Source organism: Treponema pectinovorum, from assembly GCF_900497595.1.
Lineage (GTDB): Bacteria > Spirochaetota > Spirochaetia > Treponematales > Treponemataceae > Treponema_D > Treponema_D pectinovorum.
The window spans coordinates 115,343-230,685 of the sequence record NZ_UFQO01000001.1 but is presented as its reverse complement, the minus strand read 5'-3'; the positions used below and the strand labels follow the sequence as shown (position 1 = coordinate 230,685).

Genomic DNA, 115,343 nt, shown 5'->3' with positions numbered 1-115,343 from the left:
GCCGACTGCATCTTTTCTTTGTGTATCATAATGTCCTCTTATTTTTACAAATATAAAAAATATTGATTTAAAAGTCGAGTTTCCTCATAAAAATATCAAAAATGAATGCATTGTTATGCAATTTTTTATTGACCTTTAAAGCAAAAAGAAATTATATTTGGTTTATTAGTTTAATCTTTTAGACGAATATAATTATTATGCGCTTTTATCATTTTTAGCAAGTATTTTTTTTCGGAGGTTTTATAAATGTTAAAAAAGCTACTACATCACCCAAAAATCATTATGACAACAAGCATAATCCTTACAATTTTGCTTGCAATTCCACTTTCTACGATAAGGATAGAAAGTTCTATCCGCCAGTTTTTTCCGCAAAATCACGAAGCATACAGACGCCTTAACAAAACTGAAGACAAATTTGGAAGCATGATAAACATAGGAGTTTCCTTTGAAACACAGGGAGAAACTATACTTACAAAAGAATACGTTGAAACTATAAGAAAGATTACAAGTGATCTTGAAAATGTTCCCAACACTTCAAATATTCAATCGCTTGTAAATATTGACTACATAGAAGGCAACAACGGCACAATCAATGTTGCCCCTGTTTTAGAAAAAGATATTTCCGAGCCAATTACAGATGATGATCTTGCTTTAATTCAAGAAAGGCTTACCGCTTGGGAAGATATGTACAACCTCGTAGTTATAAGCAAGGACGGAAAAGGAACTCAACTTGCATTAAACGTAGATCCAAATGTTGACCTTGCAACACAGCAAGAAGCGTTAAAACAAGTTCGCTCAATTGTCATGGAAGATGTAAAAGGTACTGATTTGGATGTAAAGATTTATGGTGATCCTGTAATTTCTGAAGACGCAAAATCTTATCTTTTGTCAGACCTTACGGTTTTAATTCCTCTTGTAATTCTTGTAGTTTTAATATCGCTTTATTTTTCATTCAGCACGATGGACGGCACAATTCTTCCTCTAATAACAGTATTGATGAGTACAGTTTGGTCTGTTGGAATTATGGCTTTAACTGGAATTGAATTTTCTCTCGTTTCTTCTGTAATTCCTGTAGCACTGATAGGTTGTGGTTCAGCATACGGTATACACGTTTTAACGCACTATTATATCGCGGTAGACAAACAGACAGAAATAAACAAAAAAGAAAAAAAAGAATTTACAAAAGAAAGCCATTTGCAAACGATAATACAAGGTCTTGATAACGTTTGGATTGCAGTTCTGCTTTCTGCGGTTACAACCGTTGTAGGTTTTATATCACTTGTTACAAGCCCTATTCGTCCTCTGTTTAGTTTTGCAATTTTTACCGCATTAGGAATTTGTTTTTCATTATTGCTTTCTGTAACGGTCATTCCTGCGATGCTTTCTTTTAAAAAGATTGAAAACATCGGAAAGCGAAGTCGTCGCATGGAAAGAATTACAGCAAAGGTAAAACGCCGCCTTGAAAAAGTTGAAACTTCAAAAATCAAAAAAGAAACCGCAATGATAATCGCTTCTGATATGAGCGACGACCAAAAATTTGATGCGACAATCACTACTCTAAAAAGAGCTGTAGATGACCAAGGCTTAGGCGGAACTTTATACAGCATCTATCATTTTTTCTGTGGCACAAAACCAAGGATGATAATTTTTTCGGTAATAATTGTCATTTTTTCTGCTTTAGGTCTTTCAGAATTGGTAATTGACACTTCGATGGTAAACTACTTTCCAAAAAGCAGCCGTCTAAGACAGGATATAAACTATGTAAACGAAAATTTTGCTGGAACAAATGCAGTCTATCTTTTGATAAAATCCCCAGCTTCAATAAAAAAAGAAGAAGCACAAAAACTTTACGATGAGGCAGATTCGCTCAGGAAATCTTTTGAAGGTAAAGAAATTGATGAAGCAACAAAAAACAAAATTGAAGATTTAACACAAAAAGCTGATTCACTGCTTGCAGAAAGTCGCACCCTGCCAGATATGACAAATCCACAAGCTCTAAAAGCGGTCGACAATATGGAAAAATGGATTACAGATAAATATCCGCTTGTTGGAAAAGCAGTGTCTTACACGGATTCCATAAAAAGAATAAACCAGACTTGGAATGCTCCTGGTGCACAGCTTGCAAGCGAAGAAACTTCATCCACAGGCGAAGCATTTGAAGATGATCTGGGAGACTTTGACTTTGCAGATGACCTTGGAGATTTTGGGCAAGGAGTTTCTACAGTAGAAACACAGCAACAAGTGGATTTTACAGATCCAAACAAAGCGTATCAAGAAAAGCTGGAGCAGAATTTGACAGGAAAAGATATTCAGGATTTGCTTGCAAAAGCATATTCGCTTGCAGGTGGAAAAAGAGCAACTGTTGAAGATTTTGTAAAAACTTTGCAAAGAGAGATGAATTATAACGGCAGTGCTTTCTATGAAATTCCTTATGAACCAGAAAAATACATGAAAGCAAAGCGCGAAGAACTGTCTGGCATAATTTCCAACTATACTATGATGCTTGGCGACTCAATGAAGCGTTTTACAGATGACCAGACAAACTATACCCCAACAGAAATAAGAATGCAGGTTCAAATAAAAACCAATTCTACGCAGGAAGTTGGGAAGATGTTAAAAGGTTTTGAAAAATATGCAAAATCTCATCTACCAGAAGGATACTTTATGGAAGCAACTGGCGAAGGCGAAATGGAATACGTTATGACAAACCTTGTAGTTTCCAGCCAGACAACTTCCCTTTTAATGTCGCTCTTGTTGGTTTTCATAATAATTTCTATAAGCTTTAAATCTGCTATTGCAGGTTTTATAGGTGTAATTCCTCTGGCATTTACAATCATCTTAAACTATATGGTCATGGGCTTTACAGGAATTAAACTCGATTTGATAACGAGCATAATTGCCTCTGTTGCGATTGGTGTTGGAATAGATTATACGATTCACTTTATGACTGAATATAAATCGCTGCGTCAAAAAAGCGACAATCTCGAATACTGCACAAAAGAAACTTTCCGTTCCAGTGGCGCCGGAATAATAACAAATGCGCTTGCGGTTGGACTTGGATTTTTGGTTTTGTGCTTTAGCAAATTCGTCGTATTACGCTACATTGGAATACTCGTTGCAATAGTTATGTTTACAAGCTCAACTCTTGCTATGACAGTAATTCCGGGGCTTTTTAACCTGTTTGACCCACAATTTTTGCACAAAGGAAAGCCAAAAGCATGGGCAACAACCGATTCTACAGAAAATTAAAAACAAATAATTTGGAGGAAAATATGAAAAAAATTATTTCAAAGTTTTTAGCATTGAGTTTTACAATTTCTCTCTTTGCAATGGACGGAAAAGAAGTTGTACAAAAAGCATTGGACGTAAAAGACCCTGCATTTACACAAAGTGCAGTTCAGATGGATTTGATTGAAAAAAATGGTGCTAAAGAAACCAGACTGGTTCGCCAATATGGGCGTTCAAAAGACGGAATCAAAGCGGTGGTTATGGTATTTTTAAGCCCAGCTTCTGTAAAAGACACCAGATTTTTGTTGCAAGAAAATAAAGGCAACTCTCCAGACGACAAATTTATCTATCTGCCAGATTTGCGTTCAACAAGAAGAGTTTCTACAGCAGAAGGTTCAAAATCATTTATGGGAACAGACGCTTCATACGATGACCTTTCAACAAGGGATATTGATGTAGACACCCATGAACTTTTAAAAGAAGAGACAAAAAACGGTTTTAACTGCTACGTTGTAAAATCTAAAGCGATAAATCCTTCCGACAGTCAATATGGCTGGAGAATCCAATGGATTGATAAGGAAACTTGGGTTCCTGTTTATGCGGAACTTTATGACAAAAAAGGAGAATTATTAAAAGTTTTGACTGTCGAAAAACTGGAAAAGATAACAGGAGAATCTGGACAATCTTACGATATTCCAACTTTAAACAGCATGAAAAACGTACAGACAGGACACGAAACAAAACTCGAAATCAAAAAAATTGTAGTAGACAAACCAATTCCAGATAGAGTATTCACACAAAACTTTTTAAACACTGGAAAATAAAATAAACCAATTCCTGACAGAATATTCACACAAAACTTTTTAAACACTGGAAAATAAAATAAACCAATCCCTGACAGAATATTCACACAAAATTTCTTGAACACAGGAAAATAAAATAAAAATGGGCTGCCTAAAAATAAAAAGCAGCCCGTTTTTTTTATAAGTTTTTTATGAAACTTAGTTTACAAAATCTATTTGCGTTAGGCTATGGAGCCACGCCGTAGGCGGCCACTGGACTGAACGAGTGCAACGAGTGAAGGAAGCGGCTGGAGCGATAGCGCAATGGCGGAACAGCCGGCGGCACAACTTTTTAGTTGTGCCGAAACGCCCTCTCAAAAAAGAGATTTTTACATAAAGTTTTTATAGGTTTCTGCAATGATTTTTATGCCTTCGTCAACTTCCTTTTCGTCGCCACCGTAATTTATGCGCAGGCACTTTGAATAGTGCGGATGATTTTCGATTGGCGGAAGGAATTTTTTGTCGTTTCCAAAGAAAAAATATTCGCCAGGAACTACGATGACTCCTTTTTCTTTTAATCTGGAATAGAACTCAAGAGTCGGGATTTTTAGGTCTTTCATCAAAAGCCACTGGAAGATTGAACCTTCGCTCTTGTGCACGCTGTAAGGTGTTGAATCAAAATGCCTTTTAAAAGACTCCAACGCTTTTTTCGATTTTTTTTCGTAATACGGGCGCACAAAATTCTTTGCATTTTCGACAAGAGTTCCGTTTTTTATCAAATCTTCTGCAAGTGCCTGCCCAAAAGAACCGCTTGCAAGGGAAGCGATTGCATTCAGGTTTGAAAGTGCTGTTACGATTTGTTTTGGTGCGATTATTATTCCTGTCCGTAATGAAGGTAGCCCTATTTTGCTTAAACTCATCGAAAGTATTATGTTTTCGTCGTAATAAGGAGTTGCAGAATCTGTAAAGATGATATTTGGCCAGGGTAAGCCATACGCATTGTCGATTACAAGCGGAATCATATATCGTTTTGAAATTGAAGAAAGTTTTTCGATTTCATCGTCTGTTAAAACGTTTCCTGTTGGGTTTGTCGGGCGGGTTACGCAAAGAGCTCCGATATTATGATTTTTTTGCATATAATCTTCGAGCAAATCGAAATTGACGTGATATTTAAAACTGTTTTCACCGTATTCTTGCCAGGTTGCAGGAATGCTTACAAAAGTGTCTTCTTCTATCGATTGATCGCAATAGCCTATGTATTCTGGTGCAAGCGGAAAAACTACCTTTTTTTTGATTGTATTAGTTCCCTCTGTAAAAGTTCCAGAAAGAAGATTAAAAAGATAAAAACAAGCGCTTTGACTTCCGTTTGTTATTGCAACATTTTCCGCAGTTATGTTCCAGCCATAAGCTTTTGAAAGATATTCTGCAACTGTTTCGATGAATAGCATCCTTCCTTGAGGGCTATCGTAAAGTCCTATAAGTTTTTCAAATTCATCACCGTTTTGCATTATCTTATTCATTTCGTTTCGATACATTGCAGAGATTTCTGGAATCATCGCAGGGTTTCCGCCACCGAGCCTGTAGGGTTTTACACCTTTTGGCAGAGGGCGGCCAATGTCGTCCATCAACTGTAAAATTCCTGATTTGCTGCAAAGTTTATTTCCAAAATCGCTAAAATTCATCCTAAAATTTAACCTTCAACTTTTATTTTTTCTTTTTGAACTTCTCGTTCGATTTCGCTTTTTTGGGTTTTTACAAGGATTTTTCCTTTTGATAAATCTACGACAACATTTTTGCTTTCTTGCACTTTACCTTCGAGTATCAAAAGTGAAAGTTGCTCTTCTATTTCGTTTTGAATAAGCCTGCGCATAGGTCTTGCACCCATCGAAGGCTCATAGCCGTTATCCAAAAGATATTCCCTTGCCTTTGGTTTTACAACAAGCGAAAGTTGCAATTCTGAAAGCCTTGATTCGAGTTCTTTAAGCTGAATATCGAGAATTGAAGAAATCTGTTTGCGGTTTAGAGCGTCAAAAACTACTATGTCGTCTATTCTGTTCAAAAATTCTGGACGCATTATTCGCTTTAATTCTTCCATAGCGTTGGCTTTTATTTCTGTGTAAGGCAAAAGTCCATCCTGGCTGGAACTAAAGCCCAGTCTGTGTTCTGAATTTACTTGTCTGGCACCAGCGTTGCTCGTCATTATTATGACGGTATTTCTAAAGTTTACTGTATGACCAAAATTGTCGCTCAACTCACCTTCTTCTAGCAGTTGCAAAAGCAGATTAAAGACATCCGGATGTGCTTTTTCTATTTCGTCGAGCAAAACAACGCTGTACGGATGCTGTCGAACTTTTTCTGTAAGAATTCCGCCTTCGTCAAAACCAACATATCCTGGAGGCGCGCCTACCAAACGGCTTGCATTGTGCTTTTCCATATAGTCGGACATGTCGATTCTTATTAGAGAATCTTTTGTTCCAAATAAAAATTCTGCAAGCGATTTTGCAAGTTGAGTTTTTCCAACACCTGTTGGACCTAAAAATATGAATGACCCCAAAGGTCTGTCAGAAGAACTTACACCTGCCCTGCTTCGCCTAATTGCACCGCTTAAAACCTTTATCGCTTCATCTTGACCTATTACGCTTTTGTGCAAGTAATTTTCCATAGAAAGAAGCCTGTGTGCTTCGTTTGCATCTAATTGCTCAAGCGGAATTCCAGTCATGTTTGCAATTATCGCGCAGACATCTTTTACACTTACTTTCTTTTTTAATGAACTGGAATTATTTTTCCAATAAGTTGAAAAATCTTCCAATTTTAATTTTAATTCACGAACTTTATCGCGGATTTCTGCGGCTTTTTCATAATTCTGATTTGCAACAAGTTCTTTTTTTTCGCTGCTAAGCTGTTCAATAGATTTTTCAAGTTCTGCAAGCTCTGTCGGTTGAGCTGATTCATTTATTTTTTTTGCGCTTCCAGCCTCATCCAAAATGTCTATCGCTTTGTCTGGTAAAAATCGCTCTGGAATATAGCGCTCCGCAAATTTCACGATTGTAGGAATTACGTCATCATCGTAGCAAACTCCGTGAAATTCTTCATATTTTTGTTTTAGTCCATTTAAAATTTCTATCGTATCATAAAAAGAAGGCTCTTCAACTTTTACACTTTGGAATCGCCTTTCCAATGCAGTATCTTTTTCAAAATACTTGCGATACTCTTTTGTCGTCGTAGCACCGATTATTTGAATTTCTCCACGGCTTAAAGCAGGCTTCAATATGTTGGAAGCATCCATTGCACCTTCTGGACCTCCAGCACCGATTATCGTATGTAATTCGTCTATGAATAAGATGATATTTTTATCTTCAAGGATTTCTTTCATCATCCTTTTCATTCGCTCTTCAAATTCGCCTCTATATTTTGTTCCTGCAACCAAAGCTGCCATATCAAGCAGGAGAACTCTCTTTTTTAAAAGATTGAATGGAACATTTCCCTTTGAAATCTTTTGGGCAAGCCCCTCGACTATCGCAGTTTTTCCAACTCCAGGTTCTCCGATTAAAACAGGATTATTCTTCGTCCTTCGGCTTAAAATCTGAATGACTCTATCGATTTCTTTTGAACGACCAACGACAGGGTCTAAAGCATTCTCTTTTGAAAGAGCAGTTAAATCTCTGCTGAATTGTGATAAGAATGAAGATTGTTGCGTGTTTTGTTTCTTTTTTAAATCTTTAAATTCTGGAGAGAAGGCTTGATTTTGGAAAATTTCCGTGCCATCAGAAATTTTTTGTGCAGTGTTTTCAATCTGATTTAATTGATTAAAGTTCATATTTGCACTGGAATTAAAATGCTCTTGAACATTTTTTGCTACATTTCTTAGGATATCAGTTGTAATTTCCTGACGAGCAAAAAATTTGTACGATGCACTTCCTTCTTCTCTTGAACTTGCAATTAAAAAATGTTCCGTTCCAATATAATCGTTTCTTAAAGTGCTTGATTCTAGGGCTGCAATATCCATAACAGTTCTAAGCCTTCTCGAAAGCGGCAATTCTGAAAGCTCATTTATCGCATTTCGAACAACAAGGCTCTGCTCTATTGCAAGTTGAAAGGTCAAAACGTTGAGCGCTAAATCTTGAAGCATCGTGTATCCAAGCCCATCTGCCATTTTTAAAAGAGCAAGCAAAACATGTTCTGGCAAGAGTTCTGTTGAGCCACTTCTGTGCCCTTCGTCCTGTGCCAAAATAAATATTCGTTGTATTCTAGGTGAAATTTTCTTCATACTCATTTTAATCTACTGATAAAATCCAAGATTTTCAAATCAAATTAATTACAAATAACTTGAATTTTTGACTGCGTTCCTCTATTCGCAGATTTTTAGGTTTTCAAACGAATCCTGCATCACAAGGGAGCGAAGCCTTGCCGTTTGTTTTTTTTCGTCATTTGCTATGTCTATAGGAAAATTAAATTTTCCATTTTTTAAAACTGCTCCAAGATGTGCTTCCTGAATGCGATAAAGTAAAGCTGTAAGTGTTGAATCTTCAATTCCGTCAATTAACGAAAGATTTTTTCCCCATTTTATATCAGAAACTATGCTGAGCGCATCTCTAAGGTTAAAAATTAAAGCAAATTTTGCGTGAGAAAAACTCTTTAAAATTCTATCTGTTATTTCTGTAGTGTGTTTTTGCAAGATGATGTCACGATTTTTTCTTTCTGCATCGATAACAGATTTTATGATTCCTGTAAAATCCGCAAGTTGCTCAACTTCCGAGCCTGTCCCTGAATTTGTTGAACTTAAATCATAAAAACTGCCCAAACTTCCGCCATGCTCTACAGAATTTCCAAATGCACTGTCAATTCTTATGCCTTTTGCTCTTAAATCATCTGCTAAAGGACCTATATTACGCAAAAATGCTGTCGATGGAAGATGGAGTCTCGCTGTTATCTTCATTCCACTGCCAGAATTTTTGGGATTTGCCGTTAAATAACCAAAATCGTAACTCGCTGCAAACTGCAAACTATTTTGCAAAAGCTCGTCTATTTCGTGTGCAGAATAAAAAGCCTTGTCACAATCCATACCTGCAACAAAACAGCTTATCCTAAGGTGATCTTCGTCGTTTATAGTGCAGACCAACCCTGAATTTGGAGCTTTTCCGTTTGTGCGCATCACAAAGCCTGCTCCTGGAGAATTCAAAGTTGACTGTTTTATCAGTCCTCTTTCTATCAACATTTTTGCACCCCAAGGAGTCAAACTTGCAACAGAAATGGTTTGATATATGTCATCTTTTTGGCTTTTTAAAAATGCGTCAAAAATTAAAGACTGCACGCGAACAGCATCATCATTGCGAAATTTTTGAGGAAAAGGAAAATCTGCCAAATTTCTTGCAAGCCGAACTCTCGTCGAAAGAACGACATCTCCAGATTTGCCTGAAAAACTATACCATTCAGATGCCTGAGTACAAGAATCTGAAATCATTTTTTCACTCATCAATTTCTCCATTATTGACAGGAGTTTTTTCTAGAGCACGCAAGTAATCTCTGTATACAGCAGCTTTTTCGTAATCTTCTTTTTTTATTGATTCTTCAAGTTTGGTTTGCAAGACAATTCTATCCGTCAAAACAGAACGAAAATTTGAAAGCCTGTGTGGCATAAGACCAGTGTAAGAGCCTGTTATGCCTTGTTTTTTAAGAAGTGTGCGGATTTCATCTTTAAAAATTGAATAACACTCGCCACAACCAACTTTGTTCTTTTTGATTTCCGCAAGGCGATTCCCACACACTGGACAAGCTTTATTGTCGTTTTCTGCAATTTTATTGGAAACATCTGTAAACTCTTTTAACAAAGAATCCATCACTTTGTGATTTCCAGTTATTCCAAGCCTTTGTGAACATTCTCTACAGAGATTCAGTTTTTTTCTTATAACAGGACCTTGCAATTCTATAAAAACAAAAGCCTCATTTTTTTGACAAAAATCACAATTCATATATAAAAATCCCCACCTTCTAATTATAACTCAAAAGATACAAAACCCTCGCCGATACGTCAAAGTTTTTTCAAATTTTCAATCGGTTTTTCCATTCCAGCTTTAAATGCAGGAAAACTGCTGACAAAAATAGAAAGCAAAAGCGTTCCTGAGCCAACTACTACAAGTTGAAAAAATGGAATCGATAGCGGAATATTTTGAAGATAAAACGCCGGATCTAAAATATGCAAAGGTTCTACAAAAGAAGCATCTCCTGTAGAAATGATAAATAAAAGTTTTTTTAAAAAAGTAAGAGTTTTTTCGATGATACTTAAAATTCTTGCAAAATTTACAGCACACAAAAGCCCCAAAGGAATTCCAACAAAAACACCAAGAGCTCCAGTTACCATGCCAGTAATCAAAAATGAAAAACTTATTCCAGAAGGTGTTGCCCCTAAACTTTTTAAAATTGCAATTTCTTTTCGCCTTTCCATAACCAGCATAACGAGCGCACTAGAAATATTTACGCTCGCAACGAGAACTATCAAAAGCATTATGAACAAGAGCATAATCTGTGTTGAAGAAAAATTTTCGTATTGGGAAGAATTCAATTCATTCCACTTGTAAACACGAGTAAAAGGCGGCATCAATTTTTCGACAGAAGCGAGAGTTTTATCTAATTCGTATGAAAAAGGATCTGAAGTTTCTATTCCGAGCATGATTTCGCTAGAAGAAAGTTGCAAAATCGAAAAACCAGTTTTTAAAGGTACAAAAACCCAAAGAGCGTCCAATTCCTGATAACCGCTAGATACAATCGCAGAGACTTTAAACTTTGTTATCTTTGGAATAATTTTGCCAGAAGCAAGCTTTACCGTCGTGATTAGCCTTATGCTATCTCCTGCATGAATCGAAAGAATCTGTGCTATTTTTTTGCCGATTACCGCATTTTTTCCTTCTTCCAATACGATATCTTTTGCGGCTTTTATTTCTTCAGTGCTTTCTATCAATTCAAAAAGCTGTGAAAACGCTGGATTTTTTGAAAAAATATCATTTTCGACACAGCGGATTGAAGCCCCTGTTCTTCCATTTTCTCCAGAAGCAAGGCCAACAGATTGAATTTCAGAATAAACATTTTTTACTCCATCCAAATCCTTTACATTTTTCGAAAATTCCTGCAAGGTTTTCAATGAAAAATCTTCTTCCAAAGTTTGAAAATTCAATATGGCACAAAGGTGCGATGTAGAAAGGGAGATGATTCTGCTGGTCATTCCTTCTATCATTCCATTAGAAACAGTCATTACCATCACCAACGGTATAAGGCTTAACGCTATGCATAAAAAAGCGCCAAAGAGAGAACGCCTGGCATTTGACATCTTATTTTTTTTAGGAAAAAGCATCCTGTAAGCATATAAAATACTCGCTTCAGTTTTCATGTAGAGAGCCTTCCTTTATTGAATAGATAAAATCTCCTCTGCTGGCTAGATTCATATCATGGGTTACCAAAAGCAAAGTTTTATCGTATTTTTCTGCCATAGAAAAAAGCAACTCGCCTATCATAGTAGCATTTTGAGGATCCAAATTACCTGTGGGTTCATCTGCAAGAATCAATTCCGGCTCGTTTATCAAGGCTCTGGCAACTGCAACCCTCTGCCGCTCGCCACCAGAAAGCTCAGAAGGAAGGTGTGATATTCTGTTTTCAAGGCCAACATCTTTTAAAAGCAACTTTGCTTTTTCCATTGCGCCCTTTTTCTTTATTCCAGACATGTAAGCAGGAAGAAAAACATTTTCCAAAGCGGTAAAATCTTTTAACAAATAGTGAAATTGAAAAATCAACCCCAAGTATTTTGAGCGATATTCTGAAATTTCTTTTTCATCGAGCGAAGAGATTTCGTAAGGTCCCACTTTTATAAGACCACAGGTCGCCTGGTCCAAGCCTGCAACTATGTTCAAAAAAGTGCTTTTTCCACTGCCGCTTTCTCCCACTATTACAACTTTTGAACTTTTGTATATATCTACATCGAGATTTTTTAAGATTGTCAATTTTTCGCCTTCTGACGTATATGTTTTTTCAAGATTTTTTATCTGAATTATCTTTTCATTCATCTCGCATAACCTCCGAAACCGTAAGTTTTAAAATCGCCTTGCTGGCAACCCAACTGGCAAGCAACGCAGAAAAAATTCCAAACACGGTTATTAAAAGAACCTCTCCCGCCAAAACTCTCGGCGGAATATTTGCATAAATCATATACATTGGATTTTCGCGAATATACTGTGCATTCAATGGCGAAATAAGACTAGTCGCAAAAAGTTGAAAAAAGTATACAATTTTAGACATTATCATAAAAACTATAGGCATTTTTATGCTCAAAAGTAAACCAAATGCAAGCCCCGGCAGAGCGCCTTTTATTCCAGTGATAAAACCTTGCATTATAAAAATTGATTGTATGTCTTTTTTTGTTCCACCCAAGGCTGCAAAGACAGAAATTTCTTCTCGTCTTTCGTAAACCATTCTCCGCATTGCATTAAAAATATTTACAGCAACAACGACAAAAATTATAAAAACCAAGAGAAATAGCAAATTCTTTTCTATTTTTAAAGTTGTAAAAAATGAGCGATTATAACTTTTCCAAGATTCTATCTGCAAATCTGGAAATTTTTTCTTTAATATGCTTACAACTCTTTCGTCAGAAGAACTATCGTAAAGTTTTAAAGCATATATTTTTTTTGCATCTCCCAAGTATTTTATGCCATCTTTTAGACTTATAAAAGCATAAGAAGAATTTATATCTGCGTATCCTGTCCTGAATAAACCGTTCACTTTAAAAATTCTATCGCTCGATAAAAGTTTTACGTCGTTTCCGCCAGAAAGAGCGAAAAGATTCACTTTGCTCGAAGTTCGAATTCCAAGTCGGCGTGCAAGGTCTGTTCCGAGAATTATTGAATCTTCATCCTCTAAATTAAAAGTGCCTGACCAGATTTTTGCTTCTTTTTTAAAACCATCATCCCTTTCCATTATGTCAAACGGGATTGCCCTTATCAAAGCCGCTGCCTGAGTTCCATTTTTTGAAACCATAAGGGTCTGCGCTTCATAAAAAGGGAAAAAAGTTTTTATTTCTGGCATCGCTTTTAGGAATTCTTCAAACGACGCTTCGTTATTTTTCTCCACTCCAGAAATCCTTACATGATAGGAACTTACTTCGATTATGGAATCTATAAAACTCATCTGAAAACCGTTCATAACAGAAATCACGGCTATCAAAGTCATAACACCAAAACATATTCCAAGCGAAGAAAGCATTGAATTGACTTTGGAACGACCTTTGCGGTCAACCTTGCTGAATCTTCTGGAAACAAAAAAAATCCATTTAAGTTGAGAAAAAAAACTGTTAATCGTTTTCAAAAATTTGCCTCCGCACTTCGTTTCCATTCAAAAAAACAATCTCCTCAACTTTAATTCCATCCTTAAATTCGCTTACGACAGAAAATTCTTCATCAAAATACAAAGTCTGCGTGAAATCAGTCTGTGTAGTATATATCAATTTCTCTCTCAAAACGCCGTTTTCATAAAAAAAAACATTTGGATTTGAATAAGCACCATATTTGTATTCGTAGGTGCGAGTTCTTTTTGTGATGATTTTTTTTCCTGCTTTGTTTAAATCTTGAAAATTTTGAATGATTTTTTTTACAGAAAGCCTGCCTTGATTATCGTACGAAAAAGTCAACTCGCTGTCTTTTTGCAAATACTTTTTTTTATCCTTATCTTCTTCGTAATGATATTTTTCTATCGAAGCGATTTTTCCGCTTGGCAAAAATTGAGTTTCTTCATAGCGATTTTCATCAAAAAACTCAGTTTTGCTCGTTTTTAGGACTTCGTTTCCGCTATAAAAATATTCTGTAAGGCTTTTCTTTTTTAAACCGTTAAAAGTTGCAGGATTATTAAAAACCTCTTTTTTTAGAATAGTATAATCTTTGGTGTAAGTTCTTCGGACAAGCAAATCTGTTGATGATGAAGTTAGAACCAAATTTTCATTTCTGTCCTTGTCATAAATAGACAAACTTTCTTTTTCGTGTATGAATTTTCTTAATTGTCCAGTTCTTAAGCGATTTATAATATCTTTTTCTTCTTTATACTCACTAAGTCCTTCCTCATCTTTGCCGTCGAGTGCAGAAAGCAAGGAAGTTTCAGGAACATCGCTGGCAGACTTTTTTTGCTCCACCACAGATGATAAATCTTGCGAAAAAAGAGAGACTAAAAGAAAAATGGAAAAAACAATTAAAAAGTTTTTTTTATAAGAAAATAAATTCATCACAGCGTAAAAACTCATCTTCCGACAAAATCTTTTACATAATCTTCCACATTGAACAAGTGGATATCCTGATATTTTTCTCCAGTGCAGACAAACCAAACTGGAATATTCAACTCTTTTCCGATTGAAAATATCATTCCGCCTTTTGCTGTAGAATCGTATTTTGTTATAACCAGAGCATCCACGCCAACCGCTTCGTTAAAGATTTCTGCCTGCCGAACAGCGTTTTGTCCTGTAGTGCCGTCGATAACTAAAATTTTTTTGTAGCAGCCCTCATCCGCTTTTGAAAGGGAAATTCTGTCGATTTTTTGAAGTTCTCGCATAAGGTTTTCTTTATTGTGCAATCGCCCTGCGGTGTCTGCCAAAACTATAGCGCCAGACATCGCTCTTGCCGCATCGGCTGCATCAAAAACAACAGCAGAAGGATCGTTTCCTTTTTTGTTACAAACTATTCGAATTCCTATTTTTTGAGCATGATTTTCCAATTGCTCCTCAGCAGCCGCTCTGAAAGTATCTGCTGCCGCTAAAATAACTTTCTTATTTTGATTTTTTAATTGATTTGCAACCTTTGCAGCCGTTGTGGTTTTGCCAACGCCGTTTACGCCCAAAAACAAAAAAATGTTAGTTTTAGAATCGTCAATTTCAAAGTCAAAAGTTTTTACATAAGAAGAAAGCATTTTTTTCAATTCTTCTACAACGCTTTGTTCATCGCTTATCGATTTTTTTTTGCAAAAATCCTTTAACTCTTCTGTGATTGAATACGCAATCTTCGCTCCAATATCGCCTTCGACCAAAATGTCGGTCAATTCATCAAAGAATTCAAAATCTATTGCAGAAGACGAAAATAAATTTTTTAATTTTTGAGCAAAACTCGATTTTGACATATACACTTTTCTTATGGATAAAAACTGCAAATCCGCACGATTTTATCATAAACTCCTTACAATTTTATTTTTTGATCTTTGCCGTTGCAGGTAAAACCTGATTCGCGACAAAAAGATACCTAATCATTTCAAAAACAAACCAGGCACCCGCAGCACACGAAACTCCAGAACAATAGTACGAATACTGCTGCCACTTGATGACCTCATCATAACTTGCCCTGCCTCTGCTGTAAGAATTATTGTAGGCGGTGAAATTTCCAACGGTATAAAAAGTCGGAATCAATGAGCATATTAAAACAGAATAAGCAGTGTACATTTTTTTTCTCTGCTTTTCTATTTTTTGTTTGCGCTCAAAAGGCTCAGCGTTTACGATTAAAGAAGCGCCGTCAAAAGCGAGATTTTCAGGAATATAAACAAAGGCTTTTTCTTGTTGCAGGTCTGAAAAAATCGCAAGTATTGGTTTTCCATTAACAGAAGCACTTGTAACAGGATTTTCTTCAGAAATCTCAGAAGTTTCAATCGCTCTAAAATAAAAAATGCCTGGAATCATTTTTTTTAAAGCTAATTGAAGATTTCCAGAAGTCAAAGGTTTTAATTTTGACCTTACTACAAACAATTCTTCTCCAGAGAAAGAATAAGTTATCCGCTGAACTTCATAACCTGGCGATGATACTGAAATTGAATGGATGCCCGCCTCAACTATAAAATCTTGTTTTGCTGGAAGTATAACTCCATCTACGCTTACAACCGCATCTTTTCGTGCTTGTTCGGGTTCAATTTCGACCCTTATTTTTACCGGTAGAGAATTTGCAACAGAAGAAGAAAGTTTTCTTGCCAAATTTTGAGCGACAGAAATCAAATCTGAAGAATTTCCAACTTCCATCACAGAGGCAGAAAGCCTTGCACCCGGAAAAACATACAAATTTACAAAAACACTCAAGTAATCGCCGTATACTGTTATTTCGCCAGTTAAAATTCCATTTATTTTAGAATCCGTAACTTCTTTTGAAAAAGCATAACTTTCTATTCCTTGCAATAGTGCTTTTTGTGTAGGCTCAAAAAGCTTGGAAGAATCGTTTTTATAGAGGATTATGGTTTCACTCTCTTCTTTTTCCTCTTCTTCCCTTCTAAAAAAGGGGAATGGGAATGAAAGTGAACTTTGCCTTTCATTTGGATTTTCATCGATAAAATTTTCCCCATTTTCTCGTGCTATTTTTGGTTCGTATTTTTTTTTGACTTCAAAAGCTGATTTTATATTTTCATCGATTTTTTTTTCAATTTCTTTTATCTTTTCTTCAGCTTGTGTTATGAGTTTTTTCAATTTTCTTGGATTATCGTTTGAAAGAACAAGTGCATCGCGAGTTTTATTTTCTTTTGACAACTGCAAAAAAAGAGAAAGCCTTTCTGTTTGCAAAGCATCAAGTTTTCTGTCCAGCTCTTCTTGAAACGAAATAGTTCTGAGTGAATTCTCTGCAATCTGCTCTAAAATCAACTGCGGAAGAACGGAAGAAATTTGGCTGTTTGCTTGAGATTGATTTTCCTTCTGTTTAAAATCGAATTTTAGGCTTGCCAATGTCCATTTTTCTGCCTGCAAAATCGAAAAACCATTTAATATCACGAGAAAAGCAATTTTTTTTGCAAGACCGAATCGATTCATCTTTACTAGTTTTACATTTCCTCATCTGAATCTTTTTCATCAGATGAAAAACCTTTCCACTGCGCCTGCAAGAAAGAATCTATAAAACTGTCGATATCTCCGTCCATAACCGCTTGAATATTTCCTTCTTCGTGTTTTGTGCGATGATCTTTTACCATTGTATAAGGCTGGAATACGTAAGTTCTAATTTGATTTCCCCAAGAGATTTCTTTTTTTTCTGCACCAAACTTTGCGTTTTCCTTTTCTTTTTGCTCTTTATAAAGTTGATACAGTTTTGCTTTAAGAATACTCATAGCAGTTGCTCTGTTCATAAGTTGAGAGCGCTCTGAATCGCAAGTTACAACAATTCCTGTTGGAATATGAGTAAAGCGAACCGCAGAGTCAGTCTTATTTACATGCTGACCGCCTTTGCCGCCAGAACGATATGTGTCAACTCTCAAATCTTCTGGTCTTATGTCAACTTTTATTGTGTCATCGAGTATTGGAAATATAAAAACAGAACTAAAAGAAGTGTGCCTTCTTGCATTTGAGTCAAACGGCGAAATCCTTATGAGTCGGTGAACTCCTGCTTCGCCCTTTAATTTGCCATAAACATAGTCGCCTGTAATTTGAATCGTAGTAGATTTTATTCCGCCCTCGTCTTCCTGCAAATCAACGGTTTCCATTTTAAAACCATTTCTCTCTGCCCACCGCAAATACATTCTGCTGAGCATATAGGCCCAGTCGCAAGCTTCTGTTCCGCCAGCACCAGAATGAATCGTAAGGAAGCAACCATTCTTGTCTACTTCCCCAGAAAGCAAATTCAAAATTGAAAGTTCTTCAAATTTTTTTTGCGATTTTTCAAGTTGACTTCTTATTTCGTCTTCGATTTTTTGGTCGTTTTCTTCCATTGCAAGTTCATATAGAGTTTGCAAATCTTTAGTTTCTGCAATCAGTTCCCGCCAAGGTTCAACCCGACCTTTTAAGTATTTTAATTCATTCATCACTTTTTGGGCATTTTCTGTATCATCCCAAAAACCTGGCAAGGCAGAAATTTCTTCTTTTTCCTTTATCTTTTTATCGATTGAATCGTGGTCAAAGACGCCCCCAAACAGAATCAATGTCGTTTTTTAAATTTTGCAAAGGCTCTTTTAATTCTTCAAGCATAGTTTCCCCTGTTTTGATCTATCGTGTTTTTATGTCTAATCTTCTATTGAGTCGTTTTCAACTCCAATTTTTTTTAAAGCATCTTGTTTTTCTCCAGAATGAAAATCCAAAGTTACACCTTGAAAAATTGCCTTTTTCCACTTTTTTTTATCCATCTGGGTAATCGCAAAATTGCCGTTAATTGGAAATTGATATATTCGCAAAGTGTCGTAGTAGTCTGTTTCGTTGTCGAGATACCTTTTTAAAATTGAAAGTTGATTTTCTGAAATATTAAAATTTTCCCAACAGGCACGCTGAACTTTTTTAAAGCCAAACCTGACAAGAATCTGTGAAATTGCCTTAGCACTATCTATTCCACCTGGATCAAGAACTACAGACACGAACATACATTAAAGAATAAAGTAAAGGGCTTTGCTTGTCAAATAGGCTAATTTATTGCATTATATACCTATATGCGTATTTTCAAGTTTGCACTTGTTTTTTTTATGGCAGTTTCAATCAAAATATTTTCCGCTGGTGCTGATGAAGTTTCACAAAATCAATCTAAGCCAATCGCAGAGATGATTTCTTCCGTAGCGGTATCTTCCAATAAGATAAAAATCACATGGAAAATACCAAAGTCAAATTTACAAATCGATTCATTCTTGATTTATAAAAGTAAAAGACCTTTTTTAAATTCCGTTCTCCAAAGCGATAATATCGCACAAATTTCTGCAAATGCTTCGTCTTATGTAGATACGGTAAAAGACTTTAGCGAATATTATTATGCTGTTATTGCAAAATTAAAAGACGGTTCAATTTATGACATCGTTTTGCCTTCTGTCAATGCAACAGTAAAAGGAGTTGCGGTGAGCAGAGCTCAAAAAGAAATCTCAATATCGCAAGAAGAAATTGAAGCAAAGACACAAAAAGTTTATCCAAATGGGAAAAGCAGAGAAATTCCTTTGCCGTACCTTGATATGATAAAAAATTTGGAAAAAAAGCCAAATAAACTTTCTTTGCAAGTTATGCAGCAAGGAAAAGAACTTGCAGGGAATTTTAAAGATACAAAAAAACAAAAACTTTCACCATATTTTTTTGAAGAAGACCTTTATACGCCTTACGGTGGCGATGACTTTTATCTTTTTGAAATATTAAAAAATTATTTTGTAAAAAAAGACTACGAAAACGCCGTTATAGAATTGCAGAATTTTTTGACCGTAAACAGAAGCGAAGAAACCACAAATAGAGCAAGTTTTTATATCGCACAATCGCAATATTTTTTAGGCAACTACAGGCACGCGCTTTCTATGTTTTTATTTACAGAAGACACATATCCCATTCTTTCAAAAAAATGGATAAACTCGACTTTAGATTTTTATTCTATTCCTAAAAATTGAGCAATCCAAAACAAATAAAAAAGTTCATCAAATTTTTAATCGTAAAAAAAATCAAAAAAAATCGCTGTTTTTTATTTAGCAATTTGTACTAGTAGATTTTCCTTATAAGTTCAACAAAAGCTGGCACTCGTTTTAGACCTAAAGTTTCGACTGTAAGCTTTTCTTTGGAATCGTTTTCTATAGTCTTACCTTTTTTGTCCGCAGCAGGTCTTGAATCTTCTACAACATTTTTTTCTTTTGCAGATGAAAGATCTTTTATCAAAACTTCATCTCCAAGATTTACCCTGTCGTAAAAACTTTTCTGCTGTAAAGTGCCTTGCGAAATTTCTTCTGCAACTTCATCTATTGTTATCTGAGCCAAATAATCATTTTCACTCACAACTACACCAAGTCCTGTATCCGAAGTTCTTATTCCGCCTGCTTTTACAACATCCAGCACAGTTCCTTTTACCATGCCATCGGATTTACCTAAATCAAGTAGAACATTGTTTCCACTTTGTTTTAAGATTTTTCCACGAACAGGAAGCATATTCAAAATATCACTGCGCAATGAACGCACACTAGATGAAAATTTACCGTTACCAGTTCTAAAAAGGCTGAATTTTGTGATTTGTGTTCCGTTTCTTCCATTATAGACAGTCGCTTCAAAAGTAACTTCTCTTTGGGTTTCCTCAAATTTCAATATGATAAAATAATCCTGCCGATTTTGCCTTGCAAGAGAAAACGCCTGCGCATAATTTAAAACTGGCTCTTCTCTTACAGAAACATAGGCTTTTGATTCACCAGTAAAACTTTCGCACAACATTCGCGCTGCAATTTCTTCTGAATCGCAGTGAATAAGCTCAAAAGGGCTTTTTGTATAGTAAAGTCCTATGTTCCATCTGGTTTTATCAAGATAAAAAGAATCAACATCCCAGCGGGAATTCAAAGAATTTTTCATCAAAGAAGAATACGCTTCTATTGTGTCATCCATAGAAACATATTGGGACAATTCTTCTGAAGAAAGTTTTGACCTGTCGATTTTAGAATTTTCTTTTATAAAATTTAATTGATTTAGATATAGTTCGTTTAAACCAAGTTTCCCGATAAAATTTGCATATTTAATTCGTGCAGGAAAATCATTAGGTGCAATTTTTAGCGCTCTTTGATATTCGTATCTAACTTGTTCACCCTTAAACTGCTTTGAATATTCATCTGCTTTTTTTATGTGATAATCTGCCCATTGGATCCTGTTTTCATCTTCTAACGAAAAATTTTGAATCACTAAAATCTCAAGTGCGCTACGCAAAATTTCATCGTTCGGATCAATCTTTAACGCCTCCCCCCATATTGAAAGTGCATCCTCGATTTTTCCAATTTTATATTTTGCTCTTCCTTTTAAATACCAAGCACTTATATTGTTCCGATTCTGATTTATAAGATAATCGCAGATGTCGCAAACTTCATCGTATTGTTTTTGAGAATAGAGTACTGAAGCCAAAATGAGATACGAGTCTGTATAATCGGTTTTTAATTGAACGCTCGCCCTTGCCCTGCGTTCTGCTTCTTTAAAATTTCCTCTTTTTGCATTTAAATAGGCTGCAAGATATTGAACTTCTGGCTGCGAGGCATGGTAGCGAAGTGCCTGATTTATGTAACTTTGCGAGGCTTCGTCTTTGCCTGTTTCTGCTGCCAAAACTGCAAGCGAAAGAAGTGCTCTTCTGTTTGTTGACTGTCTTTTTAAAGCTTCTAAATATAATTTTTCTGCGTTATCAAAGGTTCCATCGTAAAGTTCAAGTTCTGCAAGTCCAAATCTTGCTTCTACATTGTTTGGATAATCGGATATAACTTTTTCAAAAAGAGAGCGTGCTTCTGCAAGCCTTCCAAGCGAAATGAGACACATTCCCTTCAAATTGAGAATATCAACTCTGTCTTTTGCATATTTTTCTGCAGTTTCTATATAAGAAAAGCAAAGTGCAAAATCGCCTGTTTCGTAAGTTACTTTTGCAAGATTAAACCACGCTTCTCCAAATGCAGGATTTTCCTGTACAGCCTGCAAAAACTCTTCCCTTGCTTTGAACCAATCTTCGACATTCTGAAATTTTACGCCGTTTTCAAAATGTTTAAGAGAAGTTTCTTTAGATTGAGAAAAAAGACTTGAACTAAAAAAAACAGATAAAATAAAAATTATCGATGCGATTTTATTTTTTCTCAATGCAGTTTGCTCCTTTTTATTATTCTTTTACAGAGGCTTGCTCACCTTCGCTCTTTTTAAATACCTTTATAAGATTAACACGATGCCCTTCCATATCCTGAACGATGAATTCAAAATTATTCCAAGATATTTTTTCGTACTTTACAGGAATTCTGCCAAATAAATCTAAGACAAAGCCACCCAAAGTATCAAAATCTTCAGTTGGAAAAGACGAACCGATATTTTCATTTAAATCGTCAAGGTTGACCCTTGCATCGCAGAGCCAAATTTGGTTACCGATTGAAAGGATATCTTCTCTTTCGTTGTCAAACTCGTCTTGAATGTCGCCGACAATCTCTTCTATTATGTCTTCCATGCAGACAACGCCGCTAACTCCGCCATATTCGTCAACTGCAATCGCTATGTGTATGTGTCTTCTTTTAAATTCTCGCAAGAGTCCGTCAATTTTTTTTGATTCAGGAACAAAATAAGCTTTTCTTAGCAATTTTTCCAAATCGATAGCTTTCTTTTTAGAAATTGCTGCGAGCAAATCTTTTACGTAAAGGATTCCCAAAACATTGTCAATCGATTCTGAATAAACAGGAAACCTCGAATGTCCGCTTTCTGCAATCTTTTCCAAAAGCTCTTCTTCTGGAGTTTCAATCGAAAGAAAATCTACATCAATTCTTGGAATCATAACTTCCTTTACAGAAGTTTGAGAAAGATCTTCGATTCCCTTTATCATGTCTTTTTTTTCTTCGATTAAACTCAAACTATCTTGACTTTCTGAATGTTCATCTTTGGAATCTTTGTTCGCGTTTGAACTGTGTTTTTTTTCTTCTTTTTTCTTTGTGAATTTAAAAATACTCATAACAACCCTGCTCGATTTTTTATCTACCTTAATATTATTTATTGTTGCAAAATCAAATCAATTCTATTTGTGAAAGTGATTTTAAAATTTTTTCCTGCAATTTTAACATTTCGCATTCAGGTTCAACTCCGCTTTCAACATGCTCATCTGCGTGATCCATTCCATTTAAATGAAGAGTGCCATGTATCAAAAGCCTTTTTAATTCTTCATTTTGGCTAACCTTAAAATATTCGGCATTTTTTGGAAGAGTGTCCAAACTAATTATCAAATCTCCAGCACTTAACCATTTTTTGCCTTCGCCATCCGTATATTCTTCGCCATTTTCAAAAGAAAGAATATCTGTTGGAGAATCTATATCTCTGTAATTTTTATTTAAGTCGCGGATAAAATCGTCGTTGCAGAACAAAATTGAAATTTCCTGTCCGTCATAACCTAATTTTTCGAGTAAATCCAATTCAAAAGTTTCAATTTTTGAAAACCAGACAGGTTCTTCCAGGTCTTCCTGCATAGAAACCAAAACTCTATTCATCTTTTTTTACCTCAGATGTTTTTTCTTCTGTTGAAGAAGTTTCGTCAGGATCTTTTTGATTTTGATATTTAATTCTTCCGTGATAGTACGCGGCAAGAATCGAAACAAAACTATTTTTTATCTTTGTAAGCTCTCCAAATGTCAATGAGCAATCGTCCAACTGGTGATTTTCTATCTTTGCGTTTATAATTTGCGAAATGAATTTTTCAAGACGAGGGGCTGTTGGTTTTTCAAGCGATTTACAAGCCGCTTCAACTCCGTCTGCAAGCATTACTACAGCGCTTTCTTTTGTAGAAGGAAGATTTCCGTCGTAACGAAATTCCGCTTCGCTTACGTTAGGGTCAAGAGATTTTGCTTTGTTATAAAAATATGTGATTACAGAATTTCCGTGGTGTTCTGCAATTATATCTATGATTTTTGACGGAAGATGCAACTGGTGCGCTTTTTCCACACTGATTCTGATATGGCTTTTTATTATAGAAACCGAAAGCGAAGGATTTAAATCTGTGTGCTTGTTTTCTGTGTCTATGTTGTTTTCTGTAAAATATTCAGGGTGCTCCATTTTACCAATGTCATGATATAAAGAAGCAACTCGTGCAAGAAGAAAATTCGCGCCAATTTCCTTGCAGGCACTTTCTGCAAGTTGACTTACCATTATGCTGTGCTGATATGTTCCGCTTGCAGTTAAAAGAAGTTTTCGTAAAACAGGAGCATTTTGATCGCTTAAATCCATCAATCGAAAAACCGAAGCGGTGTTCATTATTATTTCAAGTGGAGTTAAAAGGCCAAGCACAATTATTCCAGATATAAAACCGTTAAATGCAAGTCCACTCAAAACAAAAAATGCGTCCGAAAAAGAATCGTTAAAAATCACTTTTAAAACGCAGATGTAAACTATGTTCAATACAGCAATTCCAATCGAAGAGAAAATCATATCGATTCTGCGTTCTATGCTGTGTACGATTCTTACAAGAGTGAGCGAAGAAGTTAAGGTGAATAGGAACGGAATCAGTTCAAATCCTGTTGCACAAAGAACTCCAAAAGAAATTAGGATTGAAAAATAAAGTCCAAAAATCTGCCCAAACAGGATAGAAACCAAAGCAACGCAAAGTGCAGACGGAATTATGACAGGAAGTTTATATAAATTCTGGAACAGGACAGCCTTATCGCCAAAGGCGCTTGCAAAAAAAACTACCACAAATAAAAAAGCTGTAAGGAAAACTTCTTTAAATTCAATTTTGTGCCCCAAACATGTTTTGCTGAATAAAAGAAAAGCAAGTGCAGAAACGAGCATCAAAAACAAAACCTTGTCGGCAAACGCCCTGTAGTCTATGTAAGACGGAGAGGCTGCCATCTTTTGAAGTTTTAAATAATCTTCATCTGTTATAGGAAAACCCTTTCGTATGATTTTTTCGCCCTCTTCTATTGCAATAGGAAACTGCTCGTCTGGCGGAATTGATTTTGAAGATATTATAGTCTTGTCCGCAATCATTCCTGTTTCGTATTCTTCGATAGAATAAGACGCTATCGTTTGGCTTGTGCTGGCATCCAAGTAGATTATTGAAGTGCATGCAGCAAAAGCGATTAAAAAGACAAGCAAAACCGACCATCTATCCTTTAGATATTGAAAAATCTGTCTGTTTGTCTGTAAAAAAATATATAGTATTCCGTTATTCTGTTTTGTCATTTTCGTAAGCCCGTACAATTTTTCTTACAAGCGCAGAACGAACGACATCTTCGCCATCCAGTTCTACGATGCCAATTTCATCGATTCCCTGTAAAATGTCCAGTGCTTGAACAAGCCCTGATGGAGTTTTTTTAGGTAAATCGATTTGTGTAACATCTCCTGTTATAAATACTTTTGAATTTTCACCCATTCTCGTAAGGAACATCTTCATCTGCTCCCTCGTAGAATTTTGTGCTTCATCTAAGATTACCGCCGCATTGTTAAGAGTGCGTCCTCTCATATAAGCAAGCGGTGCAATTTCTATTATATCATTTTCCTGCATTTTCTTCACTAGTTCACAAGAAATACACGCATTCATAGAATCGTATAGCGGTCTTAAATATGGATTTATCTTATCTTCCAAATCTCCAGGCAAAAAACCAAGATTTTCGCCTGCTTCGACTATAGGGCGAGTTAAGATTAAAGAATTGACCTTGTGGCTTAAAAGGAGACGCAAAGATTCAGCAATCGCTAAAAAAGTTTTTCCAGTTCCAGCAGGACCGCAAGCAAAAACCAAGTCTGAACTTCTAAATGCCTGTATGAGTTTGGCTTGATTTTTAGTTTTTGGATATATTTTTTTTGAAGAGCCAGGAATTGAAATTGCGTATTGACCTGCATCAAAATTCTTTTTTACTGAATTATTTTCAAAACCAGTATTTAAAATCGATTCGACGATTTCTGAGCCAGAAGAAAAATTTTCAGAGGCTTCGTCTGTAAGACGGTCTATTATGAATTTAAATTCCTGCCGTTTTTGCAATGACGACTCTGCAATGGAAATTTCGTTTCCACGCGTAAAAACTGGAACGCCCAAATGTTTTTCTATAAGTTTTAAATTTTTATCATTTGTTCCGCAAATTTGTGAAAGAACAGATGTATCATCAAGGACTATGGTGTATTCGTTTTCCAATCGCATTTCCTTAAGTTGTTAGATTATATCATACATTTTATGATTTTTAATTTTTTTTATTCCAGACATAAAAGCGCAATCCGTCAATTTTAATTCAAACTCCACTTCCCATATTCGTCTTTTATTTCTGTCTTCATTCCAGATAGAGGTCTCCAGCTTACGCTCAAAGAAAAATAAGGCGAAAAATCATAATGAGCCTTTGTTGTAGATGTGGCTGCTATATAGCGTGGAGAAATTTTAAATGAGCAGTTTAAATCCCAATCGTCAAGGTCGTGCGTTATTGTCATTACCAGAGATTTTAATTTAAAGCCAGACTTCTTGCGTATGTCGTCGTTGTCAAATCTAAAAGAATCTATTAAATCTTGAACAAAACTTCTTTGACCTTTGCTATTGTAATAATAATCGTAATCGCTTTGTGGGCAAAAATATCTGTAAAAAACAGAGTTTCTGCTTTCTGCACTAAATGAAAAATCCAAAAAGTTATTAACTTTAAATGTAATTTTGGGAATAAACACAAAATAACTGCTTGTAGGTCGAACAAAGTCGTATACAAGGCTTGCCGACAGCGAAGGACTCCAACTTATGCGCTGTGTCCAGTATTTAAATGTTTTAGAAGGATTTGTATAGGCAAGACTCAATGAATAAGGTTGAAATCTCTTGTTGGAACTTGATTGCCAACCTTTTCGTCTTGTACCGTCTATGACAAATTCGTAATCTGTCGTGTAACTCATAGTATAGGCAAGTTGTGCCCCGTAACCGCTCAATGAAAACTTAAGTGAATCCTGCTCTTCTTTTTCCCAATCGTAAACATAGGATTGACTTAAATTCAATTTATCCGAAAAAAATTTTACACTCAAAGTCTGCGATATATTTTGTTTTACCCAAGTTTCGTCGGTTGAGCTTCTCTGTTTTATTCCTGTTGAAACGGCAAAACTCGTATTAGGAAAGCCAAGTGAAAAAATTCCGCTGTAAGAGTCAACTTGTGGCGGAAGCGTTGTCGTAAGCGAAAGTTGCTGCGAATAGTCGCCTTCTTTTGCAGCTAAAACCATATTCAAATTGTGAGTTGTAACGCAGTCTTCATCTGTTAAATCTGTAGTAAGATATTCCCACTCTGGATTATTTACGTCGTCGCTTATGTATTTTGTGCGAATCATCTTTACGTTTGTATTCCAGGTTAAAGCCGTTGCAGAAAAATATTCTGTGTAATAAAAGGGTTTAAAAGAAAGCGCATTTGTGTTTGTTAAATCAAGTTTTTTTGCACTGTAGTCAGCTTTCTTGATGGAATTTACCGCACTTTCTGAATAGCCGCCTTTATTGGTGTCCGTGCTTAAATATGGATGACTTTGATACACAGGATTAAAGGTAAAACTGTCCGTTAGAGAAAGAAAACTATCCTTATAGCCCAATACGCTTGTTAAAACGGTAGGAGATTTTACCTGAATATATGTAGACTGAAGTGTTTTCCAGTCAAAATCTTCAGGAACATTGAGTTTTAAAGAAGAATAAGAAAGCTGCGATGAAAATTCGGGGCTTATGGTATACGAAAGTTTATAATTAATTCCGCTAAGAGATTTTGTGCTTGCATTTACAGTTGCAATCGAAGGCAAAACTGTCTGCTCAAAAATGATATTCTTTTCTTCTGCAAGTTTTTCTTCATCTTTAGAATATTCTTTTTTATCGCTATCGGTTTGATTTTGTTTTTGTTCTTTTTGTTCCTGCTCCTTTTTCTTATCTTCTTCTGTCTTTAAATCTTCTGGAAGTAAAAGCGAAAGGTTTGTAGTCTGTTTTTTTGTAGTTGCTGCTGCGGGGTATTGAAATATAGTACCTCCAATTCTTGCTGAAACTTTTAGAGGAGTTATCTGGCTTGGAAAATAAAACTGCCGTTCTGGAGTATATGTAGCCCATAAAGAATCGTTTGAATATTCACTTCTGCCTGTTAATGTTGCATTTCGTGAAGAATAGACGATTGAAGAAGAAAAACTTGAAAGACTGAGTGAAGAAATATAAGGCTTAAAAAAGTCCGCAATCGAAAAAGTATGTGAACCGTTTAATGCCCAAGTAAAAGAAGAAACTGTTGTCTGTGTGGTGTTATCGCTATCGTCTACTCCAGACATCAAAAAATCTATCCAGTCCATCGTTTCTGCGCGTTTGTTAAAGTCATAATTAAAATACGGATCTGAATAAAGCGGCATAGAAAGCGAGATTGAAAATGGTTTTGAAATTGCAAGTTTTAGATTTGCCTGATAGCGAAACGGCAATTCAAGCCCCATAAAATTGGATTTATCTAAAACCTTGTCGCCCTTTGAATTGTACGGAATATAGGTTTTTCCATCTTTAAATATCGTATTTGAAAAACCCACTTCTGTATTAAACTCAAAAGTTGAAAAAATTGAAGAAGGACTTAAAACAACGTTGCTACCAACCATTGCTCCAAGATTAGAATAATAGTCTGCCATGATTTTTACGTGATTTTTCGTATCGCCACTGTAATCATCATCTAAATTATGAAGAACAAGACCTTCCCTCACCTGCTCTTTTAAAGAGCCTGTTTTCATAAAACTAAAGAGATTTATCTTATCCTTGTCTTTAGAATCTCCATCGCTTGTGGAAGCGGCATCGGCTGGTTTTCGACCATAAAGATATGTCGTCGTATTTATGAAATATCCTTCGCGATTTTTGTATCCCATAGCAGGATTAAAAATAAGTTCATCTTTTGGATAGTAAAACGCTGGGAGATATAAAAGCGGAATGCGCCCAACATACAAAAGCGCACTCAAAAATGCAAATTCTCCGCCAGGCAAAAGCCAGATTCTCTTTGCTCTGATTTTCCAATGCGGATTTTCGTCATCGCAAAAAGTCAATTCTCCATTTTTAAATGCAATCGTTCCTCCTGAATCACGACCAAAGATGTCGCTAGAAACTATCAAGGTTGAACCAGAGGGAAGATTTATAGCATCGGAAGATGTTTGAACCGCCCTGCCGTTATCAAATACGCCTTCCAAAGTGGAAGTGTTAAAGAGTAAACTTCTTGCACTTATTTTTTCACCACCAGAAGATGAGCCCTTGCTCTGTTCAAGAGTTACATTTCCTTCTGCAAAAAGCATTTCTGAAGAGCGATTGTAATTGACTTTGTCGGCAGTTATCGTAGTTTTCGAGTTTCCTTTGGTAACAGAAATCTTTACAGAACCGGTAAGTACTATAATATCGCCATCGGATTCTTCGTCTTTTTTATATTCTGACCTTTCTGCCGAGTCTATACTTATTATTGAAGTTTCGTTTTTATCGCCTTCCGCTGCAAAAACCGCCTGATAAAAATTAAAGGAGAAAAATAAAACTGTAAAAAGCAGAAAACTTTTTTTCATCGATTAAATATCTATGGCCTCAAATTACAACGATTTATTTTCTACTCTCCACGCAAACTTTTCAAGGTTTGATTGATATATTTACCAGTCCAGCTGCCAGTTTTTTCGTAGCGTTCTGCCAATTCTTCCGGAGTTCCAAAATCTACAACCTGCCCACCTCTTGTGCCACCTTCTGGACCTAAATCGATTATATAATCTGCTTGAGCTATAACATCAAGGTTGTGTTCTATCATGACGACGGAATTGCCTTTATCGACAAGTTTTTGAATAACATCCATCAAAATCTTTACATCAGCAAAATGGAGTCCTGTAGTAGGTTCGTCCAAAATGTAAAGAGTTTTTCCTGTTGAAGGACGTGCAAGTTCTGTTGCAAGTTTTACCCTTTGAGCTTCTCCCCCAGAAAGAGTTAAAGCGCTCTGACCGAGTTTTATATATCCAAGACCTACATTTTTTAGAGTTTCAAGCTTACGCGATACATGTGGAATGGAAGCAAAAAAATCCGCAGCTTCTTCTATCGTCATATCAAGCACATCCGAAATGTTTTTTCCTTTATAGCGAATGTCCAAAGTTTCCTGATTAAAACGATGCCCATGGCAAACATCGCACTGAATAAAAACATCAGGCAAAAAATTCATTTCGATTGTAAGAGTTCCTGCACCCTGACATTTTTCGCACCTTCCGCCTTTTACATTAAAACTAAAGCGTCCTGGCGTATAACCGTGAGATTTTGACTCTGGAAGGCTGCTGTATAAATCCCTTATTGCGTCAAAAACACCAACATAAGTTACAGGATTTGAACGCGGAGTACGTCCAATTGGACTTTGGTCTATATTTATAACTTTGTCGATATTTTCAATTCCTGTTACGCTGTCGTGAAGTCCTGCTTTGTATTGAGTTCTCATCAATGCGTTAGAAACTACAGGATAAAATACATCGCTCAATAAGGTTGATTTTCCTGAACCGCTTACGCCAGTTATACAGGTGAATGTTCCCAATGGTATTTTTACGCTTATATTTTTTAGATTGTGTTCTCGAACTCCGTTTATGCAGATAAAGTTTGAATTTCCGCTGCGGCGAACAGAAGGAAGGGTCATATTTATCTTTCCTGCAAGATACTGACCTGTAATGCTGTTTTCAACCTGCATAACCTGAAACGGTGTGCCGCTTGCCATAACTTTGCCACCATGAACCCCAGCCCCAGGTCCAATATCTACAACCCAATCGGCAGTACGCAAAGTCTGTTCATCGTGCTCAACAACTATAACGGTATTTTTTAAATCTCTAAGATAGGTCAAGGTGTTTATCAAGCGTTCATTATCACGCTGATGAAGCCCGATGCTAGGCTCATCCAAAATATACATAACACCAGTAAGACCAGAGCCAATCTGTGTTGCAAGTCGGATTCTCTGCGCTTCGCCACCAGACAAAGTTCCTGCTGAGCGGCTCAAAGTAAGATAATCGAGCCCGACATTTTTTAAAAAGTTCAGACGAGATTTTATCTCTTTAAAAAGCTGACCTGCAATCAATTCTTCGGTTTTAGAAAGTTTTATGTTTTCAAAAAAAGCAAGACTTTCTGCAACGCTAAAATCGCACAGTTCAATTATGTTCTTATTGCCAATCGTAACTCCGAGCGCTTCTTTTCTAAGCCTTTTTCCATGGCAACTTGAACACTCAGAAACAGACATGTATTTTTCTTCCATGCGCACTCTCTGAGCTTCGCCCCATGCCTCATTGTGTCGCCTTTTCATCTCTGCAAGCACACCAATCCAAGGCCTATTATATTCAGAAAATCCTTCGCCGCTTTGCTTTTTATAAATCCAACGGATATTCTTTGTTAAATCTCCATTCCAAAGCGAAGAAAATTGCTTTTTTGTCAAATCCTTTATAGGAGTGTCTAAAGTCCAGCCATTTGCCTGTGCAATTGCTCCAAACATCGCTGCATTCCATTCGCTGTCTGGGTTAAAAAACGGAAAAACTCCCTTGTTAAAACTTAGGGAAGAATCAGGCATAATCTTTTTTTCATCCCATTCCATTTTTTCGCCGATGCCAGTACATTCAGGACAAGCACCAAACGGATTGTTAAATGAAAAAAGCCTTGGCTGCAATTCTGGAATAGAGATTCCGCAGTCTGGGCAGGAATTTTTTTGCGAGAAAAATACCTCTTCCTCTTTAAAACCTTTTTCGCTGGTGTCTTCTATCCTTTTTAGGACAATTAAAATTCCATTTGAAGTTTTTAAAGCCGTTTCTACAGATTCTGCAAGTCTTTTTCTTATATCATCTTTTAAAACGATTCTGTCAACGACGATTTCTATGCTGTGTTTTTTTTGCTTGTCGAGTTTTATGGAATCTGAAAGTTCAACCATAAGACCGTCAATTCTTGCGCGAACAAAGCCAGAATTTTGAGCGTCTTCTATGATTTTTTGATGTTCGCCTTTTTTCCCGTGAATTACAGGAGCCAAAAGCGTTATCTTTGTTCCTTCTCCCCAACTCAATATCGAATTGATTATCTGGTCGTCTGACTGCTCTTTTATTTCCCTTCCGCAATTTGGACAATGAGCATGACCAATTCTTGCAAACAAAAGCCTGTAATAATCGTAAATCTCTGTAACGGTTCCAACTGTAGAGCGGGGATTGTTGTGAGTGGTCTTCTGTTCGATTGAAATTGCAGGCGAAAGCCCTTCGATTAAATCGACATCTGGTTTATCCATGCTGCCTAAAAACTGGCGTGCATAGGAAGAAAGGGATTCCATATATCGCCTTTGACCTTCTGCAAAAAGCGTGTCAAAAGCCAATGAGGATTTTCCAGAACCAGAAAGCCCAGAAATTACGACGAGCTTGTTGCGCGGAATTTCCACATTTATGTTTTTAAGATTATGCTCGCGCGCTCCGCGAATTACAATTTTTTCGCCTTCTACTTTGTTTATTGCGTTAATTTTTTTTTCTTCCAAATTCGTTCTCGATATTTTACTGATTTAAATTTTAGATATTCATATTCATTGCAGTTCTAACTTCTTCGAGTGTTTTGCTTGCAATTTGTCTTGCTTTAAAAACTCCGTCGTTAAGAACTTTTTTGATGTAAGTTTCATCTTTTTCAAGTTCTGCTCTTTTTTGGCGAAGTGGACGCAATTCTTCATTTAAGACTTCTGTAAGTGTATTTTTTAGCATTCCGCCTCCGCCATCTCCTATGCGCTCGGCAATCGCTTGTGGCTCTTCTCCTGTACAAAGGGAAATTATCCTCAATAGATTTGCAACTTCTGGGCGAGTTTCTGGCTCATAAGTGATGTGGCGCTCCTGATCTGTCTTTGCTTTTTTTATAGCCTTTGCTGTTTCATCTTCTGTTGCACAAAGCATTATCGTGTTTCCAAGCGATTTAGACATCTTGCTTGCACCGTCGAGCCCCAAAATCATAGGTGTTTTTGAAAGCAAGGCGTGCGGTTCAGGGAAAATCGGTTTTTCAGGAGAAAATTTTTTATTAAAGCGCTTTGCGATAAGCCTTGCAACTTCCAGATGAGGAAGCTGGTCTTTTCCAACAGGAACAACATTGCCCTTGCAAAAAAGAATATCAACCGCTTGGTGAACAGGATAAGTGAGCATTCCCGCATTTACAGACTTCATTCCTGATTTTAGAATTTCATCCTTAACTGTTGGATTTCTATCCAATTCTGCACTGGAAACAAGCGTCAAAAAAGGAATCATAAGTTGATTCGCTTCTGGAACATGGCTGTGCGGATAGATAAAAACATCGTCGCTAACCTCAATTCCTGCTGCAAGATAGTCTATTACGAGTTGTTTTGTATTTTGGCTTATGCTTTCAAAGGCATCGTGATCCGTTAAAACCTGATAATCTGCAATCAAAATCATAGTCGGAACGCCCATTTTAGAAAGCCTTACGCGATTTTTCAACGAGCCAAAGTAATGTCCTATGTGGAGCCTTCCTGTAGGGCGATCACCTGTTAAAACCTTGTATTTTTTAGGATTTATTGCAATGTCTTTTTCAATTTCTTCTGATTTTTTTACCGCTTCTGCAAGTATTTTTTCAGCATTTGATTCTTCTACAAAAGATTCTTGGATTTGAGCCATTTTTGTTCCTGTCAAAAAAAATAAGGCTGGCAAAAAAAATTGCCAACCTCTAAATTATACAAAAATAACCTTTCCGCTTCAATTCAAAACGGATTCAGGAATTTACTGTGAAAACTTAATGGGAATATTTACCAAAGAAGTTGATTCTCTTTAGCGTATCTTACGCCTGCATCATTCCAACTCTTTCCACCGATTTTCTTAAATTGTTCAATAAATTCGTTCCATGAATCTCTCGTCATCGCTCTTTTTCCTGTAACAAACTCAATAATTCCCTGCTCGTAAAATCTTTTTATGTCAGCATCTGGCAAAGGCATTGCATCGCTTCCTACAGCAGGAGTATAGGAAAGGCTATCCATCTTTTTTAAAACGTCGAGAGCGGACATAGTTTTTCCTGAATAAGGCGCTTTGTATGTAGGATAGCGCGAATAAAGCTCTATATCTCCATTAAAAAATACATACGCTCTAAGCTGTGTAAACTTTTGATTCGCAGGTTTTGTAAAGCCTTTTTTTGGATCTGGAAGTCCCTTTGTAACAGGAACACCGTTTTCATCCAAAACATAGTTTACGCCTTTTTGTCCCCAGCCCAAAAGATAATATCCTTCGTCGCTGCTCATCCATTCAAAAAGCCTTGCAATCGCGTCCTTCTTTTTTTCTGCGTTTGCACTTATTGCAGTTATCCTAAATCCTTGAATCCAACACCCAGTTGATTTTTCTCCGCGTGGTCCTACAGGTGGTTCTATTACAATCCATTCACCATTTGGAAAATTTTTATCAAAAGGCTCGTAATTGCTTTCTGCTGCGAGGGCTGCGTTTTGCTCTCTCATGCAACCGAATTTTCCCTGCTTCCAGCTCGCCCTAAAATCGTCTTTTCTGTAGACAAGCCAGTTTGGATCTATAACTTTTTCATCGCAGAGTTTTTTTATGAATTCAACCGCTTCGTAATATTCAGGGCGTAAAACATTTAAACCTGGATGTTCTTTTGACATAGACCACGTTCCTTCAACTCCAAAAGCACCCATTATCGGCTCAAATCTTCTACCAAATCCCTCTTGATGCGGATATACTTCTACAAAGGCGCCAAAACCATAGGTGTCGTCCTTGCCGTTTCCGTCTGGGTCATCAAAGGTAAAGGCTTTCATCACTTTTACAAAATCATCCAAAGTTACAGGAACTGGAAGACCGAGTTTATCAAGCCAGTCTTTTCGTATGCACAAACCTTCGTTTCTCGGAATAGAGCCTGGACTTGCCAAACCGTAAGAAACTCCGTTGACACTCGTATACGACTTTGCATATTTATCATACATAACGCTGGTTCTATGTGGCATTTTTTCGTACATATCGTCAACAGAAGCGAGCATTTTGTTGTTTATCATATTTAGCCACGGTTCACGGTTTACAGTAAAGACATCTGGAAGAGATTTTGAAGCGGCCGCTGCATTTAACTTAACATCCCTGTCATTTTCGTTTGAAGGGAGCATCGTAAGTTTTAAATCTATGCCCAGTTTTTCCCGAATTATATCGTAGGCAATCCAGTCGGCAGGAGGCTCTCCAGCTTCACTTACAGTTCCTCCATACCACATAGTAATTTTTGTGAGTTTTGGCTTTTTTGCACTCGTAAAAATAAAAGAACAGCAGATAACACCGATAGCGATGATTGCAATTTTTAAATTTTTTTTCATAAAAATACTCCCAAATCGTTTTGATAAAATATTTTGATTATCACGATTATGCTGGAAATTTTATCATCGTATTTTCAAGCGGGCAAATTTATTGCATATTAGTAAAAAAAAGAGGCGTGAGATGAATAAAAATGATAGTTTTATCCAGAATGAAGAAGATGTTTTTTGTTCGTCCAAAATTAAAGAATTTGAAAACTGGCTTAATTCGTTTTTAAACTTTGAAAAATTCCCACAAAAAAATATGTTCTGGCTTGATACAATGGAATATTTTTCAAAAAAGGCAGACCGTGCAAATCTTTTCTGCAAGACTTTTCACGTTGCAGGCTCAAAGGGAAAAGGTTCAACTTCGGCTTTTATCGCTTCGATACTCGAACAGGCAAACATCAGGACTGGACTTTACACTTCGCCACACATACTAAACTTTTTAGAGCGAATAACAGAAAATCAAAAATTTTTTAGCCAAGAAGTTTATGAAGAAGCGGCGGAAGAACTCGTTTCGCTTGTAGAAAATGCTGAATCTGTAGAATTTTTAAAAAACCGTCCGATAACCTGGTTTGAACTTGTAACGCTTTATTCGTTTTTGTGCTTTAGAAAAGCAAAGGTTGAATGTGCAATTTTTGAAGTTGGACTTGGAGGAAGGCTCGACGCAACAAATGTGATAAAGCCAAAAGTCTGCTGCATAGGCCCTATAGAACTTGAGCATACAGAATACCTTGGAGACACTGTAGAAAAAATCGCCCAAGAAAAAGGTGGAATAATAAAAGAAAACACCCCAGTTGTGATTGCAAAACAAAAGCAATCCGTAAAAGAAGTATTTAAAAAAATTGCAAAAGAAAAAAACGCGCCCATATTTTTTATAGATGAAATCTGCTCAAATATAAGCATGAAAATTCACGTAGTTTCAGATGAAAATAAATCTGATTGTCCGGATATAAACACAGCTTCGAAAAAAAGCTTTCCCCTTTTAAAAATGAAAACACAAATTGATTCAAAAATTTTTGCAAGGCCGTTAAAGGCCGATTTAAAACTTTTGGGAGATTTTCAAGCGGAAAATGCAGCCTTGGCGGCAATCGCCGTAAAACTCGCTTTTCCAGAAATTCCAGAATCAACTATAGAAAAAGGACTTGAAAAAGCGAGCCTCCCTGGTCGCTTTGAGATTTTAGACACGCAAAAAATTTTTAAAGAGCTTCCTTTTATAATTTTAGATGGAGCGCACACTCCTCGAAGCGTTGCCTTTACTTTAAAAACGATAGAAGAGGCAAAACTCAATGTAAAAAATCTTCTTTTTGCTTGTGCAGAAGATAAAAAAATCGACGAAATTGCAGAACTTTTTAAAGGTTTTTCAGGGAAAATATTTTTAACGATACCAGGAACTGTAAAAAAATCGGATTTAAAAAAGGTTGAAAACGCATTTTCTTCAAAAGGAATAAAATTCCATTCAGATTCGAATTACATACAGCAGATAAAAAATGCAATCGAACAAAGTAAAAACGACAAGTCAGCGCTTTTAGTTACAGGTTCATTTTATCTTGTGGCAGAAGTAAAAAAATACATCAAAAATCTTTACGAAGACTTATCGTAAAATTTAAAGCAACCTCAATTTACAAAAATCCTTGGAACTCGTTTTGAAATTCCGCAGGTAATTTCGTAGCTTATAGTTCCAGTTAAATCTGCAAGTTCCTGGGCAGAAAAATACGCTCCATTTTCTTTTGCACCGAAGATAACAGCCTCATCAAATCGATTTATTCCATTTCCGTCTGCAATGTCGACCATACACTGATCCATGCATATTCTTCCGCGAATTGAATAAGGTTTTGATTTTATGCAAACTTTAAGTCCGCCCTTTATCTCGTTAAACCTTCTAAATAGTCCGTCTGCATAGCCAATGGGAAGAACTGCAATCTTTGTTTTTTGTTTAGAATACCAGAGCCTTCCATACGAAACTGCGCGCCCCTCTTCAAAATCGCGGATTGAAAGTATTTTAGAAACAAGCTCCATTACAGGCTTTAAAAATACCTTTTCCCCAGATTTTTCAAAATATTTTTTAGTAAAATCTCCAGGATAATAACCGTAAACCGTAATTCCAGAGCGACACATATCAAGGTGCATATCAGGAAAAGCGAGAGTGATTGCAGAATTTGCACAGTGTCTTATTCCAGGATTTATACCTTTGGCTTTTACAAAATCTATCGCACGCAAAAAATTTTCAAACTGAAATTTTGTGTATTTTATGTCGCTTTTTTTTAGAGAATCTGCAACAGCAAAGTGAGTACACATTCCTTCAAGTTTTAAGACACCAGTATCTAAAATCTTTTGAGCTTTATCTGCTGCCTGTTCTGGTAAGCATCCAAGCCTTCCCATTCCCGTATCCACTGCAAGATGAACAGGAAAATTTGTTATTTCAAGTTTTTTGCATTCTTCGGCAAAAAGTTCAAAGTATTCATCATCAAAAATAAAAGGCGTAAGTCTGTTTAGAACGACATCTTTTATTTCTTCTTTTTGGCAGAGGCTAAAAAGAAAAATTGGAACATCAATGCCCGCTTTTCTTAACTCAATGCCTTCTAAAACCGTGGCAACAGCCAGAAAATCAACACCGCATTCAACAGCAACTCTTGCACATTCAACAGCTCCGTGCCCATAAGCATCCGCTTTTACCGTTATGCACATCTTTGCGGAAGGTTTTATCTTTGTTCTTATATAATTTATATTGTGCCTTAAATTTTCCAAGTGTATTCTTGCAAAAGTCGCTCTCATAACATTTTTAATAATAGATTTTTAAAACTTTTTAAGCAATATTTTTGCATAAACTGCGATGAGAAATTTCTTATCTTAATTTTCTTTGTAATTATTGAGAATAAGTTACATTTAATATATATTTTAAAGATATAAATTTGGGAGAAAAAATGAAAAAATCAATCGCATTCACATTATTTACAGCAACTATACTTTCATTTACGATTTCTTGCGTATCAGTTCCACCTGCAAACACAGATACTTCAGTGCAGGAAACTCAAACAAAAAAAACATCAAAACCTAAAGAATTAAAAGTGATAAACAGCTCTTCTGTTCCTGCTGCTGTTCAAGAAACAAGCGAATCCCTTTATGAAAAAAAGATAAAAGGACTAAAACTCATCACGGTTTCATATCCAAAAGAAACGCAAAAAGGGTGCGCCTTTGACGAGCCTTTTGTTTTTGAAGCAAAAAGTGCAGACGGAAAAGCAGTTGTTGGTCTTGAGCTTTGTGTTTCGTATCCAGATACAAGAGTCGAAGGAAGAATCTCTTATTCCACTGCAACTTTGACAACAGATTCTTCTGGAAAAATTACTTTTTTTCCTGCCACGCCAACAAATTCATTCAATTCAAATATAAGTGCGTTTCCTGCTGGAGATGTGACAAACCCTGCAATCGCAAAACTGGCTGGCGAAGTTTCGGTTTCTGCTCCTTATAAAGTTAAAACAAATTTAGCAGTGGCCGGAGGAACAATATCGATTGTAGATTTTAACGCACAGGATAAACCGATTTTAAACAATTCAATTTCTTCTTCGAATGTGTTGGTTTCTTTGATTCAAAAAGGATTTAAAAGAGTTGGAAATGCGGATTTTTCAAACGAGATATTAAAAGACGAACCAGCAAGAATTTTCAATGTAGCAAAAAATCTTTTAGGAAATACTTCTGTTTATCTCGTATACGGAACTGTAAAATACGCTTCTCAAGTAGAAAAAACTCAGGACAATAAATACACTCTCACCTTAAAAGGAAAAATAACCTGCCTAGACATGAAAGACGGTTCAATACTTTGCACAGCAGAAGAAAGCGCAACCGTTATAGAAGATAAAGAATGGAACTGCATAAACAGCGCAAGAAAAGAACTTGCACAAAAGTTTGCAGATGATATTTACTACGGACTTTGATAAATCTAAAAAAATATGTAAATAAAAATATAGGATAAGGATTTTGCTATGATTTACACAGACACAAGAGACAAAACTGCAAAAGTGGATTTTAGAACAGCGGTTGTCAACGGAATGAACGAAAAAACAGGAGGACTTTACATTCCTGTAGAATTTCCAAAACTTGAAAAATCATTTTTAAACAAAAATCCAGAACCACCTTTCCGCGACATAGCTTTTGAGATGGCAAAACCTTATGTGGAAGGCGAAATAGACGATAAAAATCTCAGGGCAATTATAAACGATGCTTATCCTTTTCCAGCAAAGGTTGTTGCTGTAGACCCAAATTCATATATCTTGGAACTTTTTCATGGACCAACCTGCGCTTTTAAAGATTTTGGTGCAAGGTTTATGGCAAGGGTTATGTCGTATTTCAACAGAGGAGAAAATTCGCCTCTTCACATCTTGGTAGCAACTTCTGGAGACACGGGCTCCGCAGTAGGAAGTGCGTTTCACAACGTTCCAGGCTTAGATGTTACAATACTTTACCCAAAAGGGAAAATTTCACCCTTGCAGGAAAAACAGCTTTCGACCTTTGACAACAACGTAAGGGCTTTAAAAGTAGACGGCACTTTTGACGACTGTCAAAAACTCGTAAAGACAGCATTTACAGATGAATCGTTACGCTCAAAACTTCGACTCTCTTCTGCAAACTCAATAAACATAAGCAGACTTTTGCCACAGAGTTTTTATTATATGTATTCTTCACTTTCTGTGAAAAATAAAGCATGGCAATACAACAAGATAGAAGAGCCTTCAATAATAATGGTAGTTCCAAGCGGCAATTTTGGAAATTTGACCTCAGGACTCATAGCAAAAAAAATGGGAGCGCCAATAACTGGTTTTGTGGCTGCAACAAACACAAACCGCACAATTCCCGATTGGATTGCAACCGGCTCTTACAACGCTCGCCCTTCGATTGCAACGTACGCAAATGCAATGGATGTAGGTTCTCCAAGCAATTACGAAAGAATCGCTGCAATGTATAGTTTAGAAGAAGTAAGGCAACTTTTTGCATCCTACTGGCTTGATGACGAGGGAATAATCAATTCCATAAAAGATTGCTATTCAAAAACAGGCTATGTTATAGACCCACACGGTTCTGTCGGCTGGAAAGCATGGAGCGACATAAAAAACGGCGCAATGAGAGATTTAGTTGCCGGCAAAAAAAATGACTACACAAAACCGGGTCTTACCCCAAACATCCCATCTTGGGTGGATGATGTAATCACAAAAAAGAATGCAATCGGCGTAATATTAGAAACCGCTCATCCGGCAAAATTTGGCTCTACAGTTACAAAAGCGACAGGCAAATCGCCTTCAATTCCAGACAGGCTCGAAAAAGTTTTAAAACTAAAAGACTTATCAATCCCAATGGAAAACGACTACGAGCAGTTTAAAGACTGGCTTTTAGAAAATCTGAGGTAAAAGTTTCATCGCTTTCACAAAAGCTAGCCAAACTTACAAAAAAGCCACACTTTTCATCTTACATATCCTTGTAAGTTTGAATCGTATCTTCTAAATGCTCAATTTTTACTTTTGCTTCGTCAAACATCTTAATGCTGTCGTTTTCGTCGTGGTAATGCTTTTCGCACACAACTCGCTTTATCCCGCAATTTATCAGGAGCATCGCACAAGTTCTGCATGGAGTCATCTTGCAATAAACAGTTCCGCCGTCAATCGAAATTCCCCTTTTAGCCGCCTGACAAATTGCATTTTGTTCAGCATGAACTGTTCTTACGCAATGCTGGCTTATAGAACCATCATCATGAATCACTTTTTTTAAAAGGTGCCCAACTTCATCGCAATGAGCAAGACCAGAGGGGCTTCCAACATAACCTGTAACCAAAATTCTGTTGTCCCTTGCAATAACACAGCCAGACCTTCCCCTATCGCAAGTAGCCCTTTTTGCAATAGTCCTTGCGACTTCCATAAAATATTCATCCCAAGTCGGGCGCACGTATTTTTCACCTTCCATAATTCCTCCTGATTTTTAATTTGGGCGCTTCCTGCCTAAAGGCAGGCCGCTATGTCCGCAGTTCCGCTGTCGCTCCAGCCCCGCTTAAAACAGAATTGCGAGGCCGCCAAAGGCGCTGCTACCAGCGCTAGCGCATAAATCAATCGCATAAAAAAAACGGATACTCGAAAAAATATATCGAATATCCGTTCCATTGAAAAGACAAACTAAAACTTATTTTAAAGCTTCAAATATTATGTCTGCAAGGAAAATAAAAGCCAAAATCCAAGTTATAAGCGGGATATCCTTTAACTTTTTCCCAGCAACCTTACAGATAACGTAAGATATAATTCCCCACATAATACCTTTCGCAATGGAATAAGCAAAAGGCATAGTCATAATAGTTATGAATGCAGGAATTCCCTCTGTAGCATCTTCAAAGTGTATACCAACAACAGCCTTCATCATAAGATAGCCAACAAAAATTAAAGCAGGAGCAGTCGCAGAAGCAGGCACCAAGAAAAATAAAGGAGAAAGGAACAAAGAAAGAAGGAACAAAACAGCAGTAACAACGGAAGCAAGACCTGTTCTTGCACCAGCTGCAACTCCAGAGGTAGATTCAACAAATGAAGTTACAGTAGAAGTTCCTACGCAAGCACCAACAACAGTTCCAACAGCATCAGAAAGAAGAGCGCCTTTTGCATTTTTTACATTTCCGTCAGAAGTCAAAAGGTTCGCTTGATTTGCAACCCCAAGTAAAGTTCCTAAAGTATCAAAGAGATCTGTAAAGAAGAAAGTAAAAAAGATTACAAAAAATTTGCCTAGTACAACACCAGAAAAATTTCCAGTAGCACTGTCAAAAAGTATGCCTTTAAAATCAAAAGCAAAAAGATGAGGAGTGTGCGGAGTCGAAAAAGGTCTAAAAGACTCAGGAACAGAAGTTACTCCAAAAGGAATTCCAATCAAGGTTGTCAAAATAATGCTTATAAGTATTGCTCCAGGAACCTTTAATACATAAAGAACTATAGTAAGAACAAGGCCGATAACAGCAACAATAGCAGTTCTATTTTCAAAGGTAAAATTTACAAAACCAATAAAACTTCCAGTGTCAGTTTTACAAAGGCCTGCATTAACCAAACCAATTATACAGATAAAAAGACCAATTCCAACAGAAACGGCTTTTTTAAGACTTTCTGGTATAGATTTTATTATCGCCTCTCGAATACCGCAAAGAGAAAGTAAAATAAATAAAACTCCTTCAAGAAGAACAGCAGTAAGAGCAAGCTGCCAAGAACAGCCCATTCCTAAAACAACGGTATATGTAAAAAAAGCGTTGAGTCCAAGTCCCGGAGCCAAAGCTACAGGAAGATTTGCAACAAATCCCATCATAAGAGTGGCAATCGAAGCCGAAATAGCTGTTGCAGTAAATACAGAACCCCAGTTCATTCCAGAAGCAGAAAGAATATTGGGATTTACCGCAAGAATATAAGCCATCGCAAGAAAAGTAGTGATACCTCCGACAATTTCTCGGCTTACCGAAGACCCTCTTTCCCGAATTTTAAAGAATGTTTCCATTTTTGATATACCTCCATAAAGGAAAACAAATGAGAGAAAATTATATCATTATTTTAAAACAATGAGAATAATTTTTTTATAGATTTAATAACAACTTGAATATATTTGATTGTATTGGATTCAAGAAAAAACTGATTACTTGGTAGAAGTTAAAAAAAATCTTGCATAAACAGCAAGACAACATTACCAGACTTCAATTTACGAGGAAAGATTGTAAAAGGTTCTCTATACCTAGACATATTGGTCACACATTTGGTAACACGATATATTTTTAGGTTTTGTGCAGGTTTTATAGAAAACGCTAATTCTTTGTATTATAAGAAATAAGCGGTAGAAGGGAGTCGAACCCTCGTCATCAGCTTGGAAGGCTGAGATAATGAGCCGTTATATGACTACCGCATAAATTATGTTAAGAATATAGCAAAAAGAAAAAAAACTGTCAATAACAAAGACACAGTTTTTCAAAAAAAAACTATTTTTCAAGCGATTGCAAAGCAAGCTTTGCGACATTCTGCTCCGCAGTTTTTTTGTTTTTCCCATCGCAAGGACCAAAAGTCCTATCATCAAAAACTACACTCACCCAAAAAACTCTATCGTGATCCGGTCCTGTTTTTTTTACAAGTTGATACACTGGGCAAGTTTTAAATCTTTTTTGGGAATATTCCTGCAACAAAGTCTTATAATCCTTTTGTCCCTTATTTTCTTGAACTTTTTTTATCTCAGGAACTATGAAGGAAAGCACAAGTTTTTTTACCGAATCAAACCCCCGATCTAAATAATATGCTCCTATAAGTGCTTCCAAAGCATCTGCCAAAATAGCATCTTTGTTTCGTCCACCACTTAATTCTTCTCCTTTCCCTAAAACCAACATCTTATCGATTCCAATGTTTCTCGCTATGGGTGCAAGGATTTTTTCAGAAACAACGACGCTTTTTGTCTTTGAAAGCTCACCTTCCTGCTGATTTTTCATATCTTCATACAAAAAAGAAGCTGTAACCATCCCAAGTACGCTGTCACCCAAAAATTCAAGCCTTTCATTATTTAAATGCCTTTGACCGTGTTCTTCATTTGAATATGAGCGGTGATGAAAAGCCTGATCCAAAAGAATTAAATCACTAAAATTGATTTTTAGAGCGTTACAAAAAGCAATCAATTGTGATTTTCGTTTTGATTCAAGATAGACTTTTTTTTCAAAGAGCTGCTTAACCTTTAACATATCTTTTTAAAACATCCTGATAAAAAAAATAAACACAGGCTGCATGAACCTGTGTTTTTAACTTGAAAAAAAATATAAGTGATAAAAATCAACTATTTAGATTCTTTTTCTGCTTTGATGAAATTATATGCATCACGAACTGTTTCAAATTCATTAGCCTTTTCATCAGGAATGCTTACGCCAAGTTCTTCTTCGATTGCATAAACAAGCTCATAAGTATCAAGGCTATCAGCGCCGAGATCTCCGCGGAAAGAAGAATCCATCGTAATTTTGCTTTCATCGATTTCCAATTTTTCAGCAATAAGCTTTTGGATTTTGTTGAACAATTCGTCCATTTTTATCTCCTGTTTATTAGGTTAAGTTGAAATTTTCCAAATTTTAGAAAATTCTTCCCTTATAATTTTTCATCCAGATTTACTTAGCTTCTGGTGTAATCACCTGACGTCCACGGTAGAATCCGCATTTTGGGCATACATGATGCTGCAAAACAAGATTGCCGCAATTTGCACACTCAACAAGCTGCGGTGCTACGAGATGCATATTAACACTACGACGTCTGCGTGTACGTGCTTTTGAAGTTTTCGCTCTAGGTACTGCCATTTATATAACCTCACTATAGTTTTGTTAATTGTATAACGGGCTTAATATTATAACAGTACCCGTCTGAATGTCAATTAGGATTATACAAGTATTTGAGATTGTGTCAATATTTTCTTTGACATATTTTTATTTTTTGTCATTTTAAAATTTTATCTGCCATATCTTTTTAAGACCGCTTCGCAAACTATCGGCGGAACCATTCCGCTTATGTCTCCTCCAAACTGTGCAAGTTCTTTTATCGAACTTGACTTGACTATTACATAGCGAGTCTCTGTTGGCATGAATAAAGTTTCTATATTTGAATTTAGATTATGATTCATAAGCGAAAGGTCAAACTCATAAGAAAAGTCACTTGCATTTCTTATTCCTCGTATTAAAACTTTTGCTCCCACATTCTGTGCATATTCTACAATCAATTTATCCCATTTGTGAACTTCTACATTATTGTAAGGTTCAACCAAGGTCTTTAACATCATCATTCTCTCATCTGCCGTAAAAAGATGATTTTTTACTGGATTTTCAGAGACGACAACGTCAATCTTATCAAAAAGCTTACTTGCTCTTTCTATAACATTTAAATGGCCATAAGTTGGAGGATCAAAACTGCCTGGAAAAACTGCAATATTCATTACCATCTCTTTTAGCACGTTTGACGCAAGGGCGCAAGTGATGTATATTCTTGATTATGAAAATTTTTAAATACTTTTTTATATCATTACTCGCATTTCAACTTTTTAGTTTTGGATGTGCTTCAAATCAAAATCTTTCAAAAACTGAAACTCCTAAAACAGCAGAAAATCCAAAGAAAGCAACACCTGCTGCAAAAAAAGCAACTGATGAATATTCTAAATCGGTAGGAAAAGTAACTGTTTCTAAAGATACCTTTGAAGCTGACAAGGCTGAAATTTTAAACATAATAGAAAAATTAAAGCGCGTTATGGCCGATTATGACTACAACGCATGGCTTTTATATGTAAATAATGAGTCAAAAATTTATTGGTCAGACCCAGCAAATCTAAAAAAAGCACAGAGTAAGCTTCCTATAAAAGGACTAAAATTAAAAAATCTACAGGATTATTTTAAATACGTTTTTGTACCTTCGAGATCTGGCAGAGATATAACAACACTGCGCTACGAATCAGAATCTTATGTAAAAGCCGTTCAAATTACTTCGAATGAATCCTTAGATACAGACGAGAAATACACTGTTTACTATTATTTTAATAAAATAAACGGACGCTGGTATCTTCACCTTCCGAAAATCGATGGTTAGTTTTATTGATTTTTAGCAAGTAATAATTTATAATTTTTTAAATATTTTTAATACAAACACCGATGATAAAAGCATCAATCCAAGGGGGATTTTTAATGAAATCTAAAAAATATATCGCATCAATCGCATTTTTTGCAGTATTGTGTGCTCCATTTTTCGCACAATCATCTAAAAACTCTAACGAGTCAAACGTAGAAAGCGAATACTTAAGCAGCGTGGAAGATGTTGTAATCACAGAACTTGCAAATTCGGAAGAAAGAGACAACAAGATTGTCGCTCTACAATACCTTGAAACCGCTGTAAACGAAGGAAGAGCAACTCCAGATATGATGAAAGCACTGGGCGGATTAGCAGGAGAAGGAATTACAACTCAATCAAGGACAAACGGTCGTTTGATGAACAACTTCCCAGACATAAGAGCGAAAGCTTGCGATATATTGGCAAATGTAAAAACAGAAGAATCGAAAGATACTTTGGTTAAAATCGCACTTGCAGACAACGAACCTATGGTTATCACTGCGGCAATTCGCTCTTTGGGAGAAATCGGAATAAACAACAATGACGAAGTTTCTGAAACAATCGCTTGGGCTCAAAAAAAGAATGCTGTATTAAATCCGACATCTTCACTGGCTTTGGAAGTTTTAATCGCTTATGAAAAAATTGCTGATAAAGTAGAAAACAAAGGTCCAATGATTCAGGCGGTAGGTCAAATTGCAGCAAACTATCGCTATGTAACACCTGTTCGTACAAGGGCTTTGGAATTACTAAAAAAACTTCAGGGTTCTGGTTCTTCAGCAAAAAATAATTCAAATGCAAAATAATAATCGATTATGATTATATAAAAGGAAAGGCATTTCTATGTTTTAAAAAGAAATGCCTTTTTTATTTTGAGGGATACGAGATTCGAACACGCAACTTTCGGCTCCGGAGGCCGACGCTCTATCCAATTAAGCTAATCCCCCTTCACAGAAAAATATAAATATTAAAAAAAATTGTCAATCTCGCTTTTCTAAATTTACAATTATAAAAGCAAGATGATTTTTACAGGAGTCTAAAATGGAACCCATAATTCTAGCTTCATCTTCTCCAAGAAGACAGGAAATTTTAAAACTTTTGAACATTCCGTTTAGAGTAGTATTGCCAACTTTTAAAGAAGAATATCCGCTAGATATGCAAATAGAATCTATTCCAGAATTTTTGGCAACGAGAAAAGTCGATTCAGTAGCTAGAAGTGCTCCTCAAGGAACAGAATACCCTTGGATTTTAGGTGCAGATACGATAATAGTCCACGAAAATAAAATTTTAGGAAAACCAAAAGACCAACAGGAAGCCGCAAATTACATTGAAAGCCTACAGGGAAAAACTCACAAAGTTATAACAGGGCTTGCCCTTTTTAATAGCGAACTTCACTATGTCTCCAACAGAACTGCAATAACAGAAGTTACATTTAATGAAATGGCTAGCGAAGAAATCGACTGGTATATTGAAACTGGAGAATGGCATGGAGTTGCTGGTGGTTATAGGATACAAGGAATTGCAAGTTGTTTTATAAAAAAAATAGAAGGAACAAACAGTGCTGTTATGGGATTGCCAATTTTTGAACTTTATGATATGCTGCGCGAACAAAATTATTCTATTTTGGAGTAGTCTTGTCGGGACTTGTGGCAGACCGTAGGTTTTTAGACATAAGCTCGTAAATATTCCGGACGCATATTTTATGCGCCTCGAGAAACAGAGTTCGGTGGAAAACATTTTAATAATAAAAAAGATGTTTTTCCGGTGAAGGAGACACTTTATGGCAGTTGTAACCATGAAGAGTTTGCTTGAATCTGGCGTACATTTTGGTCACCAGGTAAAGCGTTGGGATCCACGTATGAAGAAGTATATCTTCGCAGAACGCAATGGTATCCATATCATCGATTTGCAAAAAACAATCGGTGCAATCAAAGACAGTTACGAAGCAATTCGTAAGGTAGTAGCCTCTGGAAAGTCAGTTCTTTTTGTTGGTACAAAAAAACAGGCTCAGCAGGCAGTTCAAAAAGAAGCAGAACGCTGCGGAATGTTCTATATCAATAACCGTTGGCTTGGCGGAATGCTTACAAACTTTTCTACAATCAAAAAATCGCTCCAGCGTCTCAAGAAAATTGAAAAGATGGAAATCGACGGAACATTCGATAATCTCACAAAGAAAGAAGTTGCAAATCTCCTTAAAGAAAAAGAAAAGTTGACAAAAAATCTTGGCGGTATCAAAGAGATGAAAGAACTTCCAGGTGCACTTTTTATCATCGACACACATAAAGAACAGATTGCAGTTGCAGAAGCACACCGCATGGGAATTCCTATCGTTGCAGTTGTAGATACAAACTGTAACCCAGAAGGAATCGATTACCCAATTCCAGGAAATGACGATGCAATCAGAGCAATTACTCTCTTCACTTCTATTATTGCAAACGCTGTTGTTGAAGCTAATAACGAAGAAGGTCTTAAAATCATCGAAACTTTGACTGACGACGAAGAAATCATGACAGATGCTTCTACAAAAAAAGACGATGAAGAAATTGATGACTACAGCAATTACACTCCTACAGAACCAAAGGAAGAAGAAGCTGAAGACGACAGCGATGATGAAGATCTCGCTGAAAAATTCGACAAATAATTGATGGAGACAAAAATGGCATTTACTGCTGCTGATGTAAAAACTTTGCGCGAATCAACCGGTGCTGGGATGCTCGACTGTAAAAAAGCACTTCAGGATGCAAATGGTGATATCGCCGAAGCAGAAAAAATATTGAAAGAAAAAGGTCTTGCTGCAATGGCAAAACGTACAGACCGCGCTGCTGGCGAAGGTCGTATCGTTATAAAACAGGAAGGAAACAAAGTTGCAATGGTTGAAGTTGTTTGCGAAACAGACTTCGTTGCTAACAATCCAGACTTTATTCAGATTGCAGAAAACGCTGTAGAAATTACGCTTAAAAACGGAAATGATGAAGTTAACGATGCGCACAAAGCGGCTATTGAACCTGCTCTTGTTAAATTCCGCGAAAATATTTCTGTTCGCCGTGCTGCTTGTTTAACAATTCCTGAAAATGCCAGCGTTGGAACTTATGTTCACTCTGACAACAAAACAGGTGCAATCGTAATAGTTGAAGGTTCAACTGCTGATGAAGTAAAAACATTTGCAAAAGATTGTTGTCTTCACCTTGCAGCATTTACTCCTTCTTACATTACAAAAGCCGATGTTCCACAGTCTTATATCGATGAGCAAAAAGAAATCTTTGCTGCACAGATGAACGCTGACGAAAAGATGGCAAGCAAACCTCAGAATGTAAAAGACGGAATTCTTCAAGGCAAAATCAACAAACTTGTTGCAGAAAGTTGCTTTGTTGAACAGGCATTTGTAAAAGATGACAAAGTATCTGTAGAAAAGAAACTTGAAGAAGTTGGAAAATCTGTAGGTGCAAAATTGTCATTTGGAAAGATTGTTCTTTTCGTTTTAGGTAAATAATTACCAGATTTAAAAGCGGTTTTGAATTTTCAAGCCGCTTTTGATTTTTATTTTAGTAAATTAAAACTTTGCGAAAAAAGAGAGGATAATTTTATGGCATTCGATGCAAAAGCAAAAATGGAAAAGACCCTTGAAGGTATAAAAAACGAAATGAACACTATCAGAACTGGTCGCGCCTCAGCCTCTATGTTTGATAAAGTAAGGGTAGATTATTACGGACAAAAATCTCCTTTAAATCAGGTTGCACAGGTTTCAATTCCAGAAGCTCGCACTGTTGTAATCTCTCCTTTTGACAAATCGCTTATTTCTGATATTGAAAAAGCAATCTTAGTTGCAGATTTAGGCTTGAATCCTTCAAATGACGGAAAAGTAATCCGCATTTCGATTCCTGCTTTGACTTCAGAACGCCGCAAAGAACTTGTAAAGCAATCAAAATCAATCGCAGAAAATTACAAGACAACTATTCGCAATATCCGCCGCGACGGAAACGAAGATTTAAAAAAACAGCAAAAATCAGGTGAGATAACAGAAGATCAGTTAAAAAAGGAAACCGATGAACTTCAAAAACTCACCGACAAATATATAGCAGAAATTCAATCTGTTTGCGATGCAAAAGAAAAAGAAATACTCGCATAATAATTTTAAATGAAGATTGAAGAGATAAAGGCGAACGTTCTTCCAACTCATATTGCTCTAATCATGGATGGAAACGGTCGCTGGGCTAAAAACAAAGGGCTGCCTCGCACTGCAGGACACAAAGAAGGTCTTTCGTCTGCAAAAAAAATTGTCGCGGCAGCAGCAAAACTGGGAATAAAATACGTAACTTTATATACCTTTTCAACTGAAAACTGGAAGCGCGCTCAAGAAGAAGTTGGTTACCTTATGACGCTGATAAAAGGTCATCTTCGAGCAGAATTTCAATTTTATAAAAATAACGGAATAAAAATTGAACACATTGGAGATTTATCTGGACTTCCAAAAGATGTTCAAGCAGAAATAATAAAAGCAAAAGAAGAAACAAAAGATTTTACAGGTACAACCTGCATCCTTGCAATAAATTATGGAAGCAGAGATGAAATCGTGCGTGCCGTAAAAAAATTGATTGAAAATAAGCAGGTTTCGTCTCTGATAACAGAACAGGAACTTTCCAACCAGCTTGATTTGCCTTTTGTTCCAGATGTTGACCTTATGATACGAACTGGTGGCGAGCAACGCTTGAGCAATTTCCTGCTGTGGCAGTGTGCATACGCTGAGTTTATCTTTACAGATACTCTTTGGCCAGATTATACTGAAGATGAATTTTTCGACAACATAATAGAATTTCAAAAAAGAAATAGGAGATTTGGTTCTGTTTTAGAAACTAAATAACAGGGGATAATATTATGAACAGTAAAGTCATCTCGCGACTTTGTATATTTTTTATTGGCATTCCAGTTATAATCGCACTGATAATGCTCAATCAATTCAATCATCTTGCGTTGCATGCGGTAATAACAATGGCGGCAATTTTGGCTTCGTCGGAATTTTATCATATTTTGAGTCATAATTTTAAACTTCAAAAAAAATATATCATAATCCCCCTCACCTGCTTTATTCACCTTGTGATGTTTGCACGCGCAATCTTCGTTTTTGATTTTTCGTTCGTTTATTTTTCGTACATAGCCTCTCTTTTGCTTTGCCTTATGATTGAAGTTATCTTTAGCAAAACTTTTGAAGATTCTAACCATCGCATAGCTTCATCTTTTTTGATTTTAACTTACATCGGTCTACTTTTTACTTTTCTTTCGAGAATGACATTTTTTGAACATTCAAGACAGATTTTAATAACTTTTTTTACAATGGTTTTTTTCTGCGACTCGCTTGCGTGGTTTTTTGGAGTTCTTTTTGGAAAAAACAACAAGGGTTTTATAAAAGCAAGCCCGAACAAAAGCATTGCAGGATTTTGTGGCGGAATTTTCGGTTCAATTTTAAGTGGAGTTTTATGTTACCATCTTTGGAGCGATATTTTTACAGGCTCAATAGTAAAAATCATTTTGCTTGGAGTTTTGATTTCTTTAACTTCGATAATTGGCGATTTGGTTGAATCTGTATTCAAGCGTTCGTCTCAATGCAAGGATTCTGGTTCGATAATTCCAGGTCGAGGAGGAATTTTAGACTCCATCGACAGCATAATCTTTTCTGCTCCGGTCTTTTATTTTGCAATAACGCACATATATAAAAATCTATAAAAATGAGCAACGAAAAATTTAAAAAAAGAATTTTAGTTTTAGGCTGCACAGGTTCAATAGGTTCAAGCACGCTCGACATAATAAAAAATCAGCCTGAAAAATTTCTCTGCTGTGGTCTTAGTGCAAATTCCAATTCAAAAAAATTAGACGAACTTTCATTACTGTTCAACTGCCCTTCAACTTTGACAAGCAAAGACGGCTATGATGGAATAAAAAAACTTTTAGACGAAACAAAGCCAGACATAGTCGTAAACGGAATTTCTGGAAGTGCGGGGCTTACTTCCACAATTTTAACTTTAGAACGCGGAATAAATCTTGCCCTTGCAAACAAAGAATCTGTGGTAATGGCAGGACCTTTGATTTTTGACCTTGCAAAAAAAAATTCCTGCAAAATTCTTCCTGTAGATAGTGAACACTCTGCAATATTCACTCTTTTAGAGCAATGTAAACTAGAAAATGTTGAAAAATTAATAATAACTGCAAGTGGCGGTCCTTTTAGAACCTGGAAATCCGAAAAAATTGCAGAAGCAACTCTAAAAGATGCGTTAAAACATCCAACCTGGAACATGGGAACAAAGATAACTGTTGATTCTGCAACTCTTGGAAATAAAGGCCTGGAAGTTATAGAAGCAAAAAGGCTTTTTTCTTTTTCCACAGATGATATTCAAGTTGTTGTACATCCAGAAAGCATAGTACATTCGCTGGTACGCACAAAAGACGGAATCGTATATGCGCAAATGAGCGAACCTGATATGAAGCATCCTATAATCCAAGCATTGAATTGGCCAAAAGTCGAAAATAATTTTATGAAGCCCTTTGACCTTACTGATACAAAAGATGGAAAGAGAACTTTGACCTTTGAAAAACCAAGAACAAATGATTTTCCACTTTTAGATTTAGCGTTTCAAGCGGCAAAAAAGGATAATTGCCACCCTATCGCATTTAACGCCGCAAACGAAATTGCAGCGTGGGCTTTTATCGACGAAAAAATTAAATTTTCTGAAATTGCAGAAACCGTTGAACATGTTATGTCCAAAGAAAATTTGTGGAACAAAGTTGTTAGAGATTTAAAAGATATTTTTGAAGCCGATGAACTTGCCCGAAAATTTGCAAAAGAGTTTTTAAAGGTATGATTTTAAAAATAATATACGGTCTTTTTATACTTGGCGTGATTGTTTTTATTCACGAAATGGGACATTTTATTGCAGCAATTATAAGTGGAGTAAAAGTCGAAGCGTTTTCCATAGGAATGGGACCTGTTTTGTTGCATAAGAAAATTAGAGGCGTCGACTGGAGAATTTCACTTTTTCCTGTTGGCGGCTATTGCTCTATGAAAGGTGAAAATTTTGCAGAGTCCGAAAAAAACGTGATGGAATTTTCAAGCGAAAAAGATTCGCTATATGGGGTTTCGCCTTTAAAACGCGCTTTTATCGCTTTTGCGGGTCCCTTTTCAAATCTGATTCTCACTTTTTTTTCATTTTTTTTAATCGCTTTGATAGGCTTTAGTTATTGGTCTGCTTCTAACAAAATCATCCTTGCAAACGAAGTTTATCCACAAATATCATCTCCTGCTGCAAATGCTGGAATAAAAACTGGCGATATAATAATGCAGATAAATGGGAAAAAAATAGAAGACTTTTCAGAATTATATTCTTTTGTTTCCTTGCATCCAGATGAAGACCTCAAAATAAAAGTTTTGAGAGAAGGCAAAGAAATGACTTTTTATGTGCATTCAGATTTGGATAAAAATACTGGCTCTGGAAAAATTGGAGTTGTAAGCGATTCGGGCACAACTATAAAACGCCAGGCAAAAACTTACGGATTTTTTGGAAGCCTTGTTCAAGCAGGAAAGGAAACCGTTTCGATTTTTAACGCTTCTATAAAAGGAATTGCAACCCTTTTTAAAGGAGTAAATGTTACAAAAGCTGTGAGCGGACCTGCTTCCATAACAACAATGTTGGGAGACACAGTTCAATCGGCATTTTCCAGTGATTTAAAAACAGGGCTTTCTTCGGTATTGAATTTTATAGCTCTCATAAGCATTTCGCTTTTTATAATGAATCTACTGCCAATCCCAATTTTAGACGGTGGACTTATATTAGTTTCAATAATAGAAATGATTTTTCGCACGCGTATTTCTGTAAAAATACGCAATCGTGTACAATATATAGGTTTAGTTTTCATCGCTTTTTTCTTTATAATTGCGATGATAGGTGATTTTAACTATTTTGTGAGGCTTTTTCATGAAAAATAAATTTATCGTTTTTTTAGCGTTTGTTTTTTTAGGCAGTTTTTCTTTTGCACAATCACATCTTTCGACACAGGCTCATCAAGGGGCAGTTTCTGAATTAGCAGTTCTTGAAGGTGCGACTTCAGAAGAGAACACAGTTTTTAGCGTCGGCAAAGATGGTTTTATAATAAAGTGGACAGAAGATGGCTTAGGCGAACACTATCAGGTGAGCGATGTGGAAATAAAAATGATTGCTCGAAGCCCAAACAAAAGCGATGTTGCAATATACGAAACCGATGGCGCTTCTTTTAATATGGTAAGCGTTTGGAATTTCAACACGCTTTCAAGAAAATGCGCCTTTACTTTTAATTCACCTGTAACTTCACTGTCCTACTCTGCAAAAGGAACTTTTGTTTTGTGCGGAACGGCAAGCGACAAGGGAACATATTTTTTAAACACCTCTAACAATACTATAACTTCAAAAAAATTAAAGGAATCAACTGGTGCGGTAAATCTACTTGTTACAAGCGAAAGCGAAAACACACTTGCTTCGTATTCGCCGACAGGCTCGCTTTGTTACTACAATTTAAAAACAGGAGAACAAAAAGCAAAATTTTACACAGAATCTTTTTTGAGCCAGCCAGTTATGTTCAACAACAATGTTTTTCTGGCAGGTTACAAAGACGGTTTTATATACATAATTCAGGCAACAAATGGAAAAACAGTTGCAAAAGAAAAAATTGCTGGCAAGAAACCTGTAATCTTTTCTTCAAATAAAAATCAAAATCTCTATTACATAACAAACGAAAACCGTCAATTTAAACTCTATATGATTCAAAATGACAGGAACAAAAATGTAATATCGCCCGAACTGATAAGAACTTTTACAGGAATAAAGCAGGGAGAAGAATTGATTTCTGCTGTAAAAAACGGAGAAAACATATTTGCAGGGACAAACCTTGGAAATATCTACAAATTTGACAGCAATGTCGCAGAAAGAGTCGATGTACTTCAACCACTAAGCGATAAGATGTACGATTACATATACGACATCGCGTCTTATAATGACAGTTTTTATTTTTTAACGCCTAATGCGATTTTTCTTTCTTCTTATGATAACGGAATTGTAGATAAAAAAGGTTTAAATCCTAACCACACGAACATACTTCCTTATGGTCAAAATGTAATTTTGTGGACAAAGGATTCAAGAAAAACTGTTCAACTTTTGGATTTTTCGACGGGTAATGTTTCTGATATTTTTACACCAGAAGCAAATATAAAATCTTTAAAAATTTATGGTCAAAATCTGCTTGCAATAGAAGGAAGCTCTTCGGTAAATATGTATTCGATTTCTTCGCTGAAAAAAGAAAATCTCTACAATGGAACAGGAATTCAAGATGCACTTTTATACAGCGAAACGGATTTGTACATTGCAAAAACGAGTGCGACAACTCCGCAAGTTCCGCTCTTATATGTAAATACGCGCACAAAAGAAACTGTTCCTCTAAATGTACGTGGGAATGTCGCTTATTCGTTAGTTTATAATCAAGATATGCAAAGCGGTGAAAAATCAGAAATTTACGGAATTTTGATTTCTTCAAATGCACAAAACCGAGCTATCACTTCTCTTTTTTCGTTTAATCCTTCGACAAATAGTTTTAGAACTCTCGTAAACGAAAATTCAGAAGATGCAAACGCAATCTGCTATCTTTCTTTCCCTGTTTTATATACGAATATGGGAAAATCGAGAATCCGTTCCTACAATTTAGTTGCAAGAAGAAATTTTGAATACAAAAGAAGCGCTTCTCTTCCTTTAAAAATCGCGAAGAATGAGACAAGGCTTGTAATTTTAAACCGCGATGGTTCTATAAGTTGGTACAATCCAGACATGAACAATGTTCTCGCAGACTGGTACCTGACCACAGACGGTCAATGGTTTGAATTTTAAAGGCGTTTAACTTTATATGCCACAGCCACGGAACAGAGCTTCTCTGTAGACCTGCTCATATTCGTGGCAGCTTACTTGCCATGAAAAGTCTTGCTTCATAGCACGCAAGCGCATCTTTTTGATGTGGTCTTTTTTGTTGTAATAAGCATAAACCGCCCAACCTACAGTGTCGTAAATTGCACTTGGCGTTAAATGGTCAAACATAAAGCCTGTTCCGTCGCCAGTTTTCTCGTCATAATTTTGAACGGTATCGTTAAGTCCGCCAGTTCGATGAACGATTGGAAGGGTTCCGTAGATTTGTGAATAAAGCTGATTGAGACCGCATGGCTCATAACGGCTAGGCATCAAGAAAAAGTCTGAGCCTGCTTCTATCAAATGGCTCAATTCTTCGTTATAACCAATCTTTGCTTTGAAATTTGGAAGTTTTTCCTGAAGTGCTAAAATTTCGTCTTCTGCCCATCGCTCTCCAGTTCCCAAAAGTACAATCTGCACATCCATAGTTTTGCATATATCCCAAAGACAGCCAAAATTTGGTGCAATCAATTCCGCAATTCCTTTTTGGCTGACCAGACGCCCTATCATACCGATTATTGGCACATCTTTTTGAGGAAGTGAAAAATATTTTTGAAGTTCTTTTTTACAGAGTTCTTTTCCACTTAAATCTTTTGCAGAAAAACGATGAGGAATGAGTTTGTCTTTGGAAGGAGACCAAATTTCAGTATCAACTCCGTTTACAATCCCACGAACAACATCCGACCTCACTCGCAAAAGTCCATCAAGCCCAAAACCGCCTTCGCTAGTTTGAATCTCCTTTGAATAAGTCGGACTTACAGTTGTAACCATATCTGCACAAGAAATTCCTGCCTGCAAGAGATTTATATTTCCTTCTTTTTCAAAACCGGCCCCATAGTATAAATTCCAATCCAATGCCAAATCAGGAAATTTATCTTTTCCATAAACCCCTTGGTAGCCCATATTGTGAATCGTAAAAACAGAAGCTGTATTTCTGAAAGGATGTTGAAATCGGCACACGTGTTTTATTAAAACATTTGCAAGGGCTGCAGACCAATCGTGTGCATGAACAATATCTGGAAACCAACCAAGTTTGTTACAAACCTGCAAGGCTCCATGACACAAGAGACTGAATCTATACGTATTGTCGTGAAAATCAGTTTCGTGTTTGGTTCCATAAATTCCATCGCGACCAAAACAATTTTCATGGTCAAGAAAACAAACTTCGACTTTGTCAAATCCTGGAAGAGTTGCCGTATAAACTGCTGTCCATTCGTGCCCAGTTCCCACAGGCACACCCAAAGGACCTTCCATTTTTTTTAGATTGCGTCTGTCTATCTTGTAGTAGCGAGGTAGCACAATTTTCACTTCATGTCCCAAAAGGCTCAAATTTCCAGCCAGGGCAGAAACCACATCTGCAAGCCCACCTGTCTTTGCAAAAGGAGTCGCTTCCGCACTTACCATTAAAATTTTCATACAAAAACCTCGCCTAAAATCAATTTATTTTGCAGCATTTATAAATGCTTCTCTTGAATTTACAATCGTTTTTTCACTTACACAATAAGCAAGTCGAAAAAAACCTTTTTTGCCAAAACCAATTCCTGGTGCACTCAAGATAAAAAATTTTTTCAGATGCTCGCAAAAAGATCCATCATCGCCCTTCCAAAAGTCAGGAACTTTTACAAAAAGATAAAAAGCGCCATCCGGTCTAAAATATTCAAAACCTGCCTCATCCAAAATCGCCATCAGTAAATCTCGCCTTTTTTTATAAGACGAATAGTCAACTTTTGCATTCCAAGTTTTTGAAATCACTCTCTGAAAAAAAGCAGGCGCATTTACAAAGCCCAAAGTTCTAAGGCAAAAAGTAAAAGCGTTTACAACTTCGTCCGCTTCATCGCAATTTGGATTAACAGCCATATAACCGATTCTCTCTCCTGGAATAGACAAATCCTTTGCGAAACTTGAAATTACGATTGAATAATTATATTTGTCGAAAACTGTTGGAATTGTTACGCCATCGTAAACGATTGCCCTGTACGGTTCATCAAAGATGAGATAAGGCTTTCGTTCTGAGTTTTTTGAATATTCATCTAAAATAAAAACCAAATCTTCGATTTCTTTTTGTGAATAGACTTTTCCAGTCGGATTATTGGGAGTGTTTATTAAAATTGCAGCGGTTTTTGGCGAAAGTGCATCTTTTATCGCTTGTATTTCGAGCGAAAAATCATCTTTTGAGGGAACTTCTACAAGTTTTCCGTTGTAATTTCCAACATAATTTCTGTATTCGCTAAAAAAAGGTGAAGGCACAATCACTTCATCGCCTTCATTTAGCAAAGTTTTAAAGATGCAATTCAGCGCACTGGCAGCACCACAGGAGATAACAACATTTTTTGATTCAACTTGAAAATTTTGCTCTAACGAAACCTTTTCTGCAATCGCTTTTCTTGTTTCAGGAAACCCCGCATTGCTCATATAGCCGTGGCAACCGTGAAAATCGTTTTGGGCTTGCTTTATTATTTCTTCTTTTAATTGTGGTGGAGGCTCTAAATCTGGGTTTCCAAGTGAAAAATCAAAAACCTTGTCTTGCCCGTACAACTTTTTGAGGCGGATTCCCTCTTCAAACATCTGTCTTATTACAGAAGATGTTTTTGAATGGATGGTCGCTTTTATTTTTTGAGATATCATGGAAACGGATTATATCACAAACTAGACGATTTGTAACTTATTGAGGAGTAAGAAGTTTTAATGTATATTTATGAGCGATATGAAAAAGACAATTTTACTTGCATTTACCTTATTGCAGACAGTTTTTGCACTGAGTTCTCTGCCATTTAACTCGCGATTAACTTCAGAAGAAAGAAGAAAACTTGAAGCTGGCGAAGTGTTGATAAGAAACATAGATTCCATGAAAGAAATCTGTATTGAAGAAAATGACTCAACTTCAAAAATAATACGAACGATGAAAAAGCTTGACCCTGCATTTGTTGCAGAGGTCATTCAAGTTCGTCCATACAAAGGTAACGAAGATTTAAAAGAAAAGATAAATTCTACACTCGAAAATATTTCCGATTACGTGGGAATTCCATATTTTTCTGAGCGCCAGCAAAAATGGTACGAACTTTATTCTTCCGCGGAAATAACAAACGACAAAACAGAAGGAAATTTGCGCACTATTGACTGCATATTGGAAATGTCGTTGTTTGGGAAATTTAATTCTATGATACAAATCGAAGAAAATGAAAAATACTATTATTACGAATTAAAAAATTTGGACAAACTCGTCTATCACGAAAAATTTACCGCTGTAAAACCTCAAAAAATGTATTCATGCATAACTCTTTTTAGAGATGGCGATAATTGGGTTTTGTACGCGATTGGTGGAGTCGACTGCCCGAAAATTTGGTTTTTAAAAGACAGAATCGAAACCTCATTTATGAACAGAATTAAAACGTTCTGCAATTTTATATTCTCAAAAATTTAAAATCTAAGATGGAAAAATTTACCGTAGTTGCAGAAAAGATGGTTGCAGGCGGATATTGCCTTGCAAAACTGAACGGCAAAAATGTCTTTGTAATGTTTACAATTCCTGGCGAAAAAATAGAAATTGAAATTACAAAAGATTTTAAAGATTATTCCATCGCAAAGCTCATAAAAGTCCTTGAACCTTCCTCTCACCGCGTCTTGCCATTCTGTAGCTTTTACGGAAGTTGCGGCGGTTGCAATATGCAACACATCGAAATTGGCTACCAACGAAAGTTGAGAGCAGATTTATTAAAAGATTGTTTTGAGCGAGAAGGAATAAAAATTCCGGAGATTAAGAGCATTTTTGGCGAAGAAAAAAATTATCGCTCAAGAATACAACTTACGGACGGTGGCTTAAACGAAAGAGCAAGCAACAAGGTTTTGCCAGTGGATTTTTGTCCGATTGCAACAAGACAGATAAATGATTACCTGAATAAAACGCCTCAAGAGCAACGACCAAGCGGACGAGTTCATTTTTTTGGTGATGACAGGGTAATTTCCAAAACAGAAAGTGGATTTGAAAAACTTGTGATAGCCGACGAAACAAAAATCGATTTTTGGCAGCAAAAGCAACTGGGGAAATCAAAAAAATCAGCAAAAAACAAAGTTGTAAAGAGATTTGCCGGCACCTTAGCAAATTCAAAAAATTCCTGCACTGTCGAAATTGCAAGGAAAAGGATAGAATTTGACGTTAAAGGATTTTTTCAATCCAACATGGAAATTCTTGAAAAAACCACAAAGATTTTAACCAAAAACTTAGGTGGAAATTCAGTTTTAGATTTTTATTCTGGATGTGGAACTTTTTCAGTATTTTTAGCAGATTTATTCAAAAAAACAGTCCTCGTGGAACACAACAGAGATGCCTTAATTTATGCAGAAGCAAACTTGCTTGGGAAACCTCACGAAACGTACGGTTTAAGCGGAAAGAACTGGATTCTATCAAATGCGAAATCCGTTTTGCAACGCGATGGAGCCTTTGATGCAGTAGTAATCGATCCGCCACGAAGCGGAATGGAAAAAGAAGTCTGCCAATGGCTTTGCAAAAACAAAACTGCCCAGATACGAAGCGTTTCCTGCGATCCTTCGACCCATGCAAGAGATTGTGCTCATCTGATAAAATCAGGATATAAGCTTACTCAACTTTACCTTTTAGATTTTTATCCTCAAACAGCGCATATCGAAAGCCTTGCTTTTTTTGAATATGTTTAAAAAGGATTTTTGTGAACCAAAATAAAATATTTCTTTTAGCATTTTTTTCTCTATCGTTTTTTTTAGAAACAGCTTCAATTTTTTGCCAAAATTCAACCGCTGCTCCAATACGAACTTCCAATCTTTCAAAAGAAAAACCATCATGGCAAGCAGTAATTGGAGGAGAGGCAGTTGCTCCGGTCGCAGAAACATCCTACGGATTTGCGGTTGTAAGCGACGGCAGGCTTGTAAGCACCTGCACTTCAAAAGGAAATGTGATTTTGCAGAAGGGTGTAAAAGGAAAACCCTCCCCGTATTTTTCGTCTTGGGGCGATTTTCTCTATGCTGTTACAGAAAAAACGAACATAAATTTGATAAACCCAAGTGGACTTACAGTCTGGGCAAAAGATTGCGGTTTTGAAGTTAAAGCTTCGCCAAAACCCGGTCTTGACGGAAGAGTTTTTGTTCAAGGGGAAAACCAAATTTCGTGCTACGGATTAAAAGGAGTTCGCAAATGGAATATCCGATTGGAAAAGCCGACAAATCTTCCTTTTCAGTTTTTAAATGATAAAAGCCTTTTAGTTTTTTATTCAAATCCACAAAACTTAAAAACCGAAGCAGTGCGCATAAGCCCCTTTGGCTCTGTTTTAGAAAAAATAACTTTTGCAGGACAAGTTGCAGCGTGTCAAAGTTTTGATGATGGCGTTTTGCTCGCGTTCTCGGATGGTTCTTTTGGGCTTTGCTCTGTCGAAAACAAAACAGCAGTTTCAAAATGGGTAAAAAAACGAGATTCAAATTTAAAAATAAAGGCGATAATAACTTCATCCACCCACTCCGCACTTTTGTATAACTCAGGAAACGAATTAAAGGTTTTAATCATAAAAAATGAGGACGGAAATCTTTACAAGGAATTTTCTGTCGGTAATATAAATCTTGATGAATGCACTTTTTTGAAAAAAACAGAGCAGGGCTTTTTTGTCAGCGATAAACAAACCGCTCTTGAATTTTCGTTAGACGGAATAATCTTTTGGCAGGCAAAACTTCCCAATCCTTCAACATGGAATTACATAACCTACACGGCTTCAAACACCATTCTTTTGTGCATGAAAAACTGGGTTATAAATGCCTTTGTTATGTCACAAAATCTAAAAACAAAATCGAGCACTCAATATCAAAAAAAGCAATCGTACGATTTTGCTCTCGATGCAACTATAAATTACGAAACCCTCTCCCTTTTTAATACAGATAAAAAGACATTTGAAGACATCAAACAAAAACTGCTTCAAGGCGATTATGCAGAAGAAGAAAGAAAATTCACGAATCAAATAAAAGAACAACTTTTCCTTTATATTCAAGAAACAAATAATTCTTCAAAAAGGCGAGATTTTATCCCCTTCTATGCGACAAATCCTCTTTACACGCAGGCAGTCCTTGAATGCGTTGCACCAAGCCAGACAGAAAATTTTACGCAGGAAATAGCGACCTTAATCAAAACCGAAAAAAATCCTTTAATGCTCACTATTTTACTAAAAACTGCTGGAGAGATTGGCTACGACAGCGAAGGAATTCTTTTAAAATCGTTTGAAGAAGTGAGCAAAAATATAGTTTTCAAAAAAAATACAAAACTCTTAAAACTCCTGTGCGATTCAACATACGACATAGTTTTTTTTATGGGACGCCCAGCGTTATACAGACAAGGAAAGCAAATACTTTCAAACCTCATGTACATTCAATACGACAAGGAAATACGAGATTATGCAAGACAGACACTTTCTAAAATCATACAACTTGAACTGTAAATTCTGCAAAATCTTATTCAGCGTGATATAATCTATACGGTTTTTTACTGGAGGAATCAATGAAAATAAACAAAATATTTTTATCTTTTAGCCTGCTAATCTTTTTTGCAACAGCAGTGCAAGCGATTGAGGTTGCAGAGCGAGAATTAGAAACTGTTACGCAGGATGCTGTCGTGTTTGAAAATTACACAGGTCCTCATTCTGTTATAAATACGATAGAAGAGATAAACAAAATCGGTTCTTCAATCGCAGAGCAAATTTCAAGGAATATAGAATCGTCTGCAACGGCAGGTTCATCCGAAAAATATCAGATAATCCACGCAATCGACCCAAATGAAAAAGACAAGCTGGACGCCGATATTTTTATAATTGGCTCTACTGCAACCGTTGACCACATAAAAAATGTAAGGCGAATAATTTCATCATATCTTTCCAGCACATACGGATATTCAAAAGCAGACGCTGATACAGTTGCAACCTTTGTAACTGTGTACAATGCTGTTTATCGTGGCAAACTCGATTATTTTTCATCAAAATACAAAAAAGTTGTAACAGATAAATTGACCGCGGATAAGGCTGGAATCGCTTTGAGTTATAGGGAATGGCCAGGAAAAACTCAGATTTTAATTCCCTTAAACGATGTGCGTGGCGGTTTGAGTTCTGTTGACACTTCTGTTATTTCTGACAAACAGGTCGTAAAATCCATGCAGGAAGAAAATGACAAGGGTGTAGATTCAAGAAAACAGATGGTCGATATAAAAGAGCGCGAGGCGGAAACGGCACAGGAAAAAGCGACTCAAGCACAGAAAAAAGCGACCGAAGAAACTGCTAAGTTAAAAGAGGAACAGGCAAAAACTGTTCAGGCAACTAAAGAAGCGGAACAAGCGAAAAAGGATGCCGAACAAGCAAAGATAGCCGCACAAGAAAATCCAAAAGATAAAGAAGCTCAAAAAGTTGCTGAAGAAAAACAGGCTGTAGCCGAAGAAAAGCAAGCCGAAGCACAAGAGCAGGCACAAAAAACTCAGGAGCAGGCACAAAAAACTCAAGAAGCAAAAGAAGAAGCATCTAAAGCACAGGATATTGCAGATACAAAGAGAAGCGAAGCTCAAAGCGAAAGAACATCAATAGCACAAGACCAGCAGCAGATAATAAAAGAGCAGACAGCAAATCAAAATGCTCCAACTGTTTACGGCTTGCGTTCTATCGATGAGCTTGGAGTGATGAGTTCCTTAGTAAAAATGAATGCTCAAACTGGAAATGTAATAAAAGAATCTCCAGTAACCGTTATAAGAAGCAGAACGATATACGACACTGGCGAAAACTATGCCGCTATAGCAGGAACAAATCTTGGAAACGGTGCAGTAAAACTCGTTCTTTTAGATAAAGAAAACATGGAAATAACAAAAGAAAGCGATGAAACACTTTCTGAAACTTCGGTTTTGACAGAAAATTCTGGATTTTTGTACTGTATAATAAAAGATGGAAAGGATTATTTTTTAGGAAAGTTTACAAAAGACTTGGAAATTGCACTCAAATCTCCAGAAAAAGTTAAACCTGCAACTCCAATAACGGTAACTTCAAACGGAATTCTTGTAACAGCAATAACAGGACGTCCAATTATTTTGAGCACAAAAGACTTAAGTCGAGTAGTAGATAAAACTGAAATTTCAAACGCAAAGTAAAACGATGAAGGAAAGTTGTTCAATCCGTACAAGATTGCAACTTTTCTGCCTTTTATTGTGAAGCAAGTCTTAGACTTGAATCAAAAGAAAAAAATAAAATAAGACCACCTGTTCATCAGGTGGTTTTAATTTTCTACCCAAGAAGAGATTTTATAACTTTGAAGTGTTTCAGAATATATTTAAGTCTTATATTAACTCTAGTATTTTTTTATCGTTCTACATTAACTTCACAGGTAGAGATTTTTTTTAATGACTCTATTTTTTCTAAAATGGAGCGAATTTCATCGGAAACATATTTCTTTTCAAGGTTGTTAGATTCACAGACCTTTTTAATTTTACTATCAAAGTTTCTTAAAAGAGCAAAATTTTCAGAACGTTTTAAATTTGTAAGGCAGTTTAAAGTTAATTGATTACAAACAGAACCTGCATCTTTTTTGCATTTTCGAAAATCGGCAAAAGTTTCGATTCGCAAATTTTGCAAATAATCAATATTTATTTCAACTTCAGATTTTAATTCTTTTAATAAATATTCCTGTAAAAAGGAGGCATTTTTTTATCATCACTTAGTTTATCTAATCGATGATAAACACTTATACCAGAATTTATCAAATTTAAAATCGCTGCCATAATTACTTCCTCTTATATGTTCTAACAGCTCCAGTTCCAGCGGTCTGAATTACAAGTTCATTCTCATCTATAATGGATACAACAAAATTGACTGTAGTACCTTCTCTTAACTTACTTACATTATAATAATCTTTAACTTCGTCATAAGTTGCTATTAAAATATTACCTGAAGTTTTATAGGCTTCTTTAATCCACCACCCATTAAATTCCCTATAGGCTTTGATACTTCCATTGCTGCTAAAGGAAAGTTGTTCAGGGCCTCTGTCTGAACCACAGCCATAAGTAAAACTTCCGTCTTCGCCAAATATCATCTTATAATAAACTCCATCGCGACCCGTAGCCTTCCAAGTGCCTGTTAAATCTACTTTTTGGCGATCATCTGCACTTTTAATGATAGAATTTTTGCTGGCACCAAAACACATTGCCAAAGGACTATTTCAAGTCCTTTGCTTAGTGTACACTAGGCAAATTTTTAAACGAAAATATATCGGAAGATTTTTATTGACGATAAATGGCACAAAAAACGATAACACAATGGAGTTTCAAACCGCCCTTGTTGTTTTTTCAAAAAAATGCAGTGTAAGTCGCATAAAAACTGGGTTATAACAGCAAATGACAGACGAAACGATTAAGGTATATTAGTCTCTTACTTTTAATAAGAGCCGAAAGATATTTTCCTTTACCTCTTGAACAAAAATCTCATCAGTTTCAGAGCAACCTTTTGATAGAGTTATCTCATCTTTGTATATATCTTTTTACCTTCTGCTAGTCCTTTCAATGCGATTGGCAAATCAGATTTAAAAACATTTAATGCATTTAACTCTGGGTCTCCATATATTTTTATCTTGCCTTTGTAAGTTATAACCTCATAAGGAACATCGTATTGATTGTCTCTAGTTTCATAAGTTTTTGTCTCTACATTGTATCTTTCAAGTTGATTAAATAAGAATGTAACAAAATAAAGCTTTCGCTTTTCCTTTTTACCATCAATCAACTCTTCTCTCTCTGAACAAAACTCTATTTCTTTATATTGTATATCATCATCAATAATATAAATGAAGGTTCCGTCAGATCTGGTAGGCAGTAAATCAACTTCATGATTTATATAATAATCGTCAAGTTCTTCAATATTAAATATTCTTAGCGTTTTTGCCTGTATTTTTACGCTGTCAATAATATACTTCTTTGTATATTCAATGATTTCTTCTTCTGTCGGCTCTGCATAAGTTTCTTCCGTTGACTCTTCGTAAGTTTCTTCTACTGGCTCTTCGTAAGTTTCTTTTGTTGACTTTGCATAAGTTTCCTTCTTGCAAGATAATAAGCCTATGCATATACAAAAAATAACAAACCACTTTACTTTCATCTTTTCTTCCCCCAGCTATTTTTTTTCTTATAATCTTTTACATAATTATTTCTGTAATATCTAATCTCGATATTTCTATTATACTTATATAACCAGTCTGTATAGTCAGCATAATTTTTTTCTCTTACACCATAATCACCGCAGGATTCAAAAACATTTCCATTAGTCCTCCAATTTACAACATGATATTCTGTAATACCTGTTTTTTTTACTGTATATTTCCACCATATAACATCATTTTGTTTTAAGTCTTCCAATGTCGTGCCTTCTGGTAGTCTCGTAAAACTTGTATAATTTTCAAAGTTTTTACAATCATATTTTGCACTTATTCCATTTAAATATGTTATAAGACCAATGCAATTTATTGCTGGCGTATTTTCGGTTATCACTCCATTGCAGTCATAGGTTTCTTGATTTACATTTACTGCGTACGGTCTTCCAAGCATACTTTCGAATTTTTCTTCAATTTCTTTATTTAATTGAATTTCTATCTCTTGCTCTTTATGAGTCATGTCATAGGCTACACCCATAAGGCTTCCAACAACTGCATTAAAAAGTTTTTTAACCACTGCAACTGCCTCAGACAGAGTATTTGTCGGTTCTATGTATTTTGCAGAGTCATCTTTTGCAAACCATCCACCATCGCTTTTATAATCGAGTCCCCAAATTGTATACATATCTTTGTTGATATCTTGTTTTGTTTGTCCTGCTTCCCCGATATCTGCAATCTGTCCTGTTAAACTCTTATGATTATTTTCCCTTACCTCAGTAACTTTGCCTTCTTCACTTACCACATTAAGATTCTCTTTATCCCCATCATCTTGAACCCGTACAATCTTACCTGAAGAATTCTTTGTTACTCTCCAGTTTTGGACATCTTCTTTATTTTCTTTGTGATTATTAGTATTAAAAATTTCAGAAACGATATTTTGAGCAAAATCATAATCACCCTTTATTCCATAAGCATTTAACGCCGCGATATATCCATCAAATCCCTGTATATGTGCACCTGCTTCTGTTTTTATCCCTGCATAATGACTTGCTTCATGTGCTGCTACAGATGCTCGCTTTGCAGCAATTTCTTTTGAGTTACCTAAGAATTTTTTATTTATATTGATTGTGTTTGTCCCTTTTATATAGTTTCCGTTTACTTCTTCTGACTCAATATAGTTTACTAAAAGTTTTTCTTCCCAAATATCTTTGCCACTTTTGAGGTTCATCGCATCATTTGAATACGAAAGTAAATTTGCAATATTTAAATTTGCACTGCTCTCCACGCTCCCATATTTCCAGCTTGTAACCTTATGACTTTCCTTAAATCCTGCTATCGCTGCTGTAATGTTCCCAAAACTTATGTCTGTTCCTGCTCCTGATACTGCAAAAGTCGTTCCGTTTTCTTTACTTACATTCATTGCCAATAATCCTTGACTTAAGGTGTTCCCTCCTCCGTATTTTATGCCAAGCATATTCAAGTTAATCAAATTAAAGGTCGTGCTTCCCATTATCGAATACTCAAGGGCATTTGTTGTTAATCCACCTGCCAACGAATTTAAGGACGCCATTGCCGATGTGTTAAAGGTATTTGCGCTAAGAAGCTTCCCTGTTGAATCAAAACTGTTAATCGCAGTTAATCCATTGCTCACCAAACTGCCCACACAACTTATGCCTAAGCTTTGCCACTGGCTTTTTTCGCTCAATGCACCTGTAAAATCTGTCCAACTTGATGCACTCCAGGCAGCATTGTTTATGTTATTTGCTAAGCTCGTTGCTACACTCAAGCCTGTTCGTTTTAGCACTCCTGCCATTCCTCCTATATCTTTGAGTTTACCACCTATCGATCCTGAAGCTCCGCTTATCGCTCCTGCAACTGCGACTTTTGCAACACTCTTAAACAATTCATCTATACTCTGACCTTCTATTGCTACATCCAGCATCTCAAAGGCCAGTTCGTTTGCTGCCATTATAGCTGCACTCATAGCCATTGCGGGACCAAGAGCCGCTCCGCAAGTTGCAACTGTACACACCACACTTGCAACTATCGAAGAAAACTCCCTTATGCTCGGTCCTGGAAAAACATCGCTTGACCATAACTTTTGCTCCCACTCTGGTTTTTCGAGTTCTGCCTGCCCTTTTACTTCTTCTTGTTCGTTATCATTAAATTGCTCCATGATAACGCCTATCACTCCCTGCCCTAAGACAAGTATTCCTCTATTGTCTTTTCCATATAAAAATTTGTCAAATTCTCCTTCAACTAGAACTGTGTTCCCATTGTGTTGTCCAAATATGCTTTCATCCCAAAGGGTTATCTTGTCTTGAGCAAGGCTCTGCACCAATACAACCTGAACTCCTGTGCTACTAGATAAAAGCGATATGTATTCATCAATTTCTATAGGATTTGTGACAAAATCATTGTATAGGTTTACACTCACATCTTTTTTTACAACATTCCAAAGATTACAGTCGCTTACGATGGTCTTTTCGTATCTAGTATCGTTTTTTGCATATCCTTTTGTCCAAGCCGTTTCATCAATATAAGATGACATTCCCTCGTTCTGCTGTTGTACCTTGCTGTATGCATTTTCAGCACTTTCTTTTATTAAAACCTGTGCCCGCTGACAAGCTATTTTTGAATTATACTGGTCGATTTTTTGCGTCGTTGAGCTTGCAAGTTCTGCTGTTTTTTCTTTTATGTCGTAAAGGTCATACGAATTGTTACTAAAAAGGAGATATCCTCCCTCTTTCAAGTTTTTTAATTCGTCATTCTTGTCTTCAAGCCTAGAAGTTAAACAAGAAATATTACTCTGTCTTAAAATGTCTTCTACAAAAGAGCGTGTATCGAAATCCTCTTTTACAAGTGCGTTTTGATTTTGACCGGCTTTTATTTTTTGCCTTGCTTGATTTAACGAAGTATTTGCCGCATCTTTTGCCACATTTGTTTTTACAAGATTACGAGCTTGTGCTTCGTTATACAAATGCTCCATAAACTTTGATTTTTCCTCAAGCATTTGGGCATAACTTTCATCCCATTGACTGTTCAATTTTTCTACTTTAGACAAATACTCGTTTTGGAACGCATTAAACTTTTCGCTTAATTTCTTTTCTGCCTTCTTCCACTCTTGGATGCCTGCAAAGGCGATTTCCTTTGCCTGCTCTAAAACTGCATTTGTCTGACTCTGATACAAGGAAAAGCTCTTATTTAATTCAATTCTGTAAGCGTTTAAATTATGATTTTGCGCTTCTTCAACTTTTTCCATAACGCAGTCTATGTATTCGTTTAGTGTATTTAGAAGAGATAATTCCGTAACATTTTCATAATTTACATTTATTCCAAGCTCATCGAGTTTTTCTATATCTGCTGTAAGGTACTGCTCAAAATACGAAATTAAAGATTTTCGATACGAACTGTTGTCAACTGCATTTTTCCACAGATTTACGACTGCGCTCTTTAGTTTTTGCTTTTCTTCCTCTGTAAAGTTCTTAGTCTTTAAAGCAAAATCTATTAGGATGTCAGTCTGCTTGTAAAGCTCTTCTATTGACTTTTGATTTTCTTTAACAACTTTGTTCTTTTTTTTATCATAATCATCTGAACTAAGGTTTTGCAAAAATGCAAACGCTTTTTCTAAAGTATAACTAACTTTTTTATCTACACTTGGGGTAGAGGCTTTAGAGTCTTTATCGCTACAAGTTTCTCCGTCTTTTGTAGCAGATGTAGAAATATTCTCTTCACTTCCAGTACCGTTCTCTGCCGTAGAATTTGCTGCACTATTCTCCTGATTTTCATTTTGTTTTCCATCTTTATTCGCCTGAGATTTTGTTTTTGCCTCATCTTCCATTTTTTTTATAACAGCATTGAGCTCTTCTTTGCTCATAAAATATGCGGCATAACTTTCTCCGAACATCTTTACAACTTCATAATTTGTCTTTGGGAGTTTTTCAATGAGTTCTATAACGTTGCTGTTTGCAAAATGTTTTTCTAAAAGTGCTTTTACCTGTTCAAATGTAAGATTTTTTCCTATTGTGCTTTCATAATATTTAGTCTTAAAATTGCTTTCTGCATTTTCGTAGTTTTCCTTTGATGAAAGATATGTTTCTATCAAGGCTGTAAAAATTGATTCTTCACGATTTTTTTGCTGCTCATTTGCATTTTTTAACGCCTTTCCACATTCGTAATAAGTGTCCGCTGCCTTTGCTTTCCTTTTTTTCCATATTGTAACACCACAGATTCTTACAATATTATCATCGTAAATCTCATCCATTTCCTTTTTAAATTTGTCTAACGCTTTTTCTCTAAGATATTTATCGCTTAATTTTAATAGATAAGCCCCCATTGAAGCCGTAAAAAACAATCCTTTACATTCTTCAATAAGCGCTTTGTCTGAAAAATTGTCGTAAGCATGTTTTAATACTTCTTCTCTAAAATTATGATACTTTTTTCCAGCATCAATACCATTTATCTCATCGCTCAAAGCGCCGAGTCTAAAGTTCGAATTTTCATACGGATTGTAATTTCCAATCTTTTCTAAGTTGCTTTCCTCTTGACAAACTAAATAAAAAGAAGCAAGCAAAAGATTTCTAAAATCGTCTGTAAACTGGGCATCCTTAAAATATTCTTTATTTTGAAAAACTTTTTCAAACCATTGAACTCCTTTATTGTCGTTTTTTTCTTCAAGGTTCACTTTAAAAATCGAAGCAAGTACATTTAAATATTCACTTCCTGCCATCTGCGCTTTGTATTTGTCTTTTTCGTATTTATTTTCTACGGCTTCGATTGCGCCTAGCATTCCAGTAAGTTTTTCGTAACTATCTGTAACGTTTTTCAAGGTCGCTTCTTCTACACAATACGGATTTTCTTCCTGATTTTTACTCGCTGCTCTTAATGCCGAAAGATATGCTTTTTGAATTTCAATCTTCTTTTCAAGATTTTTTACCTTTTCCCAAGGGCAAATATATCCATTTTCTTCATCGCTATTTTTATAATCGTCGTACAGATAGACCGATTTTGCCCATTCATTTACACGAACCTTTTTTCTCCACTCAAGTCTCAATCTGTCCAGTGCCTTTAAGTTTTGGTTTACCGAATTGATTTTTAATTGATAACTATCGCAAGCACTCTTATAATCTTTAGTTTTTGTTTCTAATAAAGCAGCTTTTTCTGCAAGATTATTTTTTTTATCTTTAATAGCCGATGAAAGGTTATTCAAAGTTCCTTGGATGCTTTCGTCGTTAAATTCCTTCAACTTTTTGATTGCAATTTCGAATGAATCAACAACTTGAATAAGACTTTCTGTATAATCTTTTCTGTCTTTTTCATAGCTTGAATTAGGCTCCTCAGCTTTTAATTGATTTAATTCAAGCGTAAAATATTTTGTAGCACCTTCTTTTAGTTTTTTATAATACCCATCTATCTTGTCATCATTTTCGATTACTTCTTTTAATTGCTTTCCAAGTTCGCTATCTTTAAACCCTTCAACATCTGATTTTTTGATTTCGTCTATATATTTTAAACTATTAAGTTCTGCCTTCCACGAAGAATACGACTGATCGATAAAACTCATCACTTTTGCTAAAAATCTGTATTCAGTTGAAAGCATTTTTTCTGTAATAGCTTTTTGATATTCACTTTGAGTTTTGTCTGATTTTAATTTTCCTTTATTTTTTTTACCGTCTTGCCCATCAATATAATCATAGAATTTTTGGTCCACATTATTTATAAGTTGCAAAAGTTCCTTTTCAATATCGTCAGCAGTTTTTCCACAGTTTTGCGCATAGTTCCATGCCTGTTCATCTAAATAACATTCAAGATAATTTTCTAAGGCTTTTCGTTGCGCTGCAACTAGATAAACCTTGCCGTTTTTCTCTGTTTTTTCAACCTTTTCATATTCTCCAATTAAAGTATTTTTTTCATCTACCGTATTTACATCATTCTTTTCATCTATAACATTATCACGAGAGGTGCAAATATTTTTTAATTCATCATGATATGCAATGATTTCATTGTAAGAATTGTTTTCTTTTGTATATGTCTTTTCTCCTTTTAGTTTTTCTTGGATTATCTTGCGTGCATTTTCATATTTTTCTATGACAGAATCTGTTGTTTTAGATTTTGCTTCCTTATACAGATTTCCATCTTTTTTATTTAAAATTAAATTGAACTTTTCTGCAATTTTTCTTATCAAACTATCTGCATAATAGGCATCCGCTGAATAATTTGTGTCCGTATCGTCTGCTGTATATGCGCTCAAATGGATTTTATTGCTTCGTTTTCCATTTGAAATAAGTTTTAACTGCTCAATAACGTCCATTGCACCAGCAAAAATTTCTTCAATCACAAAATAGTACACGTCCATCCTTTCGTTTCTTTCGTAATCTGAGATGTCTGTATAACCTTCAATCGCTTCTATCTTTTTAAAACATTCCTTTATATATTGATTTACATCTTTTAAAATTGCATTATTCGAAAAATCGCTCGACAATTCTATCGTTTTTGAATGCGCTTGCTGTAAATATCTTTGTATCAGATTTTTTTGCTCATCCATTCCGTTTTGATATTTCTTGCCGATTTCTCCTGCAACCGCTTCTGCCATCTGTTTTACACAATTTTGATAAAAGCCCGCACTCTTGGAATTGTTTTTTTGTACATTTTTTAGTGTTTCTTGATATTCGAGTATCTTGTTTTTTATCTGCAATAGATAAATCTTTTTTTGAGATTTACTTTCGCTAAGGACTTTTTTCTTGTCATAATCAATCTGCGCTTGCTCAACCTCCAGTTTTGCCTTTTCTACTTCTTTTTTGACTTCGACAAGTGCGTTTTGTGCATTTTCTATATTTTTCTTGTAATCCTTTAACTTTTCTTTTTCGCTTTCATATTCGATAAGTGCTTTTTCATACTTTTCTTTCGATTTCTTTTCTTCATTATCTGTTCCTTCTTGTGAACTTCTCTTATTATCTTCTACTTCTGCGTAATCTATTATGGCCTGCTCAATATCTTTTTCTTCTTCTAAAACTTCTATATCTTTTTCTGCCTTTAAAATTTCAAGTTCAATAGTTGAAAAACCACTCTCGCCTAAACTTGAATTTTCAGAATTCTCTTTTAAAACGAGTTTTTTTGTTTCTTTAATATTATTCAATGACTCTTTTAAACTCGGAAACAAATTTTTTATGCTTTCAACCCAAAACAAAATGCTCTTGCCGCTTTCAAAAAAACTTGCGGAAATTTCAAATTCGCTTTCCCTATTTAAAACTGTTCCTTCTTTTACTGAATTTACATAATCTGTAAGTTTTTTTAACTTTTTCGCTTTAATTGAATTTTCTTTATCGCTGTCGTTTTTATATTCTTGATAATGCTGCTCAATCTTTTCTGAAAAATCGCTGTATTGATAAAGCCCAAAATATTCATCAAGTTTTTCTTTTATTTTTTCCTTTATTTTTTCGATTTTATAAAAAGCTTCTTCATCACCGTTGTTCTTCCAGTAATAGCTTTCGCTTTCTCCATCAAACTTTAGACATAAGTTTTTTATCTTTTCACTCAACTCTTTGCTGTATTTATCTATAGTTTCCTCAGATGTTTTTTTATCTTTTAATTTTTCAAAACTTATCTTTTTAGTATTTATTTCATTTTCGCTTAGAGAAATCTCGTTTGCACTGTCACCAAAATATTTTTCGACTATAGAATTGTATTCTTCGCATAAACTTTCAATTTCATCTTTTCTTTTATCTAATGCTTTACCATATTCTTTTTTTAACTTTGCAAGATGTGCTGAATATATTGATATTACTTCCTCTTTTAATTTTTCGATATCGCTATCGCTTAATTTAAATAAATCAATTTTTTTACTATTTTCTGCACCGTATAAAATCTTATACAAAATCGAATTTTCACTTTTCTTTAAAGGATTTTCATCTTCGCTAGCTTCCCCATCTTCGCTAGCTTCCCCATCTTCGCTTTTCCAATACGCATATAAGTTTTTATATTTTTCGCTCCACAAACAAACCCAGTTATCGATTTCGTCTTTTGATGTTGAAAGAAGAATCCTTAATCTCTCGTAAGCTTCCACCGCAGTTTTTAATACCTCATAGTAAACTTGTTTTTGCTTTCCCATTGCTTCTGTATACTCTAAGATTGCCGAATCCAGTTTGTCCGCAAAATCTTTGTTCTGCTTTGTAGATTGCTCTTGTAAATCTTTTATCTTTTGATTTATCTGCTTTACCCAAGAATCTTTTTTTTCGTTAAATTTTTCAAACGCTTCCTGCCATACCCTTACACTCTCTTCGTATACCTTATTTGCTTCGCCTTCAAACTTTATTCTCTCACCTAGGAACTCGGTTTCGCTTTTTTCCCATTCGTCAATCGCTCTTTCGTAGATTGACTTAAACTGCTCTAAAAAATCTTCGCTGTCAAAATCTACTGAACTCTCGTGTTTAAGCTGTGTTTCGAGAGAATTCAAGAGATTATTCACTGATTTTTGAGTTTTGCTATCTATTTGAGATATTAAATCCTTTGTATAGATTTCTGCACTTTCTTTTGCACTTTTTGCCATTGCTGATTCGTTGTCTGCATAGAATTTTAATAGAATGCTGTTCTTATATGCGTTTAATAAAAGCTCTCCTTCTTTTTTGATTTCTTCATTTTTTGCTTTTATTAAATCCTTGTTGTAATCACCCTCTGTATCTGCTTCTATGAGATATTCATCTATTATGCTCAATGCTCTTTCGTTCCAGTTTTTTATAATTTCAACATCGCTTATTGCATTGTTATTTGTAAATTTGAATTCTTCGCTTTCGCTTGCTTTTTTTAAATTCAATGTAAGCTCGGAAAAACTTCCTTTCGTTTTTTCTTTTATATACAATTCGCTTATAAAATTTACATAAGTTTTTGCCTTTATCAATTCATATTCGTTTTTTACCCTTGAATACTCTTCTGCAAGTTCTTTACTGCTCACTCCTGCGATTTCTTTATCTTTTAAAAACAGATATTCGCTTTGCCACTGACACAAAGCCTGTGTAACTCCATATTCTGCAAGTTCTAAAAACTTCTCTTCGCTTTCACTTCCGCTTGCACGCTCAAGATAATAATCCAGTTTGATTTTCCCTTTGGAAAAAGCACTTTCATACTCCACCGCAGGAACTAGAGCCAACACATATAAAGTCAAAACAAGTAATGCGGTTATTCGCATTTTTAGTTCTTTTATCATTTTTCCCCCTCAAAAAAATTGTGAAATCTTGCAATTTGGAATTCGACTTTTATTGCGATTTTTTTTTGATTTGCTTGCTATAAGATTTGCGTTGAAAGTGCAGATTCACACATTTTTGATGGAAATTTTTTGTATTATTGTTTTATGTGATGAAAAAAATAGACAGCACTTTAAAAGCTGTCCTTAGAGGGGGTAGCGGACAAGACCGCAGGAGCAAAACGACGAGGACTTGGGAGCGAGGGGGAGACTTCCCCCTCCTTAATCTTCGTTGGCTTTATTTTCAAATTTTGTATATGAAGAAAGAAAAAGCAGGTTTACGTCGCCGATTGGACCATTTCTCTGTTTTGCAACTATTAGTTTTGCATCTTGAACTGGCTCCATCTCGCCTCCTTCTGTCTTTTTGCGCTCTCGATGAATAAACATAACAACATCTGCGTCCTGCTCTATTGAACCAGAACCGCGTAACTGCGCAAGAGTTGGCTCATTGCCTTCTGCATCGCGTGCAACCTGACAAAGAGCGACAACTGGGATGTTCAATTCGCGAGCTAAACTTTTTAGAGATTTTGAAATTTCTGAAACCTGCTCATAAACTGGTGCTGAAGGATTTTGTGTCGAAATCAATCCGATATAGTCGATGAATATTATTTGAACCTGCCTTGACTGGACCATTCGCCTTGCCATTGCCCTTAAATCCAAAAGCTGCATATTTGGCGTGTCGACTATGTAAATAGGTGCGTCAAAAACCCTTCCAGCAGCATCGTTTATCTTTTGTAAGTCGTCCAGTTTCATCATACCAGATCTGATTTTGTGTCCTGGAATTCGAGCAACTTGAGACAAAAGACGCTGCCCAATCTGCTCGAATGACATTTCAAGTGAAAAAAATCCACAAGGAATTTTGTTGTTGACCGCTATATTTTCCATCATCGAAAGCGCCATTGCAGTTTTTCCCATAGAAGGTCTTGCCCCGATTATGCTCAATTCAGATTTTTGGAATCCACTTGTCATACTATCAAGTCTTGTAAATCCACAAGGAATTCCTGAATAAGAATCGTGATTATGATACTGTTGCTGAATAATTTTTGTGGTTTTATCGACAACTTCGTGCATGTCGTGAATTTGGATTGTCTGTCCCATGTCCGCTAGGGCAAAGATTTTTTTCTCTGCTTCGTCCAAAATTGCACGGCTTTCCCTTGATTCATCAAAGGCAGTCGTTTTTATCTCGGAAGAAATTTTTATTAAACTGCGTCTGGTTGCCCTGTCTAAAACAACGTGCGCGTAGTAATCGATGTTCGCAGCGGACGGAACCTCATCTGTAAGGGAAGCGATGTAAGCAGGCCCTCCAGCCTTTTCCAGCTCGTTTGATTTTGTAAGTTCTGTTTCAAGCGTTAAAACATCGCCAGAAATTCCTGTTCCAAAAAGTTTTATAAGAGCATTGTAGATTATTTGATTTTGTTGAGAATAAAAGTGTTCTGGGCGCAAAAAAGTTACTATGTCGCCAATGCTGGACCAATCTATAAGAAGAGCGCCAAGGGTTGCCATTTCTGCTTCTAAATTATGCGGAGGAATTGAATCCTTAAGTCTTTCTTCCATAAAATTTCTCCTAAAAAATTGCAATTAAAGAAAATGATTTTAAATTTGCCGCAACAAAATCAATTTTAGATAAAAAAAGCCGGAAAAAATCCCGGCTTAAAACTCGACCGAAGTTTAATCGGTTAAGAATAAAAACTATTCAGACTGCTGTTCTGCATTGGTTGCTTCTTCTGCAGGATTTTCCTGCGAAGTTTGTGCAGATTCAACTTTTTTTGAAGATTTTTCGCTAGGAGTTTCTTCTGTTGACTGTGCTTTTACGCTAATTTTAACTTCTGCATTAGAATTTTCGTAAAGGTGAATAACACAAGAATAGTTACCTGTACTCTTGATTGTAACACCAGAAATTTCGATTCTCTTGCGTTCAATAGAAAAACCATTTTTGTTGAGAAAATCCGCTACAGTCTGACTTGTTACAGCACCGTAGAGTTTTCCGTTTGCACTTGCTGGAACTGTAAGGTCAACAAGCATTGCTTCGAGTTTTTCTTTTGTACTTGCTGCATCCTTGCGTTTTGCTTCCTTACGAGCTTCAATTTCTGCTTTGCGAGTTTCAAAATACGCTACAGTTTCTGCATTGTAAGGAACCGCGAACATATGTGGAAAAAGATAGTTGCGAGCATAGCCGTTTGCAACATTTTTCACATCACCAATTTCTCCAAGATGTTTTACATCTTCGTTAAGAATTACTTTCATTTTCAAGCTCCTCTTGTATATTTAAAAGTGACGTCACCAGGAGTTGGATCGCCACTTATATAAAAAATTTCTTAGTCTGCAACAAATGGAAGAAGGCAGATTGCACGTGCTCTTTTAATTGCGAGTGCTACTTCTCTCTGATGTTTTGCACAAGTTCCTGTTATGCGGCGTGGAAGAATCTTTCCTCTTTCTGTCATAAAGCGTTTTAGACCATCTGCATCTTTGTAGTCAATCTTTGCTTTATTTGCACAGAAGCGGCAAACCTTTTTACGGAAGAATTTTTTGCCTCTGCGTCCAGTTTTATCCTCGCCTTCGCGACCGTCTGAAGCGCCCTGTATATCGGTTGCATTTACTTTCTGTTCAACTTCGTTTGTTGTCATTTCGTCTGACATATTAGTCTCCTAAAAATTTACTTAATGTAAGGACATTAAAATGGAATATCTTCTGAATATCCCGAACTATTGCCACCAAAAGAAGATTCATCAGCAGGTGGCTGGTATGATTGCTGTGGAGCAAAACCGTTGTTCTGCTGGAATTTCGGAGTATACCCCCCAGACGACTGCAAGCCGCCGTTATCCGATTTTCCACCTAAAAGCATAACGCTGTCTGCGACAATTCCTACCTTGCTGAATTTTTGACCGTCTTTTTCCCAACGATCCTGTTTTAAATAGCCTTCTACAGCTATCTGTTTTCCTTTTGTTAGATACGGCTTAAGATTTTCTGCGGTCTTACCCCAAATTGTTACATCGAAAAAATTCGCTTCGTCAACCCACTGTTCACCTTGCTTTCGACTGCGGTTTACAGCAATACTGATATTTGCACGCGCCTGTCCGTTAGGTGTGTAAGCAAAATCACGCTGGTCATTTCCTAAATCTCTAGTAAGTCTGCCTACCAAGACAACACGGTTAATATCTGTCATAAATCGCCTCCTCCAACATTTGATGAACTATCTTTGCGGATTAAACTAGTTATTTTTTTCGTCTTCAATCTTAACAAAGAGCCATTTTAGAAGGTCATTTGTTAATTTGAGTTGAGTTTCAATTTCACTGATTTTTGCAGGATTTGCACTAACTGTAAGCAAAAGAAAACGACCTCTTTTGTTTTTGTTGATTACATAAGTTAAGTCGCGATCGCCGTAAGATTCTTCTTTATCAACTGTAGCGCCAAATTTAGCAAGGACTGCACGAACTGCATCCGAAGCTGTCTTAAATTTATCTTCTTCTATAGGGAAGATAGTCATAAGTTCATACTTTCTCATTTCTGTATGTTCTCCTTATGGTCAAATGGAAGCCGCATACGCAGCCTCAAGGGGTTTAGTTAATATATCTTTTTGAGTTTTTATGGTCAATAATCTTTCGACACTTTATCGCTTATCGAAGCCCCTAGTCAAATTTATTTACAAGGTTCCTTAGAACATGCAAAAAGATTTTTTGACAGTTGCGAATAAAAGCCTACAACTGTATAATTTTCGACATGTTTTTTATCGATAAAAAAAAGTTTATATCCATTTTTAATGCTGTTTTTTTTAGTTTTTTAGTTTTTGCAGGCGGAAGAAAAGACAAAATTTTTAACACTATCGAAAACGCAAGCGTAAAAGAAGTAAAATCAATCCTTAGAAACAACCAAGATTATGTAAACATAACGAGGGGAAGCGAAAAAGAAACTCTTTTGATGGCAGCCCTCAAAGAAGACCGAGAAATAGAAGTCATAGACCTGCTTTTAAAATACGGAGCAGATCCAGACAAAAAAGATTCTTTTAAAAGAAATGCCGTAATGTATGCGGCAATGTATTGTTCTTCCCCAAAAGTATTGGAAAAAACAATAAAAGCGGGCACATTTTTTGGCTTTTCAAGAAAAAAAAGAGTGTTAAAAAAAGATGCAGAGGGAAAAACATCTTTTGACTATGCGAGAAAAAATTCTTCTAAAGACGAAATCCTTGAAGTCTTAAATAAATTTGCAACTGAACCGATTACTCTTGAAACCTCAGATTTAAAGGAAAATTCTGCACAAACTTCTGTTAATCATAGTGAAGAAACTCCACCTGCGACTCAAATAATTTCTCCTGCAGAAGTTGCAGTTACAGCTATGACTCAAGAAAATGCAGCATTGACAACAACAGCAGTTACAGCAACAGCACCACTTGCCGTTTTGGGAATTGAGCAAGATTCAAAAGAAAATCAGGATAAAAACAACGTAGCAAGCGAAGACAAAAAAACAAGCGAAGAATTTAGCGATAAAAATGATAGTTCATCCTTTAAAGAAGAAGAAAAAACTCTTACACAGCAGATTGAACAAAATCTTACGGAGCAAATCCAAATAGAAAAAGAAAATTCGACAGCAAACGATTCTCCAATTCAACTTGAAGAAAATCCAGAGAAAAATCAGCCTGCCCCTTCAATTCAATCTAGCACGATAAAAGTTGAGCCATTCAATCGACAATACCTTTTAGAATTTGCAGAAGACGCAAACGAAGAGCATGATTTTCCGACCGAAAGCAAAGGCGAAGTTTCCCACAATTTTATTGAAAACGCTGACAAACGAGATTCAAACGGTCGCACAAAACTGATGGACGCTGCAAAAAAAGGCGACATTCAACTCGTAGAAAACCTGATTTATTCAAAAGTAAATTTAAACGCAAAAGACAACGACGGCTGGACCGCTTTGATGTTTGCCGCAAGATTTTGTCCAGATGTAAAAATATTGCGGTTATTGATTAAAAATGGTGCTGATGAAAACTTAAAAAATGATTACGGAATTACGGCTTTAAAACTCGCTGCTGGATTTTCAAAATCGCCTCAAGTAATCGCAGAATTGCTTTTGATGCATTCTTCTACAGAAAACGAAGTTCGCTCATCTTTTGTATATGCTATAACTTCCTCTGCCCAAAATTCAACTTTGGACGAATTTTTAAAAAAAGGAATTCCTCTGAACAATTTTTATGACGGAAAAACTCCTTTAATGTACGCAGCAGAATCTAACAGGGACACGAGAATAATAAACTGGCTTCTAAAAAATGGAGCAAAGAAAAATTACAGGACAAGTTCTGGCCTTACAGCTTTTGATTTTGCAAAAGCCAACAAAAATCTCACTAAAGATTCAGTTTATTGGACGCTTTCACCTTATGGAGAAGAATAGATGAGAATTACTGGAGGAAAATTAAAAGGAAGAACAATAAAGTGTCCCGACGGTGTTATAAGACCAGCAATGGACAGAATGAGAGAATCCGTTTTTGCAATTTTAGGAGATTTAAGCGGAAAATCATGGCTCGACATGTTTAGCGGTTCTGGAACTATAGCGATAGAAGCTGCAAGCAGAGGTGCGAGTCAAGTTCAACTTTGCGAAAAAGATAAAATCAAAGTAAAAACCATCTTGGAAAATGTTTCTATAACAGAAAAAGAGCTCGGTGTAAAAATTGGATGTCATTTTATGGCTGTCGAACTCTTTTTAAAAAGGTGTAAAGAAAATTTTGACTACATATTTTTTGATCCGCCGTTTCCCTACAAATTTAGAAAAGATTTGATAAAAACTGTCGATTCGTCTTCGCTTTTAAAAGATGGAGGAACGGTGATGATTCATTATCCTGATGAAGACGCTCTTCCAGATAAAATAGGAAATCTGTGCCTCGTAGACAAACGGATATATGGGCGTTCCATCGTAAATTTTTACAGGAGCGAAAAATAGAAGAATTCAATTACATAATTTATATCTTCAAAAATCTTATTTTCTTGACTTTGCAAACCTTTGTGTTAAGATTTTTTTAAGATAAATTTAAAAAAAGGTAAAAAAAATGAATCCTCTTGAAAATAATTTTATTTCAGCAGTTGAATCAAAAGCAACTGCAAACGGATTTATAAAAACAACAGACTCACCTATTTCATCGTTAAATTCAGCACAAAAAGTTGCACTTAACCGCAAAGGAAACGAATTTTTTAACGATGGAAAAATCAACGAAGCTACAAGGATTTTTATCGCAACAGGATATTCAGATGGACTTACGAGGATTGGCGACTTTATGATGAAAAAAAATGAATATCTAAAAGCACTCAAATTTTACACTCTTGCAAAAAATAAACGCCGTTGCGAAGCGATTTACGAAAAACTTGCAAAAGTCGTAAGCTTTTCTCTAAAAGAAACTTTAGAATCTACTGGATAATTCTAAGCTTTTTGGAGTTTGCATCGAAGCTTTGCTCTGCAAACTTTCTTATCTTTTGCCGAACTCGCTTTGCTGCGTTCGGCTGGTAAAAAGCCCTTTCGGAAGTTGACACTTCCTCAATGACTTTTTATAGGAGTTTCGGTAAAAAAAATGTCTATATCTTGCCCTTTTTTTTACCTTTAAAGTTTGCTCTGCAAACTTTCTTATCTTTTGCCGAACTCGCTTTGCTGCGTTCGGCTGGTAAAAAGCCCTTTCGGAAGTTGACACTTCCTCAATGACTTTTTATAGGAGTTAAAAATGTTTGATGATTTTAAAATTGTAGATAGCTTTGGAGCTCAGGAAGAAGATATTGCGAATGTCGGGAAAATTGACGAAATCGCAGAGCTTTCAAAACAGGGTTATGTTTTTCTAAAAGAAAAAAAAATTACCGAGGCGATAGATTCTTTTACAAAAATACTCTCAATCGATGACAACAACAATTATGCCTTGGTCGGACTTGGCGACTGCGAAAGAAAAAGAAAGCATTTTAAAGACGCAATAGATTTCTATTCGAAATGCTTGTCTTTTCATCCTAGCAACAATTATGCTCTCTTTGGACTTGCAGATTGCTACAAAGCTTTAAACAAATATCACAAAGCGATTGAAATTTGGGAGCAATATCTTATTCACGATGACAGAAACATAACAGTTTTAACGAGAGTTGCAGATGCTTACAGAAAAATTAGAGATTTTAAAAAGTCAAAAGAGCTTTACTTAAAAGTGCTCGATATGGAAACAGAAAATGCCTACGCCCTAATCGGCATAGGCCATCTTTATTATGATTTTAAAGAATATCGTGACGCCCTGCACTATTGGACAAAAATGCTAGAAGTAAATGATAAAGCTGTAGATATAAGGGTTTTAACTTCGATTGGAAATTGCCACAGAAAATTAAAGACTTTTGACTTAGGCGTAAAATATTTTGAACGTGCACTGGAAATGGATCCTGAAAATTTTTATGTCTTGTTTGGCCTTGCAGACTGCTATCGCGGAATGAACCAGCAATTCCGCTCGATTGACTATTGGAACAGAATTCTAAAAAATGATCCAAAAAATAAAGTCATATTAACGAGAACAGGCGATGCTTACAGAAACACAGGCGACTACAAAACCGCTACAGAATATTATACAAAAGCGATGGATATAGAATTTGACGTTTATGCTGCGTTGGGGCTTGCTTTAATCTGCAAAGGCGAAGGAAAGTACGAACTTGCAATCGAACGTTTAGAAAATCTTATAAAAGGCGATCAAAAAAATTACAGGTTATATATAGATCTTGCAGACTGTTATCTAAAAATAAACAAAAAAGATAAAGCAATCGAAAGCTTAAAATCATTTCAAAAACAAGGAATTAAAAGCTCTGCAATAAATGAAATGCTAGATAAAATACTGACGGAAAAACCTATAAATTAAAAATATTTCGTTTCCATCATAAACAAAAAATTGCTCTAATCAGTAGAAATTTACAAGTGCTGCTTTAAATTGCTAAAAAAAAATATTAGTTTATAAGCGTTATGTGTAAAAAGATTTCGATAACAGGTCTTCTTCCAGAAGAAATTTCCTCTCAATTAGATATAAAACCTTCGTTCCGCGGCGTACAAATTTTTGAATGGCTTTCAAAGGGAATAGATTCGTTTGATGAAATGACAAATCTGGGCCAGGCACTGCGACAGCAACTTTCTGAAAAAGCACAGCTTCGATGCTGCAAAGTTTCAAAGATATTAGAGGATTCTGATGGAACTGTAAAACTTCAGATAACGCTTGATGACTCGCTTGCGGTTGAAACAGTTCTTTTAAAAGATAGAGAAAACCGAAAAACCGCCTGCGTAAGCTGCCAAGTGGGGTGCGCAATGAACTGCGCCTTTTGTCAAACTGGAAAATTGGGAATTGCAAGAAGCTTAAGACCAGAAGAAATTGTCGAGCAGTTTTTTTTGTTGGAAAAACATTCAGGTCCTTTAGACAACATTGTTTTTATGGGGATGGGAGAACCCATGATGAACCTAGAAAACGTTAGAAAAGCGATTGCGATTTTAACAGAAAAGCGTGGAAGAAATCTTTCAGAAAGACGCATAACGCTTTCAACCTCTGGTGTTATAAAAGGAATATACGATTTGGCAGACAATGGGCCTCTTATCAGGCTCGCAGTTTCCTTAACAACAGCAGATGAAAAATTGAGAGAAAATCTCATGCCAATAGCAAAGACGAATCCGCTTGCAGAATTAAGAAATGCGATTGATTATTACGCAAAAAAAACAGGAAGGAGAGTAACTCTCGAAGCAGCCTTGCTGGGAAACACAAATACAAGCGAGCAGTCTGCAAAAAATATGATAAATTTTGCAAGAGGAATCGATGTAAACGTAAATCTAATTCCGTGGAATCCTGTAGAAGGATTGCCATTCAAAGAACCTTCCAATAACGAATGCCGACGCTTTGTAGAATGGCTTGAAAAAGCAGGATTAAACGTGACCCTAAGAACACGACGAGGAAGAGAAATCGGCGGAGCGTGTGGACAACTTGGCAAAACTCTATACAAAAAAAATTCAGACAGTAAAAAATTGTCATAAATGTCTGAAAATTGAAAACCTTAGCAAAAAGTTATTTCAATAAACGCCAATAACTGCTATAATTTGCCTAGATTTTACAAATAAAACTTTCGCAATTTTAAAAAATTGCAGGAGATATTTCCCTATGCAAAAAAAAATATACGTTGTTGGAATGCTGGATGCCGAAACTTGCGCAAAGGTTGAAAATGCCGTAAAAGCGGTTGCAGGAGTAAACAACTGTGTCGCAAATTTCGATAAAGCACAGGTTCTCGTTGATTTTGAAGGAGCAGATGAAGCTGCTATCAATTCCGCAATTTCTTCTCTAGGCATAGAAGTATTAAATTAAGGCTATGATAAAACTGACTATACTTGACGGTTTTGCTGCAAATCCAGGCGATTTAAGCTGGGAACCGTTTAAAAAATTTGCAGAATTGACCATTTACGACAGAACCCCGCCAGAACTTACAGTAGAGCGCATTGCAGATTCAGATGCGATTTTTTTGAACAAAGTTGCAATCACAGAAGAAATCCTAAAAGATTGTCCTAAATTAAAATATATCGGTGTTCTTGCAACAGGTTATAATGTTGTTGACCTTGAAGCTGCAAAAAAACGAGGAATAATCGTTACAAATATTCCTTCATATTCAACTGACAGCGTAGCTCAACACGTATTTTCACTTATCCTGAATTTTACAAATCAAGTAGAGCAACATTCAATTTCAGTACAAAACGGTGATTGGATAAACAGCAAGGATTTTTGCTACTGGCTTTCTCCGCTTACAGAACTTAAAGGCAAGACTTTGGGAATTTTCGGTTTTGGTTCAATAGGACAAAAAGTTGCAAAGATAGCCCACGCCTTTGATATGAATGTTTTAATAAACGTACATTCAAAAAAATCTTTTACAGGCAACGAAAAATCCGTTAGTGTAGACGAACTCTTTGCTCAGAGCGATTTTTTAACTTTGCATGCTCCAATGACAGCTGAGACAAAAGAAATTGTAAACGAAAAAACGCTTTCGCTTATGAAAAAAACTGCATTCATCATAAACACCGCTCGTGGCGGACTTGTAAACGAAAGCGACATAAAAAAAGCACTCGATGAACAAAAAATTGCAGGTTACGCTTCCGATGTTCTTCTAAAAGAGCCTATGACAAAGGACTGTCCTCTTTTTAAGGCAAAAAACTGTGTTTTAACTCCACATATCGCTTGGGCACCGAGAGAAGCACGACAGCGTCTTTTTAATATCGCTCTTGAAAATTTAGAAGCGTTCATATCTGGAAAGCCGATAAATGTTGTCAATTAAACTTTTGTTTTCTCATCGTCTTACCTTGTCTTAAAAAAACTAAGGTGCTAAGATATTTAAAAATACTAAATTTCTTAAGAGGTATTAAAAATGGGAAAAACAATCGCCCAGAAAATTTTTGATTCGCACTTAGTTGAAAGTCCGTTTGAAGGAACTTATGTCTTAAAACTCGATAGAGTATTCTGTCACGAAATAACAACACCAGTCGCTATAAATGATTTAGTAGCGCGAGGAACAGACAAGGTTTTTGATTCAACAAAAATAAAAGCGGTTATAGACCATGTAACTCCAGCAAAAGACAGCAAAACAGCAGCACAAGGAAAAATCCTGCGTGATTGGGCAAGACGCAATAACGTAAAAGATTTTTTTGACATAGGCTCAAATGGAGTTTGCCACGCAATTTTTCCAGAAAAAGGCTTTGTTCGTCCAGGTTTTACTGTAATAATGGGCGACAGCCACACCTGCACTCACGGAGCATTTGGAGCTTTTGCGGCAGGCGTTGGAACAACAGATTTGGAAGTTGGAATATTAAAGGGTGTTTGTTCATTTAGAGAGCCTAGAACTATAAAATTTGTCCTGAATGGAAAGTTAAAAGATGGTGTTTACGCAAAAGATGTAATTCTTCACCTTATAGGAAAAATCGGTGTAAACGGAGCGACAAACTGCGTTGTAGAATTTACAGGACCTATCGTAGATAGGATGGATATGGAAGAAAGAATGACCCTTTGCAACATGGCTGTAGAAGCTGGAGGAACAAGCGGAATCTGTTTTCCAGATGAAAAAACCGTTGACTACCTCTGGAACTTTATAAAAGACGAGTACGAGACGAAAGATGCAGCAGTAGAAGCATATAAAAAATGGCGAGATGACGACGATTGTGAATACGAAAAAGTGATAACAGAAGACCTCTCAAATCTTGAGCCTGTATGCACTATAAATTATAAACCGGACGAAATAAGAACCATCTCTGAAATGAAAGGTACAAAAGTAGACCAGATTTACATCGGTTCTTGTACAAACGGACGAATCTCAGATTTAAGAATTGCAGCAAAAGTTTTAAAAGGCCATAAACTTGCAGACGGAGTAAGAGGTATAGTTTCTCCGGCAACTCCAAAAATCTATAAGATGGCTCTTGAAGAAGGAATTATAGACATTTTTATGCAGGCAGGTTTTTGCGTTACAAATCCTACTTGCGGTGCGTGCCTTGGAATGTCAAACGGAGTTCTTGCAGAAGGAGAAGTTTGTGCTTCAACGACAAATCGTAATTTTAACGGACGCATGGGAAAAGGCGGAATGGTTCATCTTATGAGCCCTGCTTCTGCGGCTGCAACTGCAATCGCAGGAACTATAACAAATTCTGAGCTTTACAAAGGATAAAATAACAATCAGAGGAATTGAAATTTCTTGATTGGCGAAAAGGGGAAAATATATGAAAGCATTCGGTGGACCAGTACTTTTTTTGGATCGCTCAGATATAAACACTGACGAAATTATTCCTGCGAAATATCTTACAGAAATTTCAAAGCAGGCACTAAAACCTTATTGCCTTGAAGATCTTAAATTGGAAGGATTCGATGCAAAAAGGGATTTACCAGGAAAAAAGGTCATCATCACACGAGAAAATTTTGGTTGTGGATCAAGCCGTGAACACGCTCCTTGGGCGTTGGAAGTTAACGATATTTATGTTGTAATCGCTCAAAACTTTGCAAGAATTTTTAGGCAGAATATGTACAACTGTGGACTTTTGGCCTTGGATATGTCAAAAAAAGACATCGACGATATGTTCCGAACCTTTGCAAACAAAGAAACTGAATGCAAAATTGAACAAAAAGAAGACGGAACCTGGAAGGTAAAATTGATTGCAGGTTCTCTTTCAAAAAGTTATCCATTTAAACTGGAAGGATTTGAAAAAGCACTTGTAGAAAACGAAGGCTGGATTGGATACGCAGAATCAAAATATTGATTAAGTTAAAAATCAAATCAAAAAAAATTAAAAGAAAGCCCATTCTTTTGCAAAAACAGAAAGTATGGGCTTTTTTTATTAGAATTGGTCTGGTAGACGACTTTCGTATATTATGCACTATTTGGACCTGATTTTTTTGTGCTATAATGGGATTCATGAAAAACTTGATTCTTATTGATGACCACAAAATGCTTAGAAAAGGAATTTCTGCATATTTTACTGAAAATTCCAAGTGGAATGTGATTGCAGAAGCAGAAAGTCTTGATGAGATTCCTAACATCATCAAAAAAATCAAAGAAAATCCTTACATGTTAAACAAAACTGATGGAGACAGAGTTCAAAATATTGCCGATAATTCTGAGCGAGTTTTTCAATCTGCGACAAAATATCCAGATTCTGACGATGAAGAAAATTATACGCTCGCAGTTGTTGACATTCAGATAAAAGGCAAAGACGAAAGGCTTTCAAATGGATTCGAAGCGGTTCGCCTTCTTCGCCATTACGGAATCCAAAGCGTTATTTTTTCCAGCCACGACACAGGAGCTTGCATTGAACGCGCAATGAGCGATGAAGTCGGCGCAAGAGGATTTGTCTCAAAACTCAGCGATGAAAAACTTCTGCTGGACGCGGTGAATGCCGTTGCTGAGGGAAAAACTTTCATCCAGCCGGATTTGGTTACAAGCCTTTTGAATACACAGAGTATTTTTTCCATACTCACGAAACGAGAAAAGCAGATTGTAAAGTTAATTCAAGACGGGCGTTCAAACTATGAGATTGCACAGTTCCTCGAAATAAAAGTTTCCACGCTTGAAAATTACTTGAGCGTCATTTACGACAAAATCGGCTGCAAAAACAAAGAGATGCTGCTAAAAAAACTTTCATAAAGGCGGTTTTATCTGATGGATTTTTATTCGGCAGAGGCAAAGATTGCGGTTTTCCATTTTATAGAACTTCTTGCGATAATTTCGATTCTCTGCGTTTCTTTTGTAATCATACTTTTGCTTTATATTAAAAAAAATGAAAAAAACAGGCAGCTTGAAAAAAAGAACAAGGAAGAAAGACAGAAAGCAAAGGCAATAATTCAAGTTCAGGAAGATGAGCGAAAGAGAATCAGCCGAGATTTACATGACACTGTAACTCAAGATATAAGAACCGCCCTTCTTTTTTGTTATTATTTATAACCATATTTGAGTACATAATTGTAATAAATAATGACATTTTTACAGACAGTTGAAACATTGAATTTTTATAAGCAATGGCTATAAAAAATCGGATAATTTGCCGTTAAAACCTTTATGAATTTCTCATAAAATATTCCTTTTCTCTTATTGTCGGGTGACCGTGTTTTTGCGGACGCTCTATTAGCGCTGGTGGTAATTTATCATCGAGATGTTCGTGTATAAATCTGTCGAGTGTTCCCCACGTAACACGAAACTCTTTTGAAATAGATAACTTGCTCCTGCCGGCTCTTAAAGCTCGCTTTATTTTATATCGATAAGGAGTTAGCTTATAATACTACGGTTTTTGCCACTTTCTGCGACAAAATTGTTTTCCTGCCTTCCGAGCTCGTGCTAATCCCTGTTTTGTGCGTTCCGACAATAATGAACGTTCAATTTCGGCTGATAAACCGAAAGCGAACGCAAGGACTTTCGATTGTAAATTATCGACAAGTTCAAATCCTTCTTTTATCGTAACGACGCGTACCTTCCTTTCCTACAAATTTTGTAATACATTAAGAATTATTACCAATGATCTACCGAGTCTCGACAGTTCCGTCATGATGATTGTATCATTCGGTTGTACGTTTTTTAATAATTCGCCCAATTTTCTTCTTTCAGGATTTTTCAGTCCGCTTATCGTTCCCTCGATCCAATGCACAGGAGTGAGTTTCATTTTTTTGCAATAACCCTTGATAGCAAGCTTTTGATTTTCTGTCGTTTGCCCACTTGTCGATACGCGAATATACCCATAAATCATATAGCACCTCTATAATCATTTTATGTGGTCATGATTTTAAGGAACGGTTTAATTGTACAGTGGAGGAAAAAATATGCAAATAACACTCGCGTTAACTTTGCAATGGCGTTTTCGAATACTTGTGTTTATTTTAACTTCATTGTCGCACGCAGCAACTCGACAAGCGATGGCTGGCACTATTATAACACCCCAAAATTCGAGTTTTAATCAGGAATGAAGAGTTTTTGTCTACAAGCTGATTGAGAAATCAAAAAAGCTGCAATGCTGTAAAAGAAATGCCTGAACATGCCCTTTAGAGTTCTTGCTTTAGTATAGACAAGCTCGAAACGACCTTTCATTACACTCCAGACAGTTTCTATAATGTTCCTCTGCTCGAGGCAGTCCAATTGCTCTTTTGAAATAAGTCTGTTCATATTCTTTCCGGGTGCATTATGCATAAAAACACATCTTCGGCCATTTCTGAAAGAACTTCCGGCTTGAGCTGATACCCTGCATCCGCAAAAGCCTTTCCGATTATGTCTTTCGTAAGTTTTTGAGCCATTTTACTGTCATGAACGGAATCTGTTGTAAAAGTAAGAGACTCGACAATCATGTCTGCGGTGCAGACTCCGTGCAGCTTAAAGCCGAAAAACCATCCCTTTGTTGACTTTCCACGAGACGCACAGTCCTTTGCGACTTTATGTCGTGAGATTTTATTATTTTTGCAGACTTCGACAGGTGTCGAACCGATGAAATTTGTTTCGCCTGCACATTTTTCCCTGTTTTTTGCAAGAACAGAATTCACGAACAGCATCATCATGGGAAAGGATTTGTTTGTCGCTTTCAAAAAGTTCTCATAGTTCGGAAAATTGGGATATCGTTCCTTCAAATATTCGTTTGCGAATCGGTGAAATGCCTTTAAGTTTGAGAACTGCATGAAAAATCTGTGGATATTCAATGCCATTATATCTTTCATTGAAAGATATCTCTTGAATCCACGTTTTCCATAATAATTTCTTGCAAAATGTTCTACTAAAATTACCCTCAAAGTACTTGAAAAAAGAATCAACAATTCTGTAAACTCCAATTAGGCTGATTTCAGTCATGGCATAATCATTTTTTTTGGTGTGGTAACAAAATTTTAATGGGTTACACCTTTTTTGTAAATCTATTCAAAAATAAGTCGAAATTTGGGCTAACAGTCTCTCTAACAGCGGGTGCAATGTGATATCACGAGACGAAGAAGGAATGTGGGTAGCTACGGGGTTTTAGTATCAATTAAAAGCCGATTGCAACCCATTATATTGATTTTTTTGTTAGTACAGTCAAAGCTCTGGCATCATGAGTGCCTGGCGTCCCAATGTGTCGCAGTAGCTGAAAAACCATAAGACCTGGTATTAGCAAAAGCAAGAGGAAACGGTATAAACGGGCGAGCATTCTGTGGGGCAAAAGAACCCCACTGTACAATTAAACCGTTCCCATATTTGATATAGCTCGCTCTCTCGCTCGTTTCCTGCACGACGATATCAGAATTTAAAATAACATAATGCTCGCCATCAAAGAGGATCTCGTACGTGCACCCTGCACTTATCGCGCCTATACCACCTTGGAATTTACCGACATACACCGGCGCGGCACCGGTACTGGCGTTTCCATCGTATACATTGAGCGTTAGATTATAAGTCCCGCGAACACCCTCCGCCATCGTTATTAAATTTGATATAAATATGTGCGCCGGCTTTTTTTTACAAAACCATTGATTGTAACCGTTTTATCCATCGTATTTGTCGCAGTCGTACAAATACCAAAATTTGCACACTCTCGGAGAATACTGCCCTGCGTGTATACCGGTATACCGGCACTGCCCGCATTGGCGAGTGTTGTGTGTATCTCTGAGCAGGTGGTCGTCATACCATCAGCGTTAATAAAAATTGGCGTGTTTGCGGAACCGATTGCCGGATGTGCTTGTGGTGTGCCGATTCGTTGTGCATACATAGCAAGGGCTGCGTTTGCAGCGTCAATATTTTCACACGGTTTCGGAATCCCGTTGCCGTCGATATATACCGGCTTAGTTTTTGTGCCGGCGGATAACGATGCGCCGTCCGCGCCCAAATGAGCGGCATATTTCGCATCGGCAGATTTTTTTGCTTTACCTACAATCACGTCTTTGAATTTTGCAGCCTTCGTTTTTGTCCCTTGTTCGATGATGATTATATCTTCACCTGATGTATTGTTTGCCGGCGCCGTTGTATATATTTTACCGATTGTTATACCTGCCATGTTTTTACTCCTAAAAAAATTGTTAAACTTTCAATACTTCGCCAGTGCGCATATTCCATCATTGTTTTCACCGAGTATCAATTTTGCATAATCGCTTTTCGGATCTATTTTTTACCCGAAATCGGCTTGCACTTTTCGATGCAGGCTTTTCAAGCGCAATTGTTTTTGTACTGCCGTTGTCATCGCAAAAATGCAAGTACGACACAAACGTATCAGGCTTAAACTGTGCAAAAGTGAATGCACTGTCGGTTGTACCTTTTGCGATTTTTGTTACCGCTTCGCCGCTAAATTCAGAATTGCCGAACCAGCCGTCAAAGACCTGTCCTTCCTTAGATGGGGCTCTTAACGGAAATTCATCGTTTTTCGTATAAGAAGAGGGATTAGCACCATTGTTTGTTCCGCCGTTTAAGTGATAGGTGATGCTGTATCCTCCCGATTCATCTGAACCGTTCCCCCCTCCCGAACCTGCAGAACTAGAAGAACCTAAAGGTTGTTTACATCCAAATAGCATTGCCGTCAATGCTAATCCAAGTACAAGTATTTTTACACTTGTTTTCATTAATGCTTTTTTCATAAGAAAGCTTCTTTACTAGAAACGGACGGTCTTGTTTTGCCGTAAATACGCCACGAGAAAACAAACCGCCCGCCGTTTTTATTAAGAGAAAATATAATTGCATAGAATAAAAAAGAGATGAGATTAGTATTGTATTGTAAGTTTGAATTTACATTAGAGGTAAACACCGCTTTGTTCCGGTTCGGAGAAAACACATTTCGCATACACAAGAAAAACACGGATAAACCTCCTATCAATAAATAGTTATACAATACCTTTGCCGCCTGTCGTCCTTTGCTGAAGGTGGTAAACAGTGTAAGTCCCTACCGGCAATGCGGTAAACATAATCACTGTGCCTTGTGTAACTTTGCCGCTTGCAGGATTTGCACTCATTGTTCCGCGTTCTCCTGCCGTCACCTCTACGGTAAAAGATTCGGAAACAGGCGGTTGCCCCGGCGTGCCGGGATTCAGGCATCCTGTAATTCCTATCACCGCGATGGCAAGCGCCAACGCAAGTATTCCTGTTTTTCTTAACGCTTTCATGTTTTTCCTCCTGCGTAAGTTAGTTTTATGTTAAACCGCAAGTTTACGCACAACTTGTTGGCTTGGAAAAACTTTAAAACAAAAAAAAGACTGCCATGCCATGGACGCTTTTTTTTCGCACTCGGACACGACGGTCTTTTTTTGCTATATAAAATTTTTTAAAGAAAGGATGTTCTGTTCAAGATTGTGTTTCTTCTCAAAACTCTTGTCAACATTTTTTCAATGTCTTCATATTAATACTACCTTTCGAATTTTGCAAATGGTAAATAGGGGGGGGTATTATTTACAATTTATCCCTTCGTAAAAAAAAGTTTTAAATTAAATGTCTAGGAACAAATTTCTGTGATATAGTAAGTTAAATTATAGGTTTTAGAATGTGGCAGGGATTGGAAGGACGACGAAGACGTTCCGAAGCGTAGCGAAGGAATGGAGCGAGAGCGGAATCCTGGAAAGCCCGATTTTTGCGAAATGAAACGAAGTGAAATGCAGCAAAAAGCCACCCGAATTAAAAAGTTCGACTTTCAGCCTGATAAAAAAAGTCCCACAAGATGCGGGACTGTAGTCAAATGACTTCGGCATTTAGCCTTATTGTGATTTGATTTCTGTAATCAAGATAACATTGCCTGCAATTTTTTGCAAGCACATTTTTTATTAAGGATTTTAAAAATTATGAAAACACTTGGACTCGACATAGGAACAAATTCCATAGGCTGGGGAATTGTTGACGAAACAGCAAGCAAAATAGAAGACTGCGGCGTGTACATTTTCCCTGAAGGCGTAAAAAAAGAAAAAGGAAACGAAAGCTCCAAAGCGGCGGAGAGGACAAGTTTCCGCCTTGCCCGGAGATTAAAATTCAGAAGAAAACTTAGGAAATACGAGACGCTAAAAGTCCTCATCAAAAACAAAATGTGTCCTCTTTCTATGGAAGAACTCGAAAAATGGCGGAAACAAAAAATATATCCGACTTCAAGAGATTTTTTAAACTGGTACCGGACCGACGAAGTAAAAAACTGGGAGCCATATTTCCTCAGGAAAAAATGCGTTGAGCAAAAAGCCGAGCCGAATGAAATCGGGCGCGCACTGTATCACATTGCACAACGGCGCGGATTTTTAAGCAACAGAAAAGAAACAACAAAAGCGTCGGAGGGGACGGTTTCAAAAAGCATAGACGAACTTTCTTCACTTATGGGCGACAGAACGCTCGGTCAGTATTTTTACGAATTAAAACAGTCCGGCGAAAAAGTACGCGGAAAATACACATCGAGAAAAGAGCATTACGAAAAAGAATTCAACAAAATATGCGAAGTTCAGGCTATCTCGCCTGAATTGAAAGACGATTTATACAAGGCAATCTTCTTTCAACGAAAACTTAAATCACAAAAATTTCGCGTGGGAAAATGTACATTTGAAAAGAGTAAGCCACGTGCCCCAATCTCTCATTTTGAGTTTGAAGAATTCAGAATGCTTTCCTTCATCAATTCTATAAAACTTGCAAAAAATTCCGGGGAAGATGAAAACTGCGATTTTGATTTTCTTACGGAAGAAGAAAAAGAAATTATAAAACCGCTATTTTTTAGAATTTCAAAGCCTTCTTTTCAGTTTGCAGACATCGAAAAAAAATTAAAAGGCAAGAACGAGTTTTGGAAATTCAACTACAGAAAAGACACGAACGTTGCAGGCTGCCCTGTTTCTGCCGGATTAAAAAATATTTTCGGCGACGACTCTTCCTATGAAAGCTGGAAAGACAAAAAAATCGGGCAATACGACATGTGCGACATCTGGCACGTCCTTTTTGATTTTGACGATGAAGAAAAATTGCTTGAATTTGCAAAAGAAAAACTTTTTTTGAACGATGAAACGGCAAATAAATTCTGTGCAATCAGAATTCAGCAAGGCTACGCAAATTTAAGCCTCAAGGCAATCCGTAAAATAACTCCTTTTTTAAGGAAAGGCTACATCTATTCTACCGCAGTTTTTCTTGCAAACATTCCGACAATGATTGGACAAAATACATTTTTGCAGAATGAAAAAGAAATTGAAGATTCTGTAAAAAATATAATCGGAACGCTCAAAGATAAAAACAATATAATCGTTCTTGCAAACCGCTGTCTTGAGTCTGCGTTCAAAGATAAAGACAATGATTTTAGGTTTGAAGAATGGGACAAATCGATTGTGGAAAATTCCGCACAGGACTTGTTTGGAAAGAAAAAGTGGAACGAATATGACGAAGAAAAACGTAAAGACATAATTTTGCAAGTTTCCGAAAAAGTTGAAGACAATTTAAAAATTGCCGTCGGAAAAAATCCGAACGACTACAAATATCAGCTTTTGCGCACTGACGACTTGATTTTGGACTACCTCAATCAAAAAGGATTTACTATAAATGGAAAACTATATCACCCGAGCGACACAGATTACAACTTTGAAACGCCAGTTCCGGCAGAAGACGGGAAAATATACCTTGCATCACCTCGCTCACCGAGCGTAAAAAATCCTGTAGTGATGAGAGCTTTGCACCAACTCAGGAAACTTATGAACTATCTTATAAAAACCGGAAAGATAGACAGTTCTACGAGAATAAATGTGGAGCTGGCGAACGAGGTAAACGACAAAAATCAGCGGAAGGCTATCGAAGAATTTGTGAGGGCGAACGAAAAAAATAATGCTGACGCAAAAAAGAAAATAGAAGAACTTTGCGTCGAAGCGGGATTCAAAATCGTTCCGACAGATTCTGATGTCAAAAAATTCAGACTCTGGAAAGAACAAAATGAAACTTGCCCTTACACGGGAAAGCACATAAGTTTTACAGATTTGTTCGGACCGCTTCCTAAATTTGACTTTGAGCACACAATTCCAAGAAGCCTGTCTTATGACGATTCCCTTGAAAATCTTACACTTTGCGAAAGCGACTTCAACCGAAACGTAAAAAAACAGAAACTTCCTTCGGAACTTCCGAATTTTGAAGAAATAAACAAGCGATTCCAAAAATTTTATGAGGACAAAATCGACAACTACTTGAGAATAATTGAACTCAACACAAAACGTGGAGGCTCATACGAAGACCCTGCTGCAAAAGATGCACGAATCGTGAAAAAACACAAGGCAGAGTACGAGCTTGACTATTACAAAGGAAAATTAAAGCGTTTTTCAGCGACAGAAGTTACTTCAGGTTTTAAGCACAGCCAACTAAATGACACTCGTATCATTACAAAATTTTCTCTTTCGTATTTGAAGGGAGTCTTTGGCTATGTTCAGCCCGTAAAAGGTTCTATGACAGACACCTTCAAAAGGCAGTGGGGTTTGATGGAACGAGATGAGGTAAAAGACCGCTCAAACCATATACATCACACTGTGGATGCTTTGACAATCGCCTGCATAAATCGTGGAAAATTCAATCTGCTGTCGGAGGCAATCAAAAACAGCTCTGACGGAAAGCATCTGAAATTTCCAAAACCGTGGGAGACGTTTGGCACAGACGTTCTTAGTGCCGTTCAATATATAATTCCCAAAATTTTTTCAGAAGAAAACTCGTTGAGGCAGTCAAAGAAAATCATGCGAAATCGGGATGGAAAGCCTGTCTTGAAAAACGGAAAACCTGTATTTGTTCAAGGGGCGACCGCGCGAGGTTCTTTGCATAAGGACACCTTCTATGGTTGCATAAAAACCGTTCCCGAAAAGGGCGGAAAATCTGAGACGATATATGTGCAAAGAATTCCGGTTTCAACGCTGGACGAAAAAAGTGCGGAGAAAATCATCGACAAGGGGATAAGAGAAACTTTTAAAAAGAATCTTTCAGACGGAATACAAACGCTGCAAGATATTCAAACAAGCGGAATCCTGCTGCCGTTTAAAAGTGACGGAAGAGATGTTTTTGTAAAACGGGTGAGGATAAAGGCGCAGCCGACCTCGCCGATCACTTTGAAAAAACACCACAATGTGATTTCAAAAAATCCTAAAGACTACAAACAAAATTATTATGTTGTAAACGACGAAAACTATCTTCTTGCCATTTACAGAGGGAAAGACGAAAAAGGAAAGGACGTTTCAGACTACAAAATTTGCAATTTGCTTGACGCTGTAAAAAGTAGACAGAACAAGACTGAACTCTACCCTGATTTTAAAGAGAAAAAAGGCATTAACCTGAAATTGTACAAGGTCCTAAAAATCGGAAAGACTGTGATTCTGCAAAACGACGTTCAAGAAGATGTATTTGCTTTGCCAAAAGAAAAATTCTGGAAGAGACTGTACAGAATCGCAGGGCTTGCAACTTCAGGAAATGATATTCACATAAAACTTGTCCACATCATAAGTGCAGAACCTTGGGAATATATGAAAGGTGAAAAAGATTTAAATGCAGGCATAGAATGTCTTCTTTATTTACAATCAAATTTTAAGGGGCTTATTGAAGGACAGGACTTTACAGTTTCGCCTATAGGAGAAATTATACGAAAGTAAGGAGTTTGTAAAAGGTGTAAGCGTTTCACGCAAAAATAAAACTGAACATATCGATTTTTTTGTCCGATAGTTAAAGTATGGTTAAACGAACACTGTTTTTCTCGCACGCTGTTTGTTTAAGCGCAAGGCACAAGCAGCTTGTCATTTTCAGTAAAGAAACTCAAGAAGAAACCTTAGTTCCAATCGAGGACATAGGTTTTGTGATTGTGGAAAATGCACTCGTCTCGCTTACAATTACTTTAATAAACGAACTCACGGACAATAACTGTGCTCTTATCTTTTGCAATGAAAAGCACCTACCCTTTTCAATGACGATGCCACTTGACTGCAACGAAATCCAATCGCAACTTTTTTCAGCCCAGATAAACGCTAAACTTCCTGTCAAAAAAAACTGCTGGAAGCAGATTGTGGAATACAAGATAAAAAATCAGGGACTTGTTCTTAAAAAATACGATTTGAACTTTGCGAGGCTTGTTGATTTTTCAAAATGCGTAAAAAGCGGCGACTCGACGAACATGGAAAGTCAGGCAGCAAAATTTTACTGGGACAATCTTTTTGGAAAGAGATGGTGTCGCGACCGTTTTGGAGATTTTCCGAACAATTATTTAAATTACGGATATGCGATTTTGAGAGCCGCAACCGCACGCGCATTGGTCGGTTCAGGTCTTCTGCCTACGCTAGGAATCCATCATCACAATAAATATAACGCATATTGCCTCGCCGACGATTTGATGGAGCCTTACAGACCTTTTATCGACGATGAAGTAATAGAATACATTTCGACAAATCCGGATGAAAAAGAGCTCGGAGTGGAATTCAAAACAAAGATTTTGAAAGTCCTCACGCGCGATGTAAAAATGGGAAACTTGACAAGACCGATGATGGTAGCCCTTTCAATGACAAGTTCGTCGCTGGCAAACGCTCTTTCAAACGAATCTGAAAAATTAAAATTGCCGGATTTTGTATGATATGAGTTTTGACCGGATAAACGCTTATAAGATAATGTGGATTTTCTGTATGTTTGATTTACCGACAAACACAAAACCTCAGCGCAAACGAGCGAGCGAGTTTCGTAAGAACTTGTTGGAAGATGGTTTTGAGATGATGCAGTTCAGCGTTTACAAAAGATTCTGCGGAAGCAGAGAATCGTGCGAAGTTCACGAAAATCGAATAAAAAAATGGCTTCCGAGGGAAGGAACTGTAAGCATTTTGAAATTTACAGACAAACAGTTCGGTGAAATTCTGACATTTATCGGTGAAATCCCCCAAAAAAAAGAAAAAACACCGCAACAACTCCAATTGTTTTAACGTCGGCACTTGAAAAAGCTAAAAAGCAGAAAAAACAGGCTACGGCGTAAAAAAAACAAAGAAAAGCGCATAAAAACGTAACTTTTCCTCATTTTTTTTACACTGTAAACCAGTCTAAATCTTTGCATAATATGGTTTTATAAAACTCATATTATTTTACATCAAAGATAGAAATCAAACCACAACGCGTAGCGCACCGCGTCCATCGTGTGGTCGATTATTTTACATCAAAGATAGAAATCAAACCACAACATGAAATAGAAAATAAACTCTACGAAGCGAATTATTTTACATCAAAGATAGAAATCAAACCACAACCTTTAATTGTTGCTGGGTTTTTGATTGTGGATTATTTTACATCAAAGATAGAAATCAAACCACAACAAGGAGTGTTTGATTATGGAAAAAATCTACATTATTTTACATCAAAGATAGAAATCAAACCACAACTAAAATTAAAAGCGGTGTTAACATAGTCGGATTATTTTACATCAAAGATAGAAATCAAACCACAACGATACCTTTTTTATTATTATTTTTGTTATTATTATTTTACATCAAAGATAGAAATCAAACCACAACCGTTCTCCAGCAATCACAAACTACTGACGATTATTTTACATCAAAGATAGAAATCAAACCACAACTGTAAACCTGACAAGGATATTTTATTTGGTATTATTTTACATCAAAGATAGAAATCAAACCACAACTGATGGGCAAGACTACATATCTGAAATTAAATTATTTTACATCAAAGATAGAAATCAAACCACAACAGCGTCAACGGTCGTAAAAAATGTTTAAGGATTATTTTACATCAAAGATAGAAATCAAACCACAACATACCGTGTATAATATAGAAAGTTTTTTTAATTATTTTACATCAAAGATAGAAATCAAACCACAACACGCCTGTTAATAACAATCATTTTAACTTCATTATTTTACATCAAAGATAGAAATCAAACCACAACCAGCAATCGTTTCAGCGGTTGGGGCAATAATTATTTTACATCAAAGATAGAAATCAAACCACAACGGGTTTGTTCATTTATTTTCTATGAAAGAAATTATTTTACATCAAAGATAGAAATCAAACCACAACCAGGTGTGTTCAGTGGACGATAGATTTTTTATTATTTTACATCAAAGATAGAAATCAAACCACAACTATTTTGGGTTCGTTGCGTACATTCAAGGAATTATTTTACATCAAAGATAGAAATCAAACCACAACCGTCGCTTGCTTTTGAAAAACCGCCTGCTTATTATTTTACATCAAAGATAGAAATCAAACCACAACTATAAAAACCGCCGTCGAAAAAGCGATAGAATTATTTTACATCAAAGATAGAAATCAAACCACAACCAGGTGAGTTGTTGCCTGATGGAAGCCGTGATTATTTTACATCAAAGATAGAAATCAAACCACAACGATTTTTGATACCTTTTTTGATACCTTTTATTATTTTACATCAAAGATAGAAATCAAACCACAACCAGGTGTGTTCAGTGGACGATAGATTTTTTATTATTTTACATCAAAGATAGAAATCAAACCACAACTATTTTGGGTTCGTTGCGTACATTCAAGGAATTATTTTACATCAAAGATAGAAATCAAACCACAACCGTCGCTTGCTTTTGAAAAACCGCCTGCTTATTATTTTACATCAAAGATAGAAATCAAACCACAACCGTCGCTTGCTTTTGAAAAACCGCCTGCTTATTATTTTACATCAAAGATAGAAATCAAACCACAACCTTGAGTATTTGAATATGGGTTATATCGAAATTATTTTACATCAAAGATAGAAATCAAACCACAACATTTCTGCGATTTCAGTTATTCATATTCAGATTATTTTACATCAAAGATAGAAATCAAACCACAACCTTTAATTGTCGCTGGTCTTTTAATTGTGGATTATTTTACATCAAAGATAGAAATCAAACCACAACTCTGCTAAGTATGAGGTTGACGCCGATGCGATTATTTTACATCAAAGATAGAAATCAAACCACAACTACATTCACTCAAGCACGTTGGTTTGATGATTATTTTACATCAAAGATAGAAATCAAACCACAACCATAGTTTTCTAAAGCATTTTTTACCGCTCATTATTTTACATCAAAGATAGAAATCAAACCACAACAGTTGTTCCATTTCTTCTGTGGTCCACTCGATTATTTTACATCAAAGATAGAAATCAAACCACAACCTTCCAGCGCCCTCTCTTGCTCCGCCCCTAATTATTTTACATCAAAGATAGAAATCAAACCACAACATACCTTTTTATTAATTTTTTATTGTTTTTATTATTTTACATCAAAGATAGAAATCAAACCACAACCATATCCGGTATATGGTCACATAACTGTCGATTATTTTACATCAAAGATAGAAATCAAACCACAACCAGTAGGAATATCTTTAATAATTCCATAAATTATTTTACATCAAAGATAGAAATCAAACTACAACACTACTATGTTACGGACTCTTAATTCTTCGATTATTTTACATCAAAGATAGAAATCAAACCACAACTATTGTTTTGTACGCATTACAAAAAGTGCATTATTTTACATCAAAGATAGAAATCAAACCACAACATACGACTTACACATTCGTTGCAGGTGGTCATTATTTTACATCAAAGATAGAAATCAAACCACAACCTTTTTACGTTCCCAGATTCAGATGTTACGATTATTTTACATCAAAGATAGAAATCAAACCACAACCGTATTTATATTTATTCCGCCTGATTTTTGATTATTTTACATCAAAGATAGAAATCAAACCACAACTAAAATGCTATTGACAGTGGTTGGCTTGTATCGGTTATCAGCAATTTTCAGATCCCCGACACGACAATTCTCCTGTTACATAGATAAGTTCCCAAATATGAGATACAATGAATGCGATATCGCATATTTTCGTAAAATGGGTTATTGAGCAGATGTCCCCATCTTAAGCTTTTCTGCAAACACCTGCAAAAATATTTTATGGAGAACTGTTATGAAAATCGAACACATCGCCATGTATGTAAATGATTTAGAAAAAGCAAAAGATTTTTTTATCGAATATTTTGGCGGACGAGCAAATGCCGGTTACCACAATAAAACTACAGATTTTCGTTCGTATTTTATAAGTTTTGATGGTGGTGCTCGGCTGGAAATAATGAACAAGCCCGAAATATCGGATCCAAAAAAACTTCCGACACGCACTGGGTATGCGCACATCGCTTTTTCAGTCGGCAGCAAAGAGGCAGTAGATGAACTGACCGAAAAGCTAAGACATGCGGGATTCAGCGTTGCAAGCGGTCCTAGAACAACAGGCGACGGATATTACGAAAGCTGCATCGTTGCGTTTGAAGATAATCAGATTGAAATCACAGTGTAGCTAATAAGAAAAAAAGCTGTATCCGCAAACTGTTTTTTACAGTACCGATGTAGGCATCAATACGACACAACATTGGAACGTTTTCTGCAAATTTTTGCGGTTTTCACTGTGTACTTACAAATGGAAAATCACCGTCAGTTTTTAGAATCTTCCCACAATTTTCTATATAAGCCCTCTTCTTTTATCAGATTGCCGTGTGTGCCGCGCTGAACAATGTGCACATTTTCGATTACCAGAATTTGGCCGGCGTTGCGGAGGCTTGTCAGCTTGTGAGCAATCATGATGACGGTTTTATCTTTGAGCAATTCCTGTAAGGCGGCTTGTATTTTGGCTTCGTTTTCGGCATCGACATTGTCGGTTACCGTTTTTTTTTCAGCCGACCATGCAGCTATTATGCAAACGATTGAGTTCATAAGTAAAAACTTACACAAAAGACTTCCGTTTGAAATGCTGTAGCAAAGCCAACCGAATATCATGGCAATTGCTTTGTCAACAATATTCGCCGGAATTCTTGGCAGAAGAGCCGAAATAAAAACCGGCAGATTTGTGCTTTTTAAAAGCGAGTACATAAATCGGACTTGGGATGTTTCCTTATAGTTTGCTAATATATTCATAACGGTAAAAATAGTGGCTCCTTCAAAACTGATTATGAGGGAAATCAAAAAAATAAGAAAAACAATGTCAATCAAACCGATTTTTTTGTGGCGCAGAATATAAAATCGGATTATAAAAACAATTGAAAAACTGCAAATCGACCAAAAAAGCGAATATGGCGAAAAATGATAGACAAATACGGAAACAGTGTGAAAGACAGCCGCACAGACAATTCCCGAAGTAAGTGAAAAAAATGCTGCCGTAACGGTAAAAATCGTGTCCATATAGAACGGAAGTTGGAAGTGTGAATTAAAATAATGAGGACCGAGATTCATAAGTCCAAAAATAACGCCCAAAAGGATTGGAAAAAGCATATTTAAGAAAGTCGGGCAGCCGTTGCTGCCCTCAAAAATATTTTTAGCTTGTGAAGTTTTTCTGTGCATGGCGGAATTTTAGCATGAAAAGACAAAAATTTCATCTTTATTTTCGGAGAAAAAAGTAGACAAACTGGATTTTTAGTAATTTCGCTGAAAAAAAAATCTCTCCCGATATTTTATGTTTCAGTTTAAGCTGCCGGTTTTAATAAGCCGGCTTAAAATGTGCGCACGTAAACGAGTGTGTGTATGAGCCCGTGCGTAAGCCCATACACACCATCCTGTCGATAGTCTATATCACCGCCGTCCATGGCGGTGACTGACACAAATTGCATCTGAAAACTGCACACGGACGTGCGTTTTTAATCTGGTCTGCAAACCAACCGTAAGCCAAAACTGGCTTGCTTGTATGAGGGACCTTCATGCCAACGCCGCGCACGAGTACAATGAGCCGCCGCGCAAGATGCGGGAAGCAGGGAAGCCAGGCCCAGCCGCCCCGGTCGGGTCCTGCCCGCCCGCAGGCGTATCACTAGTATACCAGTCCCAGCACCACTCCTCTACGTTCCCGCACATGTCGTATAACCCGTAGCCGTTCGCTTTCTTCTTCTTCACTTCATGCGTTATATCATTTTCTTTGCCATACCACGCATAGTCTCCAAGCTCACTTTTGGTATCTGTTCCTGCCCATTTATCGCTTGTTCCGCCCATGGCAGCCCATTCCCATTCCGCCTCCGTCGGTAACCGGAATCCGTTTTTACTCCAGTCGCATACGGCATTATCCCAATCACTGTTCTGCGATGTCGGTATGGCGGCAAAGGTCAGTGTATCGAAGTTTACGCCGCTTACCGTGTAACACGGCTCAAGATTGCACGCTTTACTCAGCTTATTGCAAAATGCTATACAAGCATACCAGTTTACGCTCTCTACCGGCCGCTTCTCCTGCACTTCGTCCCAGTGAGGTTGTTTGTTGTTGTCGTTGGGGTCTCCATTAAGATAGCTCGGATTATTCCCCATCACCGCCTGCCACAGCTCCTGCGTTACCTCCGTCTCTCCTATCAGGTATGCACTTAAGCTTACCGTATGCGGTTGATTGTTGCTTTCATCGTTATGCCCTATAGTTTTATCTGTTACGGCTTTGATATCTTTCATCAGAAAACCGATGCCGTTTACCGAATAACCCATACCTTTTATAAAGCTCACCTTTATCTCAGTATCTTCCGTTACCTTTACTTTTGCGGTCTTGTTGTAGACTGTTCCGCTACCGGGTTCAAAACTGCCGTGTGAAAGCGTCCATTTGTCTGCCGCATAACCTTCATCCGGTATTGCCGTAAAGGTTACGATCTTTTCCTGCTCAACATTGTCGCCCGAATGGATTTCGATGCCGTCGACCGTTGCTTTGAGTGTTCCGTTTGCCGGTGTGCCGTCTACCCCGAAGGTTATGAAATTTCCAATTCTCTTAAACGTTACTTTCACTTCCGTTTCGGTGCTTACCGTTATTGTCGCCGTTGCGCTGCCGGTCGTTCCCGTATTGGGCTGCAAGGCTGATGCGGGCGTTACTGTCCATGTGTCTATCTTATAGCCTGTACCCGGCACTGCTGTAAAGACGATTTTACTGCCTTCCGGCACCTGATTGTCCGACGGGATTTCGGGAAATGCCGTTACCGTGCCGGTTGAGGGTACTGTAAGCGTTACCGTGCGCTTGGTGATAAGAGCCGGATCGTCTTCTGCAAAGACAGCTTTTACCTTCGCCGCCCGCTTTACCGTAAGCTTGTACGTAAGCCCGGCGACACCGGTATCGGTTCCGTCAAGTTCCCACTTTGCAAGCTTGTAGCCTCTAAGAGGCGTTGCCGTAAAGGCAAGCTCGGTACCTTCGGCAACCAGCTCGTCTGCAGGCAGTGCAGGCGTTACCGTAACATTGCCGCCGAGGGTGTTTTCAAGCTTTACTATGAACTTATTAACCGCAGGCGGAGGGGTAGGCGCCGGCTTATTGCCGTCCGCATCATTCTGACAGCCGGTAAACAGCAGTGCGACAAGCAGCACAAAAGCTGCTCCCAAAAAGGCATGTGCTTTTTTATTGTTGGTTGTTTTCATTAAAAACCTCCTTAAAAATTATTTTGGATTGAATCAGTCTCAATCCGCAAGGACATTCAGATTATCCGCACAAAAGATGCGGCATTCTCGAATTACCGTTCCGGATACCCTCGAACGATGTTTCGAGACAGTCTCGAACACTGCTTCGACGCACCGCCGAACTATGCTTCGAGATACTCTCGGTCTATGCTGCAGCAGTCAACGCTTTATTGAATCTTCCGTTTTTAAGCGTTTTGCCGGACTTATTTGAACCGTTATCATAAAAGTGCAGACCTAAGAACCCGAAAAATATTGTACTCGCCGCAATAAAAGCGGTTAGTATTCGTAAAAAACTTTTCATTTTTTCACGCAAACTGCGTTTTTTTTATTTTTTTCTACCTTGATAGAATAAAATCCCGCATTATTACTTTAATTTTTTTTCCGCCACAACTTGAACTGCTGTCTGCAAAGTTCTGAAGTATCATAGCGAGCGTTATTTTCCAAAAGAAAACGCTCTACAATTTCTTTCTCAACAGGATTCGGTATTAAAATTGCAAGTTCTTCTTTTTCAAATCTGTCTTTTGAAATGTATTTGCAGATGATTTCTATGGAGGAAGATGAATTGTTTTCTGTTTTTTCAAAACCTGAATAAAAAATATCTTTTAAAAGTGAGGCAACTTTTGAAGGCTTTATTTTTAATTTTTCCGCAATTGAATATAATTGTATTAAAGAAATAGAAAAAGTTGAAAATTCACCGAAAAAACCGCAAACATTTTTTATAAAAGCAAGCTCATAAAAAACTATTTTTCTATATTCTGATTTGGAGACATTTAAAAGTCCGCGTTCCAAAATATAACTTGAAAGGAAATTTCCTTTCTCAAACTCTCCGACTGCCATAAAATCATCCCCCGCGCTTTATCGCTTTGCGAAAGCCTGCCGACTGATTCTGTGCCAATTATAAAATTCTTGTGATTACGGCGGTAGATATATGGCTTTGGGAAATTATGTGAGTCAACTCATTTTTTTTGAAGAATTTTTAAAGATGTTATTAAAGTTATATTTATTTTTTATCAGTAAAATTTATTTTATGTCTTGCCCTTATATAGATATAGTTTTCGCATTTTTACTTGGACACAAACCTTTATCTCTTTATAAAATTGAGTCTTTCAAGGCGGTCCAAAATCAATTCGACAATCTCGTCTGGGGTATATTTTGAAGTGTCTACTACTAAATCAACAAAATCGTATTTTCCATTGTCAATTCCATAGAGTTTTAAATATCGGCGGCTATCTTCGCTATCGCGCATCGCTGTAAAACGCTTTATTTCATCTAAATCCCCACCTTCTCTATTAAAAACCCTTTGAGCGCGAATTTCATCACTCGCAAGAAGATAAATTTTAAAATCGGCTTCTTTTAGCATCCAAATTGCAAGTCGACTGCCCAAAACACAACTTTCTTTTAAAGCAAGTTCAACTTGATGTTTGTCCACATATTCATCGTAGCTGTCGTCGTTCTTTGCGTTTTCTATAACTTGAGCAAGTGTAAGTCCTTTTTCTAACGCCAACTGTCGAAAAGTGTAATTTATAAGTTTTATTCCAAGTTTTTCGCTCAAAAGAGTTGAAACAGTCGTGTTTCCGCAGCCAGATTTTCCGCTGACGGCAATTCTAAGTTCTTTATTCAATTTCATGAGAAATTCCTCTATTCAATATTTTTCGCCTGCTCTCTTATATTTTCTAAAGCATCCTTTGCATTTACAACCATTTCGCCAACTTCAATAAACTGATTTTTTGAGCCAATCGTGTTTATCTCTCTATTTGTTTCCTGACAGATAAAATCGATTCTCTTTCCAGGAATTGGATTTTCGTTTAATTCTTTTTTCAGTGCGCATAGATGGCTTTGCAAGCGGATTATCTCTTCGTTTATCGTATACTTTACCATCATCGCGGCAACTTCCGTCATGATTCGGTTTTCGTCGACGCTATCTTTTAAAAGTTCATTAAAGCGTTGCGTTATCTGCTCTTTAAATTTTTGCTCCATCTTTGGCTGCCATTCCTTAAAAAAACAAGCGGCATTTTCAAGAATGCTGAGTTTTTTGAGCAAATCGACTTTTAAGTTTTCGCCTTCCCTTTTTCTGTCTTCAATAAATCTTTCAAAAACTTCTTCAAAAACAGGCTCTATCTTTAGCCAATAGTTCTCTGCATCGTATTGGTGCGTTATATTTAAAACTCCGTCTTGGTTTATAATAAGGGAAAGAGGAATTTCTGATTTTAAACCGAGGGCTTCGCTTATCTTTAAAATCGCATCTCTGTACATTATTGCAGCAGCAGGGTCAGGATTAACTTTTGCAGTTGAACTCATATCCTTTACCCTGATAGACAAATCGATTTTTCCGCGGACAATTTCCTGTGAAATTCGCTTTCGTATTTTTGCTTCCAGCGGATTTAAAAAAGATGGAATATTCACAGATAAATCCAAAAATCTGCTGTTTACAGATTTTATCTCCACGCTTATCTGTGTATTTTCTAAAATAACTTCTTTAAAGCCGTAACCTGTCATGCTGTTCATTTTACGCTTCCTTGTCTTTTAATTTTTGAATGAGTCCAGTTCCAACCTGCCAGTTGTTTCCGGCTCCCATGGTTACAAAGATATATCCGTTTTTAAAAGAGTCGCCGCTAGGCTCGCAAAGCATTTTGTATGCACATTCGATTGCTTCATCAAATTCTTTGCAATAAATTACATCGCGATGATATTTTTTTGTGTGTTCTGCAAGGATTTTTCCGTCAACTTTTGCATCTAAAGGATTTTCCCTCGCACTCCCATATATTTTGTTGATTATGACCTTGTCTGCACTTTCAAAACTCTTTGCAAAATCTTCCAGCAAAGCAGAAGTTCTACTGTAAGTATGGCTCATAAAATCTACGATTATTTTGTAATCTTTATAAAAATCTCTAAATCCTGCCAGAGTAGTTTTTATTGCAGTAGGATGATGACCATAATCGTCTATAAAAATAACATCTTGTCCAAGCGGAGTTTTTGCCCGTCCAGTAACTTCGCTACGCCTTTTTCCGCCCGTAAAGGCAAGAAGACCTTTTTTTATCGCTTTTTCGTATTCAATAGGATTTTTCCCAGCCGTTTTTAAAAGCTCAATATTCAAAGCAATAGCTGCGACAGCATTTTTTACATTGTGAGTGCCTGGAACACAAATTGCACATTCGCCTATCGCATTTATGCTAAAAAACTGTTTGCCGTTTTCAATCTTTTCAAAGTTTATTTTATATTCACCTTGTGCATCAAAACCATAAGGAATGAGTTTTATATCTGCTCTTTTTTCTAAAACGATTTTTGAAACTTCCACCGCACCTCTGTCATCCGCACAAAAGATTAAGGTTCCGCCTTCTGGCAATTTTAAGGCGTAGTCAACAAAAGCATCTCTTATATCAGCATAAGTCGGATAATAATCCTGATGATCGCTTTCTACAGAAGTTAAGATTATGATTTTTGGGCAAAAAGACATAAAATGCCTTTGATATTCGCAGGTTTCTGCGATGAAAAACGATTTTTGTTCGCTATCGAGTTTTTCTAAATTTTCGCTTGTATAAGTGCAACCGTTAAAAGATGAAATGATGCTTCCTGCAAGAACCTGACCAGCTAAATTGAGCTCTTTAAATATTGTACCGCAAAGTCCAGTGGTTGTTGTCTTTCCGTGAACACCACAAACTCCACAACTAAAAACATTTTGTGAATACGAACCCAATGCCTGTGTATAAAGCATTATAGGAATATTCTTTTTTACCGCTTGTTTTAAATCTGGATTAACTTCTGGATTATACGCTGAAGAATAGATGACAAGTTTTATATCGTCAGTTATGTTTGAAGCCGAAAAAGACTTTGGTTCAATATTCAGTTTTTCAAGAATTTCATCTGTGTAAAATCTTTCTTCAACATCGCTACCAGTTATTATTGCGCCTCTCGCATGCAAAATTTCAACCAGGGCAACGACACCGGTTCCTTTTATTCCAACACAGTGAATATGGACTCCCTTTAACTGTGCGGGAAGTTTTTGTAAATTCATATCATTCAATCCTTAAATCGCCCTATTGTACTTCAAAAAGACTGAAAATTTCAATCAATGACAAAAAAGCATTGTCAATCGCAAGCAAAATGCAAATCTCATTCTTCATCGTACTTTTCCATGATTTTTCAAACACCCTTAAAAAAAGGCTCAAAGCACAAAACAAAATGATATTTTAACATTGTAAAATTTGTTGTATAATTGCCCTAAAGGTACACAAATATGCTAAATACAAATAACAATGCAGCGCATCTGCGCAAAGACATTCTTACGGAAATTGCACGCTTGCAATTAGCAGGCAAACTCTCTGATCCAAAAACAGTTGATGAGATTGAAAAAATTCCGTTTCAGATTATTCCAGACGATTCAATTCCTGTTATGGGTTCACTCGAAAAAGACCGTGAAATCATAAAAAACAGAATTGTAGCAAACCTTGGTCATTCTTTAGAAGACTACGATGAGTCAAAAAGCCTTTCTGAATATGTAAAAGAAGCATACGAAAGAGAGCGCCCAACCTGGCCAATACTGACCATGATTCAAAGTGCCTGCAATGCCTGTGTAAAGCCTCAGTATTTTGCAACAGATGCTTGCCAAGCCTGTCTTGCTCGTCCGTGCATGGTAAACTGTCCAAAACAAGCGATTGAAGTTACAGACCGTGCGCGAATCGACCCTAAAAAATGTATAAATTGTGGTCTTTGTGCACAAAACTGTCCTTATCACGCGATAATAAAGACAGTTGTTCCTTGCGAAGAAGCCTGTCCTGTTGGGGCAATTTCTAAAGGCGAAGACGGAAAAGAGACAATCGATTTTGAAAAATGTATTTTCTGTGGAAAATGTATGTCTAACTGTCCGTTCAGTGCAATGATGGGAAAATCTCAACTTTTTGACGTTATAAAACACATAATGAATAATAAAAAATTGATTGCTCTTTACGCTCCAGCGATTGGCGCTCAATACAGGACAAAACAGGGGCAACTAGAAAATGCACTTTTAGAATCTGGCTTTTTTAAAGTTATGGAAGTTGCAATGGGTGCAGACATAACCGCAGACAATGAAGCGAGAGAATTTGAAGAGCGCATGGAGCGGGGCGATAAGATGATGACGACAAGTTGTTGTCCTGCCTATGTTAGAGCAGTAAATATCCACGTTCCAGAATTGAGTCCTTGTATTTCAGAAACAAAATCTCCTATGATTTACACTGCTCAGGTTGCAAAACAAGCATACCCAGACTGCATAACAGTTTTTATTGGACCATGCCTTGCAAAAAGAAGAGAAGGATTTGATAACGAAATAATCGATTATGTTCTTTCCGTTGATGAGGTAAATGCTTTATTTACAGCAAAAAATATAGACCTTGCAAAGATGCCTGTTACAAACGAACAAGCGTTAAAATACATTCCGACCGTATCTGGAAGAAATTTCGCTAAAACAGGTGGAGTTGCAGAGAGCGTAAGGGTTCGTTTAAAGGACAAATCATATTTGCGTCCAGTTGTAATAAACGGACTCGACAAAAATGGAATGAAAATCCTTGCAAGTTATGGTCAGATAAATGCAGGTAAAGTTCCAACCCCAGCCGACTGCCCTAACCTTATAGAAGTTATGGCCTGCGAAGGTGGCTGTATTGCAGGACCTTCTGTTATAACAAATCCTAAACTTGCAGGCGGTTTATTAAATATGTATGCAAATGCAGGAAGCAAACCTCAAGAGGATGGAATTCCTGTAAAATGCGATATAGAATCAGTTGTCGAAGGAGCAAGGGCATGATAAAAAAAATCCTTATATTATTTTTAACCCTTTCTTGCACAATCGCTTTTTCTCAAAAGGTTGCCGTTTTAACGGGACCCTCAGGAATCCCTTGTGCAAAATTGATGGATAGCGAAACAGAACTTCAATTTGAAGTTTTTCCGTCTGCACAAAATCTTTTGCCAAAACTAATAAAGGGCGAAGTTGACATAGGTTTTCTTCCGCCAAATGCAGCGGTAAAAGTGTACAATACTACAGGCAAAATCGTATGCTTGGGTATAACTGGAAACGGAAACATATATTTGATTTCAAAATCAAATAACTTTTCGCTAAAAGATTTAGAGGGAAAAACCGTAGCTTGTGCAGGAATGGGAGCAACTCCTCAGTACATAAGCGAATATATTTTTGAAAAAAACGAGATAAAAGATGTAACTCTCGATTTTTCAACTCCAAATCCGCAGATTGCTGCAATGGTAAAAAGCGATAAATTTCAATATGCAATAGTACCAGAGCCTTTTGCAACTTTGGCGAATTCGCTCGATTCATCTATCCAAACAGTTTTGAATATTCAAGACGAATACAAAAAAATCGAAAACAAAGATTTTCCTATGACGCTTTTGGTTGCAAATGCAGATTATGCAAAAAATCACAAAAAAGAAATTAAAAAATTCATCGCTGCTTATAAAAAAGCTCAAGAATGGACTTTAAAAAATCCTGCAAAGGCTGGAGAACTTTCAGAAAAACATTCGCTGCTTTTAAAGGCAAAAATCGTAGAGAAAGCGATTCCAACCTGTGCATTCACTTGGGTTCCATCATCTTCAAAAGACTGCAAAGAACAAGTTGAATCTCTTTTAAATATCTTTTTAAAATCTGCACCGCAAGCAATAGGCGAAAAGCTCCCAGACAGTAACTTTTACTATAGATGAAAAATCGTCTGCCAACGCTGCTTTCTGTAATTTTTACACTTGCCTTTTGGAAAATATTTTCTGTTTTTGTGGGAAGCCAATTAATACTTCCCTCGCCAGAAAAAACATTTTTCTGTATGGCAAGCCTTTTTAAAAAAGTTTTTTTTTGGCAGAATATTTTTTTTACGCTTTGTAGGATTTACTCAGCATTTTTTTTGACGGTAATTTTAGGCGTTATTTTAGGTTTTTTTTCTGGAAAATCTGCTTTTTTCAATTCGTTTCTCGCATTTCCGCTTTCGATATTAAAGACAACTCCAGTCGCCGCTTTGATTTTAATTTTGCTTTTTGCCTTCAATTCTTCGACAATTCCTTTTATAAGTGCGATTTTGATGTGCCTTCCTGTAATGACTGAATGCACTGCACAGGGAATAAAAAATGACAAAAAAAATATAAAGATGTACGAAATGGCAAGAATCTTTGAATTTTCCAAAGGGCAAAAATTCTTTTTCATTTTTTTGCCGAATTTTAGAAGTTTTTTTTACAGCGGACTTGTTTCAGTTTTTGGCATGACATGGAAAGTTGTTGCAGCAGGAGAAATCATCACTGTTCCAAAATATGCGGTCGGAAGTTTTTTGTACAAAAATCAAATTGCTCTGGAAAGCGCACAGGTTTTTGCAATGACAATTTACCTCATCATTTTTAGTTACACGCTTGAAAGCATTTTAAAATGGATATTGAAATCAAAAATTTAAAAATCGAATATTCGACAAAAACTCTTTTTAAGGATTTTTCTATAACATTTCCTCAAAATAAAATTTCTGCACTCATAGCACCAAGCGGTTGGGGAAAAACAAGTCTATTGAACTTTATCGCACAAAATTTTAAAAATATTTCGTATTGTTTTCAGGATTTAAGGATTTTGGAAGGAAATGATGTATTTACGAACCTTTTTATCCCTCTAAAAAATAAATTTTTAAAAGAAGAAAGTCTTGCAAAAATAGATTTCATATTAAAACAATTTGAACTTTTCGATAAAAAAAATCAAAAATGCAGGGATTTAAGCGGAGGGGAAAAACAAAGGGTTGCTCTTGCACGCGCTATAGTTTTTCCATCAAAAATACTTTTGCTGGACGAACCGTTTCAAAATCTCGATTTACAGTTAAAAAATAAATTGATGGATTTTATAAAAGTTGAACATAAAAAAGAAAACAGAACTGTGATATTGGTAACGCACGACAGGACAGAAGCGCAATATCTGGCAGATGAAATTTTTGAGTTTTAAAATAGTTTTTACGCTTCTATATTGATGCCATTGGAAGTCAACTGCAAATACATTTGGTCGGCAAGTCCAAAACCTGCTTTTTTTGTCATTGCCGTTGCATATTCGTCGTAAAGCATATCTTCATACATCTTACTTGCAAAATCGCTTTCGCCACTCGCCTTTACAACAGTTTTTCGCATCTGGCTTATCATCATTTTTACGATGTAAGATTCCATTTCGAGAGATTTTTCGTAGAGTTTAGAAGTTCTATCTATTGTTCGAGGCTTGACATTTGGATTTGCCTGATTTGCAGCCGCTCCAACTGGCATAGAATTTTTATCTAAAGGCGAGCTGAAAGTTCCAACAAAGTCACTTTTATAATCTCCATTTAAGCGACCTTCCGATAAAACTTGGTCGGAAGCAAGATTCAAACCGATAGAAGACGATTCTCCATAAACTGAGCGGATTAACTCTTCAAATTTTCCTTTTTCTTCAGAAATTTTTGCACTTGTAAGAGCACTCTGTCCATTTGTGATTGAACTAATTCCACCTATCGTCATCATTTTGCTTCTTTCCTTTTATAAAATTACTAGCGCTTCAAGTTTACGGCAGTGCTCAGCATAGAATCGCTCGTTTGAATCGCTTTTGAATTAAATTCATACGCTCTTTGAGCAACTATCATCTGAACCATCTCGTTAACTACCGAAACGTTAGACATTTCCACAAATTTATGCTTTGTAACACCAAAACCTTCGAATCCTGGTCTTCCTGCAACAGCCTCGCCCGACGCATTTGTAACTTTAAAAAGATTATCGCCCACCGCTTCGAGCCCTGCATTGTTTGGAAACCTGTAAAGTTCAAGTTGAGCGACATCGATTGGATCGTCCTGCCCAAAAATTTTTACACTCACCCTTCCGTCATCAGAAACCGTCAAAGAGTGAATATCAAAACCTTCTGGCAAAATCACTTCTGGCATAACTCTAAGTCCGTTCGAGTTTACAAGCTGACCTGTCATATCAATTTTAAAAGAGCCATCTCTCGTGTATGCGTAACTTCCGTCATATTGCTGAACTCTAAAAAAACCGTCACCAACTAGAGCAATGTCAGTATCAACTCCTGTATTTTGAAGAGAACCCTGCGTAAAAATTCGCTGAGTTGCTGCAACCTTAGTTCCCGCCCCTTGCTGAATTCCCACTGGAGTTACTGTATCTTCTGTTGCTGGAGTTCCGGCCAATTTTACGTTTTGATATATTAAATCTTCAAATTCAACTCTCTGCTGTTTAAAACCTGTGGTGTTTACATTTGAAAGGTTGTTTGAAATTGCATCAAGATTTGACTGCTGTCCGTTCATTCCTGTTGCTGCTGTCCATAAACTTCTTACCATCTATCTTTCCTCCAGCCTATCTTGCAAGGGCAACTTTGTTCCAAAGAGTAGACATCATAGAATCTTCGCTCTGTATCGTTTTTTGATTTGCTTCATAAGCGCGATTGACTTCTATCATCCTGACCATCTCGTTTACGACATTTACATTGCTGGTTTCCATATAACCTTGCAACATTTTTGGTCGCTCCTTTCCTTCTGCGATATACGCTTGTCCTGAAATTTCATTTGAAGACCAAAGGCTATTTCCCATTTTTTTTAGATAGCGTTCATCGTCAAATCTAACGATTTTTAATCTATCTACAAAATCGCCTTCTTTCGAATAGATAACGCCGTCTTCATTGAGCATAAACTTATCGTCTTCCACGTGAATATAGCCGTTTTCACCCAAAAGAGGATAACCGTCCTTTGTCAAAAGTATGCCTTCTTTTGAAAGTATAAAATTTCCGTTTCGCGTATAGCGCTCGCCGATTGGAGTTTCAACAGAAAAAAATCCTTCACCAGCGAGTGCAACATCTGTTTTTGAACTTGTCGCTCTAAAAGAGCCTTGTTCAAATTCTGTATAATTTTCGTTGGTTTCGACGCCAAGACCTAATTTGCCGATTATTGGTGCCGCATCGCCGCTGCCCATTGATGTAAGATAAACACCGTCCGCCTGAGTTCTACGCAACAAAAGTTCAGAAAAAGATTTTGTTACAGTAACATCGCGTTTATAGCCTGCCGTATCGACATTTGCAAGATTGTTCGAAATTGCATCCAGTCTATTTTGCTGCGCATTCATTCCACTTGCACCTGTATACCATCCTCTAATCATGACATCTCCATTTTTTCTTGTGAATATCCTTTAAAATTATCGGCTTGCAAGTTTTTGAGTTTAGTTTTTATTAAAAATTGATTGCAAAAGTTTTTTTCTGAAAATTTTGAAGAACTTGTAAACAGTCAAAAAAAATCACTCTCATAAAAAGATTGAACAACAATTTTATGAAGCGAATCGTATCATTTTGTTTGAAAAGTCTAAAATGCAGGCTTATAATGAATCTAACATAAAATTAAAAAATCAGGAGTTTATTCTATGTGTACAAGTTTTCAATCTGAAAAAACGCGAGTAATTTCAATAATTTTGGGTGGAGGAAAAGGAACTCGCCTTTATCCACTTACAAAAGAACGCTCAAAACCTGCTGTTCCGTTTGCAGGCAAGTACAGGATTGTAGATATTCCAGTATCAAACTGCATAAATTCTGGTTTTAGAAAAATATATCTTTTAACTCAATTTAACAGCGCATCGTTGCACCACCACATAACAAATTCTTTTAATTTTGATAATTTTTCTGGTGGCTTCGTAGAAATTCTTGCAGCAGAGCAGACCTTGGAACATTCTGGCTGGTTTGAAGGAACCGCAGACGCCGTACGAAAAAATATGGTTCACTTTAAATCTGCAAATCCTACGCATTACATAATACTTTCTGGCGACCAACTCTACAGGATGAACTTGAAAAATTTTATGGACAGCCACATAAAAAGCGGAGCGGATATAACAATTGCGACGACAGCGGTAAACAGAGAAGATGCTTCTGGCTTTGGAATAATGAAAATAGATTCGCAAAATCGAATAACGGCATTTCAAGAA

General features: G+C 36.5%; 94 protein-coding genes, 2 tRNA genes, 2 pseudogenes and 1 CRISPR repeat array (2 of these 99 running past the window's edge). Of the genes and pseudogenes, 42 read left to right on the top strand and 56 right to left on the bottom strand.

What is annotated here, in order from left to right; translation table 11 throughout:
- A protein-coding gene (locus FXX65_RS01015) for an ArsR/SmtB family transcription factor (RefSeq protein WP_147614705.1) crosses the window boundary here: on the bottom strand, nucleotides 1-29 show its 5' portion. The gene continues 343 nt to the left of window position 1, outside the view; the window shows 29 of its 372 coding nt (coding positions 1-29); its start codon is at nucleotides 27-29; its stop codon lies beyond the left edge, outside the window.
- 217 nt (nucleotides 30-246) lie between these two features.
- On the opposite strand from FXX65_RS01015, the gene FXX65_RS01010 reads away from it, so the two are divergent.
- Nucleotides 247-3,249: an efflux RND transporter permease subunit gene (locus FXX65_RS01010; protein WP_147614704.1), complete on the top strand. Its 3,003-nt coding sequence runs from the start codon at nucleotides 247-249 to the stop codon at nucleotides 3,247-3,249.
- A 23-nt stretch (nucleotides 3,250-3,272) separates the two neighbouring features.
- Nucleotides 3,273-4,052: an outer membrane lipoprotein-sorting protein gene (locus tag FXX65_RS01005; protein WP_147614703.1), complete on the top strand. Its 780-nt coding sequence runs from the start codon at nucleotides 3,273-3,275 to the stop codon at nucleotides 4,050-4,052.
- Between the two features lie 347 nt (nucleotides 4,053-4,399).
- Here FXX65_RS01005 and FXX65_RS01000 read toward each other — a convergent pair whose 3' ends face one another.
- From FXX65_RS01000 to FXX65_RS00945, 12 genes are all read right to left on the bottom strand, one after another.
- A complete protein-coding gene (locus FXX65_RS01000; RefSeq protein ID WP_147614702.1) occupies nucleotides 4,400-5,692 on the bottom strand; it encodes a valine--pyruvate transaminase in 1,293 nt (430 codons plus the stop codon).
- Nucleotides 5,693-5,700: 8 nt separating this feature from the next.
- Complete coding sequence (locus FXX65_RS00995; protein ID WP_147614701.1) at nucleotides 5,701-8,277, bottom strand: ATP-dependent Clp protease ATP-binding subunit; 2,577 nt, start codon at nucleotides 8,275-8,277, stop codon at nucleotides 5,701-5,703.
- An 81-nt stretch (nucleotides 8,278-8,358) separates the two neighbouring features.
- Entirely contained in the window at nucleotides 8,359-9,483 is a 1,125-nt protein-coding gene (locus FXX65_RS00990) for a hypothetical protein (RefSeq protein ID WP_187116184.1), read from the bottom strand.
- Nucleotides 9,476-9,979, bottom strand: a complete 504-nt coding sequence (locus FXX65_RS00985) for a UvrB/UvrC motif-containing protein (protein WP_147614699.1) — start codon at nucleotides 9,977-9,979, stop codon at nucleotides 9,476-9,478. Before FXX65_RS00985 ends, FXX65_RS00990 begins: the two co-directional genes overlap by 8 nt.
- Before the next feature lie 59 nt (nucleotides 9,980-10,038).
- Entirely contained in the window at nucleotides 10,039-11,391 is a 1,353-nt protein-coding gene (locus FXX65_RS00980; RefSeq protein WP_147614698.1) for an FtsX-like permease family protein, read from the bottom strand.
- Nucleotides 11,381-12,061, bottom strand: coding sequence for an ABC transporter ATP-binding protein (locus FXX65_RS00975; RefSeq protein ID WP_147614697.1), 681 nt, complete (start codon nucleotides 12,059-12,061; stop codon nucleotides 11,381-11,383). The genes FXX65_RS00980 and FXX65_RS00975 overlap by 11 nt, the downstream gene beginning before the upstream one ends.
- Nucleotides 12,054-13,358, bottom strand: a complete 1,305-nt coding sequence (locus tag FXX65_RS00970) for an FtsX-like permease family protein (RefSeq protein ID WP_246104326.1) — start codon at nucleotides 13,356-13,358, stop codon at nucleotides 12,054-12,056. Before FXX65_RS00970 ends, FXX65_RS00975 begins: the two co-directional genes overlap by 8 nt.
- Nucleotides 13,345-14,175: a hypothetical protein gene (locus tag FXX65_RS00965; RefSeq protein ID WP_147614695.1), complete on the bottom strand. Its 831-nt coding sequence runs from the start codon at nucleotides 14,173-14,175 to the stop codon at nucleotides 13,345-13,347. Before FXX65_RS00965 ends, FXX65_RS00970 begins: the two co-directional genes overlap by 14 nt.
- Before the next feature lie 104 nt (nucleotides 14,176-14,279).
- The gene (ftsY, locus tag FXX65_RS00960; RefSeq protein WP_147614694.1) at nucleotides 14,280-15,149 is read right to left on the bottom strand and encodes a signal recognition particle-docking protein FtsY; all 870 of its coding nucleotides are present in this window, start codon (nucleotides 15,147-15,149) and stop codon (nucleotides 14,280-14,282) included.
- A gap of 64 nt (nucleotides 15,150-15,213) precedes the next feature.
- A complete protein-coding gene (locus FXX65_RS00955) occupies nucleotides 15,214-16,806 on the bottom strand; it encodes a hypothetical protein (RefSeq protein ID WP_147614693.1) in 1,593 nt (530 codons plus the stop codon).
- A gap of 11 nt (nucleotides 16,807-16,817) precedes the next feature.
- Nucleotides 16,818-17,952 (bottom strand): peptide chain release factor 2 gene (prfB, locus tag FXX65_RS00950; protein WP_246104325.1). Its coding sequence is split into 2 segments (ribosomal slippage): nucleotides 16,818-17,882 and nucleotides 17,884-17,952, totalling 1,134 coding nucleotides; the frame shifts between segments, so codons are not numbered across the junction.
- A gap of 35 nt (nucleotides 17,953-17,987) precedes the next feature.
- On the bottom strand, nucleotides 17,988-18,338 hold the full coding sequence (locus tag FXX65_RS00945) for a CRISPR-associated protein Cas2 (RefSeq protein WP_246104324.1): 351 nt from the start codon (nucleotides 18,336-18,338) through the stop codon (nucleotides 17,988-17,990).
- 99 nt (nucleotides 18,339-18,437) lie between these two features.
- Between FXX65_RS00945 and FXX65_RS00940 the strand changes: the two genes are divergently transcribed.
- Entirely contained in the window at nucleotides 18,438-19,331 is an 894-nt protein-coding gene (locus tag FXX65_RS00940; RefSeq protein WP_147614691.1) for a tetratricopeptide repeat protein, read from the top strand.
- A gap of 88 nt (nucleotides 19,332-19,419) precedes the next feature.
- Here FXX65_RS00940 and FXX65_RS00935 read toward each other — a convergent pair whose 3' ends face one another.
- The 9 genes from FXX65_RS00935 to FXX65_RS00895 all read right to left on the bottom strand — a co-directional run bounded on the left by FXX65_RS00935 (nucleotide 19,420) and on the right by FXX65_RS00895 (nucleotide 34,658).
- Nucleotides 19,420-21,525 (bottom strand): tetratricopeptide repeat protein, encoded by a 2,106-nt coding sequence (locus FXX65_RS00935; protein WP_147614690.1) that lies wholly within the window; start codon nucleotides 21,523-21,525, stop codon nucleotides 19,420-19,422.
- A 19-nt stretch (nucleotides 21,526-21,544) separates the two neighbouring features.
- Nucleotides 21,545-22,375 (bottom strand): hemolysin family protein, encoded by an 831-nt coding sequence (locus FXX65_RS00930; protein WP_147614689.1) that lies wholly within the window; start codon nucleotides 22,373-22,375, stop codon nucleotides 21,545-21,547.
- Nucleotides 22,376-22,427: 52 nt separating this feature from the next.
- Nucleotides 22,428-22,904 carry an rRNA maturation RNase YbeY gene (gene ybeY, locus FXX65_RS00925; RefSeq protein ID WP_147614688.1) on the bottom strand — a complete coding sequence of 159 codons (477 nt, stop codon included), beginning with the start codon at nucleotides 22,902-22,904 and terminating at the stop codon, nucleotides 22,428-22,430.
- Nucleotides 22,897-24,591, bottom strand: coding sequence for an HD family phosphohydrolase (locus tag FXX65_RS00920; protein WP_147614687.1), 1,695 nt, complete (start codon nucleotides 24,589-24,591; stop codon nucleotides 22,897-22,899). The genes ybeY and FXX65_RS00920 overlap by 8 nt, the downstream gene beginning before the upstream one ends.
- The gene (locus tag FXX65_RS00915; protein ID WP_147612559.1) at nucleotides 24,575-25,537 is read right to left on the bottom strand and encodes a PhoH family protein; all 963 of its coding nucleotides are present in this window, start codon (nucleotides 25,535-25,537) and stop codon (nucleotides 24,575-24,577) included. The genes FXX65_RS00920 and FXX65_RS00915 overlap by 17 nt, the downstream gene beginning before the upstream one ends.
- Before the next feature lie 89 nt (nucleotides 25,538-25,626).
- On the bottom strand, nucleotides 25,627-28,899 hold the full coding sequence (locus FXX65_RS00910) for an LPS-assembly protein LptD (RefSeq protein ID WP_147614686.1): 3,273 nt from the start codon (nucleotides 28,897-28,899) through the stop codon (nucleotides 25,627-25,629).
- 41 nt (nucleotides 28,900-28,940) lie between these two features.
- The gene (gene uvrA / locus FXX65_RS00905; protein ID WP_246104323.1) at nucleotides 28,941-31,847 is read right to left on the bottom strand and encodes an excinuclease ABC subunit UvrA; all 2,907 of its coding nucleotides are present in this window, start codon (nucleotides 31,845-31,847) and stop codon (nucleotides 28,941-28,943) included.
- A gap of 31 nt (nucleotides 31,848-31,878) precedes the next feature.
- Complete coding sequence (gene trpS / locus FXX65_RS00900; protein WP_147614685.1) at nucleotides 31,879-32,979, bottom strand: tryptophan--tRNA ligase; 1,101 nt, start codon at nucleotides 32,977-32,979, stop codon at nucleotides 31,879-31,881.
- Between the two features lie 128 nt (nucleotides 32,980-33,107).
- Nucleotides 33,108-34,658, bottom strand: a complete 1,551-nt coding sequence (locus tag FXX65_RS00895) for an extracellular solute-binding protein (protein ID WP_147614684.1) — start codon at nucleotides 34,656-34,658, stop codon at nucleotides 33,108-33,110.
- Between the two features lie 121 nt (nucleotides 34,659-34,779).
- Here FXX65_RS00895 and FXX65_RS00890 point away from each other — a divergent pair, with 121 nt between their 5' ends.
- The gene (locus FXX65_RS00890; protein WP_147614683.1) at nucleotides 34,780-36,240 is read left to right on the top strand and encodes a bifunctional folylpolyglutamate synthase/dihydrofolate synthase; all 1,461 of its coding nucleotides are present in this window, start codon (nucleotides 34,780-34,782) and stop codon (nucleotides 36,238-36,240) included.
- 14 nt (nucleotides 36,241-36,254) lie between these two features.
- Here the strand turns inward: FXX65_RS00890 and alr are convergent, their stop codons facing one another.
- Nucleotides 36,255-37,412, bottom strand: a complete 1,158-nt coding sequence (alr, locus tag FXX65_RS00885) for an alanine racemase (RefSeq protein ID WP_147614682.1) — start codon at nucleotides 37,410-37,412, stop codon at nucleotides 36,255-36,257.
- Nucleotides 37,413-37,561: 149 nt separating this feature from the next.
- Between alr and FXX65_RS00880 the strand changes: the two genes are divergently transcribed.
- Together FXX65_RS00880 and thrC are read left to right on the top strand one after the other, a co-directional pair.
- Nucleotides 37,562-38,569 carry a hypothetical protein gene (locus FXX65_RS00880; RefSeq protein WP_147614681.1) on the top strand — a complete coding sequence of 336 codons (1,008 nt, stop codon included), beginning with the start codon at nucleotides 37,562-37,564 and terminating at the stop codon, nucleotides 38,567-38,569.
- Nucleotides 38,570-38,617: 48 nt separating this feature from the next.
- A complete protein-coding gene (thrC, locus tag FXX65_RS00875; RefSeq protein ID WP_147614680.1) occupies nucleotides 38,618-40,036 on the top strand; it encodes a threonine synthase in 1,419 nt (472 codons plus the stop codon).
- A gap of 58 nt (nucleotides 40,037-40,094) precedes the next feature.
- On the opposite strand, the gene FXX65_RS00870 is transcribed toward thrC, so the two are convergent.
- From FXX65_RS00870 to coaD, 7 genes are all read right to left on the bottom strand, one after another.
- A complete protein-coding gene (locus tag FXX65_RS00870) occupies nucleotides 40,095-40,586 on the bottom strand; it encodes a deoxycytidylate deaminase (RefSeq protein ID WP_147614679.1) in 492 nt (163 codons plus the stop codon).
- Nucleotides 40,587-40,799: 213 nt separating this feature from the next.
- Nucleotides 40,800-42,140 carry an NCS2 family permease gene (locus tag FXX65_RS00865; RefSeq protein WP_147614678.1) on the bottom strand — a complete coding sequence of 447 codons (1,341 nt, stop codon included), beginning with the start codon at nucleotides 42,138-42,140 and terminating at the stop codon, nucleotides 40,800-40,802.
- Between the two features lie 326 nt (nucleotides 42,141-42,466).
- Nucleotides 42,467-42,539: transfer RNA gene (locus FXX65_RS00860), tRNA-Gly, on the bottom strand.
- 73 nt (nucleotides 42,540-42,612) lie between these two features.
- Nucleotides 42,613-43,356 carry a ribonuclease III gene (rnc, locus tag FXX65_RS00855; RefSeq protein ID WP_147614677.1) on the bottom strand — a complete coding sequence of 248 codons (744 nt, stop codon included), beginning with the start codon at nucleotides 43,354-43,356 and terminating at the stop codon, nucleotides 42,613-42,615.
- A gap of 92 nt (nucleotides 43,357-43,448) precedes the next feature.
- Nucleotides 43,449-43,691, bottom strand: coding sequence for an acyl carrier protein (gene acpP / locus FXX65_RS00850; RefSeq protein ID WP_147612570.1), 243 nt, complete (start codon nucleotides 43,689-43,691; stop codon nucleotides 43,449-43,451).
- 79 nt (nucleotides 43,692-43,770) lie between these two features.
- On the bottom strand, nucleotides 43,771-43,956 hold the full coding sequence (gene rpmF / locus FXX65_RS00845; RefSeq protein ID WP_147612571.1) for a 50S ribosomal protein L32: 186 nt from the start codon (nucleotides 43,954-43,956) through the stop codon (nucleotides 43,771-43,773).
- Nucleotides 43,957-44,105: 149 nt separating this feature from the next.
- Entirely contained in the window at nucleotides 44,106-44,585 is a 480-nt protein-coding gene (gene coaD, locus FXX65_RS00840; RefSeq protein ID WP_147612572.1) for a pantetheine-phosphate adenylyltransferase, read from the bottom strand.
- 56 nt (nucleotides 44,586-44,641) lie between these two features.
- Between coaD and FXX65_RS00835 the strand changes: the two genes are divergently transcribed.
- Together FXX65_RS00835 and FXX65_RS00830 are read left to right on the top strand one after the other, a co-directional pair.
- A complete protein-coding gene (locus FXX65_RS00835) occupies nucleotides 44,642-45,229 on the top strand; it encodes a hypothetical protein (protein WP_147614676.1) in 588 nt (195 codons plus the stop codon).
- A gap of 95 nt (nucleotides 45,230-45,324) precedes the next feature.
- Nucleotides 45,325-46,050, top strand: coding sequence for a HEAT repeat domain-containing protein (locus tag FXX65_RS00830; protein ID WP_147614675.1), 726 nt, complete (start codon nucleotides 45,325-45,327; stop codon nucleotides 46,048-46,050).
- Nucleotides 46,051-46,117: 67 nt separating this feature from the next.
- Here FXX65_RS00830 and FXX65_RS00825 read toward each other — a convergent pair.
- Nucleotides 46,118-46,191 (bottom strand) — tRNA-Arg (locus FXX65_RS00825).
- A 94-nt stretch (nucleotides 46,192-46,285) separates the two neighbouring features.
- On the opposite strand from FXX65_RS00825, the gene FXX65_RS00820 reads away from it, so the two are divergent.
- The 9 genes from FXX65_RS00820 to FXX65_RS00780 all read left to right on the top strand — a co-directional run bounded on the left by FXX65_RS00820 (nucleotide 46,286) and on the right by FXX65_RS00780 (nucleotide 55,140).
- Nucleotides 46,286-46,876 (top strand): Maf family protein, encoded by a 591-nt coding sequence (locus FXX65_RS00820; RefSeq protein WP_147614674.1) that lies wholly within the window; start codon nucleotides 46,286-46,288, stop codon nucleotides 46,874-46,876.
- Nucleotides 46,877-47,024: 148 nt separating this feature from the next.
- Nucleotides 47,025-47,885 carry a 30S ribosomal protein S2 gene (gene rpsB, locus FXX65_RS00815; protein ID WP_147614673.1) on the top strand — a complete coding sequence of 287 codons (861 nt, stop codon included), beginning with the start codon at nucleotides 47,025-47,027 and terminating at the stop codon, nucleotides 47,883-47,885.
- 15 nt (nucleotides 47,886-47,900) lie between these two features.
- On the top strand, nucleotides 47,901-48,734 hold the full coding sequence (gene tsf / locus FXX65_RS00810; RefSeq protein WP_147614672.1) for a translation elongation factor Ts: 834 nt from the start codon (nucleotides 47,901-47,903) through the stop codon (nucleotides 48,732-48,734).
- Between the two features lie 93 nt (nucleotides 48,735-48,827).
- The gene (gene frr / locus FXX65_RS00805) at nucleotides 48,828-49,370 is read left to right on the top strand and encodes a ribosome recycling factor (RefSeq protein ID WP_147612578.1); all 543 of its coding nucleotides are present in this window, start codon (nucleotides 48,828-48,830) and stop codon (nucleotides 49,368-49,370) included.
- A 9-nt stretch (nucleotides 49,371-49,379) separates the two neighbouring features.
- Entirely contained in the window at nucleotides 49,380-50,102 is a 723-nt protein-coding gene (gene uppS, locus FXX65_RS00800) for a polyprenyl diphosphate synthase (protein ID WP_147612579.1), read from the top strand.
- Between the two features lie 14 nt (nucleotides 50,103-50,116).
- Nucleotides 50,117-50,962, top strand: a complete 846-nt coding sequence (locus FXX65_RS00795) for a phosphatidate cytidylyltransferase (protein ID WP_147612580.1) — start codon at nucleotides 50,117-50,119, stop codon at nucleotides 50,960-50,962.
- A 2-nt stretch (nucleotides 50,963-50,964) separates the two neighbouring features.
- Nucleotides 50,965-52,095 (top strand): 1-deoxy-D-xylulose-5-phosphate reductoisomerase, encoded by a 1,131-nt coding sequence (gene dxr, locus FXX65_RS00790; protein WP_147614671.1) that lies wholly within the window; start codon nucleotides 50,965-50,967, stop codon nucleotides 52,093-52,095.
- A complete protein-coding gene (locus FXX65_RS00785; RefSeq protein WP_147614670.1) occupies nucleotides 52,092-53,216 on the top strand; it encodes a M50 family metallopeptidase in 1,125 nt (374 codons plus the stop codon). The genes dxr and FXX65_RS00785 overlap by 4 nt, the downstream gene beginning before the upstream one ends.
- Nucleotides 53,206-55,140 carry a WD40 repeat domain-containing protein gene (locus tag FXX65_RS00780; RefSeq protein WP_147614669.1) on the top strand — a complete coding sequence of 645 codons (1,935 nt, stop codon included), beginning with the start codon at nucleotides 53,206-53,208 and terminating at the stop codon, nucleotides 55,138-55,140. The genes FXX65_RS00785 and FXX65_RS00780 overlap by 11 nt, the downstream gene beginning before the upstream one ends.
- Before the next feature lie 12 nt (nucleotides 55,141-55,152).
- On the opposite strand, the gene FXX65_RS00775 is transcribed toward FXX65_RS00780, so the two are convergent.
- Together FXX65_RS00775 and FXX65_RS00770 are read right to left on the bottom strand one after the other, a co-directional pair.
- A complete protein-coding gene (locus tag FXX65_RS00775) occupies nucleotides 55,153-56,628 on the bottom strand; it encodes a glycogen synthase (RefSeq protein WP_147614668.1) in 1,476 nt (491 codons plus the stop codon).
- A 24-nt stretch (nucleotides 56,629-56,652) separates the two neighbouring features.
- Nucleotides 56,653-57,837 carry a pyridoxal phosphate-dependent aminotransferase gene (locus FXX65_RS00770; protein WP_147614667.1) on the bottom strand — a complete coding sequence of 395 codons (1,185 nt, stop codon included), beginning with the start codon at nucleotides 57,835-57,837 and terminating at the stop codon, nucleotides 56,653-56,655.
- Nucleotides 57,838-57,916: 79 nt separating this feature from the next.
- Here FXX65_RS00770 and FXX65_RS00765 point away from each other — a divergent pair, with 79 nt between their 5' ends.
- The 4 genes from FXX65_RS00765 to FXX65_RS00750 are packed head-to-tail and all read left to right on the top strand — an operon-like array spanning nucleotide 57,917 to nucleotide 63,343.
- Nucleotides 57,917-58,633, top strand: a complete 717-nt coding sequence (locus tag FXX65_RS00765; RefSeq protein WP_147614666.1) for a DUF6675 family protein — start codon at nucleotides 57,917-57,919, stop codon at nucleotides 58,631-58,633.
- Nucleotides 58,634-58,641: 8 nt separating this feature from the next.
- Nucleotides 58,642-59,883 (top strand): class I SAM-dependent RNA methyltransferase, encoded by a 1,242-nt coding sequence (locus tag FXX65_RS00760; RefSeq protein ID WP_147614665.1) that lies wholly within the window; start codon nucleotides 58,642-58,644, stop codon nucleotides 59,881-59,883.
- An 11-nt stretch (nucleotides 59,884-59,894) separates the two neighbouring features.
- Nucleotides 59,895-61,661 carry a hypothetical protein gene (locus tag FXX65_RS00755; protein ID WP_147614664.1) on the top strand — a complete coding sequence of 589 codons (1,767 nt, stop codon included), beginning with the start codon at nucleotides 59,895-59,897 and terminating at the stop codon, nucleotides 61,659-61,661.
- A gap of 59 nt (nucleotides 61,662-61,720) precedes the next feature.
- Nucleotides 61,721-63,343 (top strand): P83/100 family protein, encoded by a 1,623-nt coding sequence (locus tag FXX65_RS00750; RefSeq protein WP_147614663.1) that lies wholly within the window; start codon nucleotides 61,721-61,723, stop codon nucleotides 63,341-63,343.
- A 208-nt stretch (nucleotides 63,344-63,551) separates the two neighbouring features.
- On the opposite strand, the gene FXX65_RS00745 is transcribed toward FXX65_RS00750, so the two are convergent.
- From FXX65_RS00745 to rpsF, 9 genes are all read right to left on the bottom strand, one after another.
- Nucleotides 63,552-63,824 carry a hypothetical protein gene (locus FXX65_RS00745; RefSeq protein ID WP_147614662.1) on the bottom strand — a complete coding sequence of 91 codons (273 nt, stop codon included), beginning with the start codon at nucleotides 63,822-63,824 and terminating at the stop codon, nucleotides 63,552-63,554.
- A gap of 148 nt (nucleotides 63,825-63,972) precedes the next feature.
- Nucleotides 63,973-64,398 carry a hypothetical protein gene (locus tag FXX65_RS00740; RefSeq protein ID WP_147614661.1) on the bottom strand — a complete coding sequence of 142 codons (426 nt, stop codon included), beginning with the start codon at nucleotides 64,396-64,398 and terminating at the stop codon, nucleotides 63,973-63,975.
- Between the two features lie 302 nt (nucleotides 64,399-64,700).
- The gene (locus tag FXX65_RS00735) at nucleotides 64,701-65,333 is read right to left on the bottom strand and encodes a hypothetical protein (protein ID WP_147614660.1); all 633 of its coding nucleotides are present in this window, start codon (nucleotides 65,331-65,333) and stop codon (nucleotides 64,701-64,703) included.
- Nucleotides 65,330-74,524 carry a rhoptry family protein gene (locus FXX65_RS00730; RefSeq protein WP_147614659.1) on the bottom strand — a complete coding sequence of 3,065 codons (9,195 nt, stop codon included), beginning with the start codon at nucleotides 74,522-74,524 and terminating at the stop codon, nucleotides 65,330-65,332. Before FXX65_RS00730 ends, FXX65_RS00735 begins: the two co-directional genes overlap by 4 nt.
- A 258-nt stretch (nucleotides 74,525-74,782) precedes the next feature.
- Nucleotides 74,783-76,114, bottom strand: a complete 1,332-nt coding sequence (gene dnaB / locus FXX65_RS00725) for a replicative DNA helicase (RefSeq protein WP_147614658.1) — start codon at nucleotides 76,112-76,114, stop codon at nucleotides 74,783-74,785.
- A gap of 135 nt (nucleotides 76,115-76,249) precedes the next feature.
- On the bottom strand, nucleotides 76,250-76,804 hold the full coding sequence (gene rplI / locus FXX65_RS00720; protein WP_147612594.1) for a 50S ribosomal protein L9: 555 nt from the start codon (nucleotides 76,802-76,804) through the stop codon (nucleotides 76,250-76,252).
- A 71-nt stretch (nucleotides 76,805-76,875) separates the two neighbouring features.
- The gene (rpsR, locus tag FXX65_RS00715; protein WP_187107358.1) at nucleotides 76,876-77,196 is read right to left on the bottom strand and encodes a 30S ribosomal protein S18; all 321 of its coding nucleotides are present in this window, start codon (nucleotides 77,194-77,196) and stop codon (nucleotides 76,876-76,878) included.
- 35 nt (nucleotides 77,197-77,231) lie between these two features.
- Entirely contained in the window at nucleotides 77,232-77,723 is a 492-nt protein-coding gene (locus tag FXX65_RS00710) for a single-stranded DNA-binding protein (protein WP_147612595.1), read from the bottom strand.
- A 45-nt stretch (nucleotides 77,724-77,768) separates the two neighbouring features.
- The gene (gene rpsF, locus FXX65_RS00705; RefSeq protein WP_147614657.1) at nucleotides 77,769-78,062 is read right to left on the bottom strand and encodes a 30S ribosomal protein S6; all 294 of its coding nucleotides are present in this window, start codon (nucleotides 78,060-78,062) and stop codon (nucleotides 77,769-77,771) included.
- 215 nt (nucleotides 78,063-78,277) lie between these two features.
- On the opposite strand from rpsF, the gene FXX65_RS00700 reads away from it, so the two are divergent.
- The 11 genes from FXX65_RS00700 to FXX65_RS00650 all read left to right on the top strand — a co-directional run bounded on the left by FXX65_RS00700 (nucleotide 78,278) and on the right by FXX65_RS00650 (nucleotide 87,987).
- A complete protein-coding gene (locus FXX65_RS00700) occupies nucleotides 78,278-79,939 on the top strand; it encodes an ankyrin repeat domain-containing protein (RefSeq protein WP_147614656.1) in 1,662 nt (553 codons plus the stop codon).
- Nucleotides 79,940-80,485: a 16S rRNA (guanine(966)-N(2))-methyltransferase RsmD gene (gene rsmD / locus FXX65_RS00695; protein ID WP_147614655.1), complete on the top strand. Its 546-nt coding sequence runs from the start codon at nucleotides 79,940-79,942 to the stop codon at nucleotides 80,483-80,485.
- Between the two features lie 106 nt (nucleotides 80,486-80,591).
- The gene (locus tag FXX65_RS00690) at nucleotides 80,592-80,957 is read left to right on the top strand and encodes a hypothetical protein (protein WP_147612599.1); all 366 of its coding nucleotides are present in this window, start codon (nucleotides 80,592-80,594) and stop codon (nucleotides 80,955-80,957) included.
- Nucleotides 80,958-81,254: 297 nt separating this feature from the next.
- Nucleotides 81,255-82,409, top strand: coding sequence for a tetratricopeptide repeat protein (locus tag FXX65_RS00685; RefSeq protein ID WP_147614654.1), 1,155 nt, complete (start codon nucleotides 81,255-81,257; stop codon nucleotides 82,407-82,409).
- A 101-nt stretch (nucleotides 82,410-82,510) separates the two neighbouring features.
- Nucleotides 82,511-83,560 carry a 23S rRNA (adenine(2503)-C(2))-methyltransferase RlmN gene (gene rlmN / locus FXX65_RS00680; protein ID WP_147614653.1) on the top strand — a complete coding sequence of 350 codons (1,050 nt, stop codon included), beginning with the start codon at nucleotides 82,511-82,513 and terminating at the stop codon, nucleotides 83,558-83,560.
- Nucleotides 83,561-83,684: 124 nt separating this feature from the next.
- Nucleotides 83,685-83,885 carry a cation transporter gene (locus tag FXX65_RS00675; protein ID WP_147612602.1) on the top strand — a complete coding sequence of 67 codons (201 nt, stop codon included), beginning with the start codon at nucleotides 83,685-83,687 and terminating at the stop codon, nucleotides 83,883-83,885.
- Complete coding sequence (locus tag FXX65_RS00670) at nucleotides 83,881-84,843, top strand: D-2-hydroxyacid dehydrogenase (protein WP_222704213.1); 963 nt, start codon at nucleotides 83,881-83,883, stop codon at nucleotides 84,841-84,843. Before FXX65_RS00675 ends, FXX65_RS00670 begins: the two co-directional genes overlap by 5 nt.
- A 90-nt stretch (nucleotides 84,844-84,933) precedes the next feature.
- Nucleotides 84,934-86,220: a 3-isopropylmalate dehydratase large subunit gene (locus tag FXX65_RS00665; RefSeq protein ID WP_147614652.1), complete on the top strand. Its 1,287-nt coding sequence runs from the start codon at nucleotides 84,934-84,936 to the stop codon at nucleotides 86,218-86,220.
- 52 nt (nucleotides 86,221-86,272) lie between these two features.
- Nucleotides 86,273-86,806, top strand: coding sequence for a 3-isopropylmalate dehydratase small subunit (locus FXX65_RS00660; RefSeq protein ID WP_147612604.1), 534 nt, complete (start codon nucleotides 86,273-86,275; stop codon nucleotides 86,804-86,806).
- Between the two features lie 155 nt (nucleotides 86,807-86,961).
- Nucleotides 86,962-87,690, top strand: coding sequence for a response regulator transcription factor (locus FXX65_RS00655; protein ID WP_187116183.1), 729 nt, complete (start codon nucleotides 86,962-86,964; stop codon nucleotides 87,688-87,690).
- Nucleotides 87,691-87,705: 15 nt separating this feature from the next.
- Nucleotides 87,706-87,987 carry a histidine kinase gene (locus FXX65_RS00650; RefSeq protein WP_147614650.1) on the top strand — a complete coding sequence of 94 codons (282 nt, stop codon included), beginning with the start codon at nucleotides 87,706-87,708 and terminating at the stop codon, nucleotides 87,985-87,987.
- Nucleotides 87,988-88,321: 334 nt separating this feature from the next.
- On the opposite strand, the pseudogene FXX65_RS09745 reads toward FXX65_RS00650, so the two are convergent.
- Nucleotides 88,322-88,783 (bottom strand): annotated as a pseudogene (locus FXX65_RS09745) (recombinase family protein).
- Nucleotides 88,784-88,813: 30 nt separating this feature from the next.
- On the opposite strand from FXX65_RS09745, the gene FXX65_RS09855 reads away from it, so the two are divergent.
- On the top strand, nucleotides 88,814-88,990 hold the full coding sequence (locus FXX65_RS09855; protein WP_456293459.1) for a gp53-like domain-containing protein: 177 nt from the start codon (nucleotides 88,814-88,816) through the stop codon (nucleotides 88,988-88,990).
- Between the two features lie 202 nt (nucleotides 88,991-89,192).
- Here the strand turns inward: FXX65_RS09855 and FXX65_RS00640 are convergent, their stop codons facing one another.
- The 4 genes from FXX65_RS00640 to FXX65_RS00625 all read right to left on the bottom strand — a co-directional run bounded on the left by FXX65_RS00640 (nucleotide 89,193) and on the right by FXX65_RS00625 (nucleotide 92,138).
- Nucleotides 89,193-89,834, bottom strand: a complete 642-nt coding sequence (locus FXX65_RS00640; protein WP_147614649.1) for a transposase — start codon at nucleotides 89,832-89,834, stop codon at nucleotides 89,193-89,195.
- 638 nt (nucleotides 89,835-90,472) lie between these two features.
- The gene (locus tag FXX65_RS00635) at nucleotides 90,473-91,042 is read right to left on the bottom strand and encodes a hypothetical protein (protein ID WP_147614648.1); all 570 of its coding nucleotides are present in this window, start codon (nucleotides 91,040-91,042) and stop codon (nucleotides 90,473-90,475) included.
- A gap of 67 nt (nucleotides 91,043-91,109) precedes the next feature.
- Nucleotides 91,110-91,616, bottom strand: a complete 507-nt coding sequence (locus FXX65_RS00630; protein ID WP_147614647.1) for an InlB B-repeat-containing protein — start codon at nucleotides 91,614-91,616, stop codon at nucleotides 91,110-91,112.
- A 243-nt stretch (nucleotides 91,617-91,859) separates the two neighbouring features.
- On the bottom strand, nucleotides 91,860-92,138 hold the full coding sequence (locus FXX65_RS00625; protein WP_147614646.1) for a hypothetical protein: 279 nt from the start codon (nucleotides 92,136-92,138) through the stop codon (nucleotides 91,860-91,862).
- 669 nt (nucleotides 92,139-92,807) lie between these two features.
- Between FXX65_RS00625 and cas9 the strand changes: the two genes are divergently transcribed.
- The 4 genes from cas9 to FXX65_RS00605 all read left to right on the top strand — a co-directional run bounded on the left by cas9 (nucleotide 92,808) and on the right by FXX65_RS00605 (nucleotide 101,316).
- Nucleotides 92,808-96,593: a type II CRISPR RNA-guided endonuclease Cas9 gene (gene cas9 / locus FXX65_RS00620; RefSeq protein WP_147614645.1), complete on the top strand. Its 3,786-nt coding sequence runs from the start codon at nucleotides 92,808-92,810 to the stop codon at nucleotides 96,591-96,593.
- 77 nt (nucleotides 96,594-96,670) lie between these two features.
- Nucleotides 96,671-97,561 (top strand): type II CRISPR-associated endonuclease Cas1, encoded by an 891-nt coding sequence (gene cas1 / locus FXX65_RS00615; protein ID WP_147614644.1) that lies wholly within the window; start codon nucleotides 96,671-96,673, stop codon nucleotides 97,559-97,561.
- A gap of 1 nt (nucleotide 97,562) precedes the next feature.
- Entirely contained in the window at nucleotides 97,563-97,901 is a 339-nt protein-coding gene (gene cas2, locus FXX65_RS00610) for a CRISPR-associated endonuclease Cas2 (RefSeq protein WP_147614643.1), read from the top strand.
- 150 nt (nucleotides 97,902-98,051) lie between these two features.
- Nucleotides 98,052-100,721: direct repeats of the CRISPR family, unit length 36 nt; unit sequence ATTATTTTACATCAAAGATAGAAATCAAACCACAAC.
- Between the two features lie 211 nt (nucleotides 100,722-100,932).
- On the top strand, nucleotides 100,933-101,316 hold the full coding sequence (locus FXX65_RS00605; RefSeq protein ID WP_147614642.1) for a VOC family protein: 384 nt from the start codon (nucleotides 100,933-100,935) through the stop codon (nucleotides 101,314-101,316).
- 134 nt (nucleotides 101,317-101,450) lie between these two features.
- Here the strand turns inward: FXX65_RS00605 and FXX65_RS00600 are convergent.
- From FXX65_RS00600 to murC, 6 genes and pseudogenes are all read right to left on the bottom strand, one after another.
- A pseudogene (locus FXX65_RS00600) lies at nucleotides 101,451-101,678 on the bottom strand (ABC transporter ATP-binding protein); the annotation flags it as partial.
- Between the two features lie 1,026 nt (nucleotides 101,679-102,704).
- The gene (locus FXX65_RS09675) at nucleotides 102,705-104,375 is read right to left on the bottom strand and encodes a formylglycine-generating enzyme family protein (protein WP_222704206.1); all 1,671 of its coding nucleotides are present in this window, start codon (nucleotides 104,373-104,375) and stop codon (nucleotides 102,705-102,707) included.
- A gap of 408 nt (nucleotides 104,376-104,783) precedes the next feature.
- Nucleotides 104,784-105,251 (bottom strand): hypothetical protein, encoded by a 468-nt coding sequence (locus FXX65_RS00590; RefSeq protein WP_147614641.1) that lies wholly within the window; start codon nucleotides 105,249-105,251, stop codon nucleotides 104,784-104,786.
- Between the two features lie 244 nt (nucleotides 105,252-105,495).
- Nucleotides 105,496-106,041 carry a (d)CMP kinase gene (gene cmk / locus FXX65_RS00585; RefSeq protein ID WP_147614640.1) on the bottom strand — a complete coding sequence of 182 codons (546 nt, stop codon included), beginning with the start codon at nucleotides 106,039-106,041 and terminating at the stop codon, nucleotides 105,496-105,498.
- An 11-nt stretch (nucleotides 106,042-106,052) separates the two neighbouring features.
- Entirely contained in the window at nucleotides 106,053-106,919 is an 867-nt protein-coding gene (locus FXX65_RS00580) for a YicC/YloC family endoribonuclease (protein WP_147614639.1), read from the bottom strand.
- Between the two features lies 1 nt (nucleotide 106,920).
- The gene (murC, locus tag FXX65_RS00575) at nucleotides 106,921-108,426 is read right to left on the bottom strand and encodes a UDP-N-acetylmuramate--L-alanine ligase (protein WP_147614638.1); all 1,506 of its coding nucleotides are present in this window, start codon (nucleotides 108,424-108,426) and stop codon (nucleotides 106,921-106,923) included.
- A 222-nt stretch (nucleotides 108,427-108,648) separates the two neighbouring features.
- Between murC and FXX65_RS00570 the strand changes: the two genes are divergently transcribed.
- The 4 genes from FXX65_RS00570 to FXX65_RS00555 all read left to right on the top strand — a co-directional run bounded on the left by FXX65_RS00570 (nucleotide 108,649) and on the right by FXX65_RS00555 (nucleotide 112,356).
- Nucleotides 108,649-110,190, top strand: a complete 1,542-nt coding sequence (locus tag FXX65_RS00570; RefSeq protein ID WP_147614637.1) for a monomeric [FeFe] hydrogenase — start codon at nucleotides 108,649-108,651, stop codon at nucleotides 110,188-110,190.
- Nucleotides 110,187-111,095 carry an ABC transporter substrate-binding protein gene (locus FXX65_RS00565; protein WP_187116182.1) on the top strand — a complete coding sequence of 303 codons (909 nt, stop codon included), beginning with the start codon at nucleotides 110,187-110,189 and terminating at the stop codon, nucleotides 111,093-111,095. Before FXX65_RS00570 ends, FXX65_RS00565 begins: the two co-directional genes overlap by 4 nt.
- Before the next feature lie 194 nt (nucleotides 111,096-111,289).
- On the top strand, nucleotides 111,290-111,826 hold the full coding sequence (locus tag FXX65_RS00560; RefSeq protein ID WP_187116181.1) for an ABC transporter permease: 537 nt from the start codon (nucleotides 111,290-111,292) through the stop codon (nucleotides 111,824-111,826).
- The gene (locus FXX65_RS00555; RefSeq protein WP_147614634.1) at nucleotides 111,802-112,356 is read left to right on the top strand and encodes an ATP-binding cassette domain-containing protein; all 555 of its coding nucleotides are present in this window, start codon (nucleotides 111,802-111,804) and stop codon (nucleotides 112,354-112,356) included. The genes FXX65_RS00560 and FXX65_RS00555 overlap by 25 nt, the downstream gene beginning before the upstream one ends.
- Nucleotides 112,357-112,364: 8 nt before the next feature.
- Here the strand turns inward: FXX65_RS00555 and FXX65_RS00550 are convergent, their stop codons facing one another.
- The 3 genes from FXX65_RS00550 to flgF are packed head-to-tail and all read right to left on the bottom strand — an operon-like array spanning nucleotide 112,365 to nucleotide 114,530.
- Nucleotides 112,365-112,898 (bottom strand): rod-binding protein, encoded by a 534-nt coding sequence (locus FXX65_RS00550; RefSeq protein WP_246104322.1) that lies wholly within the window; start codon nucleotides 112,896-112,898, stop codon nucleotides 112,365-112,367.
- A gap of 26 nt (nucleotides 112,899-112,924) precedes the next feature.
- Nucleotides 112,925-113,719: a flagellar basal-body rod protein FlgG gene (gene flgG / locus FXX65_RS00545; RefSeq protein WP_147614633.1), complete on the bottom strand. Its 795-nt coding sequence runs from the start codon at nucleotides 113,717-113,719 to the stop codon at nucleotides 112,925-112,927.
- A gap of 16 nt (nucleotides 113,720-113,735) precedes the next feature.
- Nucleotides 113,736-114,530, bottom strand: a complete 795-nt coding sequence (gene flgF / locus FXX65_RS00540; RefSeq protein WP_147612618.1) for a flagellar basal-body rod protein FlgF — start codon at nucleotides 114,528-114,530, stop codon at nucleotides 113,736-113,738.
- Between the two features lie 258 nt (nucleotides 114,531-114,788).
- On the opposite strand from flgF, the gene FXX65_RS00535 reads away from it, so the two are divergent.
- Nucleotides 114,789-115,343 carry the 5' end (the start) of a glucose-1-phosphate adenylyltransferase gene (locus FXX65_RS00535; RefSeq protein WP_147614632.1) on the top strand. 741 nt of this gene lie beyond the right edge of the window, so the window shows 555 of its 1,296 coding nt (coding positions 1-555); the start codon lies at nucleotides 114,789-114,791; its stop codon lies beyond the right edge, outside the window.

Excerpts from the sequence above, each read along its gene's own strand:
- FXX65_RS01010 (WP_147614704.1), top strand. The coding sequence starts at position 247 with ATGTTAAAAAAGCTACTACATCACCCAAAAATCATTATGACAACAAGC.
- FXX65_RS01005 (WP_147614703.1), top strand. The coding sequence starts at position 3,273 with ATGAAAAAAATTATTTCAAAGTTTTTAGCATTGAGTTTTACAATTTCT.
- FXX65_RS01000 (WP_147614702.1), bottom strand. The coding sequence starts at position 5,692 with ATGAATTTTAGCGATTTTGGAAATAAACTTTGCAGCAAATCAGGAATT.
- FXX65_RS00995 (WP_147614701.1), bottom strand. The coding sequence starts at position 8,277 with ATGAAGAAAATTTCACCTAGAATACAACGAATATTTATTTTGGCACAG.
- FXX65_RS00990 (WP_187116184.1), bottom strand. The coding sequence starts at position 9,483 with ATGAGTGAAAAAATGATTTCAGATTCTTGTACTCAGGCATCTGAATGG.
- FXX65_RS00985 (WP_147614699.1), bottom strand. The coding sequence starts at position 9,979 with ATGAATTGTGATTTTTGTCAAAAAAATGAGGCTTTTGTTTTTATAGAA.
- FXX65_RS00980 (WP_147614698.1), bottom strand. The coding sequence starts at position 11,391 with ATGAAAACTGAAGCGAGTATTTTATATGCTTACAGGATGCTTTTTCCT.
- FXX65_RS00975 (WP_147614697.1), bottom strand. The coding sequence starts at position 12,061 with ATGAATGAAAAGATAATTCAGATAAAAAATCTTGAAAAAACATATACG.
- ftsY (WP_147614694.1), bottom strand. The coding sequence starts at position 15,149 with ATGTCAAAATCGAGTTTTGCTCAAAAATTAAAAAATTTATTTTCGTCT.
- FXX65_RS00955 (WP_147614693.1), bottom strand. The coding sequence starts at position 16,806 with ATGAATCGATTCGGTCTTGCAAAAAAAATTGCTTTTCTCGTGATATTA.
- FXX65_RS00945 (WP_246104324.1), bottom strand. The coding sequence starts at position 18,338 with ATGTTCGTGTCTGTAGTTCTTGATCCAGGTGGAATAGATAGTGCTAAG.
- FXX65_RS00940 (WP_147614691.1), top strand. The coding sequence starts at position 18,438 with ATGGCAGTTTCAATCAAAATATTTTCCGCTGGTGCTGATGAAGTTTCA.
- FXX65_RS00930 (WP_147614689.1), bottom strand. The coding sequence starts at position 22,375 with ATGAGTATTTTTAAATTCACAAAGAAAAAAGAAGAAAAAAAACACAGT.
- ybeY (WP_147614688.1), bottom strand. The coding sequence starts at position 22,904 with ATGAATAGAGTTTTGGTTTCTATGCAGGAAGACCTGGAAGAACCTGTC.
- FXX65_RS00920 (WP_147614687.1), bottom strand. The coding sequence starts at position 24,591 with ATGACAAAACAGAATAACGGAATACTATATATTTTTTTACAGACAAAC.
- FXX65_RS00910 (WP_147614686.1), bottom strand. The coding sequence starts at position 28,899 with ATGAAAAAAAGTTTTCTGCTTTTTACAGTTTTATTTTTCTCCTTTAAT.
- trpS (WP_147614685.1), bottom strand. The coding sequence starts at position 32,979 with ATGGCTCAAATCCAAGAATCTTTTGTAGAAGAATCAAATGCTGAAAAA.
- FXX65_RS00895 (WP_147614684.1), bottom strand. The coding sequence starts at position 34,658 with ATGAAAAAAAATTTAAAAATTGCAATCATCGCTATCGGTGTTATCTGC.
- FXX65_RS00890 (WP_147614683.1), top strand. The coding sequence starts at position 34,780 with ATGAATAAAAATGATAGTTTTATCCAGAATGAAGAAGATGTTTTTTGT.
- alr (WP_147614682.1), bottom strand. The coding sequence starts at position 37,412 with ATGAGAGCGACTTTTGCAAGAATACACTTGGAAAATTTAAGGCACAAT.
- FXX65_RS00880 (WP_147614681.1), top strand. The coding sequence starts at position 37,562 with ATGAAAAAATCAATCGCATTCACATTATTTACAGCAACTATACTTTCA.
- thrC (WP_147614680.1), top strand. The coding sequence starts at position 38,618 with ATGATTTACACAGACACAAGAGACAAAACTGCAAAAGTGGATTTTAGA.
- FXX65_RS00870 (WP_147614679.1), bottom strand. The coding sequence starts at position 40,586 with ATGGAAGGTGAAAAATACGTGCGCCCGACTTGGGATGAATATTTTATG.
- FXX65_RS00865 (WP_147614678.1), bottom strand. The coding sequence starts at position 42,140 with ATGGAAACATTCTTTAAAATTCGGGAAAGAGGGTCTTCGGTAAGCCGA.
- rnc (WP_147614677.1), bottom strand. The coding sequence starts at position 43,356 with ATGTTAAAGGTTAAGCAGCTCTTTGAAAAAAAAGTCTATCTTGAATCA.
- acpP (WP_147612570.1), bottom strand. The coding sequence starts at position 43,691 with ATGGACGAATTGTTCAACAAAATCCAAAAGCTTATTGCTGAAAAATTG.
- rpmF (WP_147612571.1), bottom strand. The coding sequence starts at position 43,956 with ATGGCAGTACCTAGAGCGAAAACTTCAAAAGCACGTACACGCAGACGT.
- coaD (WP_147612572.1), bottom strand. The coding sequence starts at position 44,585 with ATGAATATTGCAGTTTTTCCAGGCAGTTTTGATCCTCCAACTTATGGC.
- FXX65_RS00835 (WP_147614676.1), top strand. The coding sequence starts at position 44,642 with ATGAAAATTTTTAAATACTTTTTTATATCATTACTCGCATTTCAACTT.
- FXX65_RS00830 (WP_147614675.1), top strand. The coding sequence starts at position 45,325 with ATGAAATCTAAAAAATATATCGCATCAATCGCATTTTTTGCAGTATTG.
- FXX65_RS00820 (WP_147614674.1), top strand. The coding sequence starts at position 46,286 with ATGGAACCCATAATTCTAGCTTCATCTTCTCCAAGAAGACAGGAAATT.
- rpsB (WP_147614673.1), top strand. The coding sequence starts at position 47,025 with ATGGCAGTTGTAACCATGAAGAGTTTGCTTGAATCTGGCGTACATTTT.
- tsf (WP_147614672.1), top strand. The coding sequence starts at position 47,901 with ATGGCATTTACTGCTGCTGATGTAAAAACTTTGCGCGAATCAACCGGT.
- frr (WP_147612578.1), top strand. The coding sequence starts at position 48,828 with ATGGCATTCGATGCAAAAGCAAAAATGGAAAAGACCCTTGAAGGTATA.
- uppS (WP_147612579.1), top strand. The coding sequence starts at position 49,380 with ATGAAGATTGAAGAGATAAAGGCGAACGTTCTTCCAACTCATATTGCT.
- FXX65_RS00795 (WP_147612580.1), top strand. The coding sequence starts at position 50,117 with ATGAACAGTAAAGTCATCTCGCGACTTTGTATATTTTTTATTGGCATT.
- dxr (WP_147614671.1), top strand. The coding sequence starts at position 50,965 with ATGAGCAACGAAAAATTTAAAAAAAGAATTTTAGTTTTAGGCTGCACA.
- FXX65_RS00785 (WP_147614670.1), top strand. The coding sequence starts at position 52,092 with ATGATTTTAAAAATAATATACGGTCTTTTTATACTTGGCGTGATTGTT.
- FXX65_RS00780 (WP_147614669.1), top strand. The coding sequence starts at position 53,206 with ATGAAAAATAAATTTATCGTTTTTTTAGCGTTTGTTTTTTTAGGCAGT.
- FXX65_RS00775 (WP_147614668.1), bottom strand. The coding sequence starts at position 56,628 with ATGAAAATTTTAATGGTAAGTGCGGAAGCGACTCCTTTTGCAAAGACA.
- FXX65_RS00770 (WP_147614667.1), bottom strand. The coding sequence starts at position 57,837 with ATGATATCTCAAAAAATAAAAGCGACCATCCATTCAAAAACATCTTCT.
- FXX65_RS00765 (WP_147614666.1), top strand. The coding sequence starts at position 57,917 with ATGAAAAAGACAATTTTACTTGCATTTACCTTATTGCAGACAGTTTTT.
- FXX65_RS00760 (WP_147614665.1), top strand. The coding sequence starts at position 58,642 with ATGGAAAAATTTACCGTAGTTGCAGAAAAGATGGTTGCAGGCGGATAT.
- FXX65_RS00750 (WP_147614663.1), top strand. The coding sequence starts at position 61,721 with ATGAAAATAAACAAAATATTTTTATCTTTTAGCCTGCTAATCTTTTTT.
- FXX65_RS00735 (WP_147614660.1), bottom strand. The coding sequence starts at position 65,333 with ATGAAAGTAAAGTGGTTTGTTATTTTTTGTATATGCATAGGCTTATTA.
- FXX65_RS00730 (WP_147614659.1), bottom strand. The coding sequence starts at position 74,524 with ATGATAAAAGAACTAAAAATGCGAATAACCGCATTACTTGTTTTGACT.
- dnaB (WP_147614658.1), bottom strand. The coding sequence starts at position 76,114 with ATGGAAGAAAGACTTAAGGATTCAATTCCTCCGCATAATTTAGAAGCA.
- rplI (WP_147612594.1), bottom strand. The coding sequence starts at position 76,804 with ATGAAAGTAATTCTTAACGAAGATGTAAAACATCTTGGAGAAATTGGT.
- rpsR (WP_187107358.1), bottom strand. The coding sequence starts at position 77,196 with ATGTCAGACGAAATGACAACAAACGAAGTTGAACAGAAAGTAAATGCA.
- FXX65_RS00710 (WP_147612595.1), bottom strand. The coding sequence starts at position 77,723 with ATGACAGATATTAACCGTGTTGTCTTGGTAGGCAGACTTACTAGAGAT.
- rpsF (WP_147614657.1), bottom strand. The coding sequence starts at position 78,062 with ATGAGAAAGTATGAACTTATGACTATCTTCCCTATAGAAGAAGATAAA.
- FXX65_RS00700 (WP_147614656.1), top strand. The coding sequence starts at position 78,278 with ATGTTTTTTATCGATAAAAAAAAGTTTATATCCATTTTTAATGCTGTT.
- rsmD (WP_147614655.1), top strand. The coding sequence starts at position 79,940 with ATGAGAATTACTGGAGGAAAATTAAAAGGAAGAACAATAAAGTGTCCC.
- FXX65_RS00690 (WP_147612599.1), top strand. The coding sequence starts at position 80,592 with ATGAATCCTCTTGAAAATAATTTTATTTCAGCAGTTGAATCAAAAGCA.
- FXX65_RS00685 (WP_147614654.1), top strand. The coding sequence starts at position 81,255 with ATGTTTGATGATTTTAAAATTGTAGATAGCTTTGGAGCTCAGGAAGAA.
- rlmN (WP_147614653.1), top strand. The coding sequence starts at position 82,511 with ATGTGTAAAAAGATTTCGATAACAGGTCTTCTTCCAGAAGAAATTTCC.
- FXX65_RS00675 (WP_147612602.1), top strand. The coding sequence starts at position 83,685 with ATGCAAAAAAAAATATACGTTGTTGGAATGCTGGATGCCGAAACTTGC.
- FXX65_RS00665 (WP_147614652.1), top strand. The coding sequence starts at position 84,934 with ATGGGAAAAACAATCGCCCAGAAAATTTTTGATTCGCACTTAGTTGAA.
- FXX65_RS00660 (WP_147612604.1), top strand. The coding sequence starts at position 86,273 with ATGAAAGCATTCGGTGGACCAGTACTTTTTTTGGATCGCTCAGATATA.
- FXX65_RS00655 (WP_187116183.1), top strand. The coding sequence starts at position 86,962 with ATGAAAAACTTGATTCTTATTGATGACCACAAAATGCTTAGAAAAGGA.
- FXX65_RS00650 (WP_147614650.1), top strand. The coding sequence starts at position 87,706 with ATGGATTTTTATTCGGCAGAGGCAAAGATTGCGGTTTTCCATTTTATA.
- FXX65_RS09855 (WP_456293459.1), top strand. The coding sequence starts at position 88,814 with ATGATTTTAAGGAACGGTTTAATTGTACAGTGGAGGAAAAAATATGCA.
- FXX65_RS00635 (WP_147614648.1), bottom strand. The coding sequence starts at position 91,042 with ATGGCAGGTATAACAATCGGTAAAATATATACAACGGCGCCGGCAAAC.
- FXX65_RS00630 (WP_147614647.1), bottom strand. The coding sequence starts at position 91,616 with ATGAAAAAAGCATTAATGAAAACAAGTGTAAAAATACTTGTACTTGGA.
- FXX65_RS00625 (WP_147614646.1), bottom strand. The coding sequence starts at position 92,138 with ATGAAAGCGTTAAGAAAAACAGGAATACTTGCGTTGGCGCTTGCCATC.
- cas9 (WP_147614645.1), top strand. The coding sequence starts at position 92,808 with ATGAAAACACTTGGACTCGACATAGGAACAAATTCCATAGGCTGGGGA.
- cas1 (WP_147614644.1), top strand. The coding sequence starts at position 96,671 with ATGGTTAAACGAACACTGTTTTTCTCGCACGCTGTTTGTTTAAGCGCA.
- cas2 (WP_147614643.1), top strand. The coding sequence starts at position 97,563 with ATGAGTTTTGACCGGATAAACGCTTATAAGATAATGTGGATTTTCTGT.
- FXX65_RS00605 (WP_147614642.1), top strand. The coding sequence starts at position 100,933 with ATGAAAATCGAACACATCGCCATGTATGTAAATGATTTAGAAAAAGCA.
- FXX65_RS09675 (WP_222704206.1), bottom strand. The coding sequence starts at position 104,375 with ATGAAAACAACCAACAATAAAAAAGCACATGCCTTTTTGGGAGCAGCT.
- FXX65_RS00590 (WP_147614641.1), bottom strand. The coding sequence starts at position 105,251 with ATGGCAGTCGGAGAGTTTGAGAAAGGAAATTTCCTTTCAAGTTATATT.
- cmk (WP_147614640.1), bottom strand. The coding sequence starts at position 106,041 with ATGAAATTGAATAAAGAACTTAGAATTGCCGTCAGCGGAAAATCTGGC.
- FXX65_RS00580 (WP_147614639.1), bottom strand. The coding sequence starts at position 106,919 with ATGAACAGCATGACAGGTTACGGCTTTAAAGAAGTTATTTTAGAAAAT.
- murC (WP_147614638.1), bottom strand. The coding sequence starts at position 108,426 with ATGAATTTACAAAAACTTCCCGCACAGTTAAAGGGAGTCCATATTCAC.
- FXX65_RS00570 (WP_147614637.1), top strand. The coding sequence starts at position 108,649 with ATGCTAAATACAAATAACAATGCAGCGCATCTGCGCAAAGACATTCTT.
- FXX65_RS00565 (WP_187116182.1), top strand. The coding sequence starts at position 110,187 with ATGATAAAAAAAATCCTTATATTATTTTTAACCCTTTCTTGCACAATC.
- FXX65_RS00555 (WP_147614634.1), top strand. The coding sequence starts at position 111,802 with ATGGATATTGAAATCAAAAATTTAAAAATCGAATATTCGACAAAAACT.
- FXX65_RS00550 (WP_246104322.1), bottom strand. The coding sequence starts at position 112,898 with ATGATGACGATAGGTGGAATTAGTTCAATCACAAATGGACAGAGTGCT.
- flgG (WP_147614633.1), bottom strand. The coding sequence starts at position 113,719 with ATGGTAAGAAGTTTATGGACAGCAGCAACAGGAATGAACGGACAGCAG.
- flgF (WP_147612618.1), bottom strand. The coding sequence starts at position 114,530 with ATGATTAGAGGATGGTATACAGGTGCAAGTGGAATGAATGCGCAGCAA.